Raw genomic sequence first — 94,061 nt, 5'->3', positions numbered from 1 at the left:
AAATCGCTCCGGGCCTGGCGGTATCGGTTTCGAGGTCATAGTCCTCGATCGACGCGACCAGCCAGCAATCCGGATCGTCGAGAAACGGAGCAAGGTTCGGGCGACGGTGAGTTTCGCGAACTTCTCCGCTCCCGTCATCCTCGCTGATAGACACCGTCGTATGATTGATCGGCCCGAAATCGCGCACGAAACTCGACCAGGCGACCCTGAGTCGCACCTGGCACTCGCGCCACGGTCGATCGAGTTCCTGGGCCTTCAGCACCTCGCGCACGGCGTCTCGGATCGGAATGAGCTTCTTGATGATCCGGACATGCTTTTCCCGAATGCCGTCGGCGCTGCGGCCACTGCGAATTTTCACCGCGACCGGTGCGCCATCGATCATCTGCATCAGGCCGTGCCTGGTGTCGAGGAAGAAGCTGCCCTCCCGAATCCGGCTTTGGTCAGGCTTCAGATCGAGGATTTCCGCCAGCTCTTCTTCGAGGTCGCGATCGATTTCGGTCGGTTCGCCATCGTAGATGCCCTCCGGAAGGCGCTCGATAGCCGCAAGAAGTACCGCCTCCAGGCTTTCGCCCGGCCGCGCCACGCAGGTATAGGTCTCGCCGAAGGGGCCGGAGACCAGGGCATGATCGCCGAGCACAGTATCCGCATGCTGCGCGAACCAGCGGTTCACACGGATGGCTCCGTCCTCCGCGGTCGCCGGGCGAATTTCCTCCAAATCAAGCCAGCCGAGATCGTTTGCGGCTTCGCCCGTCTTTCGTTTGCGAAAAAAAAGAATATCGACGACCACATCGGTGCCGGCTTCCCGCCGAAAACTGCCTTCGGGAAGGCGGATGGCGCCGATAAGGTCGGCGGTTTTTGCAACATGCGCCCGGCAGGTGCGGTCGGCCTTGTCCATGGTGCCGGCGCTGGTGACGAAGGCGGCGAGCCCGCCAGGTTTCAGGAGATCGATCGCCCGCGCGATGAAATAGTCGTGCAGCCTGAGACCGAGCGCGCGATAGTGCCGGTCGGAACGAACCGTGCGATCGGAGAAGGGCGGGTTGCCGATGGCAAGATCGTAGATCGCATTGAGGTCCGTGCGCGCGAAATCGCCGTTGATGATGCGCGCCTTCGGCTGCAGCAGTTTCGCGATGCGGGCCGTGACGGGATCGAGCTCGATGCCGGTGACGTAGCTCAGTTCGCGATACTGTTTCGGCATCAGCGCCGGAAACAGGCCTGTTCCGATCCCCGGCTCCAACACTCGGCCGCCGCGCCAGCCGAGACGATGAATGCCCGTCCAGATTGCCCGAATGACGAATTCAGGGGTGAAGTGTGCATATTGGGTGCAACGGGCGAGCGACGCGTATTCGCCCTCGCTGACCACTGTTTCCAGCGAGTTGCCGAGATCATCCCAACCTGTGCGGAAGTCGGTTTCCCCAGGCCGCCGGAACATGCCGTTTGCCAGCTCGCCGGCGCCGAAACCGGTGAAGCGGATCAGCCTCGCCTGGGCGGCCGGAGTCGCCGGCAGATTTTGCCTCTCGATTTCGTTTGCGGTGAGGATGGCCGCGACATTGATGCGTGCTCGCTCCTTCCAGGTCGCGGCGAGATCGCGGTCGCCATCGTCGAGATAGAAGTTGGCGCGCTGCCCCTGCTTTCGCTGGACCGGCCGGTTGGTCGCCGGCAGAGCCCGCGCCGGAGAGGGTGGGGTCGGGTCGGGCTCGTCGTCGTTGGCGGCAAAACCGCCGAACGCCGTGACGCCAAGACCAAGTCCTGATGACAAAGCGCTGCTACCAAACATATCAAGGGTGAATGGATCGGTGCTCATCGAAAGCTCCTTGTGAGCGAGCGTCATCGATCCGCCGCAAGCGACAGTCGAGGAACGCGAAGGGGTGGAAGGGGCGCCTGCATGGGCTGCGCAGCTATCGTGGGCCGGGCGCGATTGCTTCGCGCACGGATGCAATCGGAAACTCTCAAGCCGCGATCGGCGAGGGGAGGTGGCGCAGTTGTACCGGCAGCTTGGCGGCGATCTCGTCGTCGCTGAGGCCTTCCAGCAGCTTCAGAACAGTGCCGTCTTTACCGCCGTAGATCATCACAGTGCGCTTGCCGCGCGAGGCCTCCGGCCAGCGCTCGTCCGCATAGCCGCGAAAGTCGTCCGCCGTGCTGCTCCAGATGTGCTCAAGGCGTTCCGCGCGCGTTAAAACCCGGACCGGGCGGTTCTCGCGCTCGATAATCGGAAGGCGCATGGTCTCGACGGACGCTTTTTCGGAAAGGTCGCAATAGCCGTGAAAATAGCGGATCGCCTCATCGATCCGGAGTGCGAAGAACACTGATGTCACCGAACCGGTCAGGAACTCGCGCATCGCAAACATCGAACCGCAGATCCAGAGCGGCGGCAGGATTTCGAACCATTCGCCGTCATAGAGCGGTGTTGCGTCGTCTCCCCAACGGTTGGGCCGCTGGAGATGACGGTCGAACATGCGGAACATCTGCGGTCGGCTTGGGACGCCCTGGAAGACTTTTCGGATTGCGGGGTAGGGGTTCATCTGCACTCCTTCGGAGGTTTCGGGCCGAAGCGCGGCACTGTCCTATCGACCTTGCCTTCCTCTTCAGTCCTTCATGACCCCTTGGCTGCCGCCGCCATCGCGGCCGTCAGGGTCAAGGGCCGGCTCCGCCGGGCGAAGCCTCCCTTGACGCGGACGGCGCGCATGCGGCACGCCTCCTTCTTCCATCGTTTCCCTCTTTTCCTTTTCCCTGATCTTCAGGGTTTCGTTCCAATCCTCCTCGGACGGCCGAAGTCGAAGCCAGTCGCAGCCTGCATCGTCGGCAAGCGTCCGCAGCCGTTCGGCAAACATCTCGCCCTGCGGATTGGCGTCCGTCGCCGCTACCATCTGGACGGCGGGCTTCGCCGCTAACTTCCGCAACGCTGCCTCCGTGGTCGGCGACCATCCGCCGCCAGTGCTGAGATAAAGCGTCCCCTCCCGCAAATCTTCGATCGCCGCGAGGCTCATGGCATCGATCGCCGCTTCCGTGACGGCCAGGCGCGAAGCGCTGTCCGAACCGAGACGGAAGAGAACCTTGGTTCCTCCGGATGCAAAACCCCGGTATTGCGGACCCCGCGCTTCCCAGCCGGTCAAGACCCCGGCCTGGTCCCGGTGCGCCGCCCACATGCTGCCTTGCGGGCCTTCGCGCAGAAGGTCGCCTTTGACGGTCGCTCGCAGCACGGTCGCTGGCAGATAGCGCTCGCCGTTGAGGTACCGCCACGACGAGGAACCAGGCCAGGGTCGCCTGCGGGACTGCCAACGATCGGGAAGAGAGAGGTCGGATCTCTGACCATCTTTCGCGGGCTGCCACTCCGGCCCCGTGATCTGAAACCCGACCAGAGCCGCGACCCGTTCTGCACCTTCGGGAAAACCGACCCGATCGAGATGCTCGACGAGCCGGAACACATCGCCTTTCGCGTCGGACAGGGGATCGAACCACCCACGCCCTTCATAGGTGACGATAATGATCTCGCCGCCGCGGCGGAACTTGACTGCCCGTCGCGTGCTTTCCTTCGCGTCTATTGCAAAACCGGCATGCTCAAGCACTGCCGCACAACTGACCTGATCGCGCAGCGCTTCAATCTCTCTTCTCTTCATTTTTCATTCCGATCGCCCAGCGATCGGCCTCCATAATCCTTCCTTGCCCGTCGGTTCACCGACGCCTTTCGGCAGGCCCCGAAGAGCAAAGACCGCAAGGGCGCGGCTGGCAATTGTCGGATCATGCAAGCTGACGTCGGACGCGGCGAAGCCCCCCTTGCGGCCTGCCGCTCGCAAGGGGCACCCACGCGGCGCCGGCTCAATGAGCCGGCCATGGCGTATACTCGTGCACGATCGCCAGATCGTCGTCGGCGTCGATCTCGTCAGAAGGAAGGACGCCGTATTCTCCGTCGACCTCGAAGAGGGTGACCGGGACCATCAGGTCACGGGAAAGCTGGAGGGCGTGGGACTGTGCGAGAGAGAGATCGTGCGACATTTGAGAGGCTCCTACGGGAGCGGGCCAATTCCCGCTCGATGGCTCCTCAAAAGGCACGGGGTCCGGGCGCGATCACCGCGAGGCGAAGCCGACGCGGCCGCAGCTTGCTAGCGGACCCTTTATGGGTTGATCGTGGAAGATCCGGAACCGGGCCAGGACGCCATCACAGACAAGCGGGATTGGCTTGCTTCCGTTTGGGCCACCGTTCGACGCACGATTTTCGAGCTTCGTGCCAGGTCGTCGCTGCCCGCAGGCCGATTACTCGTGTCTTCGATTTAGCGGGTCAGGTGTTGGCTGAGCGAAGGACTCTGCGTCGCCGCGTGACCGAATGTCGCGTCAGCTTCAGTCGTGGCACCGCCTAAGTTGCGATGAGTCGTGCCTTTCGCGGTTTGCGGAACCCGACCCTGCAAGCGAGAGCGATGGTGCCCGGAGACCGAATGCATAGTTCGCCGCCGACCCAATCTGTCCGCCAAATTTGATTCCCGGATGGCCGCGAAAGCGGGTGTCCACCCTCGGGCGGCACACGAGGACTGTCGCCGGATTTCTATCGCGGCGCGTTTCACATCAATAACCGAGCGGCACTCTGGATTGGCTTCCCCTTAAGCTCGGCATCACTTCGGTTCTCACTATGATCACGCTCAAGAAGCGATGACACTATTGAAGCCTATTACGGGTTCCCTCAGACAACTCCTTGAGGATCAGCGCGCAAGACGTCGCACCAGCATCCAGCACGCCGAGCGATCGTTCGCCCAGCCTGCTGGCTCGGCCGATCCGCGCGATCAAGTTCACCGTCGAATCGCGGCCACTTTCGGCTGCCGCAACGAGGAGTTCCAATGCCTCGTCGAAGGATTTCCCTTCTGATGTCGCATTGTCAAAAGCTTCAACAGCAGGCACCAACGTGTCAAGCAATGTCTTGTCGCCGACTTTGGCCGAACCAATTTGTTGAATACCCGTCAAGCCAGCATGCAGCATTCGGCTGAACGTCTTGTTGTCGATCTGGTCGACCTGATCGATCTGCTGGGCAAACTCGGTGAACATCACACCGTAAAGCGGACCCATAGATCCGCCGATCTCGGTCATCAGGACTGTTCCGAGGGTCTCAAGCGCTTTTGCGAGCGATAGCTCCTTGCCGCGTATCCGGTCGGCCACTAAACCGAAACCTTTCGCCATATTTATTCCGTGATCGCCGTCGCCAATCTTGCCGTCGATCTCGCTGAGGTAGGCGCGGTTATCGATGATCGCTCTTGCCATGGAGACTACGATTTCTCCGGCTGCCGCGTTATTCATTTTTTGCATTGTTCCCTCCTTAAAGCGTCGCCGCGCAGCGAACCTCGACCTCCAGTAGCGACTTTAGCTCTTCATCGAGCGCCATGACCGTCAAAGTCGCTCCAACCATCTCAAGAGACGTGAAGTAGTTACCAACATACGCTTTGTGGATCCTGAGGCCGCGGCCGGAGATTTCCTCCTCGACTGTGTCGAAGAGAATGTAAAGTTCGTTCAGCGGTGTCGCGCCAAGGCCAGATACCAGTACGGCCACTTCTGTCCCCGAGCCGAGATCATGATCATCCAGCACGATCTGGCACATATCCTTGGCGACCTCTGATGCGCTCTTGAGCGCTTCTACTCGCACGCCCGGCTCGCCGTGATGGCCGATACCGACTTCAATGGTGCCAGGCTCGATCTGGAAGTTCGGATGTCCGACCGCTGGAAGAGTGCACGGCCCCAATCCGACACCGACCGAGCGGCAATTGTCGATGGCCTTCTGCGCTGCGTCACGAACCTCGGATAGGCTGGCGCCCATCGACGCTTTCGCTCCGCCGACCTTCCACATGAAGATCTCTCCGGCAACGCCTCGGCGCTTCTCCCGCTCCTCGGCGGAGGCGGAGCACACGTCATCGTTCGCAACCACCGTGGCAACCTCGATGCCGTCCTTCGCGGCGAGTTTCATCGCCATTTTCACGTTCATGTTGTCTCCGGCATAATTTCCGTAGAGGACAACGACGCCGTTTCCACCATTCGCTTCGCGTATGGCATCATGAAAGCTCTTTGCCGTTGGCGACGAAAACAGCTCGCCGACCGCGACCGCGTCGAGCATGTTGCGGCCTATATAGCCAATGAAGGCAGGCTCGTGTCCGGAGCCACCTCCAGTTACGACACCCACTTTTCCTTGCGCGGGCCGGTCAATCGCCGTCACCACGCGTTGGTTTTCGGCGAGGCGCACGATGTCTCGGTGTGCCTTCACAAAGCCCCTGATGGTATCTTCCACGACCTCATCGCGGTTGTTTACAAAACGTTGCACTGCGTCCTCCTCCAGACACGGTCATTGATTGTGGTTGAGCGCTCGCCGGACGACCTTGAGCGACCGAGCCAGCGAGTCCTCGATCGTTGACAGCGGCACGGGATCTTGGCGGCGAACGGGCTGCGCCTGCCGATTGCGATGCAGTCTCAAGGGAAGTTCAATACTGACCGGGAGGCTGTCGAGCTTTGCGATTGCAGCCAGGAGGCGCTCGCACCCGACCTTGCCGTCGCCGATATCGCAGAAAAACCAACCTTCGTCGGTTTCACGGACATCCTTGATATGGGCGTGCGCCGATTCCGGCAGCGCCAGGATTCCATCACCTGCGAGATCGTCCATGTCCGGTCGATGTGACGCCGTGTTTGCAGCGTCGTAATTTAGCTTTAGAAAGGGCGATCCGAATTCCTCAACAAGAGAAATACCGTCCCGCGCGGTGTTGATCAGGCTATCGCTGCCGTCTCCTGGGTTTTCCAGGCCAACGATGATATCAAAGGCTTCCGCTCTTCTCAGTATGGTTTCGACGTTGCGACGGAATGTTGCCTCTCTTTGTCGGGCGGCCGCGTTGGTCGCAATAACTTTGGCTCCAATCGCCGCGGCGAATGCCATGCGGCCCGTGAACACTTCGACCGAATCTTCGAAACCGAGGTCGATGTGCGACGACATTGCATGACACAAGAGCCCCGAAGACCTAAGCGCGCTGCGCCAACTGGTCATCTCGGAAGGTGTGAAGGCGGTCTCATCGAAGGGTTCTGTATATCCAACGATAAAGGCCGGCTCGAAATGGGTGAACCCGAGGGTTGCCGCGCTCTCCAGTGCGGCCTCTCTGCTATGCCCGTCGTACGGCGCGCCGGACACGGAGATCACCCGTTCAGCCATGCATTCCTCCCTTAGCAAAGAACGGCGCAAAGGCCGTTCCGAAGGGCAAAGTGTTAAAAACGCTTCATCCGGACAAGCGAATTCAATCGGTCAATACATGAATGCATCTCAACAAATGCATCATTTGCGTTAAATTTCCTCATGGAATATAGAGGAAGGGCGTCCTCCAGCGTACTGAATGTCTCAAGTAAGAACGGTGGCGAGGCACGCATAAACGGGGAGGAGGGGTGATGAGCGCGTTGGAGTTTCCTTCGCTGCGATCGCTACAGGTGTTGGAAGCTGTCGCACGTCTTGGATCTTTTGGAAAAGCCGCCGAGGAACTAAGCATCAGCCCCTCGGCCGTGAGCCATCAAATGGCCGCGCTGGATTCGGAGCTCGGAATTGCTTTATTTCATCGCTCCGGGCGTTCAATCATGCTGACTGACGCGGGAAGGGCTTACGCTGAAGAGATCAGCGCCTCCTTTCGAAGGATCGAGAGCGCCACTCGCAATTTCACGAAGAAGGGCAAAAGTGACATTCTGAATATCCATTCGGTTGTCAGTCTCGCTTCGCAGTGGCTCATGCCTCGCCTCGCCCGGTTTAGCGCCCGCTATCCGGAGATCGATCTTCGACTGCACGCTTCTGGTGACCCGGCCGAGCTCAGGACCGGCAACGTCGATATAGACATCCGCTACGGAACGCAGCCCGTGGAGGTTGGCATCGCCGTCGAGCCCTTCCCGCCCGAGCCAATAGTGGTCCTGTGCGCCCCATCGTTGGTCGAGGGCGCAAACGGAATACGCTCACCGCAGGATCTCGCCAGATTTCCGCTCATCCACTCCGAAGTGAACCTCTATCGCTGGCAGGATTGGGCCGACGACCACGGTGTGAGGCTCAACATGGATCGGGGGCTGCGTTTCGATAGATCTTTCATGTCCATCAATGCGGCCGCGGATGGACTTGGCGTTTGCCTGGAAAGCCTCATACTCGTCCGCCAAGATCTGAAAAGCGGGAGGCTCGTTGCGCCGTTTGGCCTGAAAGGCCCCAGCATCAATTGCCATAGTCTCGTGTACTTACGGTCCAGGGCAAGAACGCCAAAGATCGCTCTGTTCAAACGTTGGATCGAAGAGACCCTGGCTGGCGACGCGGTTTCTGCGAGTGAGATCGACGTCGGCGGGAGGTGAGTTATGCGCAATCGGGGTCGGTGATGCGCGACTGGTGGATCAGACGCGCATCCCCGACGTCAGGCAGTGGTTTAGCCGAAGAATTTCCCGAGTTCGTTCGCTATGAATTCGGGAGCTTCTTCCGCAACCCAGTGACCCGAGCCCGGGATCAATCCGCCTCGAACGTCACTTGCCACCCGCTGCAGTGATTCCATCGTCTCCATGCCGCGGCCAAAACCACTGTCTCCGCCCAGGGCGAGGACCGGCATTTCGAGCTTGCCATCCCTCTCGAGGAATAACTCGTTGTCTTTGACGTCGGTTGGAAAGCCCCGATAATAGGCGAGAAGTGTGCGCAGGCCACCCGGTTTCAGGTAGGTACGGAAATACTCATTCTTGTCTTCCTGAGATAGCACGTTTGCCCGGCTGCCGTAATTGTCAAACAACCATTCCAGATAGATATGCTCGCGACCGCCGAACATCGCTTCCGGCAAATCCGGCGTCCTGAAGAAAGGGTGGTGCCAACGGCGGCCGCCTTGCGACATGTCCGCTCCATCGCCAGGAATGGTAACGTCCAGGATCGCGAGCTTGCTAACAGCCCCCCGGTGCTGCGCGGCCAGGGCAAACGCCACCGGGCCGCCCCAGTCGTGTCCCACAAGATTGAAGCGATCGATCTTCAGATGTTCAGAAAGAAGCTCCCACACGTCCTCGGCAATCGTTTTCTTGTCGTACCCATCGGCGGGCCGGGAAGTGTCGCCGAGGCCCCGCAGGTCCGGCGCGATGATCGCGTACTTGTCCGCGAGGAAGGGGATCACGTGCCGCCATTCGTGCGAACTCTGCGGCACCCCGTGAAGGAGAACCAGCGGCTCACCGGATCCTGCGGTCAGGTAGTGCATGGTGATGCCGGACAGTCGCGCGTAATTGCTTTTGATCTCGGCACTCACTTTTTTGCCTCCTTCTGGCCCGCGGTCATTCCCCGATACGCACGAATGACCTGACTGTCATCTGCCGAGCCTGACCCCTGCCCAGACGCGGCAAGGAAGAACTGATGCGCAACGGAGGCGAGCGGCAGGGCGGCCCTGGCAGAGGAGCCGGCGGCAAGCACGATACCGAGATCTTTCACAAAAATGTCTACCGCGCTCGTTACCTCAGGGTCTTCCAGAAGCATCCGCTGGCCACGATCGTTGAGCATCCAGCTGGCGGCCGCCGAGCCGGACACGATCTCGAGTACCGTTGAGGTGTCGAGGCCAGCCCTTTCGGCGAGCGACAGCGCCTCAGCCGCTGCCGCCAAGTGTACGCCGCACAGCAACTGGTTGACTGCTTTGGCAACCGATGCCTGGCCAGGCCGCTCTCCGAGATAATAGATCTTGGAGCCGAGCACGTCGAAAAGATTGCGGCTCATCTCATAGGTTTGCCTGTCACCAGCCACCATGATGGAGAGCGACGCGTCGCGCGCTCCGGCGACGCCGCCGGAAACAGGCGCATCCAGAAACCGGTGACCGCGAGCAATAACGGCCTCGGCGAGCTGTTCAACCTCGCCGGGAGGGCATGTTGACATCAGGACGACGACGCTGGCCCTGGTTGAATTTGCCAGGGCGCCCCGTTCGAAGAGGGCTTGGTGCGCCTGGTCGATGTTGACTACCATCAACATCAAGACGTCAGTCTCGCTGGCCGCTTCTGTAGCGTCTGGATAGGCAGTCCCGCCACTGTCAGCGAAGCTTCTTAGAGCATTCTCCGAGATGTCAAACCCCTTGACCCTGAAGCCGCTTTTTAGGAGATGCGACGCCATCGGCAATCCCATCGAGCCGAGACCGATAAAACCGATTGTCGGTTTTCCCGGTCCTCGTGCCGGGCTCGGCTTTGTTTCTAAAGCTTGGTGCAATTCCGGTCTCCTCCGCGATACTGGCACGTCATAGGCCGGCACATCCCACCGGAGTGCCATGCTCGCATGCAAAGCGGTTAGCATGGCGGCTTCCTCCACATCAAAAGAGTTTGCGCAAAAAACATGTGACCTGGATTCATGTTGCCTGGCGCGTTCTCCCAGAAAAACTTTGCCTCCATCGCGGGTCACGCCGAACTCGCCTGAGTTCAACTCACCATTGGCCGGAGGCAATTCATTTGCGGACGTTTGGCGCAAGCGCCTAATTTACGTCCAGCCGCACAGTGGGAGGCTTCCGGCTTCAGCGACATCAGTCCAAGGTCTAAGCAACCTGCACGAAACTGAGGACGCTTACGAGGAAAGCGCCTGCGCTGGAGGCTCCTAAAAACATCGACATAGATCAACACGGTTAGAGGAGGAACCAATGATCAGAATGAATCGCCGTACCCTTATTATGAGTTCCGTGGCGATGACCGCCGCGCTTGCGGCACCGCGCATCATGCGTGCGAGTTCGCCTGAATTCTCGTTTAAATTCGCCAACATCATGCCGGTTGATCATCCGCTCAACACGCGGATGACCGAGGCTTCCGACAAGATCAGCCAGCAGACAGACGGCCGCGTGAGCATTCAAGTGTTCCCCGCGAGCCAGCTCGGCACCGATGCTGATATGCTCAGCCAGCTTCGATCAGGTGGCCTGGACCTTCTTGCGCAGACAGGCCTCATCGCAGCGACACTCGTCCCGCCGGCGGCCATCACCGGTGTAGGATTTGCCTACCCCGACTACGCGCAGGTGTGGAAGTCGGTGGATGGTGAGCTCGGCCGGAGCATCCGGACGGCTTTTGAGAAGGTCAACCTGATCGCCTTCGAGAAGATGTGGGACAACGGCTTTCGGCAGACGACCTCGATCGGGAAACCGATCAAGTCGCCCGAGGACCTCAAGGGCTTCAAGATCCGCGTCCCTCCTGCGCCGCTCTGGACATCGCTTTTCAAGTCTCTCGGCGCCGCGCCGACGTCGATTCCATGGGGCGAAACTTATTCCGCACTCCAGACCCACGTCGCCGACGGTCTCGAAAACCCGCTCGCTGGCATTTACTTTGCCAAGATGTACGAGGTTCAAAAGTATCTCTCCCGGACCAACCATATGTGGGACGGCTTCTGGATTCTCGCCAATCGGGACAACTTCGAGATGCTGCCTGAGGACTTGCGTGACATTGTCGTCACCGAGATCAATCGCTCGGCTATCGTGCAACGCGCTGATGTCGAAAAGCTGAATTCCGAACTCCAGGCAGAGCTGACGAGCAAGGGTCTTGAATTTATCGACGTCGATGTTTCCAAGTTCCGCGCGACGCTGCAAGCTTCGTCGTTCTACTCCGATTGGAAGGGGCGTTTTGGCGAGGAAGCATGGGCGTTGCTGGAGTCTACCTCGGGCAAATTGATCTGAGGCGTTGACATGGCTACTTCTGAAAATGTCAGCCCCCCGGTGATCGGCGCGTGGCCAGTCCTGGCGAAAGCTGAAACGCGCCTGGTGCGCCTGATTGAATTGATCGCCGCAGCACTTGTTGTTGTCGAGGTACTCGTGCTGTCGGCGGGCGTCTTCGCCCGCTATGCATGGGGCGAGCCGCTCATCTGGTCGGATGAGCTCGCCTCCATGTTGTTCCTCTGGCTTTCGATCGTGGGCGCGGTCCTCGCTTTTCACCGCGGACAGCACATGAGGATGGGCGTTATCGCGGACGCGATGCCGCCCGTCGTAAGGGCAAGACTGGAGGTGGCTGCACTTGTCTTTTGCCTTTCGGTCTGCGTGCTTCTTCTGCCCAAGGCCACGGCCTACGCTCTTCATGAAGTTCCGGTCGTCACTCCCGCGATGGAAGTTTCGGTCGCATGGCGTTCTTTTGGTCTTCCGATCGGACTTGGCCTGATGCTTATCCTTGGCGTGACCAATGCCCTTCAGCGCATCACGCTGAGCGATTTCCTGATCGGGGTCCTTGTAGCCGCATGCTTGATAGGGTTGGCGATTGCGGCGAAACCGTTGATCATGGCGATGGGCAACTGGAACCTCGTGCTTTTCTTCGTAGTCTTCATCGCACTAGGTGTGCTGAGCGGCGTACCAATCGCGTTCGTGTTCGCTCTCGCTGCCATCAGTTATGTGGCTCTGGGTACGAGCCGTCCGATAAGCGTGATCGCGGGTCGGCTTGATGAGGGAATGTCGCATCTTCTCCTCCTAGCGGTCCCGCTGTTCGTGCTGCTGGGTATGCTGATGGAGGTTACGGGCATGGCAAAAGCGATGCTGAACTTCCTGGCGTCCTTGCTCGGACATGTCAGAGGCGGCCTGTGTTACGTCCTCGTCGCGGCAATGTATCTGGTGTCTGGGATATCGGGTTCGAAGACCGCCGACATGGCTGCTGTCGCCCCGGCACTGTTCCCGGAGATGAAAGCGAGAGGATCAAAGCCCGGCGATCTCGTGGCCCTGCTTGCGGCTACGGGTGCGCAGACGGAGACGATCCCGCCGAGCCTCGTATTGATCACCATCGGATCGGTTACGAGCGTATCGATTTCGGCCCTGTTCATAGGCGGTCTTTTGCCGGCGTTCGTCTGCGGATTGATGCTTTGCGTTGTCGTCTGGTGGCGCTATCGCAACGAGGACATGTCGGGTTTTCGCAAGCCGCCAGCCAGGGAGATCTTTCGCACATTCCTGATTGCGCTTCCGGCTTTGGCCCTACCTTTTATCATCCGTACAGCGGTTGTCGAAGGCGTTGCTACCGCCACGGAAGTCTCGACAATCGGCATTGCCTACTCGCTGCTGGCAGGCCTCCTCATTTACCGCCGGTTCGACTGGAAGCGGGTGGGTCCGATGCTGGTGGAAACGGCGGTCTTGTCCGGAGCCATCCTTTTCATCATCGCGGCGGCAACGGCTGTGGCCTGGTGCCTGACTCAATCGGGTTTTTCGCGTGGGCTGGTTCAGACGATGGCGGGTCTACCCGGAGGAGCGCCGATCTTTATGATCGTGTCGATCGTCGCGTTCATTGTGCTCGGTAGCGTGCTGGAAGGCATTCCCGCGGTGGTTCTGTTCGCACCCCTGGTATTTCCGATCGCCAAGGGATTAGGGATCCACGACGTGCACTATTCGATCGTGGTCATTCTCGCCATGGGAGTGGGCTTGTTCCTCCCGCCGTTCGGCGTCGGTTATTATGCCGCCTGTGCAATCGGCCGTGTGAACCCAGTGGAAGGCATAAAGCCGCTGTGGGGGTACATGATCGCCCTGCTTCTCGGGCTTGCGATCGTCGCAGCGGTGCCCTGGATCTCGATCGGCTTCCTATGACGTGCGACCGTAGGCGGCCGGTAGAGAAGTCGGCCATTCTACGGTCGTAACCATGTCGGATAAGGCGGAATGCCGGGCTGGCAACGCGCTTCAGAAGCATGCTGCTGGCTCCGCAATATGCCCGGGAAGAAATGTAGCGCCCACCCGAAGATCGTTACGTCCTCGCGGTTTTCCGTGGCTTCTTCCTCAGGAGCGGTGCGCTCTTCGAGGGAAGAGGTAACATCTATCCTCCGACCGCTTAATGAACACCGTTGGCGACCTGACGCAGAGCCACTCACATAACAATGAGGCAGCCAAGGCGATCCACGATAATCTTGCCGATATTCGGATGCGAGCCGCGTCCCGCAGTCAGGGAGCCAAGAGTTCTTTCGAACTCACCGAAAGCCAACGAGATCTGATGGCCGGACCAACGCGGTACCCCGAAACCGGTTGTTTCGATTGATGAATCGCAGGTCCGAGCGAGATCATTTGTTGAGCGATGCTCATTGAAATGGACTCGCAATTCAATTGTCCTAGACCTGCCACTTGATACCTTTCCGATGCAGACAAAGCCGAAATCCGTCGCAAGACAAGCGCGGTCTGCAGACGCATTTTTACAAATGGGGAGGAGTGAAATGGGAAATGAACGTTTCGAGATCGACCGCCGCAACTTACTATTGGCAGGGGGAGCTGCTTTGAGTGGAGCCGTTTTGGGTGCGAACAGTGTAGCGGCTCACGCTGGGGCGAGCCCCGTTTCCGGGGCACAAGCTCCGGACTTTTATCGATTTGCCATTGGGGACGCCCAGGTAACCATCGTATCAGACGGCCCACTTCCGCTCGGCGACCCGACACAAAGTTTTCTCGGCGTCCCGGCCGACGAGATAAGATCCATGCTAAACCACAGCTTCCTGCCCACGGATGAGGTCGTTCTCGCTCAGAACGCACCTGTCGTAAACATCGGTGGCAAGCTGATTTTGTTCGACACGGGGATGGGATCGCTTAAGCAATTTGGCCCGACGACTGGCCGTCTCAAGTCTTGCTTGGCCGCCGCGAATATTGCGCTGGAAGATATTGACGCTGTCGTCTGTTCGCATGCTCATTGGGACCACGTCGGCGGAATCTGGGGCGACGACGGGAAACCAACGTTTCCAAATGCCCAGGTGTACATCAGCCAAACCGACTACGATTTCTGGACCGACGAGAAAAAACTTGGAGGCGATCTCAACGGTCTAGTTAAAGCCGCGATCCACAACCTCAAACCCGTGCGGGACCGCATGGTTTTTTTCCAGGACGAACAAGAGTTTCTTCCTGGTATTCATGCCATTAGCGCTCCTGGACACACACTCGGCCATAGCTGCTTTATGATTGAGTCAGCAGGAAAGACAATGTGCTATGGCGGCGACCTCACTCATCATCCTGTGCTTCTGTTCGAAAAGCCTTTGATGGAATTTGCGTTCGATACCGATCCCAAACTGTCAGCTCAATCGCGTGTGCGCATTCTGAAAATGCTGGCCTCCAATAGAATACCCTTCATGTCCTACCACTTCCCATGGCCGGGCTACGGGCACGTTGGCATAGCGGGAGAGGGCTTCGCGTATTTTCCTGAGCCACTACATCTTAGCCTGTTGGACTGAGTGGTAGAGAAGGGCGCGAGGGCAATGCCTTCGCGTCAATCCTATCCGGAGGGCAGTCGAACGAAATCATCACATGGCGGAAGTTACGCAACAAGCAATGTGCGCCTTCATCGCGTTGCTAGACATCAAGTCACGCGGGAACGCCAACTGAAATCAAGAGCGATCGGCGGACCGCACCTAAAGGCCATTCCTGATCGGAAACATATCCTCGCCGTAGTGGTGAAGCCTTGTGTGATGCCGTCGGCATAACCAGCGCACCTTTAAAGGGTCGTCGTATTGATCATGATGGGCGTCGACCGTTTCAATCCCGCAGACCTCACATGTTTGCTTTTCCAGCTCGCCTGCCTTTACGGCTCGCTGTACAGCAAGATGAGCATCATATTTCGCTGGATTAGCACGGCGCCAATTTGCTTGGCGGGTGTCGGTTTTCAGCATCGCCGCATCCTGTGCCTGTAATTTTGCGCTCTCGACCGATAGATACCTGGAGAGGGCTGCAGGCTCAAGTTTCCGCACAGAGCGACGGCGTCTGTCCGTGGCTCCGCGTCCGAAAACAAGATTTCGCATTGCCAGGAATGATCAGGGTTGGGCCATCGAGATCCAAGTTTGCTGCCCGCAATCTTCGCACGGTGGATACGATATCGCTCGTGTCGATCGGTGCTCCCGATCGTAGCGCGCTGGATGACTAAGCTTGAAATTTCTGCTCGATACATATGTCCTGAAGGAGATCGGTCGAGCCGAACTGCACGAGAATGTGGCAGCCCTCGATACGATTGACGATTCCGATCTCGCGACAAGCGTGAGCTCAGTTCGAGAGACTGCGAAAGGCATCAAAAAAATTGTAGGACCGACGCTGTCGCGAACGTGTCCGCCAACGCTTCCGACGCCATCTTCGCCGCCTATGAAGGTCGGTATCCTTCCTGTCGATGACAATATCGCCCGTCTTGAGCCATTCTTTCACTCATTCACCGAGCTTCACCGCACTGCGCTCATTTTAGGACTCAACCACCACCAAACGTAGTCTTTGATTCTCTGCACGATTAGAGCGCTAAGACAGCGCCCTTTTGCGTGACAGTTCCACTCAAACGGATGTCGGTGGCCGAGAACCCAGCCATAACTGCAAATTCCCCCGTCTCTATCCGCCAGCACCGCTCGGTCGTGTCGAAGAAGGCAAATGTTCGGGCGTCAAGAATGAAACTGAGCCTTCGTTTCTCACCGGGTTCCAGGGCGATTTTCGAGAAGGCTTTCAGTTCTTTGACCGGTCTGGGTACAGATGCTTCAACATCGCCGACATAGATTTGCACCACTGCCGAACCTGGCCGCTCGCTGACGTTGGTCAATCCCAGTGTCGCTGTCACCGCGCCGGCAGCATCCGGCAGCCCTACCGTCAGCTCTGACATCGCAAAGCTTGAATAACCAAGACCATGACCGAAGGGGAACAGTGGCTTAATGTCCTGGCGATCGTAGTGCCGATATCCAACGAACACACCTTCGTCATATCGCACATGGCCATTCTTGCCTGGATAGACCGCGTCATCCTCGGTATGTGTGGGATTGTCAGCCCAGCGCACGGGGAAGGTCTGTGCCAGTCGGCCCGAAGGCTCGGCCTTGCCGAGGAGGACATCGGCGATCGCGTTGCCAGCTTCCTGGCCGGGATACCAGCATTGCAGTACTGCACGAGCACTGGAAAGCCAGGGCATTTCCACCGGTCCACCAGTTTGCAGGACGACAATCGTGTTCGGATTGGCCGCAATTACCGCCTCAACAAGCTGGTCCTGCAGACCGGGAAGCGCAATGCCGCGGAGATCGGAGCCCTCGGTATCCCAGTCGCCCGTTCTGCCCACGAAGACTACCGCATGATCAGCCTTCGCGGCGACGGCTGCTGCCTCGGCAATCTCCGCTTCGGCCGAAAACCTGCCTATTCCTACCCGAATTGCGGCGATATAGAGGTTGACGTGATCGTGCCGGGCGTACTCGGCGACGACCTCGTATTTACGGCCGGCTTCGAGCGTGATTTCACCCACGACCTCCTCGCAGCCTTCTTCAAAGAATGTGGTACCACGTGTCCAGGAAGCCCAGGCGTCCACCACAAGCCTGCCGTCCACATAGACACGGCCAAGCCCCGCCGAGGTCAGGCCGACGCGATAGCCGCCGGCTTCTGAGGCTGTGAAGACGGTGCGCATTCGGGCGGAAAAGCGATGCGGATCGACGGTGCCCCCGGCCACGGGGGGCAACCATACACCGAGGCTCGACGGTTCCTCGATAACATTCACGGGCTCGCCAGCAAGCTCCCTCCCTTGGAAAAATTCGAAGGTTGTCGGGTTTTCGATCAGCGGCTGAAACCGATAGTTGCTGCAACCTTGAGCGTAGAACACGTTCTCCTCACCCAGGGCGTCCGCCAGCCCCTGCCACGGACTGACGACATAGTGGGGGTTCAACTGCGCCGAGCCGCCTCCCATAATCTGCGCGATCTTGGCATTGGGTCCAATGATGGCGACCGTACCTTGCTGAGCCAATGGCAGGATGCCGTCATTCTGTAGCAGAACTGCGCTTTCCGCTCCCGCGCGCCTGATGAGTGCCCTATGTTCCGGCCGATTAGTGGCGTACTCCTTAAACTCGCGATGATCGTTGATTGCGCCGGTGCGTTCCATCAGGGTCAGGATATTGTGCACACAGGCGCGGACGGTCTCGACACTTACCTCGCCCGCGTCGATCGCCGCCAGAAGCTTGGAGCCGCGGTCGCGGGTCGGGCCCGGCATCTCCAAATCCAGCCCAGCATTCACGGTGGGTGCGGTCGAACGCGAGCCGAACCAGTCCGACATCACCACGCCGTTAAAACCCCAGCCACCGCGCAGTACCTCGTTCAACAGCCAATGGCTTTCCGCCGTGTAAGTACCGTTTAGTTTGTTATATGAAGACATCACGGCCCAGACCTTTGCCCGCTTCACCGCCGCCTCAAAGGGTATTAGGTAGACTTCGCGCAGAGTGCGTTCATCGATATCTGAAGAGATGGTTGTACGTTCGATCTCGGACTCGTTGCCAGCGAAATGTTTTATCGTGGCACCCACTTTCTTGGACTGCAGACCTTCGATATAGCCGACGGCAAGTTCCGCCGTCAGTATCGGATCCTCAGAGAAACACTCAAAGTTTCGGCCGTTTGTGACGCTGCGCTGGATGTTAACGGTCGGCGCCAGCGAGACATGGGCCCCTTTGGAAAGAACCTCGTCACCTAGCGCACTGCCGATTTCCCTGGCTAGGTCCGGGTTCCAACTCGCTCCGATGGCAATGCCTACCGGGAAAGCCGCTGCAGTCACACCCCCGACAAAAGACCCCGCCCCGCGGGCGCCGTTGGGGCCGTCCGTCAAGCGCAATCTCCCTACCCCTAGGCGGTCGATGGGCGGTAAAGACCAGAACGTATCGCCGGAAAGTAGCGAGACCTGCTCGGCCAAGGTCATATTATCGAGCAATGCTCTCGTATCAGTCATCTTCTCTGCTTCCTCAATCTCAACACTTACCGTTCCCAGATCGGGCATCTCGATATGCATATTGGGAAAGCTGGTGAGGTCGGCGTCATCCGTGGAGCCGTCCATCCATGAGAAGGACCCGTTTGTTCCCCAAGGCGCCGTCACCACGACGACGACATGTTCGCAGTCTTCACATGGCCGAGATGCCGTCACCGCTTTCCACTGAAAACAAGGACATCGCGGTTTGATCGATGTAAGCGGTGAAAGTTGTGCCGGCTGCGGCAGCGCCGGTTCTGGAGTTATTCCTGCGCAAGTTCGCGAGACAATTTGATAAACCTAAACATGCTTTATCAGACAATCTGTTGACAGACAATCCTCAGTCGCGCAGCCTCGTGTCGTCATTGATGATTCGATGCTTCCATCGGAGGCGGATCCCGATTGATGAAGCTTCTTCACCGCCTATGGACAAGGATGGACCACAATGGACAGGCTGTTGTCCCGTTTCCGGCTACAGACAAAAGTAATCATTTTCGTACTGCCTTTCATAATCAGTATTTGCGCGGTGGGGTTTTTGGGGCACTACGCCGCGGGTCTCCTACAAAGCCGCCTGGAAACCTCAAGCCAGGTGATGCAGGTGCTCTCGGGTTTCCGTGACGTCTCCGCCTCGATGAGAGAGTTTCTCGACGAGGCGTCGGAAGAAAGGCGCGATCGCGTGAAGGCTGACCTGCTCGCGCAGCAATCGCATCTGCAGGCTTTGGTGACGAATGCCGGAGCTACGGCGGAAAGCGAAGGCCTCCAGTCGGCAAACGCGATTATGCTGGACGTGGTGAACAATTTTGGTTCTCTCTGGAGCATCCATGAAAGCGAAGAGAAACTGATAAGCTCGATCGCCAATCATTCTGAATCGCTGGTTTGGTCGCAGAATGAAATGCTCAGGCTAGCAGACGAGTTAAGGAAGTCCGGCGAGCAGTCCGAGGGCGCCGCCAAATCGATGTTGCGCGATGCCGACAGGGTGACAGGCTATGCAACCTTCTTCCTTGATCTTGCCGCGGGCTACCAATCCGCCGGAACGACCGAGCTGAAACTCAAATATTTGGGCGGCAAAGTGGGCGAGTTGCGTCGGAGCGCCCGAAATCTGCGGGCTTCCTTGCCATCGGACGCCACAAAACTGTCGAGCTCGGTCGATGGCGCGGTGAAAAGCGTAACACAACTTCTGTCGCAGGGCGCTTCATCGGACAACACCGTAGGCCTCGACACCGCAATGTCCGCGTTCAAGGAAATCTCCGTCGCGATTAACGCGGTAGCGAACCAGCAAACAAAGAAAGCAATCGTCGAGTTCGCAGGTCTCGACCAACATTTGGCGAAGATCAGCAGCGCCTTGGACGGCAGCCGAAGACTTTCAGACTCCAGCTATCTCATCAGGATAAACCTTGCGCGCTTCATAGCCGACCCTACCGAACAAAACCGTGCGCAGCTCGTCCAGAACTTTGACAGAACGAAGAAGGAGATATTGGACATCTGGAGTGCCGCTTCCGACCTCGACCTTTTCAAGGCAGTCCAGAATACGGTGCCGCCGGCGGTAGAGGGTATGACGCAGGACAGTGCGAAGCTCGTCGAGATCTCGGAAGTGAGGCGTGCGCAATATAGGCAAACGACAGACCAGTTGAACACCATATGGGGCCACCTCACGACGTTTGCCGACGCCCAGCGCGCAAGAGCCATTGAAGAGACGGCTTACGCGAATGGCATTGGCCTCATCACGACATTTGCCGGCGTCCTCGTCGCACTTCTCGCTGGCTTCGGGATGATTGCGACTTTCAAAAAACCTGTTGTCCAGTTGACCGACGACATGCGGCGTTTGGCGGAAGGGGACCTTGACATTGAGATCGGCGGTTCTGAGCGCGCTGATGAGCTCGGAGAAATGGCCCGGGCGCTCTGTGTCTTCAGGGAGAATGCCGCGAGGAAGATCGAGATCGAGAACGACGCGGATCGTCAACGATCGGCTTCCGAAGCTGAACGTCGGCACAACGAGGCGGAGAAAGCCGAGATCGACAAACAGATCGGCGACGCCGTCGACAGTCTTGCCGCTGGGCTGGAGAGGTTATCCAACGGTGATGTTTCGAGCACGATCGATCAACCGTTCTCCGGGCGGCTGGAACAATTGCGACGGGACTTCAACAATTCGTTGCTGCGTTTGCAGGCGACGATGTCGGAACTTCGCGGCAACATCGTGCTCATTCGGCAAAATGCAGACAACCTCAGCAGTGGCGCCGATGATCTCTCCCGCCGCAGCGAGCGTCAAGCCGCGTCGTTGGAGGAGACCGCGGCCGCTGTTCATCAACTCACCGCGACGGTGCGTTCCTCGACAGAGCAGGCACAAGCCGCAGCCCAGCTGGTAAAAGAAACCAAGCAGGCCGCGGATGCGTCTGCTTCAGTGGTCACGAACGCGGTTGACGCTATGGGACGAATAGAAGCGGCTTCCGGGCGCATTTCGCAAATCATCGGCGTCATCGACGAGATTGCCTTCCAGACCAATCTCCTGGCACTCAATGCCGGTGTCGAGGCCGCGAGAGCTGGAGAAGCGGGGCAGGGCTTCGCTGTCGTGGCCCAGGAAGTCAGGGAACTTGCCCAGCGGTCGGCTCTAGCCGCCCAGGAAATCAAGGAACTCATAGCAAGATCAAGCGAGGAAGTCGCCTCGGGATCGCGATTGGTGAACGAGGCGGGCAAGGTGCTGATTGCGATATCGTCGAATGTTGCCGGAATTTCCGAAAGGGTTGAGCTTATCGCTGCGGCGAGCAGGGACCAGGCGGCTTCGCTTATCGAAGTGAACCAGGCCGTTGGCGAGATCGATGACAGCACCCAGCGAAACGCTGCCATCGCCGAGCAAGCCCACGCCGCCACCCAGGAACTCACAAAAGAGACCCAGCGGCTGATGCAGCAGATCGAACAGTTCAACATCGGCAGGCCAAGGGGTCACGTGCTTTCGATCGTTTCCTGACTTCGTAGACAATCACCACTATTGTGTTGACAGATTTTCATACAATCTGTCAAATGGTGCAGCCAATCTGGGAGGATAAGCGGCGTGCTCAATGACCAAGCGCATCAGACTAAGTTGCCCTATTTCTATCCGTTCAAGTTCGGAAGCGGCGAAATAACGGTACTTTCGGACGGACCGTTGGAATTGGGCGACCCACGGGAGAATTTCCTCGGGGTCGACGCAGCCACGGTGACGGAAATGCTCGACAGGAACTTCCTGTCCAGTTCGTCGGTGACCCTCGAGCAGAACATCCCGCTGGTCAAAATCAACGGAAAGACCATCCTGTTCGACACCGGGATGGGGACGTCGAAGATTTTCGGGCCGACGACCGGTCGCCTGCTGAAGAGCATGCAGGAGGCAGGGATCGACACTTTGGAAGTCGATGCCGTGGTGTTGTCCCACGCACACATCGACCACACCGGCGGACTTTGCGATCAGGACGGCAAGCTTAATTTTCCCAACGCGGAGATCTTCATAAGCGAAAGCGACTTCGATGACTGGACCGACGGAGGCAAGCTTGATGACGGTTTCAAGGCCCAGGTGGAAAATGCCCGGAGGAACCTTCTTCCACACCGTGATCGGATAACGCATTTCGTGGACGGTCAGGAGTTTCTGCCGGGCGTGCAGGCAGTGCACGCTCCAGGCCACACCTTGGGCCACTTCTGCTTCCTCATGCAGTCGGGCAACGATCGGCTCTGCTTCCTCGGCGATCTGACCCATCATCATATCCTGCTGATGGAACGCCCGTGGATGGAGTTCAAGTACGACACCGATCCCAAGCTCTCGGCGCGGTCGCGCACACGGGTGCTGGATATGCTCGCGACAGACCGCATACCAGTGATGTCCTATCACTTTGCGTGGCCCGGGCTCGGCAATGTCGCCCGGGAGGGGGAAGGCTTCCGCTACGTACCCGCCGCCATGCAGATGCTCTCGAGATAGGAATACGCGACAATGCAGATGAAATCAGTCATTCTCCGAGAGTCAGGGCTTCCCAAGCCGTATGCAAGTTCGCGGCCTCTCAGTGTCGAGACCGTCGACCTGGCGCCTCCGGGCAATCTTGAGGTCCTGGTCAAAATCAAGGCCGCTGGTGTGTGCCACTCCGACCTGTCGGCGATAAATGGCGACCGCCCCCGTCCATTGCCTGTCGCGTTGGGGCATGAAGCGTCCGGCATTGTCGAAGAAATCGGACCCGGTGTGGATACAGTGAAGGTTGGCGATCACGTCGTGATGTCGTTCCTGCCCATCTGCGGACACTGCGATTACTGCGCGGGAGGACGCGCAAGCCTCTGTGAGCCGGGCTATCGCGCAAACGCCGCCGGGACATTGTTGAACGGTAGCAAGCATATCCGTCTTCGGGGCTACGATATCAACCATCACAGCGGCGTATCGGCGTTTTCGGAATACGCGGTCGTGTCGGCGCACTCGGTCGTCAAGATCACCAAAGACGTGGACGTCACCATGGCGGCCTTGTTCGGATGCGCCGTGATGACAGGCGTCGGTGCCGTCGTAAATACATGTGGCGTGAAGCCGGGGCAGTCGGTCGCCGTCATCGGCCTGGGAGGCGTGGGGTTGTCGGCCGTCCTCGGAGCGGTGGCCAGCGGGGCAAGCGAGATCGTCGCCATCGATTTGATGCCGGAGAAGCTTGAGTTGGCTAAGGCGCTGGGCGCGACGCGTACCTTCCTGGCAACCACGCCGGATGTCATCGGCGAGGTCAAGGAAGCGACCCGCGGGGGAGTGGACTACGCCATCGAGATGGCAGGGTCGAGCAAAGCGTTCGAAACCGCGTATGGCATTACGCGGCGCGGCGGCACGACGGCCACAGCGGGTCTGGCGAACGTGAACACCAAATTCGAGATCTCGCCGCTTCCTCTTGTCGGGGAAGAACGCGTCATCAAAGGCAGCTACATGGGGTCCTGCGTACCTTCGCGCGATGTTCCCCGCTATATCGACCTGTTCCTCAAGGGTAGGTTGCCCGTGGAGAGACTGTTGTCCAGCACTGGCCCGCTTGAGGAAATCAACGAGGCCTTCGACCGGTTAGACCGTGGCGAGGTGATCCGGCATCTGCTGGTTCCTTAAGCCTGCGGAAGGAGCGAGAATTTGACCGACTGGAAAGTCCTGGCGATACATTACGGCACTGCGGTTCGGCCCGTTGGCGAACTCGGCCTGGAAGCAGGAGATCCCCACGACGCCCCGGGCAGGATCGAGTATTTCGTTTGGTTGATCCGCCATGGTGAACGTCTGATCCTGGTTGACACCGGGTTTAGCCCGCAGGAGGCTGAAAGGCGCGGGAGGACCATGTTGATCCATCCGGTCGAGGCGCTTCGCCAGCTCGGGATTTCCGCATCGTCCATTACCGACGTCGTCATCACGCATCTTCACTATGATCACGCGGGAAACCTTGCGGACTTCCCCGAAGCCCTGTTCCACTTGCAGGATCGGGAGATGGCCTACGGTACAGGACGATGCATGTGCCATGATCGTCTTCGGCGTCCCTTTGCGGTGGACGCCGTAGTCGATGCAGTCCGCCTGACGTTTTCCGGCAGGGTGTGCTTCCACGACGGGAACGGCGAGATTATGGAGGGGCTCACTATCCATCTCGTCGGCGGTCATTCTAGGGGCCTTCAGGTCGTGAGGCTGGACGATGGCAATGACGTCGTCGTTATCGCATCGGACGCACTCCATTTTCAACGCTATCTAGAGCATGACGACGTCTTTCCGCTTTTCGCCGATTACGCCGACGTACTGGAGGGATACCGAACTCTCCGTGAGCTTTCAGGACCGTCCGGAGTACTCGTTCCAGGCCACGATCCCGCAGTCCTGACGAGTTTCCCATCGCTGTCACCGGATCTCGCATTTGCAAAGGTTCTACGGTAATGGGGACGCATGGAATGTCCGGTAAGAGGCCAGGCGTGGGTGTTCTTCGTTTTCGTCAGACAATCGGGTTGTCTCATCGGGATAACCCACCATATAGTACCATGACTTGCGCGGCCGGTTCCGGCCTTGGTAAAACGGACTTTTGGATCCTATGGGTGATATGGATTTACAGATTGCACGGCAGAGTGCCACTTTGCGCACTCAGGTAGAGGATAAACTGCGGCAGGCGATATCCAGCGGCCGTTTCAAGCCGGGTCAGCGCCTCGTTGAGCGAGAACTCTGCGAGTCGATCGGTGTCGGACGAACATCAATCCGCGAGGCGCTTCGACAACTCGAGGCCGAGGGCCTCATTACCAGCTATCCGCACCGCGGCCCCGTCGTCAGCACTATCACTTACGAAGAAGCCGCTCAGCTTTACAGCGTCAGGGCTTTGCTCGAGAGCTATGCTGGAAAGGAATTCGCTGAAAACGGAACCGCCCAGGATATCCACACACTCAATGAGGCGGTTGCTGAGTTTGCGGAAGCCGCGGCAAACGGCGCCGGTAGCAGGCTCATCAAGGCGAAAACCGCGTTTTACGACTGCCTGATGCAAGGGAGCGGAAACGTCTTCGTCAAGCAAATGCTGACATCGCTCCACAATCGGGTGACGCTGCTGCGCATGACGTCGATGACGCAGCCGGGGCGCTTGAACCACAGTGTGGAAGAGATCAAGGAGATCGCTGCGGCCATTACTGACCGAAACGGAGCGAAAGCCGCCGCAGCCTGCAAGTACCACATCGATATGGCGGCTAAGGTCGCACTGGACTACCTTCGTAAAACCTCCGAAAACGACGGCGACTGAAGAAGCGGCATCAGCCGGTATTGACAGATTGTCTGATAATCTGCTTATTCGAAGTCATGGCGCTGCCGACGGGTGCGGCCGGGCGCTCGTTCGAACAGGGAGGTTGCTTTGGGCACTTTTAATGAATTGCGGTCCCGCATAGCGGAGGCTCTTGGGGATCGGGAATTGCCCCGGCTCACTCCGGACCTGACAATGGACATCGCCTTCTACGTCGGCGATCAGGTGATCGCCCTCAATTTCGCTGAAGGCGGCGCGGCGATCTCGGGGGAAAGCGATAATCCCCAGGTGACAGTGAGGGCCACTGCGGACGCCTGGGAGCAGGTTCTAATGACGCCGCCGCCCGCCACCTTTCACTCCTTCACAGCGTTGCAGCTTGCAAATCCTCTCTTCGAGATCGCCGGCTCACCGCTCGCCCTTGCGAAAGCACGCCCGGCTCTGGAGCGGGTGTTCGAGCTCGTCGTTGCGTCCCCCGAGATGAAAGCCGAGCATGCTCAACGCGACCTGCGTCAAATTCGGGGGCAGTATGCCGTCGTCGATATCGATGACGTCCCCCATGAAATATATTACGAAGAATCAGGCGAGGGGGTGCCGGTCCTGTTTCTTCACACCGCCGGAGCGGATAGCCGCCAATTCATTCCTCAACTGGCGGACACCGAGCTTGCGAAAAGCTACAGGCTGATCGCGGTTGACCTACCATTCCACGGTCGGTCCATGCCGCCGCTGACATGGGATGGAGCACCCTACAAGCTCACGGCATCGCTATACCTGAAATGGTGCACGGCCGTACTCGAACAGGTCGTTCGCGAAAAGGCGATTGTCGCGGGTGGGTCCATGGGCGCGGCTATGTCGCTGGTTCTCGCCGCGGAACGGCCGGAGCATGTCCTCGGGATCGTGGCGATCGAGCCACCTTTCCGCTCCAAGGGACGCCGGAACCCGTACCAGCATAACGTAAACGTACACGGCTCACTTCATAACTCGGCGTATGTCAGAGGGATCATGAGCCCACTTAGCCCCTCAGGCGAGCGCAGGAGGTCAAGCTGGATCTATTCGCAGGGAGCACCCGGAGTTTACCCAGGCGATCTTTCCTTCTACAGCGACGAGTTCGACGGAGCAGTGACAGCTCCCCGTATTGACCCATCACGCACCCCGGTGGCGCTGCTCTCGGGCGACTATGACTACTCAGCCACTCCGGACGACGGTGCCAAGCTCGCCGAACTTATTCCGGGATGCCTCCACCTCGTCATGGATGGGCTGGGTCATTTCCCCATGTGCGAACACCCGAATTTCTTCCGGAGCTATCTTGTAAAAGGGCTCAAGTTTGTCCGGCAAACCGCGCGCTAAGCGGTCGGACTGACTCTGGTCGCCCGGTGCAGCACGCCGGGCGATCGAATGCGAAAGTGGGCGGGCGCATACCGAGGCTTTGCAATTGGCTTCCCGGCGATGACACCGCCGGCATCGCAGGCGGCATCCTCACGCGCTCCCGAGAAATTCCGGTATGAAATTGGAAAATTCACGCGATATCTGGGTGAAGGATCAGGCGCGGCGATGTGTCTATAAGGTGCCGTTGCGACGTCTCATCGCAGGATTATGATCACGCAGCCTTGCGCGTGATCTCTATCTTTTTCCCACCGCGAGTCTCTGTGTTTCCGACACGTAATGCCACAGCAAAATTGCCCCCGTGGTCAAGAAGGAGGCACCCGTCAGCACCTACGTGCTTTAGCGCACCAAGTGGTTTCCGATCGACGATCCTCCGTCGACGGTGAGAATGCTTCCGGTCGCAAACCGCGAGCGGTCCGAAGCGAGAAAAAGCATCGCCTCGGCGATCTCTTCCGGGTCGCCCATCCGGTGCAGGGCTGCACGGGCGTTGAAGTCTTCCCGCAGGGCTTGCGGGTCTGCCGCTTCGGCGAAAATCTTGGTGAAATAGGGCGAGTCGATCGTTCCGGGGGCGACAGCGTTGACGCGGATCCCGTCTTTTGCGTGGTCCAGTGCCATGGCTCTCGTAAGTGCCGAGATCGCGCCTTTCGACGCCACGTAGGCCGTGCGGTTAGCGATGGCTGACACGGCCGTGTATGAGGTCGTGTTAATAATCGATCCGCTTCCCTGTTCCGCCATAATGGGAACCACGTATTTCGAGCATAGGAATATCCCCTTCACGTTCACCGCCATGATCCGGTCCCAGTCGGATTCGGCGATGGTCGTGACGTTTCCGGTCATTCCGAACCCCGCGTTGTTGACGAGAACGTCGATACGCCCCCATTTTTCCTTAACTGACCTAACCATCGCCTCGACTTCGGCGGACAAAGACACATCGGCCTTTAACGCGATCGCATCTGTCCCGATTTCTCGGGCAACGTCTCGTGCGGCATCGATGTTGACGTCGACGACGCCAACCCTAGCGCCGTGGCGCGCAAATAGTTCAGCAGTGGCGCGCCCGATCCCGCTGCCAGCCCCGGTCACCACACAGACTTTCGATTCTAAATCCATAATCGTCTCCTCTTTCGCTGCCCAAAGAAAACATTTTCGCAGACAATCTGTCAATAACGATAAAACGTGTTGACAGATTGTCTGCTAATCTGCTTATCTTGACTCACGAATGACTTGGGGAGGTAGCCATGGCTAGTGCTGAAATAGCAGCGCAAGCGGCGTTCAAGACCGCTTTACGCCGGTTCACATCGACAATTTGCCTGATCACGACGGAATGGGAAGGTGCCCGTTACGGCATGGCTGCAACCGCCGTCCAGTCGGTGACGGCTGACCCGCCAACCCTCCTGGTTTGCATCAACCAATCTGCTTCGATCAGCGGCCCGCTCAAGCTGGCGGAAAAATTCGCGGTCAACATGCTGCATCTTAGCCATGCCTCTTTGGTTCCGCTGTTCAGTGGAAAACTGAAGGGAGAGGAGAGGTTCGCGCACGGTGAGTGGATCACGGCCGGCGGAGTTCCCATCCTTGGCGACGCCCAGGCCGCATTCGTCTGCAGCCTCAACTCCGCAGTCTCCGTCGGCACCCATGACGTCGTTCTCGGGGAGGTCGTCGAGGCCCGGTTTATCGAGAATATTGCCCCGCTCCTCTACGAGGACGGGAAATTGGTTAGATCGGCAGCGCTGATCGATGCTGCCGCCTGAAACGTTTGGCCGAGCTTTTTCGGCCTATGACATCCACCAAATGCCTTTCGGCCGAAAATGAGGAGTTTGATCCGTGACTATTGCCACCGATGTGAAATCGCAAGTGAATGGGCGTCCCGTCAGCGAACGGTTCGAAAAGGGTCTGCAGACCCGTCGGGAGGTTCTCGGCGGTGCGTATGTCGACGCTTCGGTAAACAAGGCGACCGAGTTCAACTGGCCGATGCAGGAGCTTGTCACCGAGTATTGCTGGAACGAGATCTGGAACAGGCCCGGCCTCGACCGCCGTTCACGCAGCCTTCTCAATCTGGGCATGATTTCCGCCCTTAACCGCCCCCACGAGTTGAAGCTGCACGTTCGCGGCGCGATCAATAACGGCCTCAGCAAGGATGAGCTTCGTGAAGTTTTTCTTCAGGTCGCGATCTATTGCGGCGTGCCCGCGGCGATCGACAGCTTCCGCGTCGCGCAGGAAGTCTTCGAGGACATGGGCATCTGAACGGTACCCCCGGCTTTCGGGCCGGGAACAGACCAACTCTGTGGAGGAGACTTCAATATGACGACCAGCGATGATTTCCGCGCCGCCGGAAACCCTATGTTTAACGGCAACAAGCTAAAACTTGGCGTATTTGGAACAAATTGTTCGAGCGCTTGCGCCATCACCACCGCGGAATCGACTTTCGAACCGACTTTCGAACACAATGTCGAAATTGCCAAAAAGCTCGAAGCGGCCGGGTGGGAATGCATGGTGCCGATCGCCCGGTGGCGCGGTTTCGGCGGGCCGACGAACTTCAACGGCGTGAACATGGACACGTTCACGTGGGCCGCGGCCCTGGCTGCCGTGACCACGAAGCTGCAGTTTTTCTCGACGACGCATATCCCGACCCTGAACCCCATCGTCGCGACGAAGATGGCGACGACGATCGACAATATTTCGAAAGGCCGATACGGCCTGAACCTGGTGACGGGTTGGTTTACCCCGGAAATGGAGATGTTCGGCGTTCCAATGATGGAACACGACACCCGCTACGAATATGCCACGGAATGGATGGAAATCGTTGACACCTTGTGGAAGAAGAACGGTGTCACCTATGACGGCCAGTTCCTCAAGGTGAAAGACGCGTTCAGCGAGCCGAAGCCCTATAACAAGGAGACGGGCCGCCCGGTCCTCATCTGCGCCGGTTCCTCGGGCAAGGGCCTGCACTTCACCGCGAAGTTCTGCGACTTCAACTTCGGCTTCATGCAGGACATGGAATCGGGCGCAGCCTGGGTGAAGAAGGTGAAGGAGCTGGCTCGCGAGGAATACAAGCGCGAACTCGGAACCTTCACCGCGTGCCCGGTCGTCGTTCGCGAGACCGAAAAGGAAGCCCAGGACTACTATGACTACTACGTGAACCAGAAGGGCGACTGGGAAGCCTGCGAAAACATCTGCGAGGTTCTTCAGGTTCAGTCACAGAACCACTCGGAGGAGATGTACCAAAAGTTCAAGGAGCGCTTTATCGCTGGCTGGGGCGGCTACCCGATCGTCGGAACGCCGGAACAGGTCGCCGACAAGCTCGTCGCATTGAGCAATACGGGCGTTGACGGCGCGCTTCTCACTATGGTCGACTACAACGAAGAATTGCCGTTCTTCAACGACCGCGTCATGCCCCTGCTGAAACAGGCTGGCCTCAGGAACTGACCGTTCCGCGGGCGGCGTAAGCCGCCCGCCAACAATCCGAAATCGAAACACGTTTCACCAATTCCGTGGCTCGACGCGAACGGCGTCGACTGCTGTAGCGGATGTACGAAGGGGAGGAGACCCTACACATGTTGAAGAAGGTTTACACCGCATTGAGCGTGATCATCGGGCTAGGCCTGATGACCACCGCCGCATTCGCGGACGGCTTAGACTCGCTACCACCGGACCAGAAGCAGCTTTACCAGCTCGTGGACCCGGCAATTCCCCTCGGCGGTACGCCGCTCAAGGATTTTGTAGCGAAGCGGCCGCCGCCGTGGAAAATCGGCTACGCGTCCACTTATGCCGGCAACACGTGGCGTGCCCAGATCCTCACTGAAATGAACGAGGTTCTGCTTCCGAAATACAAGGAGGCTGGACTGGTATCTGACCTTGTCGTCACGCAGTCCGACCTGAAGGACGCGACGCAAATCCAGCAGATGCGCCAGATGGTCGACGACGGCGTCGATGCCATCATCATCTGCTGCTCGAACGTCACGGCCATCAACCAGACCATCGAATACGCGCATTCCAAGGGCGTTCCGGTTTTCTCCTTCTCGGGTTACGTGACATCGCCCTACGCGATCAATGCGACCGAAAACAACACCCAGGGCGGTTACACCGCCGCGAAATGGCTGGCGGAGGAGATCGGCGGTAAGGGCAACGTCCTGACGGTTTCAGGCATCCCGGGCTTCGCATCGTCCGACAGCTTCAATGTCGGTGCCAAGAAGGCGTTCGACGAGTATAAGGACATCACCGTCGTGGGCGATGTCGCTGGCAAGTGGACCGATCAGGTCGCCCAGGTCGAAGTCCAGAAATTCCTCGCGACCAACCCTACCGAAATCGCAGGTATCCTGGTCCAGTCGGCGTCGGAAAACGGTGTCGTCAACGCGGTCCAGCAGTCCGGGCGCGACATGATGCCAATCGTCCTCGGCGGCGAGGCGTCGGCGGCGTGCTACTGGCGTAACAATCCCGACTTCATCAGCCAGAGCTTCCATTTCTGGCCGCCGCGGGCCGATGCTCGCCTGGTGTGGGACGTGATGATGAGGACGCTCCAAGGCCAGGGGCCGAAGATCCAGTCGATCCTGCGACCGGCTCTTCCCTACACGATCGACGATGTGAAGGAAGCAATTCCGGAAGATTGCGATCCGAACTCCACGGCGTGGATCGAGCCCAAGGGCGATGCATGGTGGCCCGCGGACGTAGCAGCACAGTACTTCGAGCGCCCGGAAGATCCGCTGGCCTGGCGGCCGAAGAAGTAATCGACGACCTCCCAAGTTGTCCCGCGACCTCCGCGCCGGCTTCATCCGTCGGCGCGGAGGACCCACGATAAGGAACCAGAAGTTGGAATTCCACAAGATACAGCGTTTGCCCCCTTACGTCTTCGAGCAGGTGAACCGTCTCAAGTCCAGCGCGCGCGCGGCCGGAGTCGACATCATCGATCTTGGAATGGGCAATCCCGATCTTCCCACGCCAAGCTGGGTTGTGGACAAGCTATGCGAAGCGGTGCAGCATCCGCGCACGCACCGCTATTCGGCTTCCAAGGGCATTATCGGGCTTCGCCGCGCCAAGGCTGCGTATTACGCCCGCCGGTTTAATGTGAAGCTTGATCCGGATACCCAGGTTGTTGCGACGCTCGGGTCCAAGGAGGGGTTTGCGAACATGGCGCAGGCGATAACCGCCCCCGGGGATGTCATTCTCTGTCCGAACCCTTCCTATCCGATCCATACGTTCGGATTTCTCATGGCAGGGGGCGTGATAAGGTCGGTACCGGTCGAGCCGGATGAGACCTTCTTCCAAGCTCTCGAAATGGCGGTGCGGCATTCGGTACCGAAGCCTCTGGCGCTCATCATAAGCTACCCGTCTAACCCCACCGCTCGCGTCGCGACGCTCGACTTCTATAACGACGTCATCGCCTTCGCCAAGAAGCACGATCTCATCGTTCTGTCGGATATCGCCTACGCTGAAATCTATTTCGACGGTCCGCCGCCGCCGTCTGTTCTCGAAGTCCCCGGCGCGATCGACGTGGCCGTCGAGTTCTCCTCGATGTCGAAGACATTCTCTATGCCCGGTTGGCGCGTTGGGTTTGCGGTGGGCAACGAACGGCTCATCCGAGCGTTGACGCGCGTGAAATCGTACCTGGACTACGGAGCATTTACGCCGATACAGGTCGCCGCCGCTCATGCCCTAAACTCGGACGGGGAGGACGCCGCGCGGGCCCGAGACATCTATAAGACGCGCAGAGATACACTGGTCAAGACCTTTGCCGATGCCGGTTTCGACGTTCCAGCTCCTGCGGCGACGATGTTCGCATGGGCCAAGATACCTCCGGATTTCCGACACCTTAGCTCGCTGGAGTTTTCGAAACTCGTGCTCGAGAAGGCACAGGTCGCGATTTCGCCTGGTATCGGTTTCGGCGAGATGGGTGACGAATACGTACGGCTGGCTTTCGTGGAGAATGAAGACAGAATCCGGCAGGCTGCACGGAACCTGAAGCGGTGGCTTTCTGCGAGCGCGCGACCGCCACAACTCAATAAACGATGAAAGGATTTTGAAGATGCCGATCCTCGGATCTTGCCAATGTCAAGCGGTCCAGTACGAAGTGTCGGAACTGGATGGCCCGATGTGGAACTGCTTCTGCCAGACGTGCAGAAAGTCCCATGCGGCCGATCATAACACTGCCGCCAAGGTGAAGAGTGAGAACTTCAAGCTGACTTCCGGCGAGGACGTCCTTCACAGCTTTGAGTCGACCCCTGGAAAACTGAGGTGGTTCTGCTCACGGTGTGGTTCGCACGTTTATGCCGAACGGCCTGCCAACCCGGAAATGAAGGTGCTGCGGGCAGGCACTTTTGACACTGATCCTGGTTCGGTTCCTATGTCCAACGTCTGGCTGTCCCACGCCAGGCCGTGGCTTGCTCACGACCCCGCGAAGGAAAACTTCGAAGAGTTCCCGTGATCCTTCCACGGTTGCGCGCCAGGGGCTGATCGACCATGAGTTCGATGTGCCCGCCCCCCAGCGTGGAAGGGCTGGATGATCGAATGGCACGTGCCGCGTTCGACGCGCGGAGGTTGGGATGTTCCGTATGCCCGATCCAAACGGTCGCCTTCATCGGAGAGGGTGCGATGGTCATTCCGATTACCGGACACCCTCAATAGCGCTTTGGTCCTGTCTTGATCGCGAAGGCCGCCAGATCGCTTCCGATCGGGCGGAACTCCGATTGAGACCCTCTGACCGACGTCAGGTGCGTGTCAACATGCTTTTGCAACTTTGAGAGCGTCGAGCGACCAACCGACTTCATGGAAACCATCTCGACATCCCGGTATGGGTATGGCGGCACTATTGACAGATTAGCAGACAATCTGTCATTCTATAGTTCACCGAGCGAGTTCTCGGAGCGTTCAAAGACGGCAGTCACAATCCAGCAAGAGGCGCGGGCATCGGATGACCTGGCGCGATTTGCTGCTGCCTAAAGGGAGGATCGGCATGACGAATGACGTCGCCGTAAGCATGACGGCCGTTGCCAAATCGTTTGGCGAAACGAAGGCTTTGAAGAAATGCGATTTTGTCGCCAAGGCAGGAGAGGTGCACGCGATCGTTGGCGAGAATGGCAGCGGCAAGAGCACCATGGCGAAGATCATGTCCGGCGTTATCGCTGCCGATGCAGGATCTGTCCTGATCCTTGGCAAGTCCATCGCCTCGCCAGTCGATGCCAAAGAGGTTGGTCTCGCTACGATCTTCCAGGAGGTCCTTGTCGCCGATGAGGCGAGTGTCCTCGACAACCTTTTCGTGGGAAGCGAGGACCTGTTCTCGCTTCGGAAATCCTCCAAGGAACGTGAAAGCCTTGCGCAAAGCCTTCTGGACCGCCTGGTGGGAAAGCATGTCGATCTCAGGCAGAACGTCGGTGATCTTCCGCTCAGCATCAAGCAATGGATCGTGATCGCCCGGGCCGTTCTGAGGAAACCCAAGGTCTTGATCCTGGACGAGTCCTCGGCTGCACTCGATCTCGACGCGACCGTCCGTCTCCACGAAGAGATCGATCGGCTCCGGTCAGAGGGGTGCGCGGTAATCATCGTCACGCACCGCATCGCTGAGCTCGTCCGTATCGCCGACCGGGCGACAATACTGAGAGACGGTTTCACCGTCGGTGTCCTTGAGAAATCCGAGATCACCGAGGCGAACCTCCTCCGCATGATGACCCCTCAAGACCGCCAAATTTCCGCCGCTGCTTCAACGTCGGCACCGGGCCTGTGGGGTGATCGCAAGGAGGCTCTTTCCGTCCATGGCGCGCGCCCCCAGGAGGCATCGCAACCGTTCGACTTCGTCCTTCCGCAGGGTTCTATCGTGGGCGTTGCGGGACTGGACGGCCAGGGCCAGGACGCCTTCGTGCGACTGGTCGCAAGGATTATCTCGCCGTTCGGAGGGGAGGTCCGGATCCTGGATCGGGAAAGCACCGGTCTCGTCAAAGTCAGCACGCTCGACGACGCCGCGAATAAGGGCATTGTGTACGTATCCGGAGACCGGAAGCGGGAAGGAATTTTCCCGCAGCAGAGCATTTTCGAGAACCTCGCCATCGGTATCTATCAAAAGAACCTGGGGCTGTTCGGTGTCATCAAGCGGAAAAAGCTGAAGCTGACGTTTGCCCGGGAGGTCGAGCGGCTCCGCGTCAAGATCGGCCACCCGGACAACCGGATTACGTCCCTTTCCGGTGGTAACCAGCAGAAGGTCCTGATCGGTCGTGCCTTCGCCAATGATCCCAGAGTGATCGTTCTTAACGACCCTGCTCGAGGCGTGGACCTCAACACCAAACGCGACCTGTATCGCGAGCTTCGGCTGTTTGCCGAAGGTGGCGGCTCGGTAATCTACCTTTCAAGCGAGATCGAAGAGTTTCTCGGTTTCGCCGATCGCGTTGATGTCTTTCACAAAGGGAGCATCCATCGTTCCCTCGACGGCCCCGACATCAACGAAGAAACCATTCTCGCTGCAATGTTCGGCCGCTCGGTTGCCGACACCATGGAATTCTCCAAAGAGAGAAAGGCACACTGATGTCGCAACGTTTCGGATTTCCTGCGCTCGACAGGTCGCTGACCGTACCGCTCGTTCTTTTCGGAGCGTTGCTCGTCGCCGCAGCCGTGCTCTCGCCGCGGCTGTTCACCGCAACCGGAATGGGCGGAGCAATCATCGTCGCAGCACCTTTGATCCTCACGACGCTGGCCCTGACACCGATCGTGATGGCAGGCCGCGGTTCGGTCGACCTTTCCGTTGGCCCGCTGATGGGTTTCGTGAACGTCACCCTGATCGGCTGGCTCTCGGCAAGGGGTTACACGTCTCCGCTCGCAGTGATTTGCTGGGTGGTGGCAGTCGGCGCACTGTACCAGTTGCTGCAGGCGCTCATCATCATCTACGTCCGGGTCGCCCCCATAATCGTCACGCTTTCCAGCTTCCTCGTCCTTTCAGGCGTGAACCTCATGGTCATGTCAAGGCCCGGCGGCGTCGCGCCGGACTGGATGATGACGTGGGGAGCAGGAACCACGATCTTATCTCCGGTGCTGATTATCGTCCTGGCGGCGTTCGCTCTTTGGGCCGTTATGCGCCGGACCACCTTTTACTCCCACCTCCGCATGACAGGCGCCGACGAACGGATGGCCTACACGAGCGGAGTGAAAGTCGACACCGTACGCATCTGCGCCCATCTCCTCGGCGGCGTCTTCGTTGGCCTTGCCGCGCTCAGCTATACGGCATTGATCTCTTCGGGCGATCCTACCCAGGGAAGCAGCTACACGCTCCAGGCAGTTACCGCCCTGGTGCTCGGTGGCGCAAACCTGGCTGGCGGGAGAGGGGGGGCTTTGGGGTCGACGCTTGGTGCGCTGAACATGTTCCTCATCTCGTACCTGCTTTCCGCCTTCAGTTTCGGAAGCGTGACAGGGTTCGTGACGCAAATGGCTTTCGGCCTGATCCTCGTGGCATCGCTCCTCGTCAACGTATTCATGACGGCCCGGCGCCCGGCTTTCTAGGGAGGACTTGTAATGACTTTACTCGCAACGGAACAGACGATGAGCCAAACAGGACGATCGGTAAAACTGCAGCGCAGCATCGTGATTGGCTTTGGTCTGCTTGCCGCACTTCTCGTGCTGGGTACGATCCTTGTTCCGGGGTTCATCTCCCCCCGTAACGCGCGTTCGATATTGCTGCTTGCCGCTTTCCTGGGGCTTGCATCGTTGGGACAGACGCTATGTGCCATGGTCGGCGCGCTTGATCTCTCCATTCCCTATGTCATCGGGGGAGCGAACATTCTCTTCCCAAGCCTGTTGGTCACCGGCATGCCTGCCTGGCTGGCCGCAATAGTGGTCGTTATCCTGGGAGCAGCAATCGGGGTCGCGAACGGCTTTTTGAGCTTCAGGCTGCAGGGCCAGGCTCTCATCATGTCCCTGGGGGTCGGCTTCGCATTTGTCGGTGCGGTACAGCTGTACACCTCCATCGGTTCCGACTACGGCGGCACGGTTTTCGCGCCCGTACCGAACTGGCTCCGGAATTTCGCCGCGTTCAACGGGAAGACCTTCGGGCTTTCCCTGCCGCCGGTGGTGCTGGTTTGGCTGCTCATAACGCTTGCGACCATCTGGGCTCTGTACAACACCTGGTTTGGCCGCTCCATCTACGCGGTGGGGGGCAGCAGGACTGCAGCGGCACGGCTTGGCATTTCCGAAACCAAGGTCTGGACCAGCATTCACGGTATCAGTGGAGCGATGTCGGCACTGACGGGCGTATTGCTGCTCGGGTTTTCCGGCGGCGGCTTCGTTGGCGTCGGAGATCCATACCTCTTCACCACCGTTGCGGCCGTTGTGATCGGCGGCACCTCGCTGCTCGGTGGCGCAGGCGGATACGGGGCAACCGTTCTCGGGGTACTCGTATTGACGATATTGACGTCTCTGCTGGTTGGGCTCGGCCTCAGCTTTGCCGCGCAACAGGCGATCGTGGGTCTGCTGATCGTGCCGATGGTGGCCGTCTACGCGCGTACCCCGCATATCCGCAACCAGATCTGATCGGAGGGCCGGCAAAATGAAGATTGTCGCGATAACTGGCAATGTCTCGCGCCCCTCCAAGACGCGGGCGCTCGGGGAATACGCACTCTCGAGCGTCCCTCCCGGCTACGCCCGATATCTGTTTGATCTGGTCGATGTGCTCCCGGTGTTAGGAACCACCCTGTGGCGTTCGGAGGCTCCTGCTGGACTTGCGAACGTTCTTGACGCAATCCAGTCTTCAGACGTCCTCGTTGTGGGGACACCGGTCTTCAAGTCCTCGATGACCGGTCTTCTCAAGCATCTTTTCGACCTCTTCGAAATGACAGCCCTGCAGGGGAAACCCGTTTTGATATTCGCAACGGGTAAGGCCGAGGCCCATGGCGAGCATGTCGAGGCTCACTTGCGTTCATTGATGGGCTTCTTCAAAGCCGAGATTCGCGGTGACTTCATCTATGCGATGGACGGCGACTTCCCGGATTCGGCACCGTCTGCGGAACTTCGGGAGCGGGTCGACCGCCAACTCGCACGCACTCTGGGCCATGGTTAGTTCAAGGAGAAGAACATGAAGTTTGCTTCCATCGAGAGCGCGGTTAAAGCAATCGCCGCCGGAGAGATGATCATCGTCGTGGACGACGAAGACCGGGAAAACGAAGGCGACATCCTCGTTGCCGCGGAGAAGGTGACGAACGATCATGTTGCCTTCATGATGCGTTATGCGCGCGGCCTAATCTGCGTTCCCTTGACCGGGGAGCGGTTGGACGAACTGGATATCCCGCTCATGGTGGAGCGCAACTCGGATTCCTTGCAGACGGCGTTCACGGTCTCAGTGGACCTGATAGAAGGCGTATCGACCGGTATTTCCGCAGAAGACCGCGCCAAGACCATCAGGGCGCTTGCCGACGCATCGACGATGCCGGAGGACCTCTCCCGGCCAGGCCACATATTCCCCCTGCGGGCAAACCCGTCCGGTGTTCTCGGACGCGCCGGCCATACGGAAGCCGCGGTGGATTTCGCTCGGCTCGCCGGGCTCGAGCCAGCGGGTGTTATCTGCGAAATCGCCAACGACGACGGCACTATGGCGCGTCTTCCCGAACTCAGCGAATTCGCCGCGCGCCACAACCTTCTCATCGTGACCATCGAAGCCCTGATCGATTATTGCCACGAGATCGATGAACGCGGCCCTCGTGTAGAGGACGCAGCCGCGGCGGCGGCGCTGTCGAATGTTTCGTATCTGGCAAGCAGACGTTCTACATGCCCCCAGCGGGAGAGCGGAACTACTGCGTTCGCAGTCTCCGATACAGCACAAGAAAAGCGCGTTTCGCAGGTGCCAACGGGGGGAACGGACCTTGGGTTCGCTGTGCGATGATTCGGCATGACAAACCGTGACCCGCTTTATCGCCCCCGCCGCTTTCCTGCTGAAATTATTGCGCACGCGGTGTGGCTTTCTTTCCGTTTTGCTTTTGCGCCTGCGGGTGATCGAGGACATGCTGGCCGGTCCTGGGATCATTGTCTCGCACCAGACGATCCGCCTGTGGGCAGAGTAATTTGGTCGTACCTTCGCCAACAACAAGCTTCGATCCTACCACGCTGTAAAACGAGAGTTCATGCCGGATGTAGCGCTTCGGCTCCACCCTGTTCCACACCCCACCCCATGACCTCACCACGAGCCATCGTCGCGAACTGGGAGTAGGAGCGATGAACCTATGGGCCCAAATTGCTCGCGCATCACTGACAAAATAGACCGGCGTCATGGGCTCGCCTCTTTGCCCTTAAGTCTAAGATTCCCGTCGAAGTGACGGCGAGGACCGGCTGCAACCCCTCAATTGCCCTGTTCGCCCGTCGATGGCGAAAGGCCGACCTCATGCTTGGATACCGTTTCGGGAAGGAAGTGATGATGTGGAGAGTTGAGAGCGTCCCCTCTAAGATTGACCATTTCTCGCTCAAAGGTACTTGCAGCGAGGAACTCGCGGAAGCGCTTTCCAGGCTTTCCCCGCCATCTCCAGCGCATGTACAGGGCGACAAGATCGCCTACGATATACATGGGATTACCAATGGCCCGATTGCAGTTATTGCCGCGCATTACGAGGGCGACCTAACGGTCCAGCACCAGGGACCGGCGGAGGCAAACATAATCATGCTTCCACTATGTGGGCGATCGGTCGTTACCGTGGACGGCAGACAAATCCTGTCAGAGGGAAGACGTGGCGTTTTCGTAAACAGCATGTCGGCGAGTACAACCCAATTCATTGGGCCCAGGAAACATTTGGGTCTTAGGATCTCCCATGATGAGCTGACGCGCCGTTTAGCACGTAGGCTCAATACGCCAATAAGAGGCAGCCTCGATTTTTCGCCAGAAATCGACCTATCGGTCGGGTTCGGCTGCCTTTTGGTGCAATTAGTACCAGTGCTTTATGCCGGATTACGAGACGGAACCCTCCTTCAATCACCGATAGCACTTAATCACCTCACCGAAACGACGATGGAGCTTTTGATCGAAGCTGCGCGGCATCGCTACTCACCTGAGTTATGCCGCGTTGCTGAACCACCCTTACCCAAGGCCGTTAAGCGGGCGGTCGACTATATGCGTGCCAATATCGCTCGGCCGCTATCTCTTGAGGAAATCGCAACGGCTTGCGGCGTAAGCCGACGCACTCTTCAGAGCGGTTTTCGCAACTTCCGAAATACGACCCCTCTGGCATTTCTGCAGCACCTACGGTTGGAATCAGTGCATCAGGAATTGATGACAGGCGAGCCTGGCCTCTCGGTCAAGCAGGTCGCCCTGAAATGGGGCTTCATTCATAGAGGCAGATTTTCTGCGGACTATCGCAAGCGCTATGGAGTATATCCCTCTGAAACATTGCGTATATCAGAGGCGGATTGCGCCGACTGACCTACGATCAGCCAGCGCGCTCGACCGTCTTCGAGGCTTGATAGCGACAGAACTCTCCAGCAAACCGACTGGCTCGGCCCAAGATCTTCCTTGCAGATGATCCCCTGAACGCAACGATGTTCCGATCTGCGCAACGCAGTTTTAAAACAGTACACGGGTTAATCATATGGTAATTCTGCCGCGCTCATCTCACACGTAGCGGTCGATTTCACAATGTTCTTGACCGCGTCGCTAATGGAAGCCGGTGTAATTTATAGTCCATGAGGAACGTATGTCGAGACTGCCGCTATCCCTACTTTTAATGATTTTGGCAATTATCCCGTTGACGGCGTTCGTACTCATCGGAGTATCAACGTCACTGGGATATTACCACGAATACTCTACGTTCCGAAGCGCACAAACAACGCAGCAACTTGGGCGGGAAGGCGGATTCCTGGCCCAAGCTATAGCGGCGGAAGCGTTTGCAGGCGCCGACGTCCGTCGGGCAAAGCGAGCCGCATCGGACAGCGCATTTACAGCGGTCTTTTCCGCTTACGACTCTTGGAAAAAGGCATTTGACGATCCGGCCATAGAGCGGGCAGTACAGATCATTCGTGAAAGGCGGGAGAATATCGACAGCTTCCGCCGGCGCGTCGATGACGGAACGGCTGGCGAGGCGGAGGGAGCAGTTGCCTTGCGCCCTGCTGCCGTTGCGGGCTTGGAGCTCGTCCGTCGCACTGGGGCGACCGTCAATGATTTGGATTTGGCACGTCAAATTACCGGTTTTCACGCGCTGATGCAGATCACGGAAGCTAGTTTGCTGGAGATCAGGCCCGGCCGAGCCTACATCAAAAATTCAGTGATGTCCGTCGATCTATTCTCGTCCCTCTTACAGTCAAAAAATCTAAAGCAGCTTTATGTGCCTACGATGCACGAATTTCTCCCTGCCGATCTCGTCAAATCTTATGACGACTTCGAGGCCGGCGCCGCAGGCAAGTTCATCGCGGGCGTTCGCGATCAGATGTATGCGAACCAGCCGGGCGTTTCCTTCCCCCCCGAGACGTTAGATCGATGGAATGAAATCACCCAACAGCGGGCTGCTTTGTTGACCGAGCTCATAATGCGCACCGGCGACAAACTGGACGAGATGGCATTTCAGCGGTACGCCGATCTTCGCAATGCCTTTATCGGCTACACCGGCGCCACACTTCTGATCATGTCTACGGTACTCATTCTGTGCATTTCGGTCGTTCGGAGAATTTCAAATTCCATTCGGACTCTGACAAGCCGAATGAAGGCACTCGCAGAAGGCGATACGTCGGCGCCGGTACCCTTGACGATCCGACGCGACGAGATCGGGGACATGGCGCGTTGCCTTGAGTTTTTCCGCGGCGCGGCCATACAGAAAAATAACCTGGAGACATCCGCGGAAGCTGAGCGCATTCGTTCTGACCAAGAGAAGCGGGATATTCAGGTAAGGGCGGAAAAAGAAGCAGAAGAGCGCCTCGTCCGAGCGACGACGGCATTGGCAACAGGGTTGAAGCGGATGGCGGATGGAGACTTGATTTATGAGATTGAGGAGCCGTTAGCGCCACAGTTTGAAAGTTTGCGCAGGGATTTCAACGCTTCCATTCGTCAGCTCCGGGACGCGCTTGTTACCGTCGGTCATTCAGTCGAAACGGTCACGAATGGCAGCTCGGGCGTCTCGGCCGCATCTGAAAATCTTTCAAGACGCACGGAGCAGCAGGCGGCTTCGCTCGAGGAAACTGCAGCCGCGTTGGAGGAAATAACCGCCAACGTTGTATCGACGACAAAGAGGACGGCTGAGGCGCGCGGAGCCGTCCGACAGATGCGAGATCATGCGGAAATGTCCGGTCGCGTTGTGCGCAATGCTATCGGAGCCATGAACCGCATTGAAAACTCCTCTAAACAGATTGCGCAGATCATTAGCGTCATCGACGCGATCGCCTTCCAAACGAACCTCCTGGCGCTGAACGCCGGCGTCGAAGCAGCGCGTGCTGGCGACGCGGGAAAAGGCTTTGCGGTTGTTGCCCAGGAGGTCAGGGAGCTTGCACAGCGCTCAGCGACAGCGGCGAAAGAAATCAAGGATCTCATCGGCAATTCAGCTCTGGCCGTCGACGAGGGCGTAAGGCTCGTGAGCGAAACCGGATCGGGCCTGAGAACGATTGAAGAGCTTGTGCAGGATGTAAATCTTCATATGGACGCAATCGCAACAGCCTCCCAGGAACAATCGTCGGGCCTGCGCGAGATCAACGGCGCGGTTAATCATATGGACCATGCCACTCAAGAAAATGCGAACATGGTCGCGGAGATGAATTCTGCAGGATCACACCTCGCCCAAGAGAGCCAAAGCCTCGCCGCGTTGTTGAGACATTTCCACTTCGAAGAAAAGAGCGCGGATTTCCAGCCACAGACGGTGACGGGCGAACTTGGAAAGATGTCCCCGGCCGGTCAGACAAGGGTTGAAAACTATCCGATGCGCCGCGGTAACCTGGCACTCGCGCCTTCGAACGATGATTGGCAAGCGTTCTAAATCGTATGGGCGGCGTCGCCGACGACAGTCAAATACGCATCTTTGATGATTCTAAATGAGAGCGATATCCCGGTGGGGTAGCGGCATGGTACTCCCGCCAAATGACTTGTGCGGTCCTAACAAAAAGCTGGCTTGACGCATGATTGCTCAGCCACGTGACAAAGCAGGACAGGCACATGAAACACGTACGTCAATCGGAACGCACATCCCGCCCCGAACAGCCTGTGGAAGCCGAGATGGCGACTGATGCTCAAATCAACCAGGAGGGTGGCGCCTTCCGCAACGCGGTCAATGCCAGCCCTCCGCTTGCCACGGGCACGGCACCGCCATTTTCGGAAGCCTCCGTCGTCCGGCGCTCGCACGGTCACGACGCAGATGTCGCAAGTCTGAAGCAACCGTTTGAGAAGGCTTTTCGAGCGAATCCCCGGCATCCTGCGACAAACGTCGACTTGCCATTCAACGCCGAAGAGATGTCCAGTGCCGTCGTGCTCGACGCGATCCCGTTACCCGTCTTCTTCAAAAACAGAGATGGGATACACCTTGGTTGCAACAGGGCCTTCGAAAGCTTCTCCGGCCGCTCAAAGGGAGATATTATCGGAAAAACCGTCTTCGATTTGGTACCCGCACCCATAGCCGAGACGTATGCAGCCTTGGACGAGGCGCTTTTTGCAAATGGCGGTGTTCAGCAATATGAAGCAAAGGCCACCGCCGAAGATGGTGGTGTCGTTGATCTTTTACTCAGCAAAACAGCGATCACTGATATCGCCGGTAACAGGATCGGCTTGGTTGGCGCGATGTTGGACATCACAGAGCGAAAACGTGCGGAGCATGATCTCAAAGAGGCTCTTGAATTCGCAGAGGGAATTATTGCCGCCATTCCTGACGTTCTGTTCGAGGTAGATGCCGACGGTCGCTACCTGCAGGTCTGGGCAAGGAATCAGGAGCTCCTGGCGCAGCGAGAAGAAGTGCTGCTCGGTAAGCTTGTCCGCGATGTGCTCCCTCCAGACCAGGCCGACATCGCTATGCTGGCTCTTGAAGAAGCCGATGAAACCGGCGCCTCCTACGGTCGGTGTGTCCGTATAGCCCTACCAAACGGCGAATCCCGTTGGTTTGAACTGTCGGTGGCAAAGCGACCAAGCAGTGACCACTCAACCGTCACTTTTCTGGTGCTATCTCGCGATATTACCGAACGGAAGCACGCCGAGGGCACAACTATTGAAGCTCGGGCTCGCCTCCTAAGTGTCCTGCAGACCATTCCGGATATGGTATGGCTGAAAGACGTAACAGGCAAATATCTGTTGTGCAATCATGCCTTCGAAGGGTTGGTCGGCAAGGCAGAAGCGGAAATCGTTGGGAAAACGGACTATGATCTGTTTACGCCCGAACTCGCCCAGTTTTTTCGTGACAAGGATGAGGAGGCCATGCAAGCCGGCCGTATTCTCATCAATGAGGAACGGTTCACCGCTCACGAGGATGGTCGATCAACGCTTTTGGAAACACGTAAGGTTCCGGTATTCACGGGGGGAAAGCTGATGGGTATTCTCGGCGTCGCCCGCGATATCACCGAACTGGACACGTCCCGTAAGAAAATCCATCAGATGGCATTCTACGATTCTCTGACCGGCCTGCCTAACCGGACACTTTTCAATGAACGGCTACGCGAGATGATCGGGGACGCGGCTTCGGCGGGCCAGCGAGCCGGGGTGATGCTGATCGATATGGACCATTTCAAAGCGATCAATGACACTATGGGACATCCCGTCGGTGACGAGTTGCTGCGGCAGGTGGCGACACGCATGAGAGAAGGCGTCCGCGCCAGCGACACCGTGGCGAGACTCGGTGGCGATGAATTTGCAGTCTTGCTGCCGAATGTTCAGGACAATGACGACTTGGCTCAAATTGCCAGCAGAATGCTCGCCGCATTCGACGAACGCTTCATGCTTTCCGACAGGGAGATCTTTGTATCCTGCAGCATCGGGATATCGGTATTCCCAAATGACGGCGACGCTCCCGACGATTTGGTGAAATATGCAGATTCTGCGATGTATTTAGCGAAGCGTTCGGGGCGTAGCAACTTCCGCTTCTACTCAAGCGATCTCACGATTGGGGCTGAAAAGCGCCTGGCGCTAGAATCAGACCTACGCCTGGCTATGAAACATGGGCAACTTGAACTCCATTATCAGCCAAAGGTCCTATTAGACAACGGAAACGTGATCGGTTCAGAAGCACTGCTTCGATGGCATCATCCGAAGATGGGAATGATCCCTCCGGGAGAATTTATAGGTGTCGCCGAGGAAACCGGACTGATCATCGATCTCGGACGATGGGTGCTGCATGAGGCGTGTCGCACGGCTGCCATCATGAATGCAGATGGACTGCCCCCGCACAAGATCGCGATAAATTTGTCTCCTAAGCAGTTTCAATGCCCGCATTTGTCGCAAACGGTGGTGGACGTATTGCAGGAAACCGGTTGTCGTGCGGAGTGGATCGAGGTCGAAATAACTGAGAGTCTCCTGCTCCACAACTGCGAGGGCGTTTCGACGACACTCTCTCAATTGCATGCGAGCGGAATTTCCATAGCGATCGATGATTTCGGCACCGGCTACTCATCTCTGAGCTATTTGGCTAACTTTCCCATTGATACCCTCAAGATTGATCGGTCATTCATCAATCGATCCGACAAGCGAAGTAGAGAACTGGTGAAGGCAATTCTCTCGATCGCGCGCTGCCTAGGGCAAAATGTGGTCGCTGAGGGCGTGGAGACGGTCGATCAAGAAAAATTCTTAGTTGAAAGCGGCTGCGCTGTGGCACAAGGTTTCTACTATAGTAAGCCCGTCCCGAAGTCCGAACTTCTCGTCGCAAATGCACGCCGGCATGGACAGCATATTGGTCCTTTGTGCCCGGATTGTCTCTCGGCGCGGGAAAATTGACCGAGTTCTTCGCGCCAAATTTTACCTGCGACCGGCTCACCTTCGCGAGGGCGCGTCGCAGCACTTTTGATAGTTCGTTCCTGATGATTGGCAGCGATGATGTATCCATCCGGCGAAGGCCGCGGCACTTATGATTTCGGCTCGTCTGCCATGATGCGTTCGATCTTTTCGCGATCGCATTGCTCGTCGACAAGGAACTGGCGAAGACCTCCTTCCCAGGTGCGGATATCGGCGAGGAACTCCTTCAAGCTTTCGATGCCCCGGTCGGTGAAGGTCGTGATGCCCTCTTCGCTGCCGTCATGGGCATGGATCGTCTCACCATAGTCGATGTTGTCGGAGTTGCTGGCGACTTCCTGGATGAGTTCGAGGTTCTCGCCGATCAGCATGGCGACATAGTCGATCGTGTAGACATGCGTCGGGCGCGCCATCACGCCGCCATCTGCCGGGCGCTTCCGGCGGGCCAGTTCCACGGCAACAGCTCCGGCAGCCGTGATACGGGAATGCCGGGCATGCGGGCGAGCACGTCCGCCAACCAGGCCTGCGGATCGATATCGTTCATCTTTGCCGTGACGATTAGGGAATACATGAAGGCAGCACGCTCGCCGCCGCGCTGGGAACCGGCGAATAGCCATGCCTTTCTTCCGAGAGCGATACCGCGCAGGGCGCGTTCGGCCGCATTGTTCGAAAGGCAAAGCCTGCCGTCGTCGAGGAACCGGGTGAAGGCTTCCCAGCGTCCTTCCTTCTCGAACATGTAGTTGATCGCCTTGGCGACGGGATTGTGCTTCGACATCTGGGCACGCTGGGCCATGAGCCAATCGTGCAGTTCCTCGACGAGCGGACGAGCATGCTGCTGTCGGGCAGCAAGACGATCCTTGGCAGGCATTCCGATTAGGCCGCGCTCGATGTCGAAGAGCGCGTCGATGCGGGCCACGGCATCGAGCGCGATGGGCGATATCTCGTGGGCAGGTTTGCCCTTGCGCACGTTGCCGGCGATATCAGCGAGTTCGAAGAACTTGCGCCGCGCATGGCTCCAGCAGAGCGCGCTGTGGACCGGCGCAGGGCTGCGGTCGGCACGATAGAGGTCGTTGTAGCCACCGTAGGCATCGGCTTGCAGGGTGCCATGCCATCCGGCGAGATGCCTATTGGGATGGGTCTTCTCGCGATCGGGAGAGAAGTGGAAGAGGGCTGCGGGAGGCGCGCCGCCCGCAAAGGGACGGTCATCGCGGACGTAGGTCCACAACCTTGCCTGCCGTGTTGCGCCCCGAGCCAGAAGCGGCACCGTGGTGTCGTCACCATGCACCCGTTCGGCGGCAAAAACATGGGCACGGATCAGGTCATGGATTGGTTGAAGCGCCGTCGCGCACGCCCCGACCTGGTCAGCCAACGTGGAGAGGCTGAGATCGACACCCTCCCTGGCGTAGCGCTCGGCCTGACGGTTCAGTGGCTGATGCTGGCCGAACTTCTCGAACAGGATCGTCGCCAGTAAATTCGGTCCTGCCCAGCCGCGCGGGGTCGCATGGAAAGGTGCCGGCGGCTGGCTGATCTTCTCGCAATCCCGACAGGTAAACTTCTCGCGCACTGTCTGGATGACCTTCCACTGGCGCGGGATCACCTCCAGCGTCTCGGTGACGTCCTCTCACCCCGGACGAGCCATTGGCACGAGAGGCCGGACTACAGAATACATCTCGGCGAACGCGCATGTAGCCACGGTCGAGGAGGCGGGTCTGCCTCGTGACGTCGCTGGTTTGGTTGGAGTTTCATTCGGAGACTGTCATGTCCAACGACTTCAATGCCGAGCTGCATGCGCGGCCGTCAGTCTATTTTAATGGCCCGGCCTATGTCGAGCACCTCGCGTTTATGCCCGCCCGTCCGTCCGAACATTTTCGCGAGGGCGGACCGCCATCGCAAATTTGAGGAAGGGGAAGCTCGGACACGGATTGAGCATCACACCGAGTTCTTTACGGTAACTCGTGTTACCCAGTTTGATGATCCTCCATCGGCGTGGCCAATTTCCCGGTTTTCTGCAGCCGACTTTCTGAACCTCACCGGATGTGGCACGGCTGAACTCCTGTCTCGTGTTGGCATCCTTGTCCTCGGACCCGCGCCCGCTGAACTCGGTCCTGTGATCGCCGACCTTGGATTCAAGGACTCGGCCGCTTCAAACATCGGCGGGGGTGACGCCCAAGTTTGCTCCGACTTTCGCGTTGGCGCCGACAGCACCAGCAGGATCCTTCTCTTCAACAGAAGCCTCAACGCCTATCGCCTCGGACGCATGGTCCGGAGCATTTACGAGATCGAGACCTATCGGACGATGGCGCTGCTCGGACTTCCGGAGGCGCGTCGTCTTGGGTCACTCCTCAATCAATTCGATGCGAAGCTTGTCGAACTGACCAATAGGAACCTCAAAACGGCGGCGGGTGAACACCGGGACCTGCTGGATAAGATTTCGGACCTCTCTGCGCAGGTGATTTCCGCGACTGCCGAGACACGTCATAGGTTTGGTGCGACGACCGCCTATGCCAAGATCGTCGATGAGCGGATAGTAGAGCTTCGAGAGACCCATGTGCCGGGATTTCAGCGCTACGGGGTTTTCGTTGTCAGGCGGTTTAAGCCGGCAGTGCGCACCAGCGAGGCGACTTCGGTGAGGTTGGGGCAGTTATCGCACGCGACAAGCCATCTGCTCGACCTGCTTCAGACGAGAATTCAGGTCGAGATCAAGTTTCAGAACGCCACGCAGATCCGAGCAATGGCCGAGCGCGCAGCGATTCAGTTGAAGATCCAGCGCGCGGTCGAAGGCTTCTCCATCATCGCGATCAGCTACTATCTCCTCGGTATTCTGAAGGTTGCATTTGAGTCTGCCGATCATGCCGACCTGCACATCAGCCCGTTGCTCGTGTCCATTCCAATCGTGGTTGTTGCCGTGGCGCTGCTGGTCGTGCGAGTGAAGCATGCGCTAGAGGCCGAGGCATAATCTTACGGAAATTGATATTTCGGAGTGAAGGGCGCGGCGGGACCATCAGTTCAGCCAGCAGAGGGCAGCTCAGTATATAGCTAGTTACCCCATTTGTTTCAACATGTTAGCAACAATAAGATAGGTTCTTCTTATGGAACTTGGTCCCGACTGCAAGCGAACATATTGTTTGCTAGCGCACAGGCCACACGACTGGGCGCTCTTCAGGTGGGAGCTTGTCCAAAATGTCAAAAAGGACGGCATTTAGTCCAAGGATGATCGCAGTTGCTGTTGAGAGCAGTATGAGGATCCCAAATTTTGTCATGACGCGAACTCATCCCTATATCGGTTGCGGCCGCCGATTACATTAAATGCGAAGATCTTTCGAAGCCAGAACCGAAACGCGATCCCAGCTTGACGGGGGCGAGATAGTGATGCCCACGTATGTTGCTTAAGCGAACGCCTCGAGCGTCTCGCCTATTGGCTTCGACCATCAAGAAGAAATGGGCGAGGGAAACGTGTAACAGGGCGACCAGAGGCTCCCGAATATTGCACGATGAATTTATACCCTATATTATATAGCCTTTTCAGGTAGTTAGTGAAAATCAGATAATAACAATTATGGAACAGGATCAGTAATAGCCCAGTAGAATATCCCCAGCATCCGGGGCGAGAGTGCCCAGGCCGGGCAACATCGTCGTTCCTTCGGAACCGGATCGTTTCTAGAATTCCTGCTGACGCGACCAGCGGCATCCCCCATGTCGTCAACCCCGCCCCAGGCCGGGCGGGGTAGCGTTTCGCTGCCTATACAGCGTGCAAGATCAGTTTGTTGGCCTCCAAGAAAGCGGATCTGCTGGATTGTCGAAATATTTAGCGGCAGCGGCAGCAGTCCACCAAGCTGCATCCTTCGGTTCGAGCCAGTCTTCACTATTAGCATCGCAATCGGCTGGCAAATCCGCTTTTACATCATCGATCGTGTAAGGAATCGCCGGTCGCAGAATGGACTGTATCTTCGGACCTTGGCCCTCCAGAGTGCGCATCATCACGTCCCAAACGAAACGAGCCTCGGAGCGCGGCGGCCAGAAGTGAAAGCTCCTGCTTACAAATTCAGGATTCTTACGCCAGTAGCATGATGCCGAAGCCTCTCCGCCAAGCACGATCGGCACTATCTCGCGCCCGGATTGGCGGACGGCGTCGATCACACCAGACTCGGCTCCCGACTGAACTATAATACCATCAATTCGGCCAGGGTTAGCGGCAAGGAATTTCTGCACTTCAGATCGTGCGACGCTGTCTGTCCATTTCCCGTCAACCTGTCCGACGACGTTGATCTCGGGATAGTACTCCAAGGCTTTTGTGGCGCCGACCTGGAAGCTGTCTGAGGAGGCGAAGCCAGTGATCCCGGACACAAGCAGCACATTGCCGCTGCCTTCGATTTCTTCAGCCAACCACTTTGACGCCTCAAAACCGCCTTGCATGTTATTCTCTGTCGCATTGATTGCGAACGGCGACGTCACATAACCGGAGTATGAGATAACAGGCACGCCTTTCGAATAGGCGTACTCTATTGTCGGGTTGAGCGCTGTAAGGTTGGAGCAGCATATGATTATGGCGTCGACACCATCATCTACCATCTGCCGCATTTGGCTGATCTGGGCGTTATCATCGAGATTGGACTGTGTAACGACGAGCTCGGATACCAGCCCAGCCTTCTTGAAAGTCGGCAGAAGCTCATTTGTAAACTCATCAAGGACGTTCGCACGCCATGTGTTATCAGCGTAGCTCGAGGCGTAACCAATTTTCCACGGTGGCGCTCGCTTTGCTCTGAAATTCCGAAACACAGACTCTCCCGTGGGCAACCGCGGGTCCAATAACTCGTAGGTCTTTCGCTCTTCCCGCGGCAGTTCACTGAGCCCGCCAGCCTTTGCCGTCAGCGGGATGGCCAGGGTTGCGGCGAGAAAAAATCCAATTATCAACTCACGTACGCACACGGATAGACACCTTTCAAAGTCTGAGCACTGGATGATAGTTTCGTTGTCTTAAGGTTGGCCCGGGCCGTGCCAAATCCTGCGCGACGGAGAGCGACAAAGAGCTACCAGGAGAGAGACCGGCGCATCGAAGCGAAATCGTGCGCTGGGGTATGTGACTTTCATTCGATCGACTAGCGGCATGGCCCGCCATCGGAATGCTTCGAACCTGACTACGGCTGCCCTATGCAGCGAGACCTACCCGATGAGCCAGCCTGTCATCTGATAGCTTGAACCCAGCAAGCCGTTCGCTGAGTTCGACAGTCTGATCAGAAAGCGTCTTCGTTGCAGCGTTTGTCTCCTCAGCCATGGCTGCATTCTGTTGCGTCCCCTGATCAAGAACATTGACGTTGTTATTGATCTCGGCCAGCGAAGTCGCTTGTTCGCGGCTGGAACTCACAATCTGGTCGATGCGATCAGAAATCTGCACGATGGATGCCGCTATACTGTGCAGAGCCTCCCCGGTCTTGCCGACGTAATCCGAACCGACAGCCACCTCTGACGAAGATTCTGAAATCAACTGCCGGATCTCGAGCGCTGCGGCTGACGACCTTTGGGCAAGCTCGCGTACTTCTTGTGCAACGACCGCGAAGCCTTTTCCAGCGTCGCCGGCACGAGCTGCTTCAACCCCGGCATTCAGCGCAAGCAAGTTCGTCTGGAATGCAATCGTGTCGATCAATCCTGTGATCTGACCGATCTTGTAGGATGCATCCTGAATTCGCCCCATGGCGCTTATAGCATCAGTTACAATGATGGCCGCGCCCTCTGCATGTTCCTTGACTGCAGAAACAAACGCTTGTGTCTCACAGGCATTCTCCGAGGAGTTCCTCACTGTCGCAGTCACTTGCTCAACGGCTGCGGCGGTTTCTTCGAGAGAAGCAGCTTGTCGTTCAGTCCGGCGCGACAAATCATCAGAGGCTTTGAAAAGTTCGTTGGTTCCCCATTTGATTTGTTGGGTGTTCTCGTCGATATGGGACACCGTATCCCTGAGGACGGACAGTGAGTGGTTGAAGTCACGCCGCAGTTGCTCGAGATTGGGGTGGAAGTGGCGGTCGATGGTTTGCGAAATGTCTCCCCGGGCCAATCGAGATAGTGCCTCCCCGAGTGTTTGCACAGCGCTGGACACTTCTTTCTCAAGCTGAGCACGTTCAAACTCACGATCCGTCCGCTCCTGATCAGCCGTTTTCCGGTCGTTTTGCGCACGTGCTTCAACTTCGAGCTTGGAGACCGCATTTCCGCGAAAAACTTCAAGCGCGCGAGCCATATCGCCAATCTCGTCTTTCCGCTGGCAGCCAACGATGTCTGATTGAAGATCACCGGTTGCTAGCCCCTGCATGCGCCTTGCGATCCGTGCGATTGGCGCGCGCAATGTCGCCATCAGGCCGGCTCCAGCCAAGAGGGCGACCAAGACACCCGAGACGGTAGCAGCTGCGGACAACAGTCGGGCGAAATCGCTTTCCCGGTGAGCGTCATGTTCCTGCGTAGACGCGAACGACACGAGATTTTTCCATATCGACTGGACGGTTTTATCGGCCTCTGCGTACTGCGCCTGCCGCCCTTCCGCGATCTTGACCAACTTCTCGGTATTCTGTTCGACGGCATCCCCCTGTGAGTAGAGGGTCTCCTCCATTTTGGGGAAGTCTGGCAATGAACCGGCTACGCCTCCAACCGCTACGGTGTCACGCGTCAGTTTCGTAAGTTGCTCAACAAGTCGCTGCTGGTTTTCCGGGCTGGCCGCCTGCAACAGGTTGTTTATCTCAATCTCAATCGAATTGGCATCCTGGCCTACTGATGCTACTGCCGCAACGAGCGTCTCCGATTCTGCCAATGGCTTATCCAAGGCTCGAACTGCATGGGTTCCCTCGATCATATGCTGTATGGCGTCATCTCGCAGTCGCGGGGCAAACGCACTAAGGTCGATCCCAAGGCTGTGAAGGAAAGCGCTATCCAGCCCGGAATTAGCGACGACCCTGGAGATTGCCTGTTCCAAGTTTGCGACTGCTTGTCCATCATCGCCCGTTGTAACGACGCGCTTGACAGTTTTCATCGCCTTTTTAATCATGAGCGCTTGTTGCTGTGCCTCGGGGGTTTGCATCGCGCTGGCCGGCAGGTTCACTAAATTTTCCGACAACCGCTGCATGATTGCCGCCGTGTCGATTGAGCGGGTAGCCTCTCTGAGCATCGTTTTGCCAGAGTTCTCCTGGTTGCGGACCTGCGCACGGACTTTAACCGCGGCCAGCTTCAGGTCGGCCGCGACCTGCTTGATCTCAGTCAAGCTCGCGGCAACGTCACGACGAATGGCCAGCTCATCGTTGTGCAGGGACCACATGCGGTCCATGCTGTCAGAAATCGCGGACATCGCGGACTCACTGCTTTCAAGAGCACGAGTGTCACTACCAACGTCAGCGGCGGCTTCCTGAAGCGACAGCATCGTGGCGCCCTGCCCGCTTAGACTTGCCAGGGCCACATCGCGGTTCTCCGTCGAACTCTGCGCCAAAAACCGGTTCATGCTCTCAGAGACGTCCCGAAATCCGCTCAAAGTCTCAAGAACTTCGCTCGATAGCCGAAGGCGAGATTGCAGCAATCCGGTCGCCTGCAGGCTCACGACACCGACGGCCGCCAGTATCATGACCAGCGGCACCAGTACTAATAAGACTTTCGCTCGGATGCTGAAAGCGGATAGCAAGCGATCGACGAACATAGGACCTCCAAATGACTAAAGCGGGCACTGCCACCCATTTCTGGAGTTTTAGTTATTCGACCTAAACGAAGAGGAAGAATGTTCGAAGGCGGAGATGCAAAGTGCTTTACATCTTGTTAGGATTTCCACGTCGAATTGACGCTCAAACTATCAACCTTAACGACAAGTTAATGTCTTTGCGAATTATCCTCGGAAAAGACTATCGTCAGGTTTCAGGTCGATGTGCAGGACGTTCCCCGTGAGCTTTCCAGACAGTTCTGGATTTGCGAGGAATTGGACAGCTTGAACAAGTGTCCTAAGCGTCTCACTTTGAACGTAAGATGTAGAACGCGCATTTCTGGTATGAACAGCGTTTATCCGAAGCCCCGAGTCGAAATACTTCTTCGCCATCGCACTCGTCATAGTTCGCAAGGCCGCTTGGAGCACAGCTTCGCGGTCGGCCTCTAGCAGCGACTGCTCGTCAAACCACGCGATATTCACAACAGCGAGTTCCTCCCCCTGGAGGCGGGAGCCGAAAGCACTTGTCACCCTTATCAGATTGGAAACGGCATCAAGCCCGAGATCCGCAGCGGAAAGCGGATCGGCGCATTCACGGCGACGGAAGGCTATGTTCACCAGAATATCGACCCGGCTCCAGCGTAGGTAGACCTGATCGACCATTGAATTGACATACACATCCCTATTCAAATTGACCTTAACCGGAAACAAATTCGTCCCCGAGACTGCGGTTAATGAACTGAAGTCTGAAGGGTCGAGGTCGCCTACGGCGACACGGTAGCCAGTTTCGAGGAAAGACTGCGCAAGACAGAAACCGACCGGGTTTGACGCGCCCACCAACACGCATACTTTGCCTGCATGAGAGCCGGCAGCGGTCTGTCCTCCTTCGATAAACCCTTCCGTCGGCGGCGTCCGGCAAGCGTTGTGAGTCTTAGATCCTGGTTTCACGCGGAAAACGGTCCATGTGTGAAATCGTGAGATCCAGCAACTCGTTCGTATCTTAACAGGGAAACCACACACCTATCTCCAAATGTCTCCCGCCTCTCCGACCCCAAGCAGCCACGAGGACATGGAAAGATGATCGACGGACAATCCATAGGCTTTTCGACGTCCGGCTTCACGAGGTCTTTGGCGCGCGCGTCGGTTAAGTCTGGCCGTGCCACAGTTGGACCTTCCATGGAACAGCCCATGGATGTCTCTGGGGAACGGCATCTTTCCCGAAAGTCCTACGCTTTCACACGCGGCTCTCTGACGCGTACGGCATTCGTTTGGCCCTCAACGCTTGCACGCGCAGCATCGTCGAGCGCGTCAACGTCTATTGCAGACTGGCCCTCAGATAGGCACTCGCCATTCTCGGGTTCCACGGTCGAGGTCGGTGGAACGATAATGCTGTCTTTCAAAAACTCGCTCATGTGTCGTTCCTTCAATAGCTGCAGGTGACAAGGTCTTTCCGCGCAATACCCACGAATGCGCGGCGTGCGTCCGCCACGTCACTGACGAATCCCTGCTAGACCTCGTCCTTCAGCGTCTCCTTCTGGGTAATAAGGCGGGCAGAGTGGTGTCCGGAGGTAAATGCCCAAAGCCAGCTCAGCGCGACCGCCATTCGGCTCCGTGTTCCGATCAAAAAGTAGATGTGGGCAAAGCCCCAGATCCACCAGGCGATGGAGCCCTTGAGCCGAAGCCTGCCGAAATCGATCACCGCGGAGCTTGGTCCAATGGTCGCAAGATTACCAAGATGCCTGTACTTGAAGGGAGGCGGCGCTGCGCGCTGCTTAAGGCGGGCCTTGATCACTTGGGCGACGTATTTTCCCTGCTGCTTTGCGGCAGGCGCGATACCAGGAACCAGCGATCCCTCATCGGTCTTGACGCAAGCTGTATCGCCGACAACGAAGATCTCCGGCTGTTCTGAGACCGTGAGGTCGGGCTGCACAATAGCCCGCCCTGCTCGATCTGTCTCCGCCCCGACCCACACGGCGGCCTTGGATGCCTGCACGCCCGCCGCCCATATGACCGTTCGGCTCGGGACGAACTCGTCCCCGATCGATATACCTTCCTCGGTGCAGTCGGTTACCGGCCGTCCTGTGCGAACCTCGACGCCCATCGACGCAAGGGACCGCTCGGCGTATTGCGATAACGCCTCGTGGAAAACAGGCAGAACACGCGGCCCTGCCTCTACAAGAAGAATGCGCGCCGAAGTCGTATCGATGTTTCTGAATTCCTCGACAAGCGTCCTTTGAGCCAGTTCAGCGATGATCCCGGCCATTTCGACACCTGTCGGCCCCGCACCGATTATCGAGAAGGTCAGCATTGCCGCGCGTGCATGGGGATCGGTTTCCAGCTCCGCCTTTTCGAACGCCAGGAGAAGGCGGCGGCGGATGGTGGTGGCGTCTTCCAAGGCCTTCAGCCCGGGCGCGAAGGGCTCCCATTCATCCCTGCCGAAATACGCGTGACGGGCCCCCGTTGCGAGAACAAGGGTATCGTAGGGAATAACATGACCGCCCTTGAGCGAGACGGACCGCTTCTCGACATCGACGCCCACGACCTCGCCAAGAAGCGTCGTGACATCTTTCCTTCCACGGAATACTGCGCGAATGGGCCAGGCAATCTCGGAGGTCGCCAGGACGGTCGTGGCGACCTGATAAAGCAGCGGCTGGAACAGGTGATGATTGCGTCTGTCGATGATCGTGATCGAGAGGTTTGGACATTTGAGATCCTTGGCCAATTGGAGGCCGGCGAAACCGCCTCCCACGATGACAACTCGATGCTCCATTTCGTCCTCCCGCGAGCCTTTGGAAAACCGCCTCGGATCGAGCGCGTCTTTCGGTGTTGCACGATCACAAGCTCAGTCGCTGATACGACTGCTCACGATGATGGAAGGGGGGCTTACCAGCAACGGAAGCAATGGTTCGAGAACACGCTTGACGTTCGCAGATTCTCCGTGACGCGCGGTTGCCTCCTCGTTTGCCCAACCATCGAGAATGAAGAACGTATTGGGCTCGTCGGAGCGCTGGTATAGATTATAGTAAAGGCAGCCCTCTTCCTCGCGGGCAGGGCCGACAAACTCCTGGAGCAGTGTGTTGACACGGTCCCGGTTACGCGTCGATGTTTTGAACTCTACAATGAGATGCTGTTCGTCGGACTTGCTCGATGGCATGTGGGAAGCTCCTAGTTGAAGACGATGACGGGCTTGATCACGCGGCCAGCTTCGGCATCGGCGATGGCCTCGTTGATTTTCTCGAACGGATACTTTGTGATCAGCTTCTGGAACGGGAATAAGCCCACCTGGTTTAGTTCGACCAGTTGGGGAATGAAGAGCTGCGGGATCTGGTCTCCGAGGATGGCACCCTGAATTTTCCGGTTGAAGACCATGAGGTCCAGCGGAATTGGAATGTCCTTGCCGAGCGCGTCGAGCCCGAGGAGGACGACATGGCCCCCTGCCCGCGTGCATTTGATCGTGTTCAGGATGACGGGAATGATACCCACGGCGTCGATCGCAAAATCGGCACCGCCACCCGTCAAGGCGTGGATCTGCTCCACGACGTCTGGGTCCCTGCCGTTGATTGCGTGGGTCGCGCCCAACGTCTTGGCCATCGCCAGACGCTGCTCGTTCAGGTCGATGATGATGATCTTGCTGCACCGGCGGACCTTGGCGGCCATCACCGCCGCCATGCCCACTGCTCCCGCGCCGAACACGGCAATGGTTTGTCCGATCTCCGGCTTCATGGCGTTGATGACGGTACCGGCTCCAGTTGCCATGCCGCAACCGAGCGGGGCCGCATTCGTCAGGTCGAAATCCCCGGGAAGTTGCGCGGCGTTGTTTTCAGTCGCCAGGATGTGGGTCGCGAAGGATGACTGGCCGACAAAGTTGCTGGCGATGCCGACTTCATCACAGACCAAGGCCTTCTTGCCGTTCGGGCGAAGCCCCGTCAGATTGTACTGGGTGTAGTTCTGGCAGTTCATCGGGTGAGAGCGCCGGCAGTCGCCGCAGAAGCCACATGAACTCTGGCTGAGCGCAACGTGGTCGCCGACCCTTAACCCTTGGACGTCCGCCCCGATGGCCTCGACGATGCCAACACCTTCATGTCCCGGTATGACCGGAGCGGGAGGCCCAAAGATCCCATCACGGAGCAACAGGTCGGTATGGCAGATGCCCGTGGCGACCGTCCGCACGAGAATTTCATCGCCTTCTGGATCCGCCAGCTCAAGTTCACGAAACTCAAGTGGAGCTTTCGGTTTTACGGCGACGGCCGCTGTTATCTTCACCATGCTTTTCTCCTGCATTCTCCCGCGTTGACGCCGGGAATGACCTATTTGGCATCCTGTGCGGGCTAGACGCGACCGACGCGTGCTCCATAAACGATTGCCGCAAGAGCGATGATCCCGCCCTGGACGATAAGTTTGCCGGGCTCCTGGATGCCGAACACCGTCAACATCGCGAAGAGGAAACTGAAGGCGACGACCGCAACGAAAGGCCCCGCGACGCCACCGCGGTCGACGCCGAACGTCACCCCACCGAGAATCGTCGCGGCGAGAGCGTTCATGAAGGTGTCGAAGCCGGGCTTGATCGTGCCAACGGCCAGCGCCGACACCTGAACCAGGGCGGCGATGCCCGTCAGCGTGCCCGCAAGCGTATGGGAGACAAAAATCGTGCGGGCCAGAGGTATGCCTGTTATCTCCGCCGCTCTCGGATTGTCGCCGACAGCGCGGAAGTATCGCCCAAGGATCAAGAAGCGGAACGCCAGAGCGACAAGAACGGAAATCCCGATCCAGACGATCACGGAGTAAGACAGGCCGTAGATGTTCCCGCTCGTCAGGACGCGAAGCCAGCTTGGTGTCGAACCCGGTGCACGGCCCGAACTCATGAATTGGACGATCCCTATGAGGATCGCCGATACGCTCAGCGTCGCGATGACCGCGGAGGCGCGGACATAGGCCACGAGGGCGCCGTTGATCAGACCGACTCCAAGGCCGATGACGATCGGCATCAGGACCGTGACGAAGGGCGGGTAACCGTTGGGGAGCCCGGAGCTGGCGAGATAGATCGAAAAAGCAAACACGCCACTGACCGAGAGATCAATCGAACGCACCCGCATGACAAGAGATTGCGCCAGCACCGCGATCCCGAGCGGCGCTGACTGTTTCAGGATCACGAACCAATAGTTCGGATTGATCAGCGTCGCACTTACCGCGGGGGCCACGGCGATCAGGATTGCGAGCACGTAATATGCCGGGGGCAAACCGAGCACCCAGGAAAGCACGCGTCTTGCGGTGAGCGTGCGGTATGGCGTCTCAATTTTCGCATCTGTTGTGGTCATCGAGAGGTCCATCTCTTTCAAAGTCCGATTGTTTTGCGACGTTGCGAGACGACGAGTGCCAGCAGCAGAAGACCCTTGACGACCGACTGGAGGAATGCCGAGACGTTGGCGAGGTTCATCACGTTGTTGACGATGCCGAGGATAGCCGCGCCGGCCACAGTGCCGAGGATGCTGCCGATACCGCCAGCCAGGTGAACACCGCCGAGCGCTGCTGCGGTAACGGATTCAATTCCGAATGTGGCGCCCCCCTTGGGATCGCCCGAGGCAAGGCGGCCGGCGAGGAACATCCCAGCAGCACAAGCAAATAGCGCCGACAGGATGTAGGCCTTGATGACTGTGCGTTCGACCGGGACGCCATTCATGCGGGCATTGAAGTCGTTACCACCCGAGGCGAACAGGTAGAGGCCAAACGGCCTGCGATAGAGCAACCAGGCCGCAACGAAGGTGGCAGCGATCAGCCAGAGCAGCGAGTTTGGCACGGGCCCGACGGAACCCGCGACTGACGCCGACAGCCAATCAGGCACTTTCCCGCCGGGGATAGGAAGAATAATAAGCGCCAATCCCTGGCCGATACCCATGGTTGCCAGGGTCATGATGATCGGGTGGACGTTGAGCCTGGCTACGCCGTATCCATTCGCCAGTCCGAATGCGATCGCAACCGCAATGCAAAGCATGACACGGACAACCTCGGGCATGTCGAGTGTCATGATCGTGGTCGTCACGCTGATGATCGAACCGACGGAAACATCGAGGCCGCCCGTCAGGATCACAAAGGTCTGGCCAAGGGCAGAAATGACAAGAACAGTCGATTGGGCCAGCAGGTTCGACAGATTCTCCGTCGCCAGAAATTCTGGAAGCAGGATGATCGAGGCGACCACAAGGACGAGTAGCGTCCCGATCGACAGCCGGATCGCACCCGCCCTATAAGGTGTCTTCAGGAACTTTGGGACGGTATTCATGTATCCTCCTCAATGAACAGCGGCGCGCGGATCGTGCGCGGAGTTCGAGCCGAGTGCGGTTCCCAGAATGGTTTCTTCTGTGGCATCAAGCGCGGGCATCTGCCCGACGATCTTCCTGTCGTGAACGACCAGGATGTTGTCACAGAGCCCGATCAGTTCGGCGTGCTCGCGTGAGGAGACGATCACTGCACCGCCACGATCGGCAAAATCGCGAAGCAGCTTGTAGATTTCCGCTTTCGCGCCGACATCGACGCCACGTGTCGGCTCCTCGATGACAAGAATATCGACCCCCGACAGCAGCCAGCGGCCAAGAAGCACCTTTTGCTGGTTTCCGCCCGAAAGTTTGCCGACGGGCGAGGCCGGGTCGGCGGCCGCAACACGGAGCGACTTTATGACATCGTGAACCCTGGAGATGGAACGCCATGCAACGCTCGCCATGTTCCGGTTCAACTGCTTGCCAAGTGCGATGTTGTCGTGAATCGGAAGCCGAAGAAACAGGCCTTCCTGCTTGCGGTCTTCAGGAATGAAACCAATGCCGGCTGAGATCGCACTCGAAAAGCCGGAGGATACGTTCACACCGATCATGCTATCGTCGCGGCGACGCCGGACGGTCACGGCAGCCACGGTTTCGACCCCGACGACTGCACGCATGATTTCACGCTGCCCCTGGCCCTCCAGCCCGGCGAGCCCGATGATCTCGCCCGTGCGTACGGAAAAACCGACTGGCGCGCCATGGTCATTGAGACGAAGCCCTGCCACGTCGAGCATCGGCGATCCAATGGCCTGTGCCCTCGGCGGAAAGAAATTCTGAAGCTCCCGTCCAACCATGGTTGCGACAAGCGTTTGGAGATTGAAGTCTTCCGCCCTGGCTGTCTTTACCCAGGCCCCGTCCTTCATGACGGTGATCGTGTCGCACAGCTCGAACACCTCGTTCATCCGATGCGAGATGTAGACGACGGCCTTGCCTTGCGCCTTCAGATCGCGGATGACCTTGAAGAGATGAGCGACGTCCGTCGAGTTTAGTGCCGCGGTGGGCTCATCGAAAATGAAGACATCGGCATTGGATGTCAGGCCTTTGGCGATTTCCACTGCCTGCTGCTGGGCAACCGTCAGCGTTTCCACGATCGCCGTGGCGTCCAGTTGAGGGAATACGTCGGCAAGTAGCTTGCGGGATCGCTCGACGACCTCCACCTTGTCTATCGACCCGTCGGCACGCCGCGGTTCGTGCCCCAGAAACATGTTTTCGGCGACCGTGAGATTGGGGATCAGGGTGAACTCCTGAAACACTGTCGACACCCCGGCGAGACGCGCTTCCTTAGGGGACCGGAAGGTCACCTCTTCTCCTCGCAGACGGATGCGTCCAGCGGTCTGTTGATAGACGCCGGCTAGAATTCGCATCAGCGTGGATTTCCCCGCCCCGTTCTCGCCCATCAATGCGTGCACGGAGCCGCGTTCAAGCGAAAATTGAACATTCGACAGGACTTTGGTCGCACCAAAGGACTTGTTGATGCCGACCATCTCGACAAGCATACTCATGAACACTTTCCATCTGCGAGGGTGAAGAGGGCGCGCCTTGTCCGCGCCCTCCATGCGTCAGGCCTTGAAGTACTCGAGGAGCTTCTCATTCGGCATTTCTGTTGGGGCCCAGTAAGCGTCCGTGAGATCGGAGCGGTAAAACTGCGCAAGATTGCCATCGACGATCGGCTTGGGCCGGTTGGTCCAGTTGCGCTGGATCGGCTTGCCTTCGAGAAGCGCGAAGGAAGCACGCAGGGCTGCCGTCGAAAGAGCCGGAGGGCAAATTGGCCCAATCGAAGAGAGCTTTTCGTCATTCCAACGACGCATCCAACCGTTGAGCGCTTCTCCCGTGATCGGTGGAATGGTGGAAGCCCCGGCTTCCTGCAGCGCGTCCAGGACCCCGAGCGACATGTTTGCGCCGTCAGTCCAGACCCCGGCGACATCGGGATCAGAGAGATAGAGGCTTTCGGCGATCTTCTTTGAGTCCTCGTAGGACCAGCTGCCGTGCTGGGTTGAGGTGATTTGGAGGCCGGACTTGCTGAAGACTTCCATCGCCCCGGCGTAACGATCAGCATCGATCGGATGCCCTGCGACGCCGCGCAGCACCCACACTTTTCCCTTGTTGCCGAGTTTATCGACCAGGAACTGCGCCATCACCCGACCGAAGTAGAAGTCGTCGCCCTGGACCTGCACCGTGAATTCCTCGGTGTCGACGCGACCGAGATAGACGACCGTGGGAATGCCGGCGGCCTTTGCCTTCCTGATGCCTTCCACGGCCGAGCCTGTTGTAAGCGGCGCAATGATGATTGCATCGACTTTTTGTGCGATCAGATCTTCGATGTCGGCGACCTGTTTTGAGGCGTTGAGGTCGGCGCTTCGGAATTGATAGTCGGCGACACGGGGCTTGTTCCTGGTGATCTCGTATTCAGCCTCGAATGCGGTCTGATACGTGTGCGTTGAACCGGCCAGGCCATAGTGGCTGTGACCGATCTTCCAGGGACCTGCCTTGGCGAACTTACCAGCTTCGACGACGGGGTTTTCCCCTTCGGACGGCCAAGTGTCGGGCAGCAGGGCGATCGTATCGTCTGCCCGCAGAATGCCCGGTATTCCGAACGCGCCCGCTGCAATCAAGGCACTGCCCGTCTGTAGGAATGTACGTCTTTTCATCGAAATTCTCCTCCTCTTGCCACCCAACGCGGCCATTTTGTCTGCGACCTGGAGCGCCGTTATTCTCCAGCTGTCGCCGAATTCTCCCCCTAAACGGCAGATCGCATCATTATGAATAAGCAGACAATCTGTCAATAAACTATCTTGAATTTCGGCTTTTTGACGCGCTATCTGTACAACATACTGATTTATCTATCATTTTGTTGCCGCTCGGTTCGATACGGCAATAAGACAAAGCCGTCGCCATGATCTCACCGCCAGGAGCGCGCAAACAGGAAACAGTGGAGACCACGCCTCGCCGGCGAGGTTCATGAAAGGGAGGTTTGGACCCATTATCGCTTCTACCGCCCGGAACACGAGGCCTAGACGCAGGAAAAACGGGCGCCACCATCAGCCGGAGCGTTCGATGAACGCCACGGTGGACCAGTCAATCTGTCACGAGAATTCTAGTTTTAATATAGCCGACCATTCAAACGAAGATCTAGATTGGCCGCACACCCTTGAGGAAGCAATTGATATCACATCGCTTTGTTTCTTCACATGTCCGTGTAGAGCGCTGGGATGGCCTCAGTGAGCATTTTCGTTTACCGAACATAATTGACTGATTGTCTGCTAACGCCTACAAGTGTCACCCACCGGCCGAGCGCGCACTTGAGGAGTCACTTTATGAAAGAAGCATACGCTGCAATTTCGCGCGAAAAGGCAAAGCCTCTTGTTCTGGAATGCATCGGTATCGATCAGCCTCGCTCCGACGAAATCCTCGTCCGGATCGTGGCGAGCGGTGTCTGCCACACCGACATGGTTGTTCGCGACCAAGGATATGACGTACCGCAGCCCGTGGTTCTAGGCCATGAAGGCTCCGGCGTCGTGGAAGTGGTCGGGGCCGATGTAAAAGGGATTTCGCCCGGCGACCACGTGGCTCTAAGCTACGCATATTGCGGGAAATGCGAGAAGTGCCGGGCAGGCACGCCTTATTATTGTGAGGACTTTTTCGGCAGAAATTTCCGTGGCACCCGGCCGGATGGCAGCTGCCCGCTCCATGATTCACACGGTACCCAGATCAGCGGGTGCTTCTTCGAGCAGTCTTCTTTCGCCACCTACGCCATCGCCAGCGAGCGCAATGCGGTCAAGGTTTCCAAAGATGTTCCCCTCGAACTCATGGGACCGCTGGGCTGCGGGCTGCAAACGGGCGCCGGTGCGGTTCTCAACTGCCTCAAGCCCAAACCAGGATCTTCCATTGCAGTGTTCGGCGCGGGTGCAGTCGGCATGGCAGCCGTCATGGCGGCGAAGATCGCCGGATGCTCGACCATCATCGTGATCGATCTCAACGACGAACGTCTCGAACTGGCGATTGAACTCGGTGCGACCCACATCATAAACGCCCGCAATGGGGATAGCGTCAGGGCGATCAGGGAAATCATTCCCGAAGGCGCAGACTTCAGTCTCGAATGCACGAGCTCGCCGAAGGTGTTTCGCCAGGCGGTCGATTGCCTCGGCACGCCAGGAACCTGCGGACTGGTCGGATCGTCCGCGCTCGGAACGGAAGGGATCGTCGACATCGGCAACTTTCTGTTCGGCCGGACGCTCGTCGGTGTGGTCGAAGGCCAGAGCATTCCCTCCAAATTCATACCTGAACTCATCGAATACTGGCAGCAAGGACGGTTCCCATTCGACAAACTCGTCCAGTTCTACGATCTCGACCAGATCAACGAGGCAATGGCCGATTCCGAGAGCGGCAAGGTCATCAAGCCGATCCTGCGAATGAAGCACTAAGCTCTCGCGGCAAACATTGTCCAGACGTCAGCCTCCCAGGGCAACGTCCGGGCGGGGCCGTGGTCACGGTCTCGCCCGGACACTCTGCAACGCAGGTGTGAGGCGCAACCCCGTTTCATCATTGCAACGCGACCAGGTCGCGGTAAGATAGTGGGCTCTTCCAGGTCAAACTATTAGTCTGCGACGGCGCAATTTCTCGGCGATCCGTGAGCGCCGCATCGAGGCCTTGCGGCAGTTGACGAACCTGCACGCCATTGCAGAATATGCAAGTGGGAAGTGAGGTTCCACCGGGTGCTGCCCTTGAGCCAAAAGAGCACTCGTGCGGACAGGGTGAAGGCCGATTTCGATGGCTACGTCGGCTACATTCCGGATTATGCTGTGTCGCCTGTCCTGCGCAGTCTGACTCATATCGTCACCGCGCCGCGCGCCTTCAGCGTCCCGACGCGTGAGCCTTGCGTCGACGTGCCGCCAGCAGAAAGCAGACATACCGGTGATGATCTTGCCAGCGAGCGGCCGGTGGCGCGCGGTCTCCGTCCCATCGAGATACACCGACGAAACTGTCGGCCGGATCATCGGACGTTGCCTCAAAGCGAGCCTTAAGCAGACAGGCCCGCGACAAAGGCGAGTCCAGCGCCTGCCTCTCTCCGCACGTTCCGACGTTCCATTGCCGTTCTGCCCTCGACGTTCGCCTGGGCAGCGTGATCGGCCGGGTCCTGCTCGCGGTCTACCGCCTCGTTTTTAAGGCTGCCGGCGCGGTCTTGACCAAGAGTTTCCCCGCCTCCTGCAGAAGGTGTCATCGGGCCTCCGTGACCAGCTTAAACATTGCGGGTGGCGAGCGTTAAGACCCGCCACCAGCCGTTGGACTACGATTGTATGCCGCCCATGCAGACGTATTTCATCGAAAGGAAGTCATCCAGGCCGTATTTTGAGCCCTCGCGGCCGAACCCCGACTGCTTGACGCCGCCGAACGGTGCGACCTCCGTCGAGATCAGGCCTGTGTTGACGCCGACCATCCCGTACTCCAGGGCCTCCGTAACCTTCCAGACGTTTCGAAGGTCGTTGGCGTAGAAGTAGGCAGCGAGACCGAACTCGGTGTCGTTGGCCAGTTCAATGACCTCGTCCGTCGTTTCGAACCTGAAGACCGGGGCGAGCGGCGCAAAGGTCTCCTCTCGTGCGACCTTCATTTCCTTTGTGGCTTCCGAGAGAAGCGTCGGCTGGACGAAGGTGCCACCACGCTCGTCCCTTGCGCCGCCGACAACGACCTTCGCACCCTTACCGACCGCGTCGTCGATGTGGCTATAGAGCTTCGCCACTGCATCCTCGTTGATCAGGGGACCGATGGTGGCTCCATCCTCGAAACCGTCAAGAACCTTGAGGGCGGAAACCCGCGCCGCCAGTTTTTCTATGAAGCGGTCGTAGACCCCGCTCTGGACGTAGAGACGGTTGGCGCAAACGCAGGTCTGGCCGGCATTGCGGAACTTGGACAGCATCGCTCCTTCCACGGCCTCGTCGAGGTCGGCATCGTCGAAGACGATGAAGGGAGCGTTGCCGCCGAGTTCGAGGCTGAGCTTCATGATCTTTTGTGCGCCCTGCGCCATCAGGATGCGGCCGACCTCGGTAGATCCTGTGAAGGTCAACTTCTTGACGACGGGGTTCGAGCAGACTTCTTCACCGAACATCCGGGCGTTGTCTGTCGGCAGGACGCTGAACAGGCCGCCGGGTATTCCGGCGCGCTCAGCGAGGATTGCAAGAGCAAGGGCCGACAAGGGGGTTTCGGCGGCCGGCTTGAAGATGATGGCGCAGCCGGATGCCAGCGCCGGGGCGATCTTGCGGCAGACCATGGCGGAAGGAAAGTTCCAGGGCGCGATGGCCGCCACCACGCCGACGGGCTGTTTGATGACAATCAGGCGCTTGTCGGCCTGATGCCCCGGAATGGTGTCACCGTAAACGCGCTTGGCTTCTTCCCCGAACCATTCGATGTAGGAAGCGCCGTAGGCGATCTCGCCGCGTGCCTCGGCCAGAGGCTTGCCCATCTCGGACGTCAGGATGATCGCTAGGTCCTCGGTGTTGGCCGTGACGAGTTCGAAGAACTTCCGCATGACGCCGGCACGTTCCTTGCCCGATCGTGCGGCCCACTTTTTCTGGGCGAGTTTGGCGACGTCGATGGCTTCGCGGACGTCCTGGAGTCCTGCGCTCGGGAGGCTCGCGATCACGTCCCCGGTCGAGGGATTGTGGACGTGGATCGTCTTGCCGCTCGCGCCCTCTTTTCGCCAGTCGCCTCCTACCAGCATTTCCTCGCGTACCAGGGAGGGGTCCTTTAGGCGATCAAGTAGAGCGGTGGAGATAGCCATTGGTATTCCTTTCGATGCAACGTTCAAATCTGATTACGGATGTGTGGTGAGCGGGCGTAGATCGCGACCATGGGGACGATTAGCAGCCCTACGACGGCCTGTTGTGCCGGGAAACTGAGCCCCAGGCCGACGAGAAGCGAGGTCAGGACAGTAAGCACGAGGACGCCGAGAACTGTCGCCCCATACCCGCCGGCACCGCCCAGAAGAGATGTTCCGCCGATAACGACCGCCGCCACGGTGGTGAACAGGTAGGGATCACCGACACCGACGAAACCGCCGCCGGAAAAACCAAGAAGCAGCATTCCGGTCAGTGCCGACATCGCCCCGCTGACGCTGTGGATCACCGTCCAGATCTTGAATTCCGAGATTCCGAGGCGGGCGGCGGCCGTGCGGCTCCCGCCAACAGCATAGAGGCTGCGGCCAAACCAGGTGTTGTGCATTATCCAGCCCAGAGCGACGGCGATGAAAGCCCATATGACGATAACCGGTGGAAACGGCAGACCGAAGAACTTGCCGTTGAACGCCGAAAGGTTGCGAAGCCATCCGGGGACGGGCGCAAAGACGGTGCCGCCGAACTGCGATCCGAGCGAGGTGTAGATCTGGACCGCCCCGACGGCGGCAAAACCAAGACCGAGCGACATGATCAGCGCCTGACCCTGCAGCCGGAAGCTGAGGGCGCCGTTGCAAGCCCCGACCAAAATGCCAAGGAGAAGCACGACGACCATGGCGACGGGGGCGGGAAGACCCGCCACCATGAGGCTTGGAAGCAGGATATTGGCGCCACCGATGATGTATGGGATGGAAAGATCCAGCGCTCCAACGAGCGCGCAGAGCGTCTGCCCGACAGACGCCAGCCCAAGGAAGGCGGCGAGAAGGAGGATCGATCGCGCGTTCTGCGGCGACACGAAGCCCGGCACGAGCAGGGCTCCAAGAATGAGCAGACACGCAAGGAGACAGAAGCCGATCGAAATACTCTTGTGCTTGCGCAAAGGGCTGGCGCCACGGGTCGCGCCGATTTCTGTGTTCAAGACAGTGGAGATCATTTCCTTACTCCTCACGCGACAGTGCGGCGGCTGATGACGAAGACGTTCACGAGAAGTGACCCAACGAGGATCAGGCCAAAGGCCATTTGCGTGACGAAGCCGGAAACCGTACCGAAGTTGAAAGTGGACAGAAGATACGAGATGAGGAACATGTTGATCGCGCCGAGCGTCGAGCCGAGCGCACCGCCGCGGCCCCCGGAGAGACTGGCGCCGCCAAGGACCAGCGCCGTCACCGCTTGCAGCGTGTAGGTGCTGCCCTGGGTCGGGTCGCCGGACGAGATCAGCGCGGTGTAGCTCAATGCGGCCAGCCCGGCAAAAACGCCGCCGACCATATGGGCGATGATGCGCACGACGTCGACCTGCACACCGCTGGTATAGGCCATCCGCTCGTCAGCGCCGGTCATCCGCAGGTTGCGGTAAAACATCGTGCCCCTCAGGACGCCCCAGATTGCGAAAGCGCCGAGCAGAAGCAACAGGACAGGCGAAAATACGCTCGTTCCCGCGCCCCAGCTTAGCATCCAGTCTGGAGCGACACCGCCGGGACGCGACATGACCATCAGGTTGACGCCCGACAGAACGAGGAAACCGGAGAGCGTGACGATGATGGGCGCGACGCGCACATAGATGATCACAAGTGCTTGCACCAGCTGGAACACCGCTCCCAATCCCACCGCCCAGGCAATGATGGCCACGGGGTGCGTGATGCCGTTGCCGACCAGCCACGTAATGAGCGTGACGTTGACGAAGCCCATGAGCGGGCCCACGGAAAGGTCCACCGCTCCGCGGCCCGCCATGACGATCGGTGTTATCGCGAGCGTGGTCAGGATCAGCGGCGTTGCAACCAGAATGGCTCCGGCCAGACCATTGTTCGTGAACAGACCCTGGCCCCGGAAGGCGACAGCGCAAAGGAGGACGAGGAAAAGTCCGGCCGGAACGAACAACGAGCGGTCCTGCGTGACTTGACGGAAAGCGGTTGCGGACATCATGCGGTCCTTTCCAGATCGAAATCAACGGAAGCGTCCCGGGCTTTCCCGAACATAGCGGCGAGGATTGGTGCCTCGGCGATTTCCTCGCCGGTTAGGGATCGAAACAACGTTCCACCGAAGAACACGTCGACGCGATCGGCAAACCCGATGAACTCCTCTATCTCACTCGACAGGTAGATGACACTGCCGCCTTTTTCAGCGAACAGACGTAGCTCCCGGTAGAGGTCGCGCTTGGTGCCGAGATCGACGCCGCGGGCGGGGTCATTCAGGAGGATGACTTGGGGATCGTTTGCGAAGGCGCGCCCGATAAGCACCTTCTGCTGGTTGCCGCCCGACAGTGAGGTGATCCTGTTCGACGGGCTGCCGATCTTGATGCGCAGACGATCCACTTCGCGCTTAAACATGGGTTTCAGCGTGGGCTTGCGGATCACGCCCAGGGGGCCGAGCTTCTTCCTGTAGACGCCGATGGCGAGGTTTTCGAAGATGCTTTGTTGCGGGAAGATACCCTCGCGCTTTCGGTCCCCGGAGACGTAGGAAACACCAAGGTTCGCAGCATCGTCGAGCGATCGCAGCGCGATCATCTTGTCCGCATCCACCGAGCGGACCTTCACCTCGCCACCGAACAGCTGGATGATGCCGGCCAAGGCGCGGATAAAAGCGTCCTGCCCCTGCCCATCAAGCCCGGCTACGCCGACGATGCTCCCCTTGGGAAGGTCGAAATCGAACATGCGCGCCGACCTGTGCGCGGCGACACCCGTCGCGGTTAGCATGAGAGGGGCCGAGAGCGCCTTCTTTCGGGAGGCGTATTCTGTCGCATCGCTGGCGCGCCGATCTGCCGGCGTCATCATGGACAGCAGGTTTTCCTCGGTAATCTCGTCCTTTCCGAGCGTACCGACAGTTATCCCATCACGCAGGATCGTCGCACGGTCGGCGATACGCACGAGTTCAGCGATCCGGTGGGTGACGATGAGGATCGTCGCGCCCTCGGCACGAAGGCGGTCGATTTCCGCGTGGAGCCGGAGGGTCGAGTCGAGGTCGAGCGCGGCCGAAGATTCGTCGAGGATCAGCACCTGCGGCCTGCGAAGGATAGCCCGTGCGATGACGATCCACTGTTTGATGCTGAGCGGGAGGCTGCCTGCCAGTTGATCGAGGTCTACGGATTTTCCAACGAGCCGCGCCAGGATTTCAGCCGCTTCGATCCGCCGATCGCCGGTCGACTGCGAACGAAAGACACCGTCACGACCGACATAAAGGTTCTCGAACACGCTGGCCTCGTCGGCAACCAGGACTTCCTGGAAGATGGTGGTCAGGCCGACCCGCTTGGCGTCGACGGGCGAGGCAACCTTTTCACCCAGGATCGTGACCTTGCCTGCGTCCGGGTGCAAAACGCCCGACATGATCTTGGCCATCGTGCTCTTGCCGCTGCCGTTCTCGCCAACGATGGCGTGTACCTCCCCGGCGCGGGCCTCGAAGTCGCACTTCTTGAGTGCCCTCGTCTCCCCGAACGCCTTGGCGACATCTATCATTCTGACTGTTATCTCGCTGCCCATCGCAGACCTCCCACCCGCAATGTCCGCCAAGGCGGCTTTTACGATCATCCAAGGTCCCGCCCGGCGGTTAAGCCATCGGGCGGATCCGGCTTACTGGGCTACCGGCTTCCAGGGATCGGCAGGACGCTCGAAGTACTGGTCGGCAATCGCACTTGGGAACCATCCGTCCGCCTTCGGCTCGACGAAATCAGTCGAGTTCAAATCGCAATCCTCGGGGATCGCAGCGCGAACGTCATCGATTGTGAACGGCAGGACTGGGCGCAGGAAGGACTGCACCTTTGGCCCCTGCCCTTCGAGCGTGCGAAGCATGATCTCCCACATCTGCTGCATCTCGCGGCGCGGCGGCCAGATATGGAAGCCGGCATCGATCCATTCCGGATTCTGGCGCCAGTAACATGCCGCCGAAGCCTCGCCGCCCAGCGTAATCGGCACCATGTCGCGGCCCGACTGGAGCATGGCGTTCAGCACGCCGTTCTCCTGCGCGCCCTGTGTCAGAATAGCGTCAATCTGGATGGGGTTCGTCGCCAAAAATTTCTGCACCTCGACCTGGGCTACCTGGTCGGTCCACTTGCCAGCCACTTCGCCGACAATCTTGATGTCGGGATACTTTGCCAGCGCGTCTTTGGCGGCCTTGTCGAAGCTGTCGGACGAGGCGAAGCCAGGGATGCCCGACACGAGAAGCACGTTGCCTTTCTTGCCGATCTTGTCTGCGAGCCAGATCGCCATCTCGCCGCCGCCCTGCGCGTGATTGGCAGCGCCGTTGATCGCGTAAGGCGACGTCACGTATCCCGAAAACGAGAAGACGGGAACGCCTGCCTTATAGGCGTACTCGATCGTCTGATTGAGAGCGGTGACGTTCGAGCAGCAGATGATGATGGCATCAACACCATCATCAACCATCTGGCGCATCTGCTGAATCTGGACGGCGTCCTTGAGGTCGGACTGAGTGACCACGACTTCAGATACGAGCCCCGCTTTTTTGGAGCGCGGCAAGAGGTCATTCATGACGGCATCGAGGGCCGCTGCGCGCCACGTGTTGCCGGCATAGCTACTGGCGTAGCCGATCTTCCAGGGCGGTCCCTTCTTCGGTTTGAAGTCCTTGTAGGCACTCGCTCCGAGCGGAACCTGCGGGTCGACGACCTCGTAGATTTTCCTCTCGTTGGCGGGGAGCTGGTCGACCCCGTCAGCCCAGGCCGTGGTCGTCAGGGCGCTGACCGCGATCAGCGCCCCCATGGTTCCGGTTAAACTCCGTCTCATTGGATGCTCCTCCCAAGAGATTGTTTCAGGCGACTTTCGCCCTGGTTGCGGATGCCTGCTGGATTTCCTCGAGGATCGGCAGCAGGTATTTTCTGAACTTGGTGTAGTCTTCAGTGACCGGGAAATGTCCGAGCTTCTCCATCGTCCAGAACTTGCTGCCCTTGACGAGATCGGCGGCGATCTTGGTGTCGGCCGGGGAGGTATTCGGATCGTATTCGCCCGTCAGGAAGTACAGCATGCACTTCGACGTATCGATCTTGCTCGCCTCTTCGGGCGAGACATTGTGGTCGTAGTAGTAGTAATAGAGGTCACCTGCGAAGACGCCCGGACCGCCGCAGCTATACTCCCACTGGATTTCGCGGACATTGGCTTCTGGTGAATACGGCGAGATGTTGAGCATCATTGCCGCGCCGATGGAGGTACGATTGACGTTCGGGTTGTCGAATTCCTTCCGGATGCCTGCCATGCCGACATCGACATATTCGGCAGCCGAGCGCAGTGCCCCTTCGACGGAGATGGTCGCACGGAAGTTGTCAGGGTAATTGGACGCCAGATCGATGGCGAGATGTCCTCCCATCGAGCTACCCATGTAAACGGGGCGGTCCAGACCAAGGGCTTTCGAGAGCTCCAGCTGGAAATCCATCATGAACTTCTTGGTCATATTGTATTCCTTCTCCCACCAGCGAACGCCGTGCGGGGGAAGAGACTTCCCGTGATAGGGCAGGTCGAACGCGATGACGCGGAAGTTCTTGGTCACCTCTTCGTCGCAGAGCGTGTGGCGGTACTGGCGGCCGTCCGAGCCCGCCGTGTGACCGACAAGCAAGGGAATGCCCTCTCCGGCTTCCTCATAATAGACGCGATATTCGATGCCTTCGATCGTCAGGTAGACGTAACGGCCCGTGATCGGATCATGCCTAGTCATGCTGCTACTCCTTCCGGACGGGCTTCGCGCATCAGGTTCGTCATGCGATTGAGCGCAGGGAGATACGCGAAGGTTTCGTGATTGTTGCTAAGGTACAGACCGTGTTTGATATTCGACGACTGCAAGCACTGATAAAATGGCTGCGGCTTCTTCTGGAGAAGCGCGTCCCACTGTTCGCCCGTGCCCCGGATGACGATCTTGCACTTCTCGTCGTCGTAGGCGGCTTCTTCGACCTTCACCATCTTGCCGTCTTCGAAGTGAAGTGCGACGCTGCGGGTCGGAAAATCGCATTTGATAATGCCGTTGAGATAACGGGTTTCGCGCTTGAACTCGAAGTCCTCCAGCGCCAGTTTTTTGAACTTCTCGAGATCGATGGCCATTTTCGGCTCCTCCCTAGTTAAAACGGCGCGGCCGATCCACGCCTTTCAAAATTTTCCGCCGCGCCTGCGGCGGCGGCTTCAGATGCCCATTTCGTTGAAGACCTCCTGGGCGTTTCTGAAGCTGTCGATGCCCGCCGGTACTCCGGCGTAAATCGCGACCTGCAGGAAAATCTCCTGGATTTCCTCCTTGGTGAGGCCGTTGTTGATCGCGCCGCGCACGTGGCCTTTGAGCTCATGCGGACGATTGAGAACGGAGATCATGCCAAGGTTCAGAATGGACCGCGCGCGCCTGTCGAGGCCTGGTCGGTTCCAGATGTTGTCCCAGCAATACTCGGTGACGAGCTGCTGCATAGGCCAGGTGAAGTCGGTCGCCTTACCGAGTGCTGCGTCGACATAGGCATCACCCATGACTTCACGACGCGTCGCCAGACCTTGAGCGAACTGTTCCGAAGGGACAGGCCGCTCCTTGCCGTGTGTTTTCACTGTCGCCTCTTTCGTTGCGGTCATTCGACAACGCTCCTAGCTTTACTATTTACGGCGAACTCAACTGATTATCAGACAATCTGTCTATTTCGAATTCGCGAGTTTCCCAGGCTAATTGTGATCTTCGACGTATCGGATGATGCGGGTGTGGTCCTCGGAAGGGCCCAGCGCCTTCTGTGCAGCATCCCAGGCGTCTGCCGTGCTGGCGAGAGCATCGAGGCGAAGACCAAGCGTCTTGGCGAGATCGGCGGCGATGCGGATATCCTTGGCCATCAGGCCAATGGCAAATCCCGACCCGAACGTCTCAGAGAGGATGAACTGCTTCATCTTCACTTCGGTGGCATTGTTCTTTCCAGACGACGAGTTGAGAATATCGACGATCGTCGCCGGCTCCAGGCCGAAGGCACGTCCCAGAAGGACACCCTCGATCGCCGCCAGCACACCTGCACCGGATACGAAGTTGTTAATCGCTTTCATCGCATGACCCGAGCCAACTGGCCCCGTCCGGAACACCTGTTGCCCCACTGCCTTCAGCAGCGGCTCGGCCTCCTCGATATCAGCATCCTCCCCACCGGCCATGATTGTCAAGGTGCCTGAAACGGCGCGCTTGACGCCTCCGGAGACCGGGGCGTCAACCAGCCGAAGGCCACGCGAAGCAAGTTCGAGACCGAGTTCCCTTGTGTCATTTGGAGCAGACGAACTCATGTCTATGACGACGGCATTCTGCTTGAGGCCGCCACAGGCGTTTTCGCCCAGCAGCGCCTCGCGCACGATCTTGCCGTTCGGAAGCATGGTGATCACAAAACTGGCCCCGACCATGGCGTCAGAAATCGTTTCGGCGGCTCGCCCGCCCGCATTAGCGAGCTTTATCCTGGCCTCTTTCGAGAGGTCGAAACCGACGACATCGAAGCCTGCCGAAATGAGATGTTGAGCCATAGGTTGGCCCATTGCGCCCAGCCCTATAAAGGCCACGCGCGTTGCGTTGAGTGTCGATGGCATTTTTTCCTCCGGACGCGTGCGAGCAATGAAGCTCGCCTTCCTTCAGAGAGGATTAAAAAGATTATCAGACAATCTGTCAATCGAAATTTTAAGTTTCTGGCGCTGCGTTCTTCCGCAGGTATTCAAGTGCGACCTTCGCAGCCTGGTCAATATGGAATTTGCAAGCCGCCGCCGCCAACGGCCCGTTGCGATTCTGGATTGCGGTCGCAATATCCTTGATTTCGGCAATGCTGTGCGCAAGGCGTCCCGGTTGCGTCATGGTTGTCATTCGAAGGAGATTGATCCGATTGTGCAGAGCTGTCAGCATTTGCCTTACGAACACGTTTTTGCTGCCGTCCATCAAACAGTTGTAGAACGCGTTTTTCGCATCTATGAGCCGCGCACCGACGCCACTTTCGGCAGCGGCTTCGAATTCGACCACCGCGGCTTGAAGTGTCGCTATGTCGGCGGCAGTGCCATGCTCAGCGAATTGCTGGCCCGCGAATCCTTCAAGAAGAGCCCGAACAGTATAGAGTTGCTGTGCTTCCTCGTAGGTGATCGTACTGACGACCGGTCCCTTATGGGGATAGCTTGTGATGATGCCTTCAGCTTCGAGCTGTCGCATGGCCTCGCGAACCGAGGTCCTGCCGACGCCCAGCATTTCGCAAAGTTCGCGCTCTACCAGTCGCTGGCCGGGCTTAAATCGCCCATTGGCTATCGCCTGACGTAGGGTCTCCTCAACTTTCACGCGCAAAGTCGCACTCTGTCTGGATATCTGTAGGTCCGTCTGCATCGCCCGCCAACACCTGTAATCGGCTCACGCCGCGCTAAATCATTCTCTACATATGGAGGCATTCGCTCTTAATATCAATCCAGATTGTCTGAGAGCTGCCAGTCTCAGTTGATCTCTTCGCGACAGCTTTGCCTGCTCGTCGTGTCAGACAGCCGTAGACTTGCGGTCGCGGATAGCGCCGCCCGGAGCGGGATCTGACACGGTCCTAGAGCTGTGGCCTTGAAATCGTCATCGAAGACGCTGGTGATGAAGGGCTGAAGACGGCGCATATCGCGCTCGGTGGCCGCCCGCCTCAGCGATCACAAAAACTTCGAGAAAATTGCGAGGCATGGCTAAGATCGAAAGTTGAGCATCACGCATATTGCTGTCTCGGCGTTTGAACCCCGGGCGATCTTACTGCCCGTCAGAGCTTCGATCAGCCTCGCGCCCGCATTTCAGCCGAGGCAGCATCTTCAAGCCATACATTTTCCAGCCATTGCTTGAACGCGTTGACCTTTTCCGACCTGAGCCGCGAGCGGATATATGTGAGCGTGTGGCAACGGAGGTTGGGGCCCGTCATTCCGAATGGAAGGACGAGGTTACCTCTTTCCACATCCCGTTGAAGAAGCCGGTAGCTCTCGAGGCACACGCCGCGTCCTTCGACAGCGGTTGCGATCGCCATGAACGCGTCGCGAAATCGAGAGCCGCGATTGACGTCAATGGCCAAGCCGTGGTCCTTCGCCCATTGCTGCCAACTATAAAGCGTCTGCTCCGACTTGATCAGGGTATGCCCCACCAGATCGGATGGCTTGCGTATGGGCCGCTCGCCATTAGCGACCTCGGCAGAGCAGGCTACGACGATTGTCTCAAGGGGGAACTCCTCCGCCGCGATAGAGCCCAGTCGCGGAACGCGACCGTAGCAGATATCGACATCGACCGAGCCATCGGACAATTTTGCAGGGTCCGATGTCGAAAGAAGCCTGATTTCGATCGAGGGATACAACTCCTCGAACCGAGGCAATCTTGGCATAAGCCATAGCGAAGCCAGGCTTGAAGCGCAGCCAACGCTCAGGACGTCGACGCTGTTGCGCCGGCAAACCTCATCGGTCGCCTGCTCAATCATCGAAAGCGCTTCTGAAAGATCACGGTGGTATCGCTCGCCAATCTCGGTGAGAGACACGTTTCTTCCAATGCGGTGAAAGAGCTTTTCCCCAAGGTCGTCTTCCATCAGTCTGATCTGGTGGCTGATCGCCGACGGCGTAAGCTGCAACTGGGCAGCCGCCTCCAGAAATGACGCCTTTCTGCCGGCTGCGACAAACGATTGTATTGCACGAATGGATGGAAGTGACGTCATAACGTCCTCGATCCATAGCAATCTGATCTAAGAGCGCAACGGGTCATAGCAATGCTACCTTCCGCGCGGAACGGTGGCCAAACTCGGATCGAATACTCTCACCTGCAGCAATCCGCTTGATGTCTCCGAGAACTTGCGAGAAGTCTCCGAGGCTTGAGGTGCCAAAGCCCATATAGACCTGCTTGAACAGCTGGTAGAGGGTCTCATAACGTCCGCGCGTGCTCGGATCGGGCTCAAACTTTCTGTAGCCTACGCACATGGCCGCCTGAGCGCTCTCGATCGATCCATGATCTTTGGATGCAAGAGCGGCGAATATTCCCGAACCGAGACCGGTCGGAATACCGTCGGGGACCAATATGGGCTTGCCTATGACATTGGCGTAGATCTGGTTGAGGATGTCGTTCCTTTGCGGGATACCTCCCCCATTAATGACGCGGTTGACTGGAACGCCATGCTGCTCCATCCGCTCCAGGACAATCCGTGTGTGGAAAGCCGTACCTTCAATCGCGGCATACAGTTCGTCCTGCGCTGTATGGCCGAGATGCCAGCCAAGCGTCATTCCGCCAAGGTCGGAGCGGACGAGAACCGTCCGGTCTCCGTTGTCCCAAGGGAGACGCATCAGACCGGTCTTTCCGCCTTCAATGCTTTCCAGGCCTTCAGCGAGCCTGGGCACCGTCGTGCCGGCACGTCGTGCAATTGCATCGAACAGGTCGCCGGTCGCAGACAGGCCTGCCTCAACTCCCACAAGGTCTGGATGTGCGCTCCCCGGGACGACGCCGCAAACACCGGGGATGAGCTTCACACGTTCACTAACGGCAATGATACAGGTCGATGTACCGATGACATTGACGACGTCCCCCAGGCCGCAGCCAGCGCCAATTGCATCCCAATGGGCATCAAACGCCCCTGTGGGAACCGGAATTCCGGGAGCGAGCCCAAGGCGTTCGCCCCAGTATGGGCTGAGCCCACCTGCGATCGAAGCAGAAGTCTGGTATGTTCCGCCAATCTTCTCGCGCACGCCGTCGAAAAGCGGATCGACGCGGGACAAGAAAGCCTGCGAGGGCAAGCCACCCCATTTCGGGTTCCACATCCACTTGTGTCCCATGGCGCAGACGCTACGCACCATGCGAGCCGTGTCGGTCACTCCGGTGAGGACCGCGGCAGCCATGTCGCAATGTTCCACGGCGGTCCCGAAGCGCTCGCGCTGATCGGGGTTGTGGCGCATCCAGTGGAGAAGCTTGGCAAAGCCCCACTCGTGGGAATAGGTTCCACCGCACCATTCAATTGCTTCAATGTGCATGTCGTGCGCCATCGCCGTTATTTCTTCGGCTTCCGCTTTGGCGCGGTGGTCACACCAGAGGTAGTAGTCCCCCAACGGCTGCATATTTTTGTCGACAGGCAACACCGAGGACCCCGTCGTGTCGACCGCAACCGCACGGATCTCCTTGGAATCTACGCCGCATTCGTCGATCACTCGATGCATGGCCAGCACAAGCGCTTCCATATGATCGAAGTGGGACTGGGTTGCCAGGTCGGGATCGCAACGACGACGCTCGAGAGGATATTCCGCGACGCAGGTTCCAAGGGAACCTTCCTCAGAATCAGCCAGCGTTACCCGCACGCTCAAGGTTCCGAAATCAACACCTGCTACAATCGACATGATAAACCCTACTTGGAACCGTCTGGCTGGCCGTAAGTCGCCGCCTGCCCGTGCTTACGTTGATAGTGGCGGTCCAACAAAGCGGCGGAAATTTCTGGATCGTCCTGGTTCAGTTGCCGGGCGTGGAAGGCGATCTTGGCGATGGCCTCGAGCATCTCGGCGTTGTGAACCGCGTCGGCTGCGTCCTTGCCCCAGCAGAAGGGACCGTGATCGTTAACAAGGGCTGCGGGGACGGACAGCGGCGCATCGTTGCCGAGTGCCTCGACGATGACCTTGCCCGTGTTGCGAACGTAACTGTCCTTGATTTCGTCGTCGCGCAGCTTGCGAGTAACGGGGATCGTACCGTTGAAATAGTCGGCATGGGTCGTTCCCATCGCAGGAATTCCCCGGCCGGATTGGGCCCACACCGTCGCGAAGAACGAGTGGGTGTGGACCACCGCACCGATAGACTTGAAGCTCTTGTAGAGTTCCAGGTGCGTATCGAGATCAGACGAGGGCCGCAGCGTGCCATCTATGATATTGCCGTCGAAGTCGATTACAACGATATCTCCGACCTGCATCGCCTTGTAGGAAACGCCGCTCGGCTTGATGGCGACAACTCCCTTCTCGCGGTCGATGGCACTGACGTTACCGAACGTCGAGATGACAAGGCCGCTGTCGTAGAGTGCGGCGTTTGCATCAAGGACGGACTTGCGGAGTTTGGAATATTTCATCATCGCCTCCTCAGGCCTTTTGACGGCGGCTGAAACGATCGGCTGCCACGGCGATCAGGATGATCGTGCCGATGACGACCTGGTGCCAGAAGGTGTTCACGTTGAGCAGGTTGAGCGCGTTGCGGACGACCGCCATCAAAACGGCACCTATGGCGGTTCCAAAAAGAGTGGCGCGTCCGCCGGACAAACCCGTTCCGCCGATAACGACGGCAGCGATGACATCTAGCTCGTACCCCTGGCCGGCTTCAGGCATGGCCGCTTCAAGGCGCGAGGTGAGTAGAACGCCCGCGAAGGCCGAGAGGACCCCGACCAGCACATAAACGGCGATCTTGACCTTGTCCGTGGGGATGCCGACCAGCCGGGCAGCGTCTGGATTGCTGCCGATCGAGAGAACGAAACGGCCGAAACGCGTATAATAGAGAAGGTAGAAGGCGATTGCGAAGACGATGGCAGTCAGAATGACCGGAACGGGAACACCGCCTGCATAGCTCTGGCCGATCATTCGGAAGGCGGGGTCGGAGGCGCCGACGATCGGAATGCCCTGAGTGTAGACCATCACGATACCGCGGCTGATGACCATGATGGCCATTGTGGCGATAAAGTCGGTGATCCCGGCCTTGGTAATCAGGATGCCATTCACCAGTCCGATCACCGCACCGACCGCAATCCCGCCTGCGCATGCCAGCGGAACGGGATAGCCAAGCACAATCAGGTTTGCGGTCACAAGACCGCTGAGGGCGAGTGTCGAACCGACGGAGAGGTCGATGCCCCGCATCCCGATCACAAAGGTCGCTCCAAACGCGATCACGGCAATGGGGACCGCCTGACGAAGAACGTCAGTCAAGTTCCCGAAGGTGAAAAACCGCGGAGCGGCAAAGCCGAGCGCCACCAGAAGAACGACGAAGGCCAGGTAAACGCCGGCATTGCCGCTGCTGCGAACGAGCGTAAGGGCCGAGCGCGGGCGTGTAGCTGCAATATCAGCCATGGGTACCTCCCTGAAGATGATGGCCTTGAGGCGGCCTTACCGAATGAAGAGCGAGCGTTTCTTCCTTGGAGGTCGCCGCATCGACGACCGCCGAGATCCGTCCTTCGAACATGACCGCGACCCGGTGACACAGTCCAAGCAGTTCCGCGTTGTCGGCGGACACCACGATGACGGCACAGCCCTCTTTCGCAGCGGCCTGGATAAGGGTGTAGACCTCGGCTTTGGCGCGCACGTCGACGCCACGCGTTGGCTCCTCAAGCATGAGCACCTTTGGCTGGGTGAGCAGCCAGCGAGCAAGCATGACTTTTTGTTGATTACCGCCGCTCAGCGACGTGATATCGGCAGCGGGGCCATCGCATTTCACGCCGAGCTTCGAGATGAAGCCGGAGGCAATCTCGCGCTCCTTTTTCGGCATCAGCGTGATTTTGCCGAGCGTTCGAAGGTTGGCGATCGAGAGGTTCCAGCCTACGTTATGTTGTGGGAAAATCCCCTCGGTTTTACGTTCGGCGGGCAAGAAGGCGACGTGTTGACGGATAGCGTCCGTCGGGTCGGAAATCGCCGCTTGCTTTCCGTCAATGAGAATCGAGCCGGCATCACGCGAGATCTGCCCGAAGATCGCCCGCAGGAGCGCGCTCTTGCCCGATCCTTCGAGGCCCGTGACGCCGAGAATTTCACCCTTGGCTACGGAGAAGGTGATGTCTTCGAAGACACCCCTTTTCGTCAAACCGCGAACCTCCAACGAGGGTTCGGACCTTGCCGGGACGCGGGGAGGAAACTGTTTTGCGAGAGAGCCGCCGATCATCGCACTGACGACCTTGTCTACGTCGAGGTGCGATACGGGCAGGTCGGCGACAGTGCTGCCATCGCGCAAGACCATCACGCGGCTGACGATGCCGAGGAGTTCTTGGATCCGGTGAGACACATATATGAGAGCTTTGCCGGCCTGCTGAAGCTTCTTGATGATGGCGACCAGCTGTTTGCGTTCGCCCTCCTCCAGCGCCTCGGTCGGCTCGTCCATGATGATGATATCGGCATTGCTACTAATGGCTTTGGCGATCTCGATCATCTGCCGATGGGAGAGGCTAAGCTCTCGAACTGGCCTGTCGAGAGGTACGCCCACGCCTAACTCGGCCCTTAGGATACGCGAGGCGGCTGCCCGCATGGCCGAATGGTCAAGCGGCGATGCACTTGAGCGCCCGCGGCGCAGCTCCCTGCCCGCGAATATGTTTTCGGCGGCGTCAAAGTCCGGAAACAGGCTCAGTTCCTGATAGATGGTTGCGATTCCTGCCCTGGACCCGTCTTTGGGATTGTTCAGATCGACCACCTTACCTCTGACAGCTATCGTGCCTTCGTCGCGTGCATATGCACCGGAGAGGATTTTCATCAGCGTCGACTTGCCTGCGCCGTTCTCGCCGACCAGGCCGAGAACCTCGCCGCGATTAAGTACGAGGTCGATGCCATCAAGCGCCTTCGTGTTGCCGAAGCGTTTGGCGATGCCTTTCATCTCGAGCAGCGGAGCGTTTGTCATTCAGGTCACCCTTTTTGAGTGGGCGGCCCCGCGCAAGGCGGGGCCGCGTACTGTCAAATCTACTTCTGCTGGACGTAGACGTAGTCGTTCTGATCGAAGGTCTTGATGTTCTTCGCATCATAGGTTTTGGGCGCCACGAAGATCTTCTTCGGCAGGGCGTTGCCCTTCATCACGAACTCATCGACCGCCCGAATGATGTTGCGACCTTCTTCCTTGGCCCCGGTGTCGACCGTCGCTGCAAAGTCGCCGGTGAGGATCGCGTCGTTGGCTTCCTTCATATTTTCGTAGCCGACGATCGCCACCTTGCCGTTCAGCCCCTTAGCCTTGAGGGCCTGCAGACCGCCAAGGGCCATCTCGTCGTAGAGCGCGACGAGGACTTCGATGTCGGGGTTGGCGGTGAACATGTTTTCGGTTACCGACAGGCCCTGGGCACGAACCCAGCCAGCCGGCTGCTGAGCGACGATTTTGAAGTTGGGGTGCTTCGAGATGACCTCGTTGAAGCCCTTCATGCGCTGGCTCGTATGCGGACCGGGCAAGCCCTCCAGGATCCCGAGCTTGACTTCCTTGTCGCCATAGGTGTCAACCAGCCACTGCGCCTGCGCACGACCGCCGTCACTCTGGTCGTAGCCAATATCGCTGACAAAATAGGGGTTATCGGCGATAGGCGAGTTGAAGAGGAAGATCGGAATGCCCGCCTCGGTCGCGCGCCGGATCGAGGGGAGCAATGCGCCTTCGTTGTATAAGGCAACGGCGATCGCATCGACACCGTCGTTGATCCAGGCTTCCATGGTCCTGATCTGGTCGTCCGTGGCAGACTGGCTGCTCGGAGCCTGCACAAGCAGCTGGATAGCGCCGTCGCCACCGCGCTTGTCGATCTCTTCTTTTACGCCAGCCAGAACACGCTGATAGTAGGTGTCCATCGCCGTCGGCAGGAAGCCGACCTTGAGCGGGCGGTTATCCTTTTTAGCGGGTTTGACTTCCTGGCCGGTGGGCTTGATGTCCTTGTCCATCAAGATGCCAGGAAACACCTTCGAATAATCCGCCTGCTGTGCAAGCGCTGGGCTGAAGGAAAGCGAAGCGGTGAGCCCGAGAGCGGCACCGAAGATTAACGTCCGTCTGAAAATTGTCACATGATCCTCCCTGGTGGTGACAAGACAAATCTTTCCCATCCGCGGGACGGGCCCGCGGCGAGCTTGGCAATCTGAGATTCAAATCTTCGGCTTACAGTCCCGGTGCGATCGTGAAGACCACCCGGATCGGGTTGGAGCCGTAGTTTAGGCACTGGTAGCTGATGCCGCCCGGCAGGAAGAAAGACTCCCCGTCACGGATGTGAAAGGTTTCGTCGGTATCCGCCAAATAGAAGGTCGCGGGGCCTTGCAGGACGTAGAAGACTGCGTCTCCTTCATGGCTGTCGGGTTCGCTCGCGCGCGGTCCAACGCCGCCCACAGGGATAGTCACTTCTCCGACATGCATGTAATCGTTGCTGACGCAGAACTGGACAAGAACGGGATGATCACGGCCGGAGACGATGTTCAGACGATCGCTTTTGGCGACCTTTACTAGGTCGCCCCTCATGCGCGCCTGTGCGCCGTCTACCGGATAGGTTCCGAGTTTCTCAAGGCTCATCACGCTCTCCCTTCGTGCTTATAGAGGCGCGTCGGCCCGTCATAACCGGTCGGAGGGCCGTTCTCGTCCCAGATACGGGGTGCGATGCAAAACAGGATAACTGCAGCCTTGTCGCTGAAGTTATAGCCGCGATGCGGAGCGCCCTTGGGGATGAGCACCGCGTCACCGGGTCCGAGTTCCTCGGTCTGCCCGGTTTCGGGGTTCAGGAGATGCACAACACCTTCGAGGACATAGTACACCTCGTCACCCGCGTGAATGTCGGCCGGGTCGAAGTTGCTTCCCGGTGCGAGCTGATAGATGCCAGTCGTCTGCTGGTCCGTGCTGGCGAGCAGGTAGTTGAGGTCGCTGGAATATGGCTTCGTGCCAGTATAGATGAACATCTTGTAGCTATCGCGCGTCAGATGGACAGGCTTCTTCTCACTGGGCGGATGTGGGAAATTGCCGAAGTAGCTTGGCAGTTTTGGCATTTCAGTACCTTAGGTCCGGAGTTCACGGAGCAGCGACTTGAGAAGCCGCCAGGTCGAATCGACTGTCGTGTGGTTGAGGCGCTCGCGCGTGGTGTGAACGTCGAACGCTTCTGGTCCGATTGACAGCATGTCAATGTCAGGAACCTTCTTTCGGAAAAGGCCGAGCTCGAGACTGGAGTGAGAGACTTCCACATGTGGCTGCTCGCCGAACTCGCGCTCGTAAGCGGCTTTGGCGGCGTTGAGCATTCGCGAATGAGGATTGTATGGCCATTCCGGGCAATCCGCGAATGTCTCCACGCTCGCGCCGTTGCCGATGAGTTCCGACAGCTGCCGAATTTTGTCGACGATGTTGTAGCGACGGGAGCTGACGGCGCTTGGAACCGTATTGACGATTTCGATGGCCTCTTCATCGCTTGAAAGCAACGCCACGGTGTTGGAGCTCTCGACGAGGCCCTCGACCTGAAGGCTCTTGCTCTGGACGCCGTTGGGAAGCAGATTCATGGCATCGACCAGCGCCCGGGCGGAGTGAGCCGAGAACACTTCAGTAATCTGTCTCCCGGAGTTGACTGTGACCTTGAGGTTGGGATCGCTTGCACGATACTCGAGGGCAATCGAAGCCGCTTCCGCTTCAATTCTCTGCCTGAGATCGGCGATCCGCGAGGCATCGATCGAAATGATCGCCTCCGCCTCACCCGGGATAACGTAACGGTTCACGCCACCCTTGACTTCGGCTACGCTGGCACCAGCGTCCCGAATGGCAATCCGAAGGAGCCGTCCGAGCTGGACGATCGCGTTAGCCCGTTCAAGATGGATGTCGAATTCGGAGTGACCGCTGCTCAAGCCGGAGATCCGCAGCGAAAGGGCAGTCTGCCCCGAGACGCGCGGTTCCCACTGAACCGGAATTTTGAAGCGCACCGAAATATCGCCCGCGCAGCCTGCAAAAAGCGACTTTGGATCGTGCCAGTTCATGTCGAGAAGGCGCTTACCGCTAAGCTTTATGCCGTCGAAGTGTTGCGCGCCGCCCTTTCCGACTTCTTCTTGAACCGTCAGGACGACTTCGAGCGGCGGATGCGGGATATCGTCGGATGCCAGCAACGACATTGCGAATGCCACCCCAACGGTATTGTCCGCCCCAAGGGTCGTCCCTGTACCATGGATGAAATCGCCGATAACCTGAAGTTTGATGCCTTCGTTTTTAAAGTCGTGGTCAACACCCTCATCGCTCTCGCAGACGATGTCGGTATGCCCGTGAAGAATGACGGTCGGAGAGTTTTCGTAACCCGGCGTTCCCGGCTTCTTGATGAGGAGATTGTAGATCTCGTCCTGGTAAACCTCGAAGCCGCGCTCCCGGGCAAAATCGGCGATGTGATCGCTAACCTGCTTCTCGTTGTAAGAACCGCGCGGGATCGCGCTTAGCTCTTCGAAAAAACCAAAGAAGATCGCCGGCTCGAGACCAGCAAGAATAGAATTGTCGCGTTTATCTACAGTTTTTCCAGCGGGGAAACTCATTCGGCCCTCCTCCCAATACAGCATCTGAGCAATACTTCTTCCCTCGCCGAACATAGTCCGGCGACCTCGTAAACCGTATTGCGTCTCATCTTACGCGCTAAGGCGATCTAGGTTCAGATGCCCTCCACGCATTGAACCATCTCCGCTTTCAGCTCCTAATTCAAACGCAATATTTCATAAAATAGATGAGCTTTTTTCATCTGAATTCGTTATGGTATAAGCTAACGTATCCATTGACGCGGGCCCGGCAAGAATGGACTCTCACCTGCAGCGATTTGGGGCTGGCTTTGAGCCGTCACTTCAATCGTCCGAAAGCGGCGCCTTAAGGTGGTCGAGAAACGTCCGGAGCGCTGACGGCACCTGTCGGTGCGAAACATAGTATGCATGGAAACCCGGCCCAGTAGAGGACCAGTCGGGCAGCACTACTTCGAGCATACCAGCCGCGAGTTTATCCTCGACGCGTGCCCGCAGGCAGTAAAAGAGACCGCCTCCCTCCTCCGCCATGCGGATGGATAGTTCTGAATCTCCGAGCGTGAGCAGTCCGGGAACGTCAAGAGCAACCATGCGATCGCCGTCGCCAAGTTCCCATTTGCAGACGTGGTCCGTACCGGTTCGGATCCGGATGCACTCGTGCGTCAAGAGATCTTCCGGCCGCTCGGGCCGCCCTCGTCCATTGAGATAGGTTGGAGAACCGACCACGATCCATTCAAGTTCGGACGTCAGACGCGACGCGATCATCCCCTCGGGAACTGTTCCCCCATAGCGGATGCCAGCGTCAAAACCTTCGGCGACCATATCGATAAAGCGATCCTCGACGCTGACTTCGACCTCGACATCTGGGTAGTTGCTGCGAAAACTGTGCAGTCGAGGAGCGATCAACAGCTCGGCGGCGTCACGCAGCGTGGTCACTCTCACCCTGCCCGTGGGCCCGCTCCTGAAACCGTCCAGGAGATCCATCGCAGCTTGGATGCCGAGGAAACGGGGCTCCAGTTCGGCAAGCAGTACTTCGCCGGCGGCGGTGAGACTGATGCTCCTGCTTGTCCGATGAAACAGACGGACGCCCAGACGGGTCTCCAAACCCCTGATCGAATGGCTGAGAGCGGAGCCGGAAACGCCGCGAAGCGCGGCGGCCTTTCGGAACCCCCCCGCCCGCGCGATCGCGACGAAAGTTTCAAGGTCGGCCAGATCGGCCCGCGTGGATACCATGAGTTATGGATACTCCCACTTGTACTGAATAAGATCGTCCTGGCCGACGCCGACCTTGCTTCAGACGGCTGGCATCTTCAATCCTTATTCAACTAACCTGGCTTTGGTATGTGATGACCACGGAAGCAGTCAAAAATTTGACATTAGTTGATCCATGTCGGATCCGGGGAGCTACGACGGGAGATGGGCCGGGTCGCTGAATAATAGCACCTCCGGGACTAGATCGTCATGCAATGAAGATCATCTTGTCCACAGCCACGAGAGACGGCACCGGTTGGAACGGATACCACCTCCGCGCGGGCGGCCTGACAGTCCCGGAGGTTCAAGTTCTGAGCTTTCGAAAACGCCGGCTACCAGTCCTGCCGGGTTGGATGGACGACAATGTCGTTGATCGTGATCTCCGGGGGCTGATCTAGGGCATAGACCACGGCTTCAGCCACCGACGACGGCGGAATACCTTGCTTGTTGAGCTCTCCGGCAATCTTTCTGCCCGTCTCGTCATGAACCTTGTCGGCCCAGCCGGTATCGATCACGCCAGGGCTGATCATAGACACCTGGATCCCACTTCCCACGCCCACCTCCTTTCTGAGGCTTTCGGTGATACCGCGTATGAAGAACTTCGTCGCTCCATAAACGCCTGCCGCCTCGCCGACATGAACGCCGGCGACAGAGCTCATATTCAGGATGCGGCCGGACCGGCGCTCCAACATCGACGGCAGCACGGCGGCAATCGCATGCAGATAGCCACGTAGGTTGGTATCGATCATCTTGTTCCAATCGCCGACCGCGGCATCCTTCCAATAGGAAAAGAGCATGAGGCCCGCATTGTTGACCAATATATCGACCGGGCCGTATGTCGTCGTGGCGAACGCGACGAGGGCCTTGGTACTCTCAAAATCCGTGGCATCGGCACCCTTGTAGCTGGCAATACCTCCGGAACCGGCGATGTCTTCGACAATCCGACTGAGGCGTTCCTCATTGCGGCCGGCAAGGACGACGCGCGCACCTTTTTCCGCCAATCCTTTGGCGGTCGCTGCTCCAATGCCCGAGGAAGCTCCCGTGACAATTGCGACCTTGTCTTTCAGATGTGCCATGATGTGCTCCTTCACTGCGGTTGGGTCAGTTCGGCTTGCCGGGCGGCTTTAACAGGCTCCGGGGTTATCCGGTTTTCCAACACCTGCCGCTTGGTTTTCTGGTCTCCGCCGACGACATGGTCGATGTCGTTCATGAGGGCCTCGAAGCCCTGCTTGGCGACGAGCGTCTTGTCGTTTTTCTGCTGGCCACCGAGCTTAGTATCGCCCATTCCAGCGTTCGCGTGGAAGTCGCTGTTGGTGGCGCCCGGAAGGAGTGCCGTCACCGTGACCCCGGTCGAGCTCAACTCCTCGCGCAGAGATTCCGCGAACATGTAACCGAATGCCTTCGACGGGCCGTAGACGGTTTCGTATGGCGTGGGCAGGGTCGCAGAAACCGAGGAGGTGATGAGGATCCTGCCGCGGCCGTTCTTGACCATATGTTGGACGACGCGTTTGGCCATATGGACGGTCCCAGTGACATTGATTGCAAGCAGGCGAAACTCATCCTCGAGATCGTTATCGACGAAGGCGCCGCCGATACCGATACCAACGTTCAGAGCCGCGGCTTCCAGTGGGCGCCCCAGCCCCTGCGTGAAGGTCCAGAACCCCTCAACGCCATCGTATGTCGAGGCATCCGCTTTGAACGGATACGCTTCGGCGTCAAGGCTTCGTAGCACATCGGCGGCCTCGTTTACCTTGTCGCTTGAGCCTGAAATAGCGACGTCAAATCCATTCTTGGCGAATTGTTTGGCAAGCTCGAAGCCTATTCCAGATGAGCCGCCCGTGACCATTGCGAGTGGTTTATTACCAGTCATGATTTCACTCCTTTGGTTTTTTCAGCACCACGATCGCCTCGAGGCGCTGGTGACCTAATGCCCGTGGAGCCGGTTGGTTACATGAGCAAAATCGATCGGGGCGGTGAGCGAAAATCAACCACCGATCTGGCAGACACCAGGAGTGAGGGACCTTTTGGTCGCGTCCGCAGCCAAATTGACGAGGCATTCCCGACGTCACGAAGGCACCCAAGAGTGAACACGGCTCATCGGTGCGTGCGATCGAGCTCACTTCAAGTGGTCGGCGGAGTGCCCTATGTTGTAAGGAGGTTGAGCTGTCGTTCGCAGCCAGCAGATATGGTCCCACACAAGCGCCCGCGTAGCGCTGACGCACTTCTTGCGGTGGTGCCGTCGGCCGAGAAAATCCACGCGACGGCGTGTACGGCCCACCTTCCAGCGGTGACGTCCAATGACGGGAAAGACAAAGATGAGCGAGAGAATGAACAGCATCGTTGCTCCTGGCCGCGTTGCGGTCATCACGGGAGCTGCGAAGGGCATCGGCTTGGCAATCGCGAGGGCTCTCGCGGCCCGCGGCATGAAGCTCGCATTGCTGGATCTCGACGCCGACGCACTTGAGGATGTTACCTCGGCACTCGATACGGACATCCTGATCGTGAGCGGCGACGTATCAGATCTGTCGGCACTAACCAGGTTGCGGGACAAAACGATTTCGGGGTTTGGTGACGTCGCCGTCCTTGTAAACAACGCGGGCATTACGCAAGGAGCCGGCCCCTGGGATGATCCTGTAAAGTGGCGACGCCAGATCGATGTAAACTTCGGAGGTGTTTTAGCCGCACAACACGTCTTCGTGCCCTACATGATTAAGGCAGCCCGACCATCGGCGGTCGTCAACCTCGGCTCCAAGGAAGGAATTACAACTCCTCCGGGCAATGCCGCCTATTCGGTGGCAAAGGCAGCTGTCAAGGTCCTGACCGAACAGCTGTCGCACGAGCTTTTGAAGGAGACGGGAGGTTGTGTATCGGCTCATCTCCTCGTCCCTGGCTACACGTGGACGCCCATGAACATCGCACTCAAGCCGCATGGCGCTGCCAGGCCCGATGAGGCATGGACCGCTGAGCAGTTGGTGGAATACTTCCTGGCCCGTCTGCTCGAGGAGGACTTTTACATCATTTGTCCCGATAACGCGGTCACGTCTGCGATCGATGCCAGACGGATCCGCTGGGCGGCCGACGACATGATCCTGAACCGGCCGGCCCTTTCACGCTGGCACCCCGACTGGATGGATAAATTTGCAGCCTGGTTGAAGGTAGGCCACTGACGGTGGAATGTTTGTAGAGGAGCGTAGTCCAATGCCTAGACCCTATGTAATCTGTCACATGATGTCGCCGCTGGATGGCCGATTGATCGTCAATGATTGGGCCGAGGCAACCGGCCATTCGGTCGATGAGCTCGTGAAGATCTATGACGACCTGCATGAGAAGATCGGCGCCGACGCCTGGCTTTCGGGAAGAGCGACGGGAGAAGAGTTCGCGGACGCCGTCGACCATCCCTATCAAACAACCGGCACGGCCGCGCGACCGATCCATATCGCCAACCCGGATGCCGACGAGTTCGCTGTTATCGTTGATAAGGACGGTCGGCTACGCTGGGACAAGAACGACATTGAGGGGGCTCACCTTGTCGTCCTGACAGGATCTGACGTGGATGATGCTTACCTGGCGGGCCTCACCCAGGCTGGCGTTTCCTATATCGTATCGGAGAAAGATGGCGTCGATCTGAAAAACGCGCTCGACGTTCTCGGAACCGAGTTCGGTGTGAAGCGCTTGATGCTGGAAGGCGGGGCGCAAACTAATGGCAATTTCTTGGATGCGGGTCTTGTTGACGAGGTCAGCCTAGTCATCTTCCCTGCGATCGGAGGCAAGTCGAATACACCGGCCATATTCGAGGGCGGTGAGGATGGGCTTGCCGGCGGGGCGAGGCTCACGTTTATCAGCGCCGAAGCCGCTGGCCTCGGCTCCGTCCATCTGAGATATCGCGTGGGACGTCCGTAGGAGACGTCCATAGGAGAAGACTGTAGAAGGGATCCCCCCAATCGGAGGGCCCAGCTTGAGATGGACAGGTGCCGCCTTGCGCGGCATCTATCCGAAGGATTGTTGGCGATATTCACTTGCTCTCCTGCGATGCCACTCGAAGTGGCACATTGGCTCCTTCCAAAGCCGCGCGGACGTCGACTGACGGTTCCTGGTCGGTGATGATAACTTCGAACTCGTCAATGGTGGCCAGGACATGAAGAGCGGTATGATTGAAGCGCTTATGGTTTAAGAGCAGGCAGCGACGCGCGGCGCTTGCAATCATCGCTCGCTTCGAGCGGACAACGTCATCATCCATATGGTAGACGCGCAATCCAGAAACTGCCGGCGTTGAGATAAAGGCGATGTCGGCGCTGAGACGCGACAGTGCCTGTTCGGCGACGACGCCGAAAAAACCATTGAACTTCATCGAATAGCGTCCACCGACCGCAATCAGGTTGATCCCTGATTCCGTCTTGAGCCGATCGATGACCGCCGCATTGTTGGTGATCACCGTCAGCGGCCTCCTCTGTGGCAGCAATTCCCCGAGCACCGACGCCATAGATCCGTCGTTGACCATCACCGTCATGCCGGGCTCGACGAGTTCAAGGGCGGCCTCGGCCATCCGGCGCTTGGCCTCGCCCTCCTGCTGCTGGCGAAACCGGAAATCGCTTTCGAAATGGCCTCCTGCCTCGATCGTTGCCCCGCCACGGACCTTGCGAAGCATCCCTGCCCGCTCAAGATCATCTAGATCCCGGTGGATGGTCATCTTGGATACAGCGAACCGATCGGATAGGTCGTCGAGATCCACCACCCTCTGCGCGACCAACAGGTCCATAATGGCCTGCCTCCGATCATCTCTCTTCATATTTTAGTCCTCCGGCGCACTAATCCGATCCTTTAACATCAAGATCCGCCGCTACAAATCACATGCAAACATCATTTTTCGTTAGTTTGTCTTGCTCTATTCGACAACGCCACTGACGCTGCTGGCATACTGGGACACGTGAAGACGCATGATGGCGCGATTGCACCGCTCCATGCATGGCCGAAGGCGCTCATTTTCTAACGAAACAGGATGGTTTGGGGGTTCAAGCGCAAATGTCATCGCCATGGAGATGGTCCCGCGCGTCAGCCGCGCACGGAAGATGGAGGCCTTGTCCTCCATGGTCAACATCGCGGGCTACCGGGCCGTCATCAAAGCGGGCGCGAATATAGGGCTTCTTCACCGGCAGATCACCGCAGCGGGCAAGGTGTTTGGTAAAGGCCTGTGTCACTGACACCCGGCCTTTTCTCTGCTTATCGCCTTGGGAGGACGATTGTGAACGATGCGGCTTGGTGTTCGCGCTGCTTCAAATCGATCAAACTCTTGATACGTCTCCGTCGGCCACACAAATCTCGACGAGCATGAGCTGGCGATCCGTCAGGCGCGACGGATAGATTTTTGACAGCTGCTCCTCGTGCATGGGAACGATTCGTCGTTCGTCCATACCAACGATTTTGAGCATCTCCTCGGCGGACTCGATCAGACGTGTCTGGCTGCCATTGGCAAGGCCCGGCGGCACAAAGCAGGGATCGGTGGCGTCCTCACCCGTGAGGTTGCTGTAGGTGTAGATGACGTCGCCGGACAGGACAAACTTGCCGTCTCCACCGCCCGTCTCCACCACCACATATTGCGATCCTGCGGTATGGGTGTCGAATGCCGGATAGACATGAACGCCTGGCACTAGGTTTTCCCGCTCTCCCTCCACCAGTTCCAGGCGGCCTTCGATATTTGCCTGGGTCAGATAGAGGATATCCGCCGGATTCAGTCCGGCCTGCAATGAACGGAAGCGCCGACCCTTTGCCAGAATCCACATCCAGGATTCCAATTCTTTCTTCTGAATGAAAATCTTAGCATTTGGGAAGAACTTTAGGCCGCCAATGTGATCGAAGTGCGCGTGCGTGAGGATGACATGCGTGACGTCTTGGGGCCTGATCCCGCATTCCCCGAGAACGATTTCCGGAGGCGTCCAACCGGTAACGCCGATTGAGTTGGCGATCTGGCCTCCGAAATCGGCGGCGTCGTGACCGGCATCGACCAGAACGACTGCATCTCCTGACTTGATGAGTATGTATGCGAACGGCAGGTTCATCGTGCCCTGATTATGGGCGCCGTAAAAAACCCCGCTGACCGGGTGCACGGGGCTTCGAGAGTATTCAAGCACCCAGATCGAATGCGTTCCCATGGTCTTCCTCCCCATGTCCAAGGGACCCTCCACAGCATGCTGTCGTGTCGAAGGTCGACGTGCCTAAGATGGCGGCCGATCGTTTCAGCTCGATCGCCGCATTTGAAAGCAGCCCCAGCAGGGATGCATCTGAAACCAGGACACCGCGCTGCAGGTGCTCCTCCGCCTCGACAAGCAGGCCATCTGCCCGTCCAAGATGGGAGAGTGCGTGGCCCTGTCCCGCGAGACCGCGCGAGCCCGCAAGCGAGGAACGGACGGATCGCTTTATCTCTGTGGCGCGATCGGCGAGTTCTCCAATCAAGAGGCGCATGCTCTTCTCCCTCAATGCCATATGCATGAAGGAGTAGATCGCGAGGAGCTCGCCATAAGTCCTGACGAGCGCCTCGAGGCATGCGCGCGCCTCCGGCGATGGAACCGAACCCACGAGCGCGTCGCAGCGGAAGCCGCCGAAAACGGTGCCTCCGCGGGCCATCATCGTACAGCCGTCGGCAGCGGAGCGTTTGACGGAAGAAGGCTCGCTTCAGTCAAAGCGTCCCAAAATGCAGGCGGTATTGTCTCGTTGATCGCCTTGACGTTCTGCTCGACTTCCAATGCGCTCTTTGCACCCATGACCAGCGTGGCCACTGCCGGATGTGCATAGACGAATTGCATCGCCGCTGCAGGCAAGCTCACCGCAAATCTCGAGCAAATGCTCTCGATGGCCTTGACCTTTTCGACGACGGCCGCAGGAACCCTGCCGTAATCGTAAGTGGCCGCGGGACCGCCGACGCCTGTCGCCAGAATTCCGGAATTGAAGATCCCGCCGGCGATCACGGAAACGTTCCGCTGGAGCAACTCGTCGAACGCGGCCTCAAGCGGGGCATGATTCAAAAGGGTGTAGCGGCCGGCGATCAACGAGCAGTCGATCGGAAATTCACGAGCGACACCGACCACGGAGTCGGTTTCGTTGACCCCCAAGCCGATGGCTGAGACGGCTCCGCTGGAGCGAAGCTCGTCCAGTGCCTTATAACCCGAGGCCCGCAGCTGATTCCAATAGAACTCGCTTTGGTCGCCGTGCCATGCCCGACCAACGTCATGCACGAGAAGAACGTCGATATAGTCCAATCCGAGGCGCTGCTGGCTGTCTTCGAATGCGCGCATCACGCCATCATAGGTGTAATCGTAGGTATCGAGAAACGGAAGCGGGTCGATCCACTCGATGCCGTAGACGGTTTTAAGCTTCTTCGTCCTGCTGGCGGGCTTCAATACACGACCAACCTTGGTGCTCACCACCACGTTTTCGCGCAGCTTGTTCGCCCTGAGGGCATGGCCAAGATAATGCTCCGACTTGCCGAATCCATACATTGGCGCGCAATCGAAGTAGCGGATTCCGGCCGCGTAGCCAGCGAGGATCGTCGCTTCGAATTCGCCGTAGGAGACATCGGCGTTGAAGCCAGAGAGCGGCACCGTGCCTAGCCCCAGCGAAGTTACCCGCACTTTGCTTTTTCCGAGCGGTCTAGTTTCAAGTTCGGTCATGTGATCATCCCTAGATGTCGGTAGGAGGCGTCGAAGCGATGTAGCTTCCGCCATGCCGTCATTGTTTGATTAACGCCCGTGCCCCAATGCGTGCCAGGTCGCGCCGGCGTCTGCCGCCAACCTCACCAGAAATGCTTGATGGACCTCCGTGGCCTGACTCCTCAATCAGTGAGGTGTAAGGTATAAGGTCATACCTATCGAGGCAAGCTTTTTTTGCATGCCGCCATCCGCATTTTGCGAATTGCTTGAAATGCCGCCTACGCGCAACGGGGCGCGGCAGCTCGTCTCAGCCGATCGTTGATTGCCCTGCCAAGGCCAATCAGAGGCACAGGGGCGAATGCAATCACGTCACTCGCGCCGGCCAAGGCGTCGGCTTCACTCATGGCGGTGTAGAGGTTGCGGGCAGCTTCCTGAAGGTCACCGGAAGAAGACAGCGTCAATTGACAGCCCTCGCACTCCGGTCCGAAACCGACCCAGACCATATTGGCGGCAGGACGGTCGACATTCATCTGAACGGCGGCTTCCGGAGCATAATGGCTCTTTAGCTGGCCTGGTGCCGAGACTTTTTGGGGCCCGGTGTCCTCGTCAATCGGGCCGAGTAAAGCTTCCAGTGCCTCCCGCGGAACTGACCCGTGGCGTAGAATGATCGGAGATCCGACCAAAGACAGAATAGTCGATTCCAGGCC

At 58.3% G+C, this 94,061-nt stretch carries 79 protein-coding genes and 4 pseudogenes; 31 read left to right on the top strand and 52 right to left on the bottom strand.

The genetic code is table 11. The annotated features are described in order from the left end of the window. The 7 genes from QDY28_RS21070 to QDY28_RS21040 form a co-directional block, all read right to left on the bottom strand. On the bottom strand, positions 1-1,801 hold a 1,801-nt coding region (locus QDY28_RS21070), incomplete at its 3' end, for an N-6 DNA methylase (protein WP_331383571.1). Positions 1,802-1,946: 145 nt separating this feature from the next. Continuing rightward, positions 1,947-2,519, bottom strand: a complete 573-nt coding sequence (locus QDY28_RS21065; RefSeq protein WP_028753478.1) for a DUF1419 domain-containing protein — start codon at positions 2,517-2,519, stop codon at positions 1,947-1,949. 63 nt (positions 2,520-2,582) lie between these two features. Further along, a complete protein-coding gene (locus QDY28_RS21060; RefSeq protein WP_028753479.1) occupies positions 2,583-3,614 on the bottom strand; it encodes a DUF3991 and toprim domain-containing protein in 1,032 nt (343 codons plus the stop codon). A 199-nt stretch (positions 3,615-3,813) separates the two neighbouring features. Continuing rightward, complete coding sequence (locus QDY28_RS21055; RefSeq protein ID WP_015341926.1) at positions 3,814-3,990, bottom strand: hypothetical protein; 177 nt, start codon at positions 3,988-3,990, stop codon at positions 3,814-3,816. Positions 3,991-4,644: 654 nt separating this feature from the next. Beyond that, positions 4,645-5,286, bottom strand: coding sequence for a dihydroxyacetone kinase subunit DhaL (gene dhaL / locus QDY28_RS21050; RefSeq protein ID WP_013984746.1), 642 nt, complete (start codon positions 5,284-5,286; stop codon positions 4,645-4,647). Between the two features lie 10 nt (positions 5,287-5,296). Continuing rightward, a complete protein-coding gene (locus QDY28_RS21045) occupies positions 5,297-6,289 on the bottom strand; it encodes a dihydroxyacetone kinase subunit DhaK (protein ID WP_004130028.1) in 993 nt (330 codons plus the stop codon). Positions 6,290-6,310: 21 nt separating this feature from the next. Further along, positions 6,311-7,162, bottom strand: coding sequence for a sugar phosphate isomerase/epimerase family protein (locus QDY28_RS21040; RefSeq protein WP_028753480.1), 852 nt, complete (start codon positions 7,160-7,162; stop codon positions 6,311-6,313). A gap of 230 nt (positions 7,163-7,392) precedes the next feature. Here QDY28_RS21040 and QDY28_RS21035 point away from each other — a divergent pair, with 230 nt between their 5' ends. Continuing rightward, positions 7,393-8,322: a LysR substrate-binding domain-containing protein gene (locus QDY28_RS21035; protein WP_028753481.1), complete on the top strand. Its 930-nt coding sequence runs from the start codon at positions 7,393-7,395 to the stop codon at positions 8,320-8,322. A gap of 71 nt (positions 8,323-8,393) precedes the next feature. Here the strand turns inward: QDY28_RS21035 and QDY28_RS21030 are convergent, their stop codons facing one another. Both QDY28_RS21030 and QDY28_RS21025 read right to left on the bottom strand, forming a co-directional pair. Next, on the bottom strand, positions 8,394-9,242 hold the full coding sequence (locus tag QDY28_RS21030; protein WP_004130049.1) for an alpha/beta fold hydrolase: 849 nt from the start codon (positions 9,240-9,242) through the stop codon (positions 8,394-8,396). Then, positions 9,239-10,207, bottom strand: coding sequence for an NAD(P)-dependent oxidoreductase (locus QDY28_RS21025; protein ID WP_015341921.1), 969 nt, complete (start codon positions 10,205-10,207; stop codon positions 9,239-9,241). Before QDY28_RS21025 ends, QDY28_RS21030 begins: the two co-directional genes overlap by 4 nt. Positions 10,208-10,601: 394 nt before the next feature. Here QDY28_RS21025 and QDY28_RS21020 point away from each other — a divergent pair, with 394 nt between their 5' ends. The 3 genes from QDY28_RS21020 to QDY28_RS21010 all read left to right on the top strand — a co-directional run bounded on the left by QDY28_RS21020 (position 10,602) and on the right by QDY28_RS21010 (position 15,106). Next, the gene (locus QDY28_RS21020) at positions 10,602-11,618 is read left to right on the top strand and encodes a TRAP transporter substrate-binding protein (protein ID WP_004130054.1); all 1,017 of its coding nucleotides are present in this window, start codon (positions 10,602-10,604) and stop codon (positions 11,616-11,618) included. A 9-nt stretch (positions 11,619-11,627) separates the two neighbouring features. Beyond that, positions 11,628-13,493: a TRAP transporter large permease gene (locus QDY28_RS21015; protein WP_028003112.1), complete on the top strand. Its 1,866-nt coding sequence runs from the start codon at positions 11,628-11,630 to the stop codon at positions 13,491-13,493. Between the two features lie 614 nt (positions 13,494-14,107). Beyond that, on the top strand, positions 14,108-15,106 hold the full coding sequence (locus tag QDY28_RS21010; RefSeq protein WP_004130059.1) for an MBL fold metallo-hydrolase: 999 nt from the start codon (positions 14,108-14,110) through the stop codon (positions 15,104-15,106). Positions 15,107-15,283: 177 nt separating this feature from the next. Here the strand turns inward: QDY28_RS21010 and QDY28_RS21005 are convergent, their stop codons facing one another. Next, positions 15,284-15,541, bottom strand: a complete 258-nt coding sequence (locus tag QDY28_RS21005; protein WP_041678048.1) for a hypothetical protein — start codon at positions 15,539-15,541, stop codon at positions 15,284-15,286. Positions 15,542-15,794: 253 nt separating this feature from the next. Here QDY28_RS21005 and QDY28_RS21000 point away from each other — a divergent pair, with 253 nt between their 5' ends. Beyond that, a complete protein-coding gene (locus tag QDY28_RS21000) occupies positions 15,795-16,124 on the top strand; it encodes a hypothetical protein (RefSeq protein ID WP_004130061.1) in 330 nt (109 codons plus the stop codon). Between the two features lie 19 nt (positions 16,125-16,143). Here the strand turns inward: QDY28_RS21000 and QDY28_RS20995 are convergent, their stop codons facing one another. Next, positions 16,144-18,588, bottom strand: coding sequence for a beta-glucosidase (locus QDY28_RS20995; RefSeq protein ID WP_028753483.1), 2,445 nt, complete (start codon positions 18,586-18,588; stop codon positions 16,144-16,146). A 541-nt stretch (positions 18,589-19,129) separates the two neighbouring features. Here QDY28_RS20995 and QDY28_RS20990 point away from each other — a divergent pair. From QDY28_RS20990 to QDY28_RS20965, 6 genes are all read left to right on the top strand, one after another. Next, positions 19,130-21,565 (top strand): methyl-accepting chemotaxis protein, encoded by a 2,436-nt coding sequence (locus QDY28_RS20990; protein ID WP_245276593.1) that lies wholly within the window; start codon positions 19,130-19,132, stop codon positions 21,563-21,565. An 84-nt stretch (positions 21,566-21,649) separates the two neighbouring features. Beyond that, positions 21,650-22,543, top strand: a complete 894-nt coding sequence (locus tag QDY28_RS20985) for an MBL fold metallo-hydrolase (RefSeq protein WP_015341914.1) — start codon at positions 21,650-21,652, stop codon at positions 22,541-22,543. Positions 22,544-22,555: 12 nt separating this feature from the next. Continuing rightward, entirely contained in the window at positions 22,556-23,680 is a 1,125-nt protein-coding gene (locus QDY28_RS20980) for a zinc-dependent alcohol dehydrogenase family protein (protein ID WP_013984731.1), read from the top strand. 21 nt (positions 23,681-23,701) lie between these two features. Next, positions 23,702-24,478, top strand: coding sequence for an N-acyl homoserine lactonase family protein (locus QDY28_RS20975; protein WP_028003113.1), 777 nt, complete (start codon positions 23,702-23,704; stop codon positions 24,476-24,478). A 151-nt stretch (positions 24,479-24,629) separates the two neighbouring features. Continuing rightward, positions 24,630-25,319 (top strand): GntR family transcriptional regulator, encoded by a 690-nt coding sequence (locus tag QDY28_RS20970; protein WP_331383570.1) that lies wholly within the window; start codon positions 24,630-24,632, stop codon positions 25,317-25,319. A gap of 108 nt (positions 25,320-25,427) precedes the next feature. Then, positions 25,428-26,660, top strand: a complete 1,233-nt coding sequence (locus tag QDY28_RS20965) for an alpha/beta fold hydrolase (RefSeq protein WP_331383569.1) — start codon at positions 25,428-25,430, stop codon at positions 26,658-26,660. Between the two features lie 375 nt (positions 26,661-27,035). On the opposite strand, the gene QDY28_RS20960 is transcribed toward QDY28_RS20965, so the two are convergent. Then, positions 27,036-27,803: an SDR family oxidoreductase gene (locus tag QDY28_RS20960; RefSeq protein WP_331383568.1), complete on the bottom strand. Its 768-nt coding sequence runs from the start codon at positions 27,801-27,803 to the stop codon at positions 27,036-27,038. Between the two features lie 128 nt (positions 27,804-27,931). Between QDY28_RS20960 and QDY28_RS20955 the strand changes: the two genes are divergently transcribed. From QDY28_RS20955 to QDY28_RS20885, 15 genes and pseudogenes are all read left to right on the top strand, one after another. Continuing rightward, positions 27,932-28,441 (top strand): flavin reductase family protein, encoded by a 510-nt coding sequence (locus QDY28_RS20955; RefSeq protein WP_331383567.1) that lies wholly within the window; start codon positions 27,932-27,934, stop codon positions 28,439-28,441. A 73-nt stretch (positions 28,442-28,514) separates the two neighbouring features. After that, positions 28,515-28,934, top strand: coding sequence for a carboxymuconolactone decarboxylase family protein (locus tag QDY28_RS20950; RefSeq protein WP_007636445.1), 420 nt, complete (start codon positions 28,515-28,517; stop codon positions 28,932-28,934). 57 nt (positions 28,935-28,991) lie between these two features. Continuing rightward, positions 28,992-30,116, top strand: a complete 1,125-nt coding sequence (locus QDY28_RS20945; RefSeq protein ID WP_007636446.1) for an LLM class flavin-dependent oxidoreductase — start codon at positions 28,992-28,994, stop codon at positions 30,114-30,116. 128 nt (positions 30,117-30,244) lie between these two features. Beyond that, positions 30,245-31,414 carry an ABC transporter substrate-binding protein gene (locus QDY28_RS20940; protein WP_064843764.1) on the top strand — a complete coding sequence of 390 codons (1,170 nt, stop codon included), beginning with the start codon at positions 30,245-30,247 and terminating at the stop codon, positions 31,412-31,414. Positions 31,415-31,481: 67 nt separating this feature from the next. Beyond that, positions 31,482-32,696, top strand: a complete 1,215-nt coding sequence (locus QDY28_RS20935) for an LL-diaminopimelate aminotransferase (protein WP_331383576.1) — start codon at positions 31,482-31,484, stop codon at positions 32,694-32,696. A 13-nt stretch (positions 32,697-32,709) separates the two neighbouring features. Further along, positions 32,710-33,108 (top strand): GFA family protein, encoded by a 399-nt coding sequence (locus QDY28_RS20930; RefSeq protein WP_331383566.1) that lies wholly within the window; start codon positions 32,710-32,712, stop codon positions 33,106-33,108. 528 nt (positions 33,109-33,636) lie between these two features. After that, positions 33,637-35,196 carry a sugar ABC transporter ATP-binding protein gene (locus tag QDY28_RS20925; RefSeq protein WP_331383565.1) on the top strand — a complete coding sequence of 520 codons (1,560 nt, stop codon included), beginning with the start codon at positions 33,637-33,639 and terminating at the stop codon, positions 35,194-35,196. After that, entirely contained in the window at positions 35,196-36,164 is a 969-nt protein-coding gene (locus tag QDY28_RS20920; RefSeq protein WP_331383564.1) for an ABC transporter permease, read from the top strand. Before QDY28_RS20925 ends, QDY28_RS20920 begins: the two co-directional genes overlap by 1 nt. Before the next feature lie 12 nt (positions 36,165-36,176). Continuing rightward, complete coding sequence (locus QDY28_RS20915; RefSeq protein WP_331383563.1) at positions 36,177-37,190, top strand: ABC transporter permease; 1,014 nt, start codon at positions 36,177-36,179, stop codon at positions 37,188-37,190. 16 nt (positions 37,191-37,206) lie between these two features. After that, positions 37,207-37,716, top strand: coding sequence for an NADPH-dependent FMN reductase (locus QDY28_RS20910; protein WP_331383562.1), 510 nt, complete (start codon positions 37,207-37,209; stop codon positions 37,714-37,716). 15 nt (positions 37,717-37,731) lie between these two features. Then, a pseudogene (ribB, locus tag QDY28_RS20905) lies at positions 37,732-38,364 on the top strand (3,4-dihydroxy-2-butanone-4-phosphate synthase); the annotation flags it as partial. Between the two features lie 177 nt (positions 38,365-38,541). Beyond that, positions 38,542-38,704, top strand: a pseudogene (locus QDY28_RS20900) (IS6 family transposase); the annotation flags it as partial. Between the two features lie 356 nt (positions 38,705-39,060). Then, positions 39,061-40,059 (top strand): AraC family transcriptional regulator, encoded by a 999-nt coding sequence (locus tag QDY28_RS20895; protein WP_331383561.1) that lies wholly within the window; start codon positions 39,061-39,063, stop codon positions 40,057-40,059. A 271-nt stretch (positions 40,060-40,330) separates the two neighbouring features. Beyond that, on the top strand, positions 40,331-42,592 hold the full coding sequence (locus tag QDY28_RS20890) for a methyl-accepting chemotaxis protein (protein WP_331383560.1): 2,262 nt from the start codon (positions 40,331-40,333) through the stop codon (positions 42,590-42,592). Between the two features lie 176 nt (positions 42,593-42,768). After that, on the top strand, positions 42,769-45,522 hold the full coding sequence (locus QDY28_RS20885) for a sensor domain-containing protein (protein WP_331383559.1): 2,754 nt from the start codon (positions 42,769-42,771) through the stop codon (positions 45,520-45,522). Between the two features lie 128 nt (positions 45,523-45,650). Here the strand turns inward: QDY28_RS20885 and QDY28_RS20880 are convergent, their stop codons facing one another. Further along, a complete protein-coding gene (locus tag QDY28_RS20880) occupies positions 45,651-45,950 on the bottom strand; it encodes a hypothetical protein (RefSeq protein ID WP_331383575.1) in 300 nt (99 codons plus the stop codon). Beyond that, positions 45,950-47,158, bottom strand: a pseudogene (tnpC, locus tag QDY28_RS20875) (IS66 family transposase); the annotation flags it as partial. The pseudogene tnpC and the gene QDY28_RS20880, both read right to left, overlap by 1 nt. A gap of 201 nt (positions 47,159-47,359) precedes the next feature. On the opposite strand from tnpC, the gene QDY28_RS20870 reads away from it, so the two are divergent. Beyond that, the gene (locus QDY28_RS20870; RefSeq protein WP_331383558.1) at positions 47,360-48,493 is read left to right on the top strand and encodes a DUF3422 domain-containing protein; all 1,134 of its coding nucleotides are present in this window, start codon (positions 47,360-47,362) and stop codon (positions 48,491-48,493) included. Positions 48,494-49,293: 800 nt separating this feature from the next. Here the strand turns inward: QDY28_RS20870 and QDY28_RS20865 are convergent. The 10 genes from QDY28_RS20865 to QDY28_RS20820 form a co-directional block, all read right to left on the bottom strand. Beyond that, on the bottom strand, positions 49,294-50,463 hold the full coding sequence (locus QDY28_RS20865; RefSeq protein ID WP_442967567.1) for an ABC transporter substrate-binding protein: 1,170 nt from the start codon (positions 50,461-50,463) through the stop codon (positions 49,294-49,296). A 220-nt stretch (positions 50,464-50,683) separates the two neighbouring features. Then, positions 50,684-53,200, bottom strand: coding sequence for a methyl-accepting chemotaxis protein (locus QDY28_RS20860; RefSeq protein ID WP_331383557.1), 2,517 nt, complete (start codon positions 53,198-53,200; stop codon positions 50,684-50,686). Between the two features lie 183 nt (positions 53,201-53,383). Continuing rightward, the gene (locus tag QDY28_RS20855) at positions 53,384-54,145 is read right to left on the bottom strand and encodes an SDR family oxidoreductase (protein ID WP_331383556.1); all 762 of its coding nucleotides are present in this window, start codon (positions 54,143-54,145) and stop codon (positions 53,384-53,386) included. A 559-nt stretch (positions 54,146-54,704) separates the two neighbouring features. Next, positions 54,705-55,967, bottom strand: coding sequence for an NAD(P)/FAD-dependent oxidoreductase (locus tag QDY28_RS20850; RefSeq protein ID WP_331383555.1), 1,263 nt, complete (start codon positions 55,965-55,967; stop codon positions 54,705-54,707). 72 nt (positions 55,968-56,039) lie between these two features. After that, on the bottom strand, positions 56,040-56,351 hold the full coding sequence (locus QDY28_RS20845) for a putative quinol monooxygenase (RefSeq protein WP_331383554.1): 312 nt from the start codon (positions 56,349-56,351) through the stop codon (positions 56,040-56,042). A gap of 11 nt (positions 56,352-56,362) precedes the next feature. Further along, the gene (locus tag QDY28_RS20840; protein WP_331383553.1) at positions 56,363-57,463 is read right to left on the bottom strand and encodes an NAD(P)-dependent alcohol dehydrogenase; all 1,101 of its coding nucleotides are present in this window, start codon (positions 57,461-57,463) and stop codon (positions 56,363-56,365) included. 62 nt (positions 57,464-57,525) lie between these two features. Then, positions 57,526-58,524 carry an ABC transporter permease gene (locus QDY28_RS20835; protein WP_331383551.1) on the bottom strand — a complete coding sequence of 333 codons (999 nt, stop codon included), beginning with the start codon at positions 58,522-58,524 and terminating at the stop codon, positions 57,526-57,528. 5 nt (positions 58,525-58,529) lie between these two features. Further along, positions 58,530-59,471 carry an ABC transporter permease gene (locus tag QDY28_RS20830; protein ID WP_331383550.1) on the bottom strand — a complete coding sequence of 314 codons (942 nt, stop codon included), beginning with the start codon at positions 59,469-59,471 and terminating at the stop codon, positions 58,530-58,532. Between the two features lie 9 nt (positions 59,472-59,480). After that, positions 59,481-61,007, bottom strand: a complete 1,527-nt coding sequence (locus QDY28_RS20825) for a sugar ABC transporter ATP-binding protein (RefSeq protein WP_331383549.1) — start codon at positions 61,005-61,007, stop codon at positions 59,481-59,483. Positions 61,008-61,064: 57 nt separating this feature from the next. Continuing rightward, positions 61,065-62,153 carry an ABC transporter substrate-binding protein gene (locus QDY28_RS20820; RefSeq protein ID WP_331383573.1) on the bottom strand — a complete coding sequence of 363 codons (1,089 nt, stop codon included), beginning with the start codon at positions 62,151-62,153 and terminating at the stop codon, positions 61,065-61,067. 666 nt (positions 62,154-62,819) lie between these two features. On the opposite strand from QDY28_RS20820, the gene QDY28_RS20815 reads away from it, so the two are divergent. Next, a complete protein-coding gene (locus QDY28_RS20815) occupies positions 62,820-63,926 on the top strand; it encodes an NAD(P)-dependent alcohol dehydrogenase (protein WP_331383548.1) in 1,107 nt (368 codons plus the stop codon). Positions 63,927-64,330: 404 nt separating this feature from the next. Here QDY28_RS20815 and QDY28_RS20810 read toward each other — a convergent pair whose 3' ends face one another. From QDY28_RS20810 to QDY28_RS20700, 23 genes are all read right to left on the bottom strand, one after another. Beyond that, on the bottom strand, positions 64,331-64,465 hold the full coding sequence (locus tag QDY28_RS20810; RefSeq protein ID WP_331383547.1) for a hypothetical protein: 135 nt from the start codon (positions 64,463-64,465) through the stop codon (positions 64,331-64,333). A gap of 324 nt (positions 64,466-64,789) precedes the next feature. Then, the gene (locus QDY28_RS20805; protein WP_331383546.1) at positions 64,790-66,277 is read right to left on the bottom strand and encodes an NAD-dependent succinate-semialdehyde dehydrogenase; all 1,488 of its coding nucleotides are present in this window, start codon (positions 66,275-66,277) and stop codon (positions 64,790-64,792) included. Between the two features lie 23 nt (positions 66,278-66,300). Then, on the bottom strand, positions 66,301-67,320 hold the full coding sequence (locus QDY28_RS20800) for an ABC transporter permease (protein ID WP_331383545.1): 1,020 nt from the start codon (positions 67,318-67,320) through the stop codon (positions 66,301-66,303). 11 nt (positions 67,321-67,331) lie between these two features. Next, positions 67,332-68,306 (bottom strand): ABC transporter permease, encoded by a 975-nt coding sequence (locus QDY28_RS20795; RefSeq protein WP_331383544.1) that lies wholly within the window; start codon positions 68,304-68,306, stop codon positions 67,332-67,334. Further along, the gene (locus tag QDY28_RS20790; protein WP_331383543.1) at positions 68,303-69,856 is read right to left on the bottom strand and encodes a sugar ABC transporter ATP-binding protein; all 1,554 of its coding nucleotides are present in this window, start codon (positions 69,854-69,856) and stop codon (positions 68,303-68,305) included. Before QDY28_RS20790 ends, QDY28_RS20795 begins: the two co-directional genes overlap by 4 nt. Positions 69,857-69,946: 90 nt before the next feature. Further along, positions 69,947-71,113 carry an ABC transporter substrate-binding protein gene (locus QDY28_RS20785; RefSeq protein ID WP_442967566.1) on the bottom strand — a complete coding sequence of 389 codons (1,167 nt, stop codon included), beginning with the start codon at positions 71,111-71,113 and terminating at the stop codon, positions 69,947-69,949. A 25-nt stretch (positions 71,114-71,138) separates the two neighbouring features. Then, complete coding sequence (locus tag QDY28_RS20780) at positions 71,139-72,035, bottom strand: alpha/beta fold hydrolase (RefSeq protein ID WP_120671161.1); 897 nt, start codon at positions 72,033-72,035, stop codon at positions 71,139-71,141. Beyond that, positions 72,032-72,415, bottom strand: a complete 384-nt coding sequence (locus QDY28_RS20775) for a hypothetical protein (RefSeq protein ID WP_040114000.1) — start codon at positions 72,413-72,415, stop codon at positions 72,032-72,034. Before QDY28_RS20775 ends, QDY28_RS20780 begins: the two co-directional genes overlap by 4 nt. A gap of 78 nt (positions 72,416-72,493) precedes the next feature. Then, positions 72,494-72,922 carry a carboxymuconolactone decarboxylase family protein gene (locus tag QDY28_RS20770; protein ID WP_170985392.1) on the bottom strand — a complete coding sequence of 143 codons (429 nt, stop codon included), beginning with the start codon at positions 72,920-72,922 and terminating at the stop codon, positions 72,494-72,496. A gap of 87 nt (positions 72,923-73,009) precedes the next feature. Further along, complete coding sequence (locus tag QDY28_RS20765) at positions 73,010-73,897, bottom strand: NAD(P)-dependent oxidoreductase (RefSeq protein WP_331383542.1); 888 nt, start codon at positions 73,895-73,897, stop codon at positions 73,010-73,012. A gap of 88 nt (positions 73,898-73,985) precedes the next feature. Next, complete coding sequence (locus QDY28_RS20760; RefSeq protein WP_331383541.1) at positions 73,986-74,669, bottom strand: GntR family transcriptional regulator; 684 nt, start codon at positions 74,667-74,669, stop codon at positions 73,986-73,988. A gap of 415 nt (positions 74,670-75,084) precedes the next feature. Beyond that, the gene (locus QDY28_RS20755; protein WP_331383540.1) at positions 75,085-76,002 is read right to left on the bottom strand and encodes a LysR substrate-binding domain-containing protein; all 918 of its coding nucleotides are present in this window, start codon (positions 76,000-76,002) and stop codon (positions 75,085-75,087) included. A gap of 43 nt (positions 76,003-76,045) precedes the next feature. Continuing rightward, positions 76,046-77,662 (bottom strand): ribulokinase, encoded by a 1,617-nt coding sequence (locus QDY28_RS20750; RefSeq protein ID WP_331383539.1) that lies wholly within the window; start codon positions 77,660-77,662, stop codon positions 76,046-76,048. 8 nt (positions 77,663-77,670) lie between these two features. Next, on the bottom strand, positions 77,671-78,375 hold the full coding sequence (araD, locus tag QDY28_RS20745) for an L-ribulose-5-phosphate 4-epimerase AraD (protein ID WP_331383538.1): 705 nt from the start codon (positions 78,373-78,375) through the stop codon (positions 77,671-77,673). A 10-nt stretch (positions 78,376-78,385) separates the two neighbouring features. Further along, positions 78,386-79,360: an ABC transporter permease gene (locus QDY28_RS20740; RefSeq protein ID WP_331383537.1), complete on the bottom strand. Its 975-nt coding sequence runs from the start codon at positions 79,358-79,360 to the stop codon at positions 78,386-78,388. Continuing rightward, on the bottom strand, positions 79,353-80,888 hold the full coding sequence (locus QDY28_RS20735) for a sugar ABC transporter ATP-binding protein (RefSeq protein WP_331383536.1): 1,536 nt from the start codon (positions 80,886-80,888) through the stop codon (positions 79,353-79,355). Before QDY28_RS20735 ends, QDY28_RS20740 begins: the two co-directional genes overlap by 8 nt. A gap of 59 nt (positions 80,889-80,947) precedes the next feature. Further along, positions 80,948-82,018, bottom strand: a complete 1,071-nt coding sequence (locus QDY28_RS20730) for a sugar ABC transporter substrate-binding protein (RefSeq protein WP_331383535.1) — start codon at positions 82,016-82,018, stop codon at positions 80,948-80,950. Between the two features lie 91 nt (positions 82,019-82,109). After that, a complete protein-coding gene (locus QDY28_RS20725) occupies positions 82,110-82,514 on the bottom strand; it encodes a cupin domain-containing protein (RefSeq protein WP_331383534.1) in 405 nt (134 codons plus the stop codon). Further along, entirely contained in the window at positions 82,514-82,981 is a 468-nt protein-coding gene (locus tag QDY28_RS20720; protein WP_004129736.1) for a cupin domain-containing protein, read from the bottom strand. The genes QDY28_RS20725 and QDY28_RS20720 overlap by 1 nt, the downstream gene beginning before the upstream one ends. 9 nt (positions 82,982-82,990) lie before the next feature. Next, entirely contained in the window at positions 82,991-84,544 is a 1,554-nt protein-coding gene (locus tag QDY28_RS20715; protein WP_331383533.1) for an aminoacyl-histidine dipeptidase, read from the bottom strand. Between the two features lie 246 nt (positions 84,545-84,790). Beyond that, positions 84,791-85,696 carry a LysR family transcriptional regulator gene (locus tag QDY28_RS20710; protein ID WP_331383532.1) on the bottom strand — a complete coding sequence of 302 codons (906 nt, stop codon included), beginning with the start codon at positions 85,694-85,696 and terminating at the stop codon, positions 84,791-84,793. A 350-nt stretch (positions 85,697-86,046) separates the two neighbouring features. Next, positions 86,047-86,790, bottom strand: coding sequence for an SDR family oxidoreductase (locus tag QDY28_RS20705; protein ID WP_331383531.1), 744 nt, complete (start codon positions 86,788-86,790; stop codon positions 86,047-86,049). A gap of 11 nt (positions 86,791-86,801) precedes the next feature. Further along, positions 86,802-87,584: an SDR family NAD(P)-dependent oxidoreductase gene (locus tag QDY28_RS20700; protein ID WP_331383530.1), complete on the bottom strand. Its 783-nt coding sequence runs from the start codon at positions 87,582-87,584 to the stop codon at positions 86,802-86,804. A 445-nt stretch (positions 87,585-88,029) separates the two neighbouring features. Here QDY28_RS20700 and QDY28_RS20695 point away from each other — a divergent pair, with 445 nt between their 5' ends. Both QDY28_RS20695 and QDY28_RS20690 read left to right on the top strand, forming a co-directional pair. Beyond that, a complete protein-coding gene (locus QDY28_RS20695) occupies positions 88,030-88,881 on the top strand; it encodes an SDR family NAD(P)-dependent oxidoreductase (RefSeq protein ID WP_331383529.1) in 852 nt (283 codons plus the stop codon). A gap of 31 nt (positions 88,882-88,912) precedes the next feature. Then, positions 88,913-89,614, top strand: coding sequence for a RibD family protein (locus QDY28_RS20690; protein ID WP_028003124.1), 702 nt, complete (start codon positions 88,913-88,915; stop codon positions 89,612-89,614). A 112-nt stretch (positions 89,615-89,726) separates the two neighbouring features. On the opposite strand, the gene QDY28_RS20685 is transcribed toward QDY28_RS20690, so the two are convergent. Then, entirely contained in the window at positions 89,727-90,500 is a 774-nt protein-coding gene (locus QDY28_RS20685) for a DeoR/GlpR family DNA-binding transcription regulator (RefSeq protein ID WP_013984680.1), read from the bottom strand. Between the two features lie 223 nt (positions 90,501-90,723). Here QDY28_RS20685 and QDY28_RS20680 point away from each other — a divergent pair. Further along, positions 90,724-90,888: pseudogene (locus QDY28_RS20680) on the top strand (Re/Si-specific NAD(P)(+) transhydrogenase subunit alpha); the annotation flags it as partial. A 105-nt stretch (positions 90,889-90,993) separates the two neighbouring features. On the opposite strand, the gene QDY28_RS20675 reads toward QDY28_RS20680, so the two are convergent. From QDY28_RS20675 to QDY28_RS20660, 4 genes are all read right to left on the bottom strand, one after another. Further along, the gene (locus tag QDY28_RS20675) at positions 90,994-91,860 is read right to left on the bottom strand and encodes an N-acyl homoserine lactonase family protein (RefSeq protein WP_028003125.1); all 867 of its coding nucleotides are present in this window, start codon (positions 91,858-91,860) and stop codon (positions 90,994-90,996) included. After that, the gene (locus QDY28_RS20670) at positions 91,832-92,335 is read right to left on the bottom strand and encodes a hypothetical protein (protein WP_331383528.1); all 504 of its coding nucleotides are present in this window, start codon (positions 92,333-92,335) and stop codon (positions 91,832-91,834) included. Before QDY28_RS20670 ends, QDY28_RS20675 begins: the two co-directional genes overlap by 29 nt. Continuing rightward, positions 92,332-93,375: an aldo/keto reductase gene (locus QDY28_RS20665; protein WP_331383527.1), complete on the bottom strand. Its 1,044-nt coding sequence runs from the start codon at positions 93,373-93,375 to the stop codon at positions 92,332-92,334. Before QDY28_RS20665 ends, QDY28_RS20670 begins: the two co-directional genes overlap by 4 nt. Before the next feature lie 257 nt (positions 93,376-93,632). Then, on the bottom strand, positions 93,633-94,061 hold a 429-nt coding region (locus QDY28_RS20660), incomplete at its 5' end, for a Sua5 family C-terminal domain-containing protein (RefSeq protein WP_331383526.1).

This window comes from Rhizobium sp. BR 362, from assembly GCF_036528765.1.
Taxonomy (GTDB): domain Bacteria; phylum Pseudomonadota; class Alphaproteobacteria; order Rhizobiales; family Rhizobiaceae; genus Rhizobium.
The sequence above is the reverse complement of the archived record's forward strand: the minus strand, read 5'-3'. Positions and strand labels throughout refer to the sequence as shown.

Excerpts from the sequence above, each read along its gene's own strand:
- QDY28_RS21065 (WP_028753478.1), bottom strand. The coding sequence starts at position 2,519 with ATGAACCCCTACCCCGCAATCCGAAAAGTCTTCCAGGGCGTCCCAAGC.
- QDY28_RS21060 (WP_028753479.1), bottom strand. The coding sequence starts at position 3,614 with ATGAAGAGAAGAGAGATTGAAGCGCTGCGCGATCAGGTCAGTTGTGCG.
- QDY28_RS21055 (WP_015341926.1), bottom strand. The coding sequence starts at position 3,990 with ATGTCGCACGATCTCTCTCTCGCACAGTCCCACGCCCTCCAGCTTTCC.
- dhaL (WP_013984746.1), bottom strand. The coding sequence starts at position 5,286 with ATGCAAAAAATGAATAACGCGGCAGCCGGAGAAATCGTAGTCTCCATG.
- QDY28_RS21040 (WP_028753480.1), bottom strand. The coding sequence starts at position 7,162 with ATGGCTGAACGGGTGATCTCCGTGTCCGGCGCGCCGTACGACGGGCAT.
- QDY28_RS21035 (WP_028753481.1), top strand. The coding sequence starts at position 7,393 with ATGAGCGCGTTGGAGTTTCCTTCGCTGCGATCGCTACAGGTGTTGGAA.
- QDY28_RS21020 (WP_004130054.1), top strand. The coding sequence starts at position 10,602 with ATGATCAGAATGAATCGCCGTACCCTTATTATGAGTTCCGTGGCGATG.
- QDY28_RS21015 (WP_028003112.1), top strand. The coding sequence starts at position 11,628 with ATGGCTACTTCTGAAAATGTCAGCCCCCCGGTGATCGGCGCGTGGCCA.
- QDY28_RS21010 (WP_004130059.1), top strand. The coding sequence starts at position 14,108 with ATGGGAAATGAACGTTTCGAGATCGACCGCCGCAACTTACTATTGGCA.
- QDY28_RS21005 (WP_041678048.1), bottom strand. The coding sequence starts at position 15,541 with ATGCTGAAAACCGACACCCGCCAAGCAAATTGGCGCCGTGCTAATCCA.
- QDY28_RS20995 (WP_028753483.1), bottom strand. The coding sequence starts at position 18,588 with ATGACTGATACGAGAGCATTGCTCGATAATATGACCTTGGCCGAGCAG.
- QDY28_RS20980 (WP_013984731.1), top strand. The coding sequence starts at position 22,556 with ATGCAGATGAAATCAGTCATTCTCCGAGAGTCAGGGCTTCCCAAGCCG.
- QDY28_RS20970 (WP_331383570.1), top strand. The coding sequence starts at position 24,630 with ATGGGTGATATGGATTTACAGATTGCACGGCAGAGTGCCACTTTGCGC.
- QDY28_RS20960 (WP_331383568.1), bottom strand. The coding sequence starts at position 27,803 with ATGGATTTAGAATCGAAAGTCTGTGTGGTGACCGGGGCTGGCAGCGGG.
- QDY28_RS20955 (WP_331383567.1), top strand. The coding sequence starts at position 27,932 with ATGGCTAGTGCTGAAATAGCAGCGCAAGCGGCGTTCAAGACCGCTTTA.
- QDY28_RS20945 (WP_007636446.1), top strand. The coding sequence starts at position 28,992 with ATGACGACCAGCGATGATTTCCGCGCCGCCGGAAACCCTATGTTTAAC.
- QDY28_RS20940 (WP_064843764.1), top strand. The coding sequence starts at position 30,245 with ATGTTGAAGAAGGTTTACACCGCATTGAGCGTGATCATCGGGCTAGGC.
- QDY28_RS20930 (WP_331383566.1), top strand. The coding sequence starts at position 32,710 with ATGCCGATCCTCGGATCTTGCCAATGTCAAGCGGTCCAGTACGAAGTG.
- QDY28_RS20925 (WP_331383565.1), top strand. The coding sequence starts at position 33,637 with ATGACGAATGACGTCGCCGTAAGCATGACGGCCGTTGCCAAATCGTTT.
- QDY28_RS20920 (WP_331383564.1), top strand. The coding sequence starts at position 35,196 with ATGTCGCAACGTTTCGGATTTCCTGCGCTCGACAGGTCGCTGACCGTA.
- QDY28_RS20915 (WP_331383563.1), top strand. The coding sequence starts at position 36,177 with ATGACTTTACTCGCAACGGAACAGACGATGAGCCAAACAGGACGATCG.
- QDY28_RS20910 (WP_331383562.1), top strand. The coding sequence starts at position 37,207 with ATGAAGATTGTCGCGATAACTGGCAATGTCTCGCGCCCCTCCAAGACG.
- QDY28_RS20895 (WP_331383561.1), top strand. The coding sequence starts at position 39,061 with ATGATGTGGAGAGTTGAGAGCGTCCCCTCTAAGATTGACCATTTCTCG.
- QDY28_RS20890 (WP_331383560.1), top strand. The coding sequence starts at position 40,331 with ATGTCGAGACTGCCGCTATCCCTACTTTTAATGATTTTGGCAATTATC.
- QDY28_RS20885 (WP_331383559.1), top strand. The coding sequence starts at position 42,769 with ATGAAACACGTACGTCAATCGGAACGCACATCCCGCCCCGAACAGCCT.
- QDY28_RS20880 (WP_331383575.1), bottom strand. The coding sequence starts at position 45,950 with ATGGCGCGCCCGACGCATGTCTACACGATCGACTATGTCGCCATGCTG.
- QDY28_RS20870 (WP_331383558.1), top strand. The coding sequence starts at position 47,360 with ATGTCGAGCACCTCGCGTTTATGCCCGCCCGTCCGTCCGAACATTTTC.
- QDY28_RS20860 (WP_331383557.1), bottom strand. The coding sequence starts at position 53,200 with ATGTTCGTCGATCGCTTGCTATCCGCTTTCAGCATCCGAGCGAAAGTC.
- QDY28_RS20850 (WP_331383555.1), bottom strand. The coding sequence starts at position 55,967 with ATGGAGCATCGAGTTGTCATCGTGGGAGGCGGTTTCGCCGGCCTCCAA.
- QDY28_RS20845 (WP_331383554.1), bottom strand. The coding sequence starts at position 56,351 with ATGCCATCGAGCAAGTCCGACGAACAGCATCTCATTGTAGAGTTCAAA.
- QDY28_RS20840 (WP_331383553.1), bottom strand. The coding sequence starts at position 57,463 with ATGGTGAAGATAACAGCGGCCGTCGCCGTAAAACCGAAAGCTCCACTT.
- QDY28_RS20835 (WP_331383551.1), bottom strand. The coding sequence starts at position 58,524 with ATGGACCTCTCGATGACCACAACAGATGCGAAAATTGAGACGCCATAC.
- QDY28_RS20830 (WP_331383550.1), bottom strand. The coding sequence starts at position 59,471 with ATGAATACCGTCCCAAAGTTCCTGAAGACACCTTATAGGGCGGGTGCG.
- QDY28_RS20825 (WP_331383549.1), bottom strand. The coding sequence starts at position 61,007 with ATGAGTATGCTTGTCGAGATGGTCGGCATCAACAAGTCCTTTGGTGCG.
- QDY28_RS20820 (WP_331383573.1), bottom strand. The coding sequence starts at position 62,153 with ATGAAAAGACGTACATTCCTACAGACGGGCAGTGCCTTGATTGCAGCG.
- QDY28_RS20815 (WP_331383548.1), top strand. The coding sequence starts at position 62,820 with ATGAAAGAAGCATACGCTGCAATTTCGCGCGAAAAGGCAAAGCCTCTT.
- QDY28_RS20810 (WP_331383547.1), bottom strand. The coding sequence starts at position 64,465 with ATGGGACGGAGACCGCGCGCCACCGGCCGCTCGCTGGCAAGATCATCA.
- QDY28_RS20805 (WP_331383546.1), bottom strand. The coding sequence starts at position 66,277 with ATGGCTATCTCCACCGCTCTACTTGATCGCCTAAAGGACCCCTCCCTG.
- QDY28_RS20800 (WP_331383545.1), bottom strand. The coding sequence starts at position 67,320 with ATGATCTCCACTGTCTTGAACACAGAAATCGGCGCGACCCGTGGCGCC.
- QDY28_RS20795 (WP_331383544.1), bottom strand. The coding sequence starts at position 68,306 with ATGATGTCCGCAACCGCTTTCCGTCAAGTCACGCAGGACCGCTCGTTG.
- QDY28_RS20790 (WP_331383543.1), bottom strand. The coding sequence starts at position 69,856 with ATGGGCAGCGAGATAACAGTCAGAATGATAGATGTCGCCAAGGCGTTC.
- QDY28_RS20785 (WP_442967566.1), bottom strand. The coding sequence starts at position 71,113 with ATGAGACGGAGTTTAACCGGAACCATGGGGGCGCTGATCGCGGTCAGC.
- QDY28_RS20780 (WP_120671161.1), bottom strand. The coding sequence starts at position 72,035 with ATGACTAGGCATGATCCGATCACGGGCCGTTACGTCTACCTGACGATC.
- QDY28_RS20775 (WP_040114000.1), bottom strand. The coding sequence starts at position 72,415 with ATGGCCATCGATCTCGAGAAGTTCAAAAAACTGGCGCTGGAGGACTTC.
- QDY28_RS20770 (WP_170985392.1), bottom strand. The coding sequence starts at position 72,922 with ATGACCGCAACGAAAGAGGCGACAGTGAAAACACACGGCAAGGAGCGG.
- QDY28_RS20765 (WP_331383542.1), bottom strand. The coding sequence starts at position 73,897 with ATGCCATCGACACTCAACGCAACGCGCGTGGCCTTTATAGGGCTGGGC.
- QDY28_RS20760 (WP_331383541.1), bottom strand. The coding sequence starts at position 74,669 with ATGCAGACGGACCTACAGATATCCAGACAGAGTGCGACTTTGCGCGTG.
- QDY28_RS20755 (WP_331383540.1), bottom strand. The coding sequence starts at position 76,002 with ATGACGTCACTTCCATCCATTCGTGCAATACAATCGTTTGTCGCAGCC.
- QDY28_RS20750 (WP_331383539.1), bottom strand. The coding sequence starts at position 77,662 with ATGTCGATTGTAGCAGGTGTTGATTTCGGAACCTTGAGCGTGCGGGTA.
- araD (WP_331383538.1), bottom strand. The coding sequence starts at position 78,375 with ATGAAATATTCCAAACTCCGCAAGTCCGTCCTTGATGCAAACGCCGCA.
- QDY28_RS20740 (WP_331383537.1), bottom strand. The coding sequence starts at position 79,360 with ATGGCTGATATTGCAGCTACACGCCCGCGCTCGGCCCTTACGCTCGTT.
- QDY28_RS20735 (WP_331383536.1), bottom strand. The coding sequence starts at position 80,888 with ATGACAAACGCTCCGCTGCTCGAGATGAAAGGCATCGCCAAACGCTTC.
- QDY28_RS20725 (WP_331383534.1), bottom strand. The coding sequence starts at position 82,514 with ATGAGCCTTGAGAAACTCGGAACCTATCCGGTAGACGGCGCACAGGCG.
- QDY28_RS20720 (WP_004129736.1), bottom strand. The coding sequence starts at position 82,981 with ATGCCAAAACTGCCAAGCTACTTCGGCAATTTCCCACATCCGCCCAGT.
- QDY28_RS20715 (WP_331383533.1), bottom strand. The coding sequence starts at position 84,544 with ATGTTCGGCGAGGGAAGAAGTATTGCTCAGATGCTGTATTGGGAGGAG.
- QDY28_RS20710 (WP_331383532.1), bottom strand. The coding sequence starts at position 85,696 with ATGGTATCCACGCGGGCCGATCTGGCCGACCTTGAAACTTTCGTCGCG.
- QDY28_RS20705 (WP_331383531.1), bottom strand. The coding sequence starts at position 86,790 with ATGGCACATCTGAAAGACAAGGTCGCAATTGTCACGGGAGCTTCCTCG.
- QDY28_RS20700 (WP_331383530.1), bottom strand. The coding sequence starts at position 87,584 with ATGACTGGTAATAAACCACTCGCAATGGTCACGGGCGGCTCATCTGGA.
- QDY28_RS20695 (WP_331383529.1), top strand. The coding sequence starts at position 88,030 with ATGAGCGAGAGAATGAACAGCATCGTTGCTCCTGGCCGCGTTGCGGTC.
- QDY28_RS20690 (WP_028003124.1), top strand. The coding sequence starts at position 88,913 with ATGCCTAGACCCTATGTAATCTGTCACATGATGTCGCCGCTGGATGGC.
- QDY28_RS20685 (WP_013984680.1), bottom strand. The coding sequence starts at position 90,500 with ATGAAGAGAGATGATCGGAGGCAGGCCATTATGGACCTGTTGGTCGCG.
- QDY28_RS20675 (WP_028003125.1), bottom strand. The coding sequence starts at position 91,860 with ATGGGAACGCATTCGATCTGGGTGCTTGAATACTCTCGAAGCCCCGTG.
- QDY28_RS20670 (WP_331383528.1), bottom strand. The coding sequence starts at position 92,335 with ATGATGGCCCGCGGAGGCACCGTTTTCGGCGGCTTCCGCTGCGACGCG.
- QDY28_RS20665 (WP_331383527.1), bottom strand. The coding sequence starts at position 93,375 with ATGACCGAACTTGAAACTAGACCGCTCGGAAAAAGCAAAGTGCGGGTA.